Genomic DNA, 113,713 nt, shown 5'->3' on the forward strand with positions numbered 1-113,713 from the left:
CGAGCGTCTCGCAGGCCTCGCGAAAGCCGCCCAGGCGCTCATGATAGACGACGAGGTCGGACGAACCGCCGAAGAAGGCCAGGCGGCGATGCCCCTTGCCGACGAGATGCGAAGTCGCGAGATAGGCGCCCCGATGATTGTCGGGAGCAATCACCGGAATGCGGCTTTCAGGCAGCCGGCGCATGGCGAAGGCAATCGGCAGACCGGCTATTTCCAGCCGCCGGAACGCCCCTGGCGTCGTGCCGCGCGCCGGGGAAACGATGAGCCCGGCGACGCCCTGTTCCATCAGAGACTTCAGCACTTCTTCCTGGCGCACCGGATTTTCGGCAGTGTTGGCGATGAAGGGCACGATGCCGGCCGACTGGAAGACCCGCTCCATGCCGACCGCCATCTCGGCGAAGAACGGATTGGTCAGGTCGTTGATGACCATGCCGATGACGTTGGAGTGGGCCTTGCGCAGATTGGCGGCGCCGCGGTTATAGACATAGCCGACATCCTCGATCGCCTTGCGCACCTTGACCGCGGTTTCGGGGCGGATCAGGCCGCTGCCCTGGAGCACGAGCGACACCGTCGATTTGGACACGCCTGCTTCGCGGGCGATGTCGAAGATCGTCGCCTTCGGCCGGCTGGCCATCCAGATATCCTCCCCGGTTGTTTTTTCAATCGAATTTATTGGAACGTTCTAATCCTTGCTTCGAGGATGAGTCAATCAGGATTTTTCTCTAGCAAGAGCAGCAGGTCATATGTGGTCAAACGATATGCTACCCAAGGGGTCGTTGTGTTGCAACGCAGCATCGCTGGCCTCCATCTCAAACCTTAAAGGTTCTTGATTTATTGGAACGTTCCATTTAGGAGACACGAAAGGGAGAGATCCATGGACATTGCCTTGCCTGGCGAGGGTGGCCGCAGCACACCCTACGCGCTTGTCGGACAGCCGGTCCAGCCGGTGACCGGCGCGCGGTTTTCGCGCATCGCCTATGCCGCCGCGCATGTCGTCGCCGATCCGCTGGGAATGACAGATCCATGGTCGCGGCCCGTTGTCGATTGGGACAGGACGATGGCGTTTCGTCATCATCTATGGCGGCTCGGCTTCCGCATCGCGGAGGCGATGGACACGTCGCAGCGCGGCATGGGTTTCGATTGGACGAATGCGCAGGAATTGATCCGCCGTTCAATCGCGGAGGCGCGGACCGCCGCTGGCGCCGATCTCGCCTCGGGTGCGGGCACCGACCATCTGGCACCGTCGAAGGCCCGGACGGTCGACGACGTGGTCGCCGCCTATGAGGAGCAGTTCGCTTTCATCGAAGGCCAGGGCGGCAAGGCGATCATGATGGCCAGCCGCGCGCTGGCGGCCGTGGCGAAGGGGCCAGACGATTACGCCCTGGTTTACGACCGCATATTAGGCCAGGCCTCCGGTAAGGTCATCCTGCACTGGCTGGGCGACATGTTCGATCCGACCTTGAAAGGCTATTGGGGCAGTGACGATTTCGAGACCACGCTCGATACGGTGATCGCCATCATGGAGCGCAATGCCGGCAAGGTCGAAGGCATCAAGATATCGCTGCTCGACGCCGGCAAGGAAGTGGCGCTCAGGAACCGGCTGCCGGACGGCGTCATGATGTTCACCGGCGACGACTTCAATTATCCCGAGCTGATCGCCGGAGACGGCAAGCGGCACTCGCATGCGCTGCTCGGCATTTTCGACGCGATCGCACCGGCCGCCAATGCCGCGCTGGCGAAGCTGGCTGCCGGCGATCGTGCCGGCTACGACGCGCTGATGGCGCCGACCGTGCCGCTGTCACGAAAAATCTTCGAGGCGCCGACTGAATATTACAAGGCCGGCATTGTCTTCATGGCCTGGCTCAATGGCCACCAGGACCATTTCTCGATGGTCGGCGGCATGCAGTCGGCGCGCGGCATCCGCCATTATGCCGACGTCTTTCGCCTCGCCGACCAGGCAGGATTGCTGGCCGACCCCGACCTTGCCATTTCGCGGATGAAAAGCCTGTGTGCTGTCGCGGGGGCCTAAAACGCGTTTCGCGATCGGATCACCCGTCGTCCATTCCGGTGAGCGCCAAGATGCTCGCGCCATTATGCAAGGTCCGAATATCTGGGTTGGATGGTGGGCGTGACAGGGATTGAACCTGTGACCCCTGCAATGTCAATGCAGTGCTCTCCCGCTGAGCTACACGCCCATCCGAAGCCGCGCATACACCACTTTTGGTCAGGCGCGTCAATAGCAGGAAAAGAGGAAAAACACGTCGTCCCGCCGCGGCTGTGGACCGACGCCGGCGGCTTGCGGAAGGCGGCTCAGGCCGCCTGCAGCATCTTCTCGACCTCGTTGACCAGATCGCGCAGGTGGAAGGGCTTGGACAGCACCTTGGCGTCTTTCGGCGCCTTGGAATCCGGGTTCAGCGCGACGGCGGCAAAACCGGTGATGAACATGACCTTGAGATCGGGATCGATCTCGGTGGCGCGACGCGCCAGTTCGATGCCGTCCATCTCCGGCATGACGATGTCGGTCAGAAGCAGCGAGAACGGTTCCTCACGCAGCCGCTCATAGGCGCTGGCGCCGTTGTCGAAATCGCTGACCTGATAGCCGGCGCGCTCCAGCGCCTTGACGAGGAACCGACGCATATCGTCGTCGTCTTCCGCCAGAAGAATGCGTGCCATGTTATCCCGTCCGAATCACCCGCCGAAGACTGCCGTGGGGCAGGCCCGTTAACCATCCTGTATATGAGGAGGTGAGAGTAAACATCAAGTGAACGCGGACGCGCCTGACCCACATTTGCCCAGCGGCACGACCGCCGAAATGCTGGACATGCGGCCAGCAAGGTGGCAGTTTCATGCCATGATGCACTGGTGTTTTCGGGTTCGTTCAAATTGAAGACGGCAGCCGAGGATTTTTCGCTCTTTCCACCCTTCGAAATCCGGTCGGGCGCCGAGCAGCGCGTCCCCTTCCTTTTCAACTCGCCGCATAGCGGCCGCTACTATCCCGAACGCTTCCTTGCCATGGCAAGGCTCGATCGCAATGCCATCCGCCGCTCGGAGGATTGCTATGTCGACGAGTTGTTCGGCGGCGCCGTGGCGCTCGGCGCGCCGCTGCTGGCGGCGAATTTCCCGCGCGCCTATCTCGACGTCAACCGCGAGCCCTGGGAACTCGACCCGCGCATGTTCGCCGAGCCGGTGCCGTCCTTCTGCAACATCCGCTCCGCGCGCGTGGCCGGCGGGCTCGGCACCGTGCCGAAGCTGGTGGGCGAGGGGCTCGACATCTATTCGGGCCGCTTGCCGCTCGCCGAGGCGGTTGCCCGCATCGAGGCCGTCTACAAGCCCTATCACGAAACGCTGAAGCGGCTTTTGACCAGGACCCACGCCCGGTTCGGCTTTGCCGTGCTGATCGATTGCCATTCGATGCCGGCGAGCATCCGTGTCGGGGACAACGGGCTGCGGCCGGATTTCATCATCGGCGACCGTTTCGGCATCTCGGCCACCGCGGCCCTGACCGAAACCACGATCGGCCTGTTGACCGCGATGGGCTATACGGTTGCCCACAACAAGCCTTACGCCGGCGGGTTCATCACCGAGCATTACGGCCGTCCGGCGCGTCATTTGCACGCGCTGCAGATCGAGGTCAATCGCGGGCTCTACATGAATGAGCGGACATTCGAGAAAGCCGCCGGCTTCGACGCGCTGGCCGACGACCTGACGCGGTTTTCAGCCGACCTGATGGCGATGCCGGACCATCATTTCATCGATCTGCCGCTGGCCGCGGAGTGAAGACCACGCCTTGTCTCATGCGTGCCACCGCCCAAGATTTTTTGTGTGCTTCTTTGGACGGCCCGCTCCAGGAGCGGCCGTGAAAAAAAGACCGCATCGTTTGCACGATACGGTCGAAGTCTAGGGAGGAAACGCCCAAGGAGGGCATGGACAGGAAACCCTGTCCGAGATTGAGGGTATTGTGCAGCGCACAAATGTCAAGCGACGTTTAGGCTTTTTTAATTCAGAGTGATGTGGAAATTGCGTTTCGATGACGTTGGAGTGACATTCCGGCAACAATTGTCGCGGCGGATAAATCGATAGACAAGCTTGTCTTGGCGGGGAAGTCGCGGCAGGCCCGGCTCGGGCGCTCTGCAAAGCGGGAGAATCAGTTGGACATCAGCATCGATTTCATGCGCCGTATCGCGCAAGCGGCGGCGGCGGAGACCTTGCCGCGCTTCCGCGCCCAGGGCGCGGTCGCCAACAAGGAAAAAGGCAGTTTCGATCCGGTCACGGAGGCCGACCGCGAGGCCGAGCGCGCCATCAGGACGCTGATATCGGCCGAGTATCCCGACCACGGCATCCTGGGCGAAGAGCATGGCAGCGAGAACATCTCCAGCCGGCATGTCTGGGTGATCGATCCGATCGACGGCACCCGTGCCTTCATCTCCGGCCTGCCGGTGTGGGGGACGCTGGTCGGGCTGACGGTCGATTGTGACGCGGTCGCCGGCATGATGGCCCAGCCCTTCACCGGCGAGCTGTTCTACGCCAACGCCTCCGGATCACATTATGAGGGGCCGGGAGGCCCCCGCAAGCTGACGACCCGCAAGACGACGAAGCTGGCCGAGGCCACGTTGTTCACCACAACGCCGGCCCTGTTCAAGGGCGAGGCACGCAATCGCTATGACGCGTTCGAGCGGCAAATCCAGCTCGCCCGTTACGGCGCCGATTGCTATGCCTTCGCCATGATCGCCTCGGGGAGCGTCGACATCGTCGCCGATCCTGGATTGAAGCCCTACGACATCGTGGCGCTGATCCCGATCATCGAGAAGGCAGGCGGGGTCGTCACCACTTTCGACGGCGGACCGGCGGAGAATGGCGGCGACGTTCTGGCGGCCGCGACACCGGAGCTTCATGCCGCCGCCATGGCTGCCCTGCGCGGCTGACATCGCCTCCGGTCGGCGGCTTCTCGAGCGCTGGAATGCCGCCGGCGTATGCCCATAGGTCTGCCTGAACGCCGCCAGCGCCGCCTTCCTGAAAAAGGGAGTGTCAGCTACGCCCTCTCGCGGAAGAGCCGCGGGCCTGTCAGGCTGTCGGGTCGTCTGAGCCGGGGACGAAGGCGTCGAAGGCAGCGAGGAATTGTTCGCGGTAGAGATCGGCTTCCTGCAGGATTTCGTGCTTGGCGCCGTCGATCATCAACAGCGACCCCAGCCTCAGATTTCTCGCATATGCCTCCACCGCCCTGGTCGAGACGACCTGGTCGGCGCCGGCGGCGATGATCAGCAGCGGCACCTGAATGCGGGCCATGAAGTCGGGGTCGCTGATGGCTGCCGACGCCTTCGCCGCCGCCTGCAGCCAGCGGATCGTCGGGCCGCCGAGCGCCATTTGCGGATATTCTTCATAGATGCGCGTGTTACGGCGATAGCGTTGCGGATCCGATGTAACCTTGTTGGCTTCGAAGGGCAGCGTGTGTCTCGGCCTTGGACCCCAGGCGGCATAGAGCCAGCCGAGCCCAAGGGCGCAGAAAAACGAACAGATCCGGCGCACCGTCCCTATCGAGACCGGCAGGTCGGGCAATGTCAGGAACGGCGCGATCAGCACCATGCGCCGCACGCGGTTCACCATCGACGGCGCGGCAAGCAGCGCGATCACAGCGCCGGCCGAATGGGCGAGGATATAGTACGGTCCGCGGCAGTCCGGCAGCACGATCTCTTCGAAGAACTGCTCCAGGTCAGCCGTATAGTCGCGGAACGACCTGACATAGCCACGCTGGCGATCGCGGATCAGCCTGTCCGAACCGCCCTGACCGCGCCAGTCCAGGATGGCGACACCAAAGCCACGCGCGGCAAGGTCACGGATGGTCTCGAAATATTTCTCAATGCACTCGTTGCGGCCGCCAAGCAGCACCACGGTGCCCCGCATCGGCCGCGCCACCGCCGCGAACAGGCCATAACGTATTTTCTTGCCGTCGCGCGTGGTGAAAAAGCCGCCCGTGGCGTTTTCCGGTCGCGGATTGCCCTCGGTTTCGTGGAAGAGCGGAGTGTCGTAGAAAAGATCCGTCATTCGGCGCTTTGTGCTCGGCGTCCTTGCGCGCCAGCTGGTCGCGGCTGGCCTCGTCACGGTGATAGACGCCAACACATCAAAAGCAAAGCAAATCCGGGTTATTGAGGGCTGAGACGGGTCAGGCCGGAAGCGGCTTTGAGCGCGCTTCCGGCCCCTGTCGATCCGGGAGGAAGGGACGTTAACACCCGGTTCGGCCTCGTTGCGGCACCTTCGCAGATCCGGCGCCGCCAATCCTTGATCTTGAAAGCCACTTTAGCGCGGGCTGTCTGAACGGGCGCCGAAGCACCGGTTCATCTGCCGTTCATCAAAGGTTGGCCGCCTCGTTCTTTTTTGCCGTCAAACGAAACTTGAAATGCTTTCGAGCGCTCCCCAGATGTGGGTTGCGGTCGCCAATCGGGGCCGCTGGTCCTCCCGAAACGCCGCTCGCGGGTTTCGCACCGACCATACGCAAACCATGTTGCTCAACAGGAGAACACCTCATGCGTCACGTTGATTTTTCCCCGCTTTACCGTTCGACCGTCGGCTTCGACCGTCTCTTCACCATGTTGGATTCGCTTGCGCAGCCCGACGGCGCGCAGACCTATCCGCCCTATAACATCGAGCGCACCGGCGAGGATTCCTATAGGATTTCGATGGCCGTCGCCGGCTTCTCGGACGAGGAAATCTCGATCGAAGCTCACCGTAACGTGCTGACCGTGAAGGGCGAGCGCAAGGACGAGGGCACCGGCGAGGGTTCCGAACTGCTCTATCGCGGCATTGCCTCCAGGGCCTTCGAGCGCCGCTTCCAGCTTGCCGATCATGTTGAAGTCGTCGGCGCCGCGCTGAAGAACGGCCTGCTCTTCGTCGACCTCAAGCGCAACATTCCCGAAGAGCTGAAGCCGCGCAAGATCGCGATCACCTCGGCTCCGGCCAAGGCCAAGCAGATCGAGGCCAAGACGGCAGCCTGACGACCGCATAAAATCTAAAGTCTCCTCCCGAGACGGAAGCGGCGCCGCGAGGCGCCGCTTTTTTGTCCGAAGATTGACTGTTATCCGGCGATCAGCTGGCCAAAGCGGTCGACTTCCTCAGTCGTCGTGGCAAAGCTGGTGACGAAGCGATAGAGCAGTTCGTCCTCGCCGATATGGCCGTCAAAACCATGCGGCCTGTGCCAGTCATAGAAGGCCGCGCCTGCAGCCTGCAGCCTGTCTGCTTCGGTTTTCTCGATCACCGCAAACACCTCATTAGCCTGCGGCAGCCAAGCGAGCTTTGCCGTGGCCGAATCCTCGATCGCCGCCGCCAGGCGCGCGGCCATGGCATTGGCATGCCTGGCGGTGTCGAGCCACAGCCCGTCCTTGAAATAGGCTTCGAACTGCGCCGCGATGAAACGCGACTTCGAAAGCAGCTGTGCGGCACGCTTGCGCAGGAAGGCCAATTCCTTGGCACGGTCGAGGTCGAACAGCACGATCGCCTCCGCGCACCAGCAACCGTTCTTGGTACCGCCGAAGGACAGGACATCGACCCCGCGTTTCCAGGTCATTTCGGCCGGCGTGGTGTCGAGCGCGGCCAGCGCATTGGCAAAGCGGGCGCCATCCATGTGCAGTGGCACGGAATGCTGTTTGGCGATGGCCGAGATCGCGTCAATGTCGTCGAGACCATAGACGGTGCCGACCTCGGTCGACTGGGTGATCGAGACGGCCATCGGCCGGCCCCAATGGACGACCTCGCTTGCGAAACGACCGATCGCCCTGTCCAGATTGGGCGGGTCGATCTTGCCTAGGGGACCGTCGACGGCGTGCAGCCGCGAGCCGCCGGAAAAATACTCCGGCGCGCCACATTCATCCTCGATGACATGCGATTCTCGGTGAGCGAAGGAAATGCCGCCCGGCTTGTTGAAGGTGGTCAACGACAGCGAATTGGCGGCGGTGCCGGTTGCCACGAAGAACACCGCGACCTCGCGTTCGAAAATTTCACTGAAACGCTGATAAACCGCCTCGTCGAGGGCGCTGTCACCATAGGCGGTGGCAAAGCCGCCAGCCGCGGCCGACAGGCCGGCAACGATATTGGGATGGGCGCCTGCCCAATTGTCGGAAGCGAAGAACATGTATCTGCCTGTGTTGGGGAAATCAGCCGGAGTTGACCGGTTTAACGCGCCGACCGCAAGGGCCAGGCGCCGGAAAACCGTTGAAGCCAGCCAACGTGGCGGCAAGCCTAGCCGATTTAAGCTTACGTTTTTCCTCAACTCCGCGTAATTTTGTGTCGCTAAAGCTCCAAGTTTTTTGTGAATCGGTCTTGTGCGCGTTTGGGAATTCTGCCATAAAAATTTAGGACAGTAGTGCTGTCTTATTTTGTCGCACAAAACAGGCCGGATTGGCGTAACATATTGGCCTCTCCGGCTGTTGCCGCGAGCGACAGGTGGACGGCCGGACGCTGGCCTGTACGATACCAGATGCGAAGCATGCGAAAAGCCGCATGGTTCGAAAAAGGATTTCGCAAGACGTGCCGCAAGGATCAGGGTGAGCCAAGCGCTTGCCGAGGCAAACCAGCGCCTGAAGGGCTGGAATGGAGGACAGGACAATGACGGAATTGACGCTCTCTGCGACGAACGGCCAGGCCGCGCAGACGAAAGCGGCCGCCGTCAAAAATACCTCCACCAAAAATCGCGCGTCTGCCGGCGGCTTGACCGCCCAGGGCCTCTACGATCCGCGCAACGAGCATGACGCCTGCGGCGTCGGCTTTATCGTCAACATGAAGGGCGTGAAGTCGCATCAGATCGTCAAGGACGGGCTTGCCGTGCTCGAGAACCTGACGCATCGCGGCGCCGTCGGCGCCGATCCGCTGGTCGGCGATGGCGCCGGCGTGCTGGTACAGCTTCCGGATCTTTTCTTCCGTGAGGAGATGGCGGCCCAAGGTATCGAACTGCCACCGGTAGGCCAGTACGGCGTCGGACACTGGTTCATGCCGCAGGATGCTGCCCTTCGTGCACATATCGAAGAGATCATCGCCGAATCGGCGCAGTCCGAGGGGCTGCCACTGCTCGGTTTCCGTGACGTGCCGGTCGACAATTCGTCGCTATCGAAGGCGCCTGACATCGTCGCGTCCGAGCCGTTCCACCGCCAGGTCTTCATCGGCCGCACGGCCGACATTACCGACGACGAGGAATACGAGGCCAGGCTCTACCTGCTGCGCAAGGTCATATCGGGCCGCATCTACGCGGAGAACGACAACAAGGACATCGGTGCCTACTGCGTGTCGCTGTCGGCGCGCACCATCGTCTACAAGGGCATGTTCCTGGCTTATCAGGTCGGGGCCTACTACAAGGACCTCAAGGACCCGCGTTTTGAGACCGCGCTGATCCTCGTCCACCAGCGCTTCTCGACCAACACCTTCCCGTCGTGGAAGCTGGCGCATCCCTACCGCATGGTCGCGCATAATGGCGAGATCAACACGGTGCGCGGCAACAACAACTGGATGGCGGCGCGCCAGGCGTCGGTCGATTCCGAACTGTTCGGCAACAACATCTCGAAGCTCTGGCCGATCTCCTATGACGGCCAGTCCGATACCGCCTGCTTCGACAATGCGCTCGAGTTTCTGTTCCAGGGCGGCTACAGCCTCAGCCACGCCATGATGATGCTGATCCCGGAAGCCTGGGCCGGCAACAAGCTCATGGATGCCGATCGCAAGGCCTTCTACGAATACCACGCCGCGTTGATGGAGCCTTGGGACGGGCCGGCGGCGGTCGCCTTCACCGACGGACGCCAGATCGGCGCCACGCTGGACCGCAACGGCTTGCGCCCGGCACGCTACATCGTCACCGATGACGACCGCGTCATCATGGCTTCCGAGGCCGGCGTGCTGCCGGTGCCGGAGGAGAAGATCGTCCAGAAGTGGCGGCTGCAGCCCGGCCGCATGCTCTTAATCGACCTTGCCAAGGGCCGCATCGTCCCCGACGAGGAAATCAAGTCGGAGATCGCGACCAAACACCCCTACAAGACCTGGCTTGCCAATACGCAGCTCATCCTGGAAGATTTAAAGCCGGTCGAGCCACGCGCGCTGCGCAAGGATGTCAGCCTGCTCGATCGCCAGCAGGCGTTCGGCTACACCCAGGAAGACACCAAACTATTGATGTCGCCGATGGCGACCACCGGCCAGGAAGCCGTGGGCTCGATGGGCACCGACACGCCGATCTCGGCGATGTCGGACAAGTCGAAGCTGCTCTACACCTACTTCAAGCAGAATTTTGCCCAGGTCACCAACCCGCCGATCGACCCGATCCGCGAGGAACTGGTGATGAGCCTGGTGTCGTTCATCGGACCGCGGCCGAACATCTTCGACCTGGTCGGCAATTCGCGCCGCAAGCGGCTCGAAGTGCGCCAGCCGATCCTGACCAATGGCGATCTCGAGAAGATCCGCTCGATTGGCCACACCGAGGACCGTTTCGACACCAAGACGATCGACATCACCTATGGGTCGAGCGAGGGTGCTGCCGGCATGCAGGGGGCCATCGACCGGCTGTGCGAGCGGGCGGAGGCGGCAGTCGCCGGCGGCTACAACATCATCATCCTGTCCGATCGCCAGCTCGGACCGGACCGCATCGCCATTCCGGCGTTGCTGGCCACGGCCGCCGTGCACCACCATCTGATCCGCAAGGGGCTGCGCACCGCGGTCGGCCTGGTCGTCGAATCGGGCGAGCCGCGCGAGGTGCATCATTTCTGCTGCCTTGCCGGCTACGGCGCGGAAGCGATCAATCCCTATCTCGCCTTCGACACCTTGCTCGACATGCACAAGCGCGGCGAACTGCCCGAGGAGGTCGACGCCTACGAAGTGGTGTCGCGCTACATCAAGTCGATCGGCAAGGGCATCCTCAAGGTGATGTCCAAAATGGGCATCTCGACCTATCAGTCCTATTGCGGCGCGCAGATCTTCGATGCCATCGGGCTGAAGACCGATTTCGTGCAGCAATACTTCACCGGCACCGCGACACTGATCGAAGGCGTCGGACTGGATGAGGTCGCAGGCGAAACCGTCAGCCGTCACACGGACGGTTTCGGCAGCGATCCGGTGCTGCGCAACAGCCTGGAGGTCGGTGGCGAATACCTGTTCCGCATGCGCGGCGAGGCGCATATGTGGTCGCCCGACGCGGTCGCCACCTTGCAGCACGCCGTGCGCCAGGGATCGTGGGAGACGTTCAAGGACTATTCGGCGCAGATCGACAGCGAGACGGCCCGCGCCCAGACCATACGCGGCTTGTTCAAGATCAAGCTGGCGGATGAGACCGGCCGCACGAAGGTCGCCCTCGACGATGTCATGCCGGCGGCCGACATCGTCAAGCGCTTCTCGACCGGGGCGATGTCGTTCGGCTCGATTTCCAGGGAAGCGCACACCACGCTGGCGCGTGCCATGAACCAGATCGGCGGCAAGTCGAACACCGGCGAGGGTGGCGAAGAGGCCGATCGCTATCTGCCGCTGCCAGGTGGCGGCAAGAACCCCGAACGTTCGGCGATCAAGCAGGTCGCGTCGGGGCGTTTCGGCGTGACGGCGGAATATCTCGTCAACTCCGACATGATGCAGATCAAGGTGGCGCAGGGCGCCAAGCCCGGCGAGGGCGGCCAGTTGCCCGGCCACAAGGTCGACGCAACCATCGCCAAGGTTCGGCATTCGACGCCGGGCGTCGGCCTGATCTCGCCGCCGCCGCACCACGACATCTATTCAATCGAGGATCTGGCGCAGCTGATCTACGATCTGAAGAACGTCAATCCGGCGGCCGACGTCTCGGTCAAGCTGGTGTCGGAGGTTGGTGTAGGCACGGTCGCGGCCGGCGTTGCAAAGGCGCGCGCCGACCACATCACCATCTCTGGCTATGATGGCGGCACCGGTGCGTCGCCGCTGACCTCGCTCAAGCATGCCGGCAGCCCGTGGGAAATGGGTCTTGCCGAAACGCACCAGACGCTGGTGCTGAACGGCCTGCGCTCGCGCGTGGCGCTGCAGGTCGACGGCGGCCTGCGCACCGGGCGCGACGTCATCATCGGCGCGCTGCTCGGCGCCGACGAGTTCGGCTTCTCGACCGCGCCTTTGATCGCGGCCGGCTGCATCATGATGCGCAAATGCCATCTCAACACCTGCCCGGTCGGCGTCGCGACGCAGGATCCGGTGCTGCGCAAGCGCTTCAAGGGTACGCCCGAGCACGTCATCAACTTCTTCTTCTACGTGGCGGAAGAGGTGCGGGCGCTGCTCGCCGAAATGGGCTTCACCCATATCGACCAGATCATCGGTGACGCCGACCTTCTGGAAAAGCGTGACGTGATCCAGCACTGGAAGGCGCGCGGGCTCGATTTCTCGAAGATGTTCTACAAGCCCGACGCGCCGCATGAAGCGGTGCACTGGACCGAGCGGCAGAAGCATCCGATCGACGATGTGCTCGACCGCAAGCTGATCGAATTGGCCAAGCCCGCGCTTGAGGCCAAGCAACCGGTCAAGATCGAGGTCGACATCCGCAATGTCGACCGTTCGACGGGCGCCATGCTGTCGGGCGAGGTCGCCAAGCGCTTCAAGCACAAGGGCCTGCGCGAGGATACGATCCAGGTAAAACTCACCGGCACGGCCGGCCAGTCCTTCGCCGCCTTCCTGGCACGTGGCATCTCGTTCGAACTCGTCGGCGCCGCCAATGACTATGTCGGCAAGGGCCTGTCGGGCGGGCGCATCGTCATCCGGCCACCGGAAGAGGCAAGGATCGTCGCGGCCGACTCCATCATCGTCGGCAATACGGTGCTCTATGGCGCGACCGAGGGCGAGGCCTATTTCGCCGGCGTCGCCGGCGAGCGCTTCGCGGTGCGCAATTCGGGCGTCGCCGCGGTCGTCGAGGGCGTCGGCGACCATGGCTGCGAATACATGACCGGCGGCGTCGTCGTCGTCATCGGCAAAACCGGCCGCAACTTTGCCGCCGGCATGTCGGGCGGTGTCGCCTATGTGCTGGACGAAGCAGGTGATTTCGCCGAGCGCTGCAACATGGCCATGGTCGAGCTGGAGCCGGTGCCGGAAGAAGACGATCTGATGGAAAAGCTGCTGCACCATGGCGGCGATCTCGACCACAAGGGCCGCGTCGACGTGTCCGGCGACATGACCAGTCATGACGAAGAACGGCTTTACCAGCTGATCTCGAACCACGTGCACTATACGGGTTCGGTGCGCGGCCGCGAGATACTCGACGACTGGGCTATTTTCCGGCCGAAATTCCGCAAGATCATGCCGGTCGAATACCGCCGCGCGCTGATCGAGATGGAACGCATGCGCATGGGCGTCGCGGCCGAATAGATTTGATAATTGCCGGGGGGCCCAGGCTTCCCGGCCCCTTCATCGACAGTTTGACCTCGGGCTCAAGGTTGCCACGGCTGCCTCAAGAGGTTAACGGGTGCGGCGAAACCGCACCATCTGGACAGCAGGAACTGGACTATGGGCAAGGTAACAGGCTTTCTCGAAATCGACCGGCAGGTGCACAAGTACCAGCCGGCCTCCGACCGCATCCGGCATTTCCGCGAATTCACGCTGCCGATGTCAGACAAGGAAGTCGAGAAACAGGCCGCGCGCTGCATGGATTGCGGCATTCCGTTCTGCCATGGGCCAACGGGCTGTCCGATCCACAACCAGATCCCCGACTGGAACGACCTCGTCTACAACAGAGACTGGGACAACGCGATCCGCAACCTGCACTCGACCAACAATTTCCCGGAGTTCACCGGCCGCATCTGCCCCGCGCCTTGCGAGGAAGCCTGCACGCTGAACCTCGAAGACATTCCGGTCGCCATCAAGACGGTGGAGCAGGCGATCGCGGACAAGGCTTACGAGACCGGCCACATCAGGCCCTATCCGCCGGAGAAGAAGACCGGCAAGCGGGTCGCCATCATCGGCTCCGGCCCAGCCGGCATGGCGGCCGCCCAGCAGCTTGGCCGCGCCGGTCACGACGTGCATGTCTATGAGCGCGAGAGCCGCCCTGGCGGGCTGATGCGCTACGGCATCCCCGACTTCAAGATCGAGAAGCATTATATCGACCGGCGCATCGAACAGATGCAGGGCGAGGGCGTCACCTTCCATTGCGGCGTCAATGTCGGCATCGACAAGCCGGTGGCTGAACTCCTCGCCGAACATGACGCCGTGCTCTATTGCGGTGGTTCGGAAACGCCGCGCGCTGCCGGCATTCCCGGCGACGATCTCGGCGGCGTGCATGACGCGATGCCCTATCTGGTGCAGCAGAACCGCCGCGTCGGCGGCGAACCGATCCAGTCGGTGGCATGGCCGTCGCATCCAATCATCGCCGGTGGCCAGCACGTCGTCGTCGTCGGCGGCGGCGACACCGCGTCCGACTGCGTCGGCACCGCCTTCCGCCAGGGTGCGGTGCGCGTCACCCAGCTCGACATCCGTCCGCAGCCGCCCGAGAAGGAAGACAAGCTCTCCGTCTGGCCCTACTGGGCGACCAAGATGCGCACCTCGTCCTCGCAGGCCGAGGGCGCCGAACGCGAATTCCAGGTGGCGACGCTCGAATTCATCGGCGAGGAAGGCCAGCTTACAGGCGTGAAGTGCTGCGAGGTCGACGACAAGCGCAAGCCGATCGCCGGCACCGAATTCGTCATCCGCGCCGATCTCGCCTTCATCGCCATCGGCTTTGCTGGCCCGGCGATGGCGGGCGTTGCGGCGGAACTCGAGGGGGAGATGAAGATCACCACCGACAGCCGCCGTTCCAGGAATGTCGAGGCCAATGACCGCGATTACAGGACGAGCGTCGACCGGCTCTACGCGGCGGGCGACGTACGCCGTGGCCAGTCGCTGGTCGTCTGGGCGATCCGCGAAGGCCGCCAGGCGGCACGCTCGATCGACGAGGCGCTGATGGGGACGACCGTCCTGCCGCGTTAAGGGCTGATCGCCGTGGTGGTGTCGGACGCTGCCGCTGTCGCCGGACTTGCCTTCGGCGGCCGGGAAAAGTCGTCGGCGCGGCCTGGGGAAGCCTCCGGCGCCTTGCCCTCGATCACCAGCCTTTCGCCAGGAAGAGCCGGATTGGCCTTCGGCGGTGGGGCGGCGCCGAGCAATTCTGTGCCGCCGTCGAGCGCGGGATCGCTGAGCAGCATGGGTTGGGTGCGATCGATGACGATAGGCGCGGCCGCCGGAGCGGGGGTCTCGACCGGTGCGCCCGCCGGCGCCGTCGTCGGTGCCACGCTTCCCGGCGCGGCCAGTCCAAGGATCTTAAGCAGCGGCTTTTCGGTGTAGAAGGCGAGCTTGCGCTTGCCGGCTTTGGACACGTTGATGCCGTCATCGGCGCGCAGTCGCACCGGCTGACCGTTCATGTCGGGGCCAGAGGTGACGAAGGCGCCGTTCTCGTCGACGAAGCCGTCCCAGACATCGACGAATTCGCCGCCGTGGCTTTCGGCGGCCTTGTGGTAGATGTCGTTGAAGGCCAGCATGTCGGAGGTCATCTTCGGCACCCGGAAGGCAGGCATGCCGACCCACAGGAAAGGCACCTTGGCGGTGGCGATTGCCTTGCCGAGCTCATCGGTGCGGCGCTCGTATTCCTTCGTCCAGTTTTCGGAGCGGGGCTGTTCGCGTACGTCGCCGACCTTCATCTGCTGGCGGTCGTTCGACCCGAGCATGACGACCACCGCGGCGGGTTTTTCGGTGTCGATCAGCGATTTGATCTGTTCGGGCCAGTTGTAGAAATCATCGCGCACGAAGCCTGACGAGCCATTGCTGCGGACCACGATCCTGACGCCGGTATTCTCGGCGAAGGCTTCGTCCAGACCCTCGGCGAGGCCGGCCGCCATGAAGTCGCCGACCACCAGGACGGTGCGGGCGTCCGGCGCTTTTTCGACCACGGGCGTTGCCGGCTCCTCTGGTGGGCGAGGCGCACGCGGTTTCTTCTTCGGCTTAGGTCTCGCCTTCTGGATGTCCTGCGGCGGCTCGACCCGCTCGCTGCGGCGCGGAAACAGAAGGTCGCGCAATGACCAGCCCCGGCTTTGCTGCGGCTGTTCCTGCGCCATGGCTGGGGCATGGACAGCTCCGGCCACGGCAATGGCGAGCACGGCGAAGGCCAGGATCAGCACCGGCATGCGACGGACGAACGTCCCGATGCGCGTAGGCCAAACCAATCGCTCCCTCCCTACTCAACTTCGTCAGGCTCTATTTCTGCCTGAGCCATTTCAGCACTTCCAAGCTCGGATAGCCATCCTGGGTCAAGCCAACCTTGGCCTGATAAGCCATGATGGCCGTCTTCGAGCCGTCGCCGATCTTGCCGTCGAATTTGCCGTCGTAAAGGCCGTGCTGGGAAAGTCGCTTCTGCAACTCCTGCCGTTCCTCGAAGCTGAGCTTGGTAAAAGGCCGGTTCCAATCCTGGACCAGGCCGCTGCCACCCGCGATCTCATCGGCAAGCAGACCGACGGCGAGCGCGTATTTGTCGGCATTGTTGTAGGCCTTGATGACCGAAAAATTCCTGACCATCAGGAAGGCCGGCCCGCCACGGCCGTCCGGCACTTTCAGCGTTGCCTTGTCGGTGAGGTTCTTGAACGGCTTGCCGCTGGCGCGGCCCACGCCGAGCGCCTGCCATTGCGCCAGGGTCTTCGACCCGGCGGGAAGTTTGCCGGCCGGCAACGCGACCTCGTAGCCCCAGGTCTTGCCGGCCTGCCAGCCATTCTTCTTGAGCAAATTGGCTGATGTCGCCAGCGCATCGGGAATGGAATTCCAGATGTCGCGCTTGCCATTGCCGTCCATGTCGACGGCATAGTGCTGGTAGCTGGTCGGGATGAACTGGGTCTGGCCCATGGCGCCCGCCCAGGAGCCCATCAGGTGGCTTTCGTCGATATCGCCGGTCTGCAGGATCTTCAGCGCCGCTACCAGCTGGGTGCGGGCGTATTTCGACCGTTTCGCGTCGCCATAACCCAAAGTCGCCAGCGAACGGATGACGTTGCGCATGATGTCGTCGCGCTTGAGAATTTCGCCATAGTTCGATTCCATCGACCAGATGGCCAGGAGAACGTAGCGGTCGACGCCGAATCTCGCCTCGATCCTGTCCAGCCAAGGCTTCCATTTCTTCGCCATCTGCTGCCCGACGGCGACGGACTGGTCATGGACGCGGTTGTCGAAATAATCCCAGGCGGGCGCGGTGAATTCGGGCTGGGTGCGGGCCTTTTCCAGCACCACCGGATCGGGCTCGTTGATGCCCCGGAAAGCCTGGTCGTAAACGGCGCCGGAAACGCCACCCGCCACGGCGGTGGCGCGGAAGCCGGCGACCCATTGCCGGAAACCGGCGTCGGCGAAGGCCGGCCCGGTGGGGACAAGCAAAGCGAGCGAGAGGCTGGCCGCCGTCATGACGCTGGCGAAACGTTTTGCGGCATTGCGAACGGACATCTTTTCCTCCTTCTCTGTCCCAGGAAAAACCATTCTTCGCCGAACCGGGTTAGGAATTAGTTTACCATAGGCGTCGGCTGGAACGAAAAGACACCTCGATGCTTTAACCGGCGGGAGTTTCCCTCAGCCGTTCCACTAATCTTCAATTCCGGCGCGAAAATGTCGGGGGACGGGGATTGCGGAGCTGGCCAGCAAACGGATAATTGAAAGTATGAAGAGAGTTCGCAAGGCAGTTTTCCCGGTCGCCGGTCTCGGCACGCGGTTTCTCCCGGCCACCAAGGCTGTTCCCAAGGAGATGCTGACCGTCGTTGACAGGCCAGTCATCCAGTATGTCGTCGACGAGGCGCGCGAGGCGGGCATCGAGCATTTCATCTTCGTCACAGGCCGCAACAAGGCGGTCATCGAGGACCATTTCGATATCCAGTTCGAACTCTATGATACGCTGGCACAACGCGGCAAGGACGAGCAGCTTGCCCGCCTGCAGCGGCTGCAGCCGGCACCGGGGCAGACCAGCTTCACCCGCCAGCAGGTGCCGATGGGTCTTGGCCATGCCGTCTGGTGCGCGCGCGAACTGGTCGGCGATGAGCCGTTCGCCCTGTTGTTGCCCGACATGATCATGCAGTCGGAAAAGAGCTGCACGAAGGCGATGGTCGAGCTCTACGAGGAGACCGGCAACAACATCATCGCGGTGCAGGAATGCGACCCGGCGGAGGCTCATAAATACGGCATCGTCGGGCGCGGCGAAGACACGCATCACGGCTTCCGCATCACCGAGATGGTCGAGAAGCCGAAGTCGGGCACCGCGCCGTCCAACCTCTACATCAACGGCCGCTACATCCTGCAGCCCGAGATCTTTAGGATTCTGGAAGGCCAGGAAAAGGGCGCAGGGAACGAGATCCAGCTGACCGACGCGATGCTGAAGCTGGAGAAGCAGCAGGCCTTCTACGGCTACCATTACAAGGGCCGCACCTTCGATTGCGGCTCGCCGGAAGGTTTCGTCGAGGCCAATGTCGCTTTCGCGCTGTGGCGCAACGACATGAACCAGAGCATGGCCGGCGTCATCCGCACGCTGCTCGACGAGATGAAGCCATCAGAACGGCGCGGGGCAGCCTTCTAGGGTATGCCTGATATTCAGGTGATGCCGGCCTGCGAATGGCCGCTCCTACGCTTCCCAGTTCTACTGCGTCGCAGTAGAATTGTGCTCACGTACATAAAGTACGCTCCGCTGCGGTTCTCGGTATCAGCCATTCTCGACTCGGCCCGACCCTGACTCTCGCCATACCTTGGCGCACACGCCTTCAGCGCTGCACCTTCACGCCGACGAAGATGCTGTTGGCGGTGTAGTCGCGGCCGGGCAGGTTACTGGTCAGCTTTTCGGTCCTTACCCTGCTGGTGAGGCCCGCATAGCGGTTCAGCCACCAGGTCAGCCCGGCCTCGGCGCTCAAGATCCTGTCATGGCCGTCAATGCCGACATAATCGCGCCAATCCAGGCCCAAGGCCGCATTCGCGGTAAGATTGGATCGGATCACGCGCTCGCCCGTCAGGCGTCCGGAATAGAGGATATCGCCGCTTTCGCCCGATGTGGTCGTGGTCTCGACGGTGGTCTTGCCGGTCAAGCCGATGGTGGTGCCGCGCTGCGGCGACCATTTGAGGTCGGCATTGAGGGTGGCCCCCGAAATCGCTTCCAGGCTGTTGTCGTCGATCGCCTCTCTGAGCCAACCGGCCGAGAATTCGCCCGACAGCTTCTCGCCCATGTCGAGTTGCAAGCCGGCGCGGGCGCCAAGACGCGTCGAGGAGCGCTCGAAGCCTTCATTGTCGATGCGCTGGTCGTAGGCCCGGCGGCCGACCTCGATCTCGGTGAAGGGCGTGAGCGCGGGGGAGATCTCGTAGCCGGTGCGCAAGGTTGCAGTGTAGAGCGTATTGTCCTGATCTTTCTGCGACAGCGAGGTGCCGTCCGAGAGCTTGGCGTCACCATAGAAGTCGTGCGAGACCGCCCCGGTCAACGTATACTGCATCTTGCCGACGGCCTTTTCGACGCCGATGCTGCCGTCGATGGTCTGCCGCAGCGGCTGGGTGCTGACGCCAGCGATGGCATCGGGCGAGGACGCGGATTCCGGCACGGCTTCGTAGCCGAGCTTGGCGATGGCACGCAAGTCATTGTCGAGGTCGACATCGAGCTGGCCTTCGATGCGCCCCTGCGCATCGTGAACCTGGTAGCCCGACACGGTTTCACGGAAAATTCCGTAGCCGTCGATGGTCGCGGCGTTTTCACGCCAGTCGGAAGCGGCGGTAAAGCGCAGCGCCGTCTCGGACAGCAGCGCCGATGTGCCGGCACTGCTCGAATCGCCGTTCGTCGTCGCCGTCAGCCCCTGTTCGATGGTCGGCCGGATGATGAAGGAGCCCCATTTGACGCCGGTGGCGGCGAACGGATCGTCCTCGGCTTTCTTGTTCTGGCCCTCGATTGCAGCGGTGCGCTCGGCGCCAGGGTCGAGTTTCTGCCTGTCCACACTGTCGATGGTGAGTGCACGGCGATTGGCCGCTTCCTGATCCGCCGCGATATCGGCGGTGTCGTCGGTCGCGGCCGTCGTGGCGGTGGTGGTTGGATCCGTAGCCGCCATGGTGTTCTTTTTCTTCTTCTTTTTGTCGGCGACCTTGTCCTTTGCCTTATCGGCCGCATTCTGCCTGGCGGTCGAAGCGCGGCGTGGCTTGGGCGGCGTGGGCGCGTCGGCGGAGGCATCGTCGCCGGCCTGGGGCGGGTCGAAGACGCTGGTGGTCGAGTTCGCGGCGTCCGCGTCGTCAGGCACGGCGCTGGCGCTGGCCGGCAGATAGGTTCGCGCCGGCGCATTGTCCTGCGCGGCCGCGTTGGCCGCCGCTTGCTGTGCAAGAACCAGGTTTCTCGCCTTGCGCTGCTGGTCGGACAGAATCGCCGATTCCGACACTTCTCCGCGCAGTTCCGTTTCCTGGGCATGGAGTGGCGTGGAACGCAGCAAGGCAAGGATGCTGGTCGCCAGCAGCAAGGCGCAGATCGCCTTGCCCTGTCGTCCTCTCAATTTTTCTGGCTGGACCCCGGACATCGCCACCACTGCCTGCGCGGCGCACGCGCGCCATACTTACCGAACCGTAAATGGGGATGGTTAACGGAGGGTTGAGGCCGCGCGCAGGACTGGCTCCAAACGCGGATTTCCGCGGGCGACAATGCGGGTCCGCGTCGTGCCTTCTATTTTGATCCTTGTCGTCGTCCCCAACGACCATACACATCCGGCCGCCATGCAGAGGCCATTTCTGTTGGACAGGCGGGCGGCAAAGCGCTAATCGCATCACCCATGCATGCGAGATCTCTCGATAAGAAGCCTCTGGACAGGCAAGCGTCGATCGAATCGGCGCTGAGAACGGTAACAACCGAACAGGCGGGAATCGCGGCCCTTGCCGAGGCGCTTGAGAACGGACTGGCGGCACCCTTTGCCCAGGCCGTCGAGACGATCTCGAAGATCGAGGGCCGGCTCATCGTCACCGGTGTCGGCAAAAGCGGCCATATCGGTTCGAAGATCGCCGCTACGCTGGCCTCGACCGGCACGCCGGCCTTCTTCGTCCATCCCGTCGAGGCCAATCATGGCGATCTCGGCATGATCGCCAGGGACGACGCCATCGTCGCGATCTCGTGGTCGGGCGAGAGCAAGGAGATGATGGGCATCGTCGCCTATTCCAGGCGCTTCTCCATTCCACTCATCGCCATCACCTCCGGAGAAACCTCGGCGCTGGCGCGCGCGGCCGACGTCGTGCTGCTTTTGCCGCGCACCCCGGAAGCCTGCCCGCACGGCCTGGCGCCGACGACGTCGACGCTGCTGCAACTGGTCATCGGCGATGCGCTGGCGATCGCACTGCTCGAGGCGCGCGGCTTCACGCCGGACCATTTCCGCACCTTCCATCCCGGCGGCCAGCTCGGCGCCAACCTGACCATGGTCTCCGAGATCATGCGGGTCGGCGAGCAGATGCCGCTGGCTTCGCTCGGCACCAAGATGCCGGAAGCGGTGATGACGCTGTCGCAGAAGAAGGTCGGCTGCGTGCTGATCGTCGACGCCAATGGCGAGTTGGCCGGGATCATCACCGATGGCGATGTCGCGCGCAACCTGCACCGCAACCTGGCCGACGTCATCGTTGACGAGGTGATGACCCGCACACCCAAGACGGTCGACCCGCAGACGCTTGCAGGCACTGCGATCGCGCTGCTCAACGAGCACAATGTCGGTGCGCTGGTGGTGACCAGGAACAACATGCCGCTGGGCGTGGTGCATTTCCACGACCTGCTGCGCATCGGCGCCGCCTAAGATATTGATCTTCAGGTGAGGCCGGCCTGCGAGCGAAGGCTTTCTGCGCTTCCGGCGTAGGCCGGAGCGCACGGACTTAATGTCCGCCCTGCTCGTCGCAAGAGCGGCCCCGAAACCCATCGTTCACGACTTGGCCTGACCTGAATCTCAATACTTTAGCACGTTGGCACTCGCTGGAATTCAGACCCGCTCCACCGTCAGTTCCAGATCCGTGTCCGCGGCGCTTGTCACACGAACCTGAGTGCCGGCGGGCAGATCGGGGCCGGAGACACGCCACAGCGTGTCGCCGAGCTTGATGCGGCCACGGCCGTCGCGGATCGGTTCGGCGAGCGTCGCCATCCTGCCGACCATCTGGGCGCCACGGCGATTGAGCAGCGGCTGATCGGTTGGCTGGTCGTGTCCGCCCATGAGTTTCTTGCCGACAAAGGCTGAAACCAGCGACAGCACGAGGAATAGCAGCACCTGGACCTGCCATGTCCAGATGGCGACATCCCAGATCAGCAGCGACACCGCGCCGACGATCAGAGCGGCGATGCCGATCCAAAGCATGAAGAAACCCGGTGCGATGACCTCTACCACCAGCAGCACGAAGCCCAGAACCATCCAGTTCCACGGCCCGAGTTCAGAAACGATGCGGTCGATCATGAGAGTGGCCTATCTCAGTTGTCGGAGGGCCTGACGACAGGCGGACGTGCCGCCTGCCTTTGCGCGCCGGTCGTGCCTTCGCTGCGAAAGACTTCCTTGGCGATTTCGCCGATACCCCCGAGCGAGCCGATCAGCGACGATGCCTCGAAAGGCATCAGCACGATCTTGCTGTTGGTGGCGGTGCCGATCTTACCCAGCGCCTCGGTGTATTTCTGGGCGACGAAGTAGTTCAGTGCCTGGACGTCGCCCTTGGAGATCGCTTCCGACACCACCTGGGTGGCGCGGGCTTCCGCTTCGGCGGAGCGTTCGCGCGCCTCGGCGTCGCGGAAGGCGGCTTCCTTGCGGCCCTCCGCTTCGAGGATCTGCGACTGCTTGAGGCCCTCGGCGGCCAGGATCTGCGCGCGCTTGTTGCGCTCGGCGGTCATCTGGCGGCCCATCGATTCGATCAGGTTGGCGGGCGGGTTGATATCCTTGATCTCGACGCGGGTGATCTTGATGCCCCAAGGATGCGCGGCCTCGTCGACGACGCGCAGCAGGCGCTCGTTGATGGCGTCGCGGTTCGACAACAGCTCATCGAGGTCCATCGAACCCATGACGGTACGGATGTTGGTCATCGTCAGGTTGAGGATGGCGTTCTGCAGGCCGGCAACCTGATAGGCGGCCTGTGCCGCATTGAGGATCTGGTAGAAAGCGATGCCGTCGACACCGACGATGGCATTGTCGCGGGTGATGATCTCCTGGCTCGGAACGTCGAGCACCTGTTCCATCATGTTCATCTTGGCGCCGATGCGATCGACGAACGGAAAGATGAGGTTCAGGCCGGGGCTCAGTGTCTTGGTGTAACGACCAAAGCGTTCGACGGTATAGTTGTATCCCTGTGGGATTGTCTTGATGCCCTTGAACAGCACCAGTACGACAAGCGCCACCAGAACAACGACCGCAATATCGAAACCACTGAAATCCATCTGGCCCTCCCTCAGAGGCAGGCCACGCGAGCCATTCCCGCGCAACCGGCTTCACCAAAGACTTAAGTGTGTTTCAGGAGCGTTACAATCAGGTGATGAGCGATTGTTTGTGGGTATACACTCAGCGGTTGAAGGCAAACAGGCTTGCATCCGTGTCTTCAAGCCCGCCAATGGAAGCAGAGATGATCTCGGCGGCGATGCGCGAGAAGGTGATGCCGTTGCCGCCATAACCCATCACGGCATGGATGCGCGGGTGCCTGGGAATGGCGCCGATGTAGGGGAGGCCAGTGGTCGTGGTGCCGAAGGAGCCGGTCCAGGCAAAGTCGGGCCGGGTGTCGAGGTGCGGAAACATCAGGTCGAGTTTTGCGGCAATGCGGGCGCTTTTGTCGGCTATCAGCTTATCGCGCCGCGTCTCGTCAAGGAATTCCTCGTCCTCGCCGCCGCAGATGACCCGGCCATCGGCGGTTGCCCTGACATAGAGGTAGGGATCCGACGCCTCCCAGATGAACGCCGCGCCCGGCCAGAGCTTCCGTGGTTGCGGACATGTCGCAATCGCCCATGTCGAGATGACCCGGTGAGCGGCCGCCGGCACGATGTCGATCAGCTCGTAACCGGTGGCCAGGACAACATGCCGTGCCGTGATGGTGGGGCCGTCCGTGGTTGCCACCACCACCTCATCGGCGCTGTCCTCGATCGCCGTCGCTTCGACGGGAGCGTATAAACGTGCCTTGCGCTCCAGCGCCTTGAGCAGCAGCCCTGCCGTCAGCTTGCGAGGGTCGAGCGCGATGTTGCCATGGCTCAGGATGGCGCCACCCCGATCGATGCCGAATGCTCCGGCCAATGGCGCCGATGTAAGATAGGTCGCGCCGATGCCGGCCATCTGCCGCGCCTCGGCTTCGTCCCGGAGTTCCGATGGGCCGAGCACGGTGCCAGCCAGATAAAGCGATTGGGTGCGGCTTATGCCGCAGTTGATGCCGAGTTCGGCGATGCGGGCGGCAAGGTTGGAAACGGCTAGCCGGGAGCGTCGCCAGGCCTGCCGTGCCTGGCCCTTGCCGATCATCCTCGAGAGCGTTGAAAGCGGCTGGTCGATCTCGAATTGCACAAGCGCGGTTGTTGCCGCCGTCGATCCTTTCAGCGGCCCACGCCGGTCGATGCAGATCACGGCGTGAGCGCCGGCTGTCAGCGCCTCGGCCATCATGGCGCCGCTGATGCCCATGCCGACGATAAGCACATCGGTCTTGACGTCCCGGGTCAGACTGCCAGTCGGTACCGCGGGCGCCCGATAGGCGGACCAGACGGGCCGGCCAGTGCTGAGGTCAAGTTTGCGGAGCATTGAGTTCTCCGGAGGCGCTGCTCAACGCTCCGGAGCTGGTGTTGTTCCGGCATCAAGCCCAGCCTGACAGCTCGCGCCGTACCATCGCTTCGATCACCGCCATGCCTTCAGGGCTGTCATTCAGGCATGGTATGTGGGCGAAGTTCTTGCCGCCGGCATGGTGGAAGGTCTCGGCCGCTTCGCGGCCAATCTCATCCAGCGTCTCGATGCAGTCGACTGAAAACCCCGGATTGACGATGGCGATCGACTTGACGCCGTCCTTGGCCAGTTTCTCCACAGTCTTGTCGGTGTAGGGCTGCAGCCATTCTTGCGCCCCGAAGCGTGATTGGAACGTGGTGATCAGTTTTCTTTCGTCCCAGCCGAGCCTGTCGCGCAGCAGCCGCGTCGTCTTCAGGCAATGGCAATGATAGGGATCGCCCTTCTCAAAATAGGGTTTTGGAATGCCGTGATAGGAGGCGATGACCACCTCGGGCTGGAAATCCAGGGTCGCCAGGTGCCGTTCGATCGAACTGGCCAGCGCCTCGATGTAGACTGGCTCATCATAATAGGGCGGCACGCTGCGGACGGCAGGTGCCGCCCGCATCTTCATCAAGGCGCGAAACAGCTGGTCGTTTGCGGTGGCGGTCGTCGTCGCCGAATATTGCGGATAGAGTGGAAAGCTCAGGATGCGATCGCAGCCTTGTGCGACCAGCCTTTCGGCGACGCTCGACGTCGAAGGGTTGCCGTAGCGCATCGCCCAGTCGACGACCACGTTGGGCAGATCGCGTAGCGCCTCGGCCAGTTTTTCACCTTGTGCGCGGGTATAGGTTCGCAAAGGCGACTCGTTCTTCTCCCGGTTCCAGATCCTGGCGTAGTTGGCGCCCGACTTCTTCGGTCGCGTGGTCAGCACCAGTCCATAGAGGATGGGATACCAGATCGCCTTGTTGAGTTCGATAACGCGTGGATCAGACAGGAACTCCCTGAGATAACGCCACATCGGCCTGAACTCGGTGCCGTCGGGTGTTCCAAGGTTGACCAGCATGACCCCTATCTTGCCGATCTTGACGGGGGGATGCCCGACCGGTCGTGGGCCAGGGGCTTTCGCGGCTTTGGGATCGACAATAGTGGAAAGCGGCATATGGGTCTCCGAGACGTGAACCTAACCATCCTGCAGGAGCTTTCAATGCCGCGTCTGGCCGCACCTTGCAGCATGTCGCGGCGGATAGGATTCGCCCGACCTGCCGTAAGCTTCTGATAACCGAGGACACCTCCGGGCGACATGCATCAGGCCATGGAGATATAAACCTGCCCGGTTCCCCGGGCGGGCGATGTGGCGGAGCTGGACGAAATTACTTCGCCGGGATGGTCAGTGTCGCGCCCGGCATAAGCCGATGCGGCCTTTGGCTCTTGTTCGCCTCATAGATGAGCTTCCACTTGGTCGCATCGCCATAGGCCTTCTTCGCCAGATCCCAGTAGGTATCGCCGGTCACGACGACATGATTGCCGGTGGCTGGTGTGGCTTCAGCGGGCTTTGCCGGCTCGGCGGGCGCGGGCGTCGCCGGCGCAGTGGCCGGCGCGGGAGTGGTCTCGGCAGGCTTCGCCGGTTCGGCAGGTGCCGGCGGGGCCGGTGATGCAGGCGCGTTTTCCGTCGATATGGCTGGCGGCGTGTTGGCGATATCGCCTGAGTTGGCAGGCAATTCCGGCATTGCCGGTGCAGCCGGTTTGGCAGCCTCGGCCGGTGCCGGCGCTGCCGGTGCGGTCTCCGCCGGCTTTGCTGGTTCGGCGGCGGGAGCTGCCGCTGTCGTCGCGGCGATCTCGGTGATGCGGCCGTCGAGCTTCGGCGTATAGGGCCGGTGCGCGCCGAGATAGTCGGCCACGACCTGTTCGAGGCCAGGGCCGTAGTCATAAGCGTTCTTGGCCTTTTCGGCGAAGACCTTGTAGCCGTCGCCGCCCTGGCGGACATAGTTGTTGGTGGCGACCAAATAGTCCTTGGTCGGATTTATCGGCGTCCAGGCGCCATTTTCCATCACCTCCACCGACTTGACGCGGCCGGCATTGGGTGCGACCGATCTGTCGAAGGAATATTTGAGGCCCGCCACCTGCGGGAAGCGGCCGGCGCCGTCCTCGATCTGGCTAAGCCCGCCTTCGAGGCCTGCGACCAGGTCCTTGCCGGAAATCTGGAAGGTCGCCAGCGTGTTCTGAAACGGCAGCACGGTCAGCACCTCGCCCATGGTGACGGTGCCTTTATCGATGGAAGCGCGCAGGCCGCCTCCGTTGGAAATGACGATCTCGACGCCCTGTCCCTTGACGCGGTCGAGGATGGCGTCGGAGACGAGATTGCCCATCGCGCATTCCTTGGCGCGGCAGCTTTCGCGGCTGCCGTCGATGACGTCGGTGGTCTCGGCCACTTCCTTGTTCTTCAAGGCCTCGATCGGCGCGCCAAGCTCCTTGATGCGGGCGAGCACGGCCGGGTCCGGCGTGATCGATTTGTCGAGATAGATCGGGTCGCCGCTTGCCGATTTGACGACGCCGTTGTCGTCGAACACCACCTTGAACTCGCCGAGGTATTTCGAATAGGACGCCGCCTGCACCACCGGCACCTTGTAGCCGCCGGGGTTGTCGACCATGGTCGGGTAGGGGCCAGCCGCCTTCGGATCGGTATTGGACAGAAGCGTGTGGCTGTGGCCGCCGACCACGATGTCGATGCCAGGGATCTTGGCGATGACGTCGCGCTCCCTGTTGTAGCCGATATGGGTCACGGCGATGATCTTGTCGACGCCTTCTCCCTTGAGTTTCTCGACCTCGGCCGTGATCGACTTGACGTCGTCCTCGATTTTGATGTTGGGGCCGGGGGAGGCGAGTTCGGGCGTGTCGTTGGTGACGGCGCCGATGATGCCGATCTTCTGTCCACCGACCTCGACGACAACAGACGGCTTGACGCGGTCGCCGAGCTTGGACTGCGCGTTGGCCTTGACGTTGGCGCCGAGCACCGGGAACTTGATCATGTCGAGGAACGGCGCCAGCGCCGCCTCGCCGTCGTCGAATTCATGGTTGCCGAGTGCCATGGCGTCGAACTTCATGTCATTGAGGAACTCGCCTTCGACCTTGCCCTTGTATGTCGTGTAGAACAGCGAACCCTGGAAATTGTCGCCGGCGCTGAGCAGCAACACGTTCTGGCCTTCCAGCTTCTTGCGTTCCTGGGCAATGGCGGTGATCAGCCGGCCGGCGCCGCCGATGCATTCGCCCTTGGTCTCCTCCTCGGCCGAGCAGGTCGATTCGTATTTGTTGTTGCCTTCGATGCGGCTGTGCCAGTCATTGATGTGCAGGATGTTCAGTGTGTAGTCGGCAAAGGATGCGCCGGCCGACAGGCCAAGCGTCGAAGCGGAAAGGGCGGCAATGGCGGCAAGCTTCTTCATCTTCGTCTCCCGGTAGGCTGATCAGAGGCGTCTGGCGCCCTTGCTTGACTGGGTATTACAGCCAGCCTTTCGATCATGTTCCCATCGCGTTCGGGCCGACGCAAGCGGAAATGCGGCGGTATCTCCAGGCGCGAAACCCGGGGTATTTGCCGGCACAAAAAAAGAACGGCGGCCGAGGGGCCGCCGTCTTATGTGACTGGATTGTTCGCCGAGTTCAGGTGCGCCGCGTCAGCACGAAATTCTGGCCGGCGGAGCTGGTGCAGTTGAGCTGGCTGGTCGACACCATCAGGCAATTGAAGCTTACCGGGGTTTGGCGGATCAGCGAGGTGCCGCTGATCTGTACCGACGTGGCGCCGGTCATCGTGTAGCTGCCATCGGCAAGCTTCTGTCCCGTGTCGGTGGCGACGGTCGTGAAGGTGCCGCCGGTGAAGGTCGACAGGCCGGTGCCCTTGGCATCGATCCAGGAACCTTCGACCCCTTTCGGGGCGGCGGCCATGGGCGGCGTATCTGGGCCGCTGGTGGCACAGGCAGCAAGCATCGAGGCAAGGGCGCCCGCCAGGCCCGTCGAAAGAACTTTGCGCGCAATCGTCATATGAAATCCTCTCCAAACGCGTCGTCCCAGAAATCGGGCCGATTTCTGGGAATTGACGCGAACGTCCAAAGTGCCGGGGTATTCAACGGACGCACATCGCCACCCCAGGCCGCCTCCCTTCAATCGCCCGATTTCCGGGCGATTGCAAGGCAAGGGCGCATGGTCCGGGTGCTGCTATCGGACGAGGATGTTGCGGAATTGCCACGGGTCGCTGCGGTCGAGGTCCTCCGGGAAGAGACCCGGGCGTCTGTCGAGCGGCGTCCAGTCGGTATAATAGCCCTTGACCGGTCCGAGATAGGGCGACTGCACGTCCAGGCAGCGTTTGTAATCCATCTCGTCGGCCTCGACGATGCCGGCGGCGGGATTCTCCAGTGCCCAGACCATGCCGGCCAGGACAGCCGAGGTGACCTGCATGCCGGTGGCGTTCTGGTAGGGGGCCAGCTTGCGCGCTTCGGCGAGTGACAGCTGCGAACCGTACCAGTAGGCATTCTTGTCATGGCCGTAGAGCAGGACGCCGAGCTCGTCGACACCGTCGACCAGTTCGTTCTCGTCGAGCACGTGGTGCACCGGCTGCGGCTTGCCGGCGGCACCGAACATCTCGTCCAGCGATAGCATCGCATCGTTGCAGGGATGGTAGGCGTAGTGGCAGGTCGGGCGGTATTGAACCTTGCCCTTCTTGGAGCGCACTGTGAAGAAATCGGCGATCGAGATCGCCTCGTTGTGGGTTACCAGCAGGCCATATTGCGGTCCCGGCGTCGGGCACCAGGAGCGCACGCGGGTGTTGGCGCCGGGCTGCTCCAGGTAGATCGCGGCCTTGGAGCCATGCTTGTGCTTCTTGCCGTTCTTGGGCATCCAGGTCTCATGCGTGCCCCAGCCGAGCTCGGCTGGCTGCAACCCCTCGGAGATGAAGCCCTCGACCGACCAGGTGTTCCAGAACACATCCATCGGCTTGGGCTTCTTGGTCCGCTGGGTGTCGCGCTCGGCGATGTGGATGCCCTTGACGCCGGCCTTCTTCATCAGCTTGGCCCAGCCCTCGCGGTCGTCCTGCGATGGCTCGGAGAATTCCATGCCAAGATCGGTGGCGAGGTTGACCAGCGCCTGCTTGACGAACCACGACACCATGCCGGGATTGGCACCGCAGGTGGATATCGCAGTGGCGCCGCCCGGCTTGTCGTGCTTTTCCTTGATCAGCGCCTCGCGCAACGCATAGTTGGTGCGGCTGGCGTTGTCGGCCTTGGCGTCGAAATAGAAGCCAAGCCAAGGCTCGACGACGGTGTCGATATAGAGCACGCCGAGCTTGCGGCAGAGCCGCATCAGGTCCACCGAGCCGGTATCGACCGACAGGTTGACGCAGAAGCCCTGGCCACCGCCATTGGTCAGAAGCGGCGCCAAAAGCTTCTTGTAGTTCTTCTCGGTCACCGCTTCCTGGACGAAGGCGATGCCGCGCTCGTCGAGCAGCTTGCGATCGGTATCGCGCGGGTCGAGGACTGTCATGCGCGACTTGTCGAACTTGAAATGGCGCTCGATGAGCGGCAGCGTTCCGCGTCCGATCGAGCCGAAGCCGATCATCACCACGGGGCCGGTGATCTCACCGTAAACGGGCCAGTTTTCATTCGCCATTTTATCGGGCACTCCTTCAACTGCGTTCAAAAGCCGGGCAACTGCGTTCAAAAGCTGGGCAACTGCGTGCAAAAGCCCGGCATTTTCGCGCAACGGCCATGCGCTACATCACAGATCATTGTCATAAACCAGCGAAAAGCGCCAACCAGCGACTACGCGTCCTTGGCCATTTGGTTAAGGACAGCGATCAGCCGATCGCGATCCGATGTCAGGCCCTTGTAGTCGAGCTGGGCGACATCGAGCGCTTCGAGCTGCGCGGCAAAGGACGCTGCCAGCGTCGCCCGGTCCGGGTGCCGCGCCAGCACGGCGAGCGGGTCGAGATGGATGCGGATGGTGAACAGGATGTCGCGTGAGGCGGGCAGTTTGCGCAGCGTCTGGCGCTCGACCCGGATGAAGGCGTGCGTCTTCACGTCACCGTCGGGGAAACGCGTCGGCCGGCTGGTGGCGCGGTCGATGCGCTCGATATTGGACAGTGGATGGTAGAGTGCATCGCCTGATTGGATCGACCAATTGTAACGTTCGACAGCCTGGCCCTGCAGGCCATCGAACATCCGGTTGATCAGATCCGCCGGCCTTGTGCCTGGGCCGAAGCCCGGCACCGGGTCGTGGATCTGCTGCAGCGGCTTGCCGAATTTTTCGACAAGCGACCAGGACGAGGGAAAGCACAGCGAACCCGCCGCGAGCCGCCAGCCATCTTCGCCCCGCCGCATGAGGATCAGGTCCTCCTGGACCAGCAGCGAGGCCACGACGAGGGGGGCGCCGGCGAGGCTGGAGGGGATCGTGGGACGGCTCGTCGCACCCACGACCGCAACGCCCGCATCGCTGCGCCGGTGGGTGTCGGGAAATCTTTCCGGCAGGTAAGCGCCGAGCAATTCGAGCACTTCCTGCTGGGCGTCAAGCGTACCGTCCTGCTCGACGAAGACGCGTTCAGGGATTTCGGCATAGAGCCGGCGCTTTTTAGCGAGGTAGGGCAGCAAATGGCCGTCTACCTCGATCCAGTCCGCAGGGTCGAGCGGCTTCAGCCCGATGGTGAAGAGTTTCGACGAGCCGTCATACGGCGTGTGGGCGGGTAGGGACGTCATGCCTCAGATCAGTTGACTTCAGATTAGTTTGGCCGGGATCAGCCCGCGCAGCGAATTGCCGACGAACAGCGCCTTGGCGGATTTCAGGTCATTCAAGCTGTAGATCGCTTCACCGGCGCGGCCTTCATCCAGAAGCGCGCCGCGCAGTACGCCAGGCAGCAGGCCGCAATCGAGCCGGGGCGTTGCCAGCACGCCGTCGCCGAAATCGGCGAAGACATTGGTGATCGTGCCTTCGCAGATCTCGCCGCGCTCATTGGCCAGCAGCACCTCATCGGCCTGGGTGACGAGGTATTCGGAGCGGGCCTGGGTATAGAGCTGCCGCCGGCTGGTCTTGTGGCGCAGCAGCATGTTGCTCGAATCGAGCCTCGTCCGCGCCAGCCGCAGTGCCCACACCTTGTCGGCGGCAAGCGGTTCATAGGGCTGCGCCGAGGCGTTGGCCTGGCCATTGCGCGACAGGGCGAGCCGCGTGCGCATGGCGACGGGCGATCGATCGACCGCGTCGCTCAGGGCCTCGCCAACCCTTTGCGGATCATAGCTGAAGCCCAGTTCCGCCGCCGAGCCATAAAGGCGCGCAAGATGGCGATCGAGGCGCAGGAAGCCCGAGGCGGGCTCCCAGCGCATGGTCTCGATCAGCTCGAAACCGGCGGTGTCCCCGTCGCGAAACGGGCTTTGAGCAAACACTCCTGATACTCCTCTTCCGCGACCGAATCGAAGACGATGCCGCCGCCGACATTGTAGACGGCCTCGCCGCTGGCAAAGAGCGAGATGGTGCGGATCGCCACGGAAAAGCGCATCGTGCCGCCGGGCGCGATCCAGCCAATGGCGCCGCAATAGACATCGCGCGGCGTGGCCTCCAGATCGTGCAGGATCTCCATGGCGCGAATCTTCGGCGCGCCGGTGATCGAGCCGCAGGGAAACAGCGCCGCGAATACCTGTCGTATCGAGAGGCCGGGCAGCAGCTTGGCCCTGACGTCGCTCACCATCTGGTGCACGGTCGGGTAGGTCTCGATGCGGAACAGTTCCGGCACCTCCAGCGTGCCGACCTCGCTGATCAGCGATATGTCGTTGCGCAGGAGGTCGACGATCATCCGGTTCTCGGCCTGGTTCTTCTCGTCATTGCGCAGGAAATTCTTCTGCCGCTCGTCCTCGTCCCCGGTTGCGCCGCGCGGTGCGGTACCCTTCATCGGATGCGTCTCGATCATCCCCGCCGCATCGATCTCGAAGAACAGTTCGGGCGAGCGCGACAGGACGATCGGGTCGCCCAGCGCGATCAGGGCGCCATATTTCACGGGCTGGCGTTCGGTCAGTGCGTCGAAGGCGGCGAGCGGATCGCCGGACCATTGCGCGTGCACCGGAAAGGTCAGGTTGCCCTGGTAGCAATCGCCTCGCCTGATGTGCCGATGCAACCGCGAGAACCGCTTCTCGTAGTCCTCGAACGACCACGTTGCCCTTGCGTCGAAGATCGGGCCGTTGGTCGGCGTGCCTGGCGGCGGCACCGCTTCTTCATCAGGAGCATCGAAGACCCCGAGGCAGACCAGCGGGGCCCGGCGCCGACCCGGCAGCAAGGGAACGAGTTTCGGTTCGAGCAGGTAACCGGCCTCGTAGGAGAAATAGCCGGCCAGCCATTTGCCGGCATCGTGCGCGGCCTGCGCCGCTTGCAACGCCGCCGGGAAGTCTTTGGCCTCATGCGCAACGATGACATCGGCCGGCCGCTTGAAAACGAGCTGGCGCGCGCTTTCGTCGTTGCGGAAAATTGCTGCGGGCAGGGACATGGGAACCGGGATCGATGGAGCTGACGATCGCTCTATATAGGGGGCCGGGCGCGCGCAATCGAGGGAACGGCACCCTGTCCCTCAAAGCCGACCTTTGCCGGATCGAACCTTGCCGACAAAAGAAAGCGGCGGCGCCCTTGGCGCCGCCGGTCGCATGGCCTCTGTATCCGTCGTTCAGGTATTGCTGGCGGTTCCGGCCGTCGGAAACTGCTTGGCGAATTCGGCCTCGTTGCCAGCGGCGAGCAGCTTGGCCTGCTCGATCCAGCGTTCGCGCGCGATGCGGCCGTCGAAGTTCATCACCTCCTCGATCCGCTTGATGTCGGCTGGTGTCCAGCCGGCGATCTGGGCGTATGTGGTGACGCCTTGCGCCTTGAGCAGCTTTTCGTTGACTGGGCCGATGCCGATCAACCGGCGCAGATTGTCGGGCTTGCCCGACGCCGGCTTGGCCGCTGCCGGTGCGGTCTTCTTTGCAGCGGGTGCTGCCTTGGGCACGGTCGAAGTCTTCGCCGGAGCCTTGGTCGTCGGAGCCTTGCTCTGCGAAGCCATGGCTGCCGGTGCCGAAGCAGTTGCGAGTTTGGCGGCCGCGGGCTTCGGTGCTGCCTTTGCCGGGGCCGCCTTCGCGGCGGCTGGCTTGGCTGCCGCCGCACCGGATTTTGCAACGGCTGGCGTCGACATCAGGGCTGCCGGTGGCTGACTTGACGCCTTTGCTCCGCCGGTGCCCGACGAGGCCTGGGCCTCGCGCAGCTGACGCTCGAGGTCGGAGCGGCTCTTGCCGCATGCACTGAGTTCGCCGGTCAGGCGGTCGCTGTCGGCGCGCAGCTTGTCGCGCTCGCTGCGGGTGCGATCGAGGTCGCCGCGAAGACTGTCGAGCTCACCGCGCAGGCGCCCCCAGATGAACCAGCCGACCAACACGCCTACCAACAACGCCAGGACCACGTAGAAAAAAGTGCCCATTGTCTCTCTCCAGTCAGATCCGTCTGCCGTGGGTCATGGCCTTCGGCGCAGGACTACTCGATGATGGTTCCGCGGTTCGCGGAACAGCCGGCTTCGGTCAAGCTGTCGGCGATCGGCTTTGCCTGCCCATGGCCAACGGCCGTTGTCGCGTTCGCCTGATCGCCACCGCCGGCTGAGATTTCCCTCGCCGATCCGCATGCGCTCCGGCTGAGCTTAAACGGAAAGCTACCATAGAGCTTGCGGAAAGCTATGGGAAAACGTCGATGTAGAGTTCTTCAAGAACAAATATTTAGGGCAAGAAAAGCGCGGCCCGAACATGCATTCCGGCTAAACTGTTCTTGCCGGGCGAGAGGCGTCTCAATCGTCGAGCGTTTCCAGTTCGTCAATCAGACCGCCGATGACGCCGAGCCCGATCTGCCAGAAGGCCGGATCGGTGGCGTCGAGGCCGAAGGGCGCCAGAAGCTGCGAATGATGCTTGGTGCCGCCGGCACGCAGCATCTCGAAATATTTGTCCTGAAAGCCGCGTTCGGCATTCTGGTAGACGGCATAGAGCGAGTTCACCAGGCAGTCGCCGAACGCATAGGCATAGACGTAGAAGGGCGAGTGGATGAAGTGCGGAATGTAGGTCCAGAACACCTCGTAGCCCTCGCGCAACTTGATCGCCGGCCCCAGGCTTTCGGCCTGCACCTCCAGCCAGAACTCGCCCAGCCTGTCGGATGTCAATTCGCCGTTGCGGCGCTCGGCATGCACCTTGCGCTCGAATTCATAGAAGGCGATCTGGCGCACCACGGTGTTGATCATGTCCTCGACCTTCTGGGCGAGCATGGCCTTGCGCTCGCGCCGGTCGGTGGTCCGCTCGAGCAGCGAGCGGAAGGTCAGCATCTCGCCAAAGACGGATGCCGTCTCCGCCAGCGTCAGCGGCGTCGAGGCCATCAGCGCGCCCTGGCCGGCGGCCAGCACCTGATGCACGCCATGCCCGAGTTCATGCGCCAGCGTCATCACGTCGCGCGGCTTGCCCATGTAGTTGAGCAGCACATAGGGGTGAGCCGAGGGTACGGTCGGATGTGCGAAGGCGCCCGGCGACTTGCCCGGACGCACCGGCGCGTCGATCCAGTTGCGGTCGAAGAAGGTGCGCGCGATCTCGGCCATCTCGGGCGAGAAGCGGTGATAGGCCGACAGAACCGTGTTCCTGGCCTCATCCCAGCCGATCACCGCCTGCGGCGTCTCCGGCAAGGGCGCGTTGCGGTCCCAGTGGTTCATCACCTCCATGCCGAGCCAGCGCGCCTTCATCGCATAATAGCGGTGCGACAGGCGCGGATAGGCCTCGCGCACGGCGGTGGCGAGCGCATCGACCACGCCGCGTTCGACGCGGTTGGCGAGGTGGCGTGAATCGGCAATGTCCTCGAAGCCGCGCCAGCGGTCCGAAATTTCCTTGTCCTTGGCAAGCGTGTTGGTGATCAGCGTGAAGGTGCGCAGGTTCTTGCGGAAGGTTGTGGCCAACCCCTCCGAGGCGCGGCGGCGGACCTCGCCGTCGGCATCCTGCAAGCGATTGAGGGCCGGCTCCAGCGTCAGTTCCTCGCCGTCGATATCGAAGCGAAGATCGGTCATCGTCTCGTCGAACAGGCGGTTCCAGGCGCCGCGCCCGGTTATCGATTTCTCGTGGAAAAGCTGCTCGACACGGTCCTCGAGCTGATAGGGCTTGTCCATTCTGAGATCGAGCACCCACGGGCGGTAATGCCCGAAGGCGGGATCGGCGGCCAGCGCGCCCTCGATCGCCGCATCGTCGATCAGGTTCAGCTCGAGCGCGAAGAACAACAGATGCGCGCTGGCGTCGGTCATCTTCTCCTGGATGTCGCCATAGAGCTTGGCGCGCTGCGGATCGGCGGTATTGCCGGCGTAGACGAGGCCGGCATAGGAGACGATACGGCCGATCAGTTCCTCGAGCGCCTCGTATGCGGCCAGTGCCTCGCCCAGCCTGCCGGTACTGCCGCGCCCGGCCTCGGCGGCGAGCGTGCCTTTCCAGCGGGCCTCGAATGCGACGGCGTCGGCGGCCGCCTTGGCAATGTCACGCTTCAGTTCCGGCGCCTCCATGCCGGCATAAAGGTCGGCGAGGTTCCATTCCGGCAGATCGCCAAGCCCGGCAGCGCCCTGACCGGACGCTGGCGCTGCAATCCGCCGATCAAACATCATGCGCATCGAGATACCTTCTTTGAATCAAATGGCCTGGGTTGAATCACGTGGCCGCAATCACGGAGCCGGACTCAACGGGAATGGAGAAGCCGGTCAAATCCTAAGGAATTCGTTCACCGGGTTTTTTGAAACCTTATTTAGAACCCTGTGCCAAGATGATCCATGGGGTTTTCGGGCGCGGGCGAAGCAAGATAGTCATGACAGGTTCCATACTCATAGTCGATGACGATCCCGTGCAGCGCCGGCTGCTCGAGGCCGCGGTGACGCGGTTCGGCCATACCGCGATCGTTGTGGATGGCGGTACCGCCGGCCTCGAAGTTCTCGACGGGCCTGGCGCCCGCGATGTCTCGGTCGTGATCCTCGACCTGGTCATGCCCGGTCTCGACGGCATCGGCGTGCTGAAGGCGATGCGCGAGCGCGACATCAGCGTGCCGGTCATCGTGCAGACCGCGCAGGGCGGCATCGAAACCGTGGTTTCGGCGATGCGCCACGGTGCTTTCGATTTCGTCGTCAAGCCGGCTTCGCCCGACAGGCTGCAGGCCTCGATCTCCAATGCGCTCAAGGTCGAGGCGGTAGAGGGCGAGGTCAAGCGCACGTCGCGCAAACGCGGCGGGCTGCTGACCTTCAGGGACATGATCACCCATAGTCCGGCCATGGACCGGGTGATACGTCTCGGCCAGAAAGCGGCGGCCTCTCACATCCCGATCCTGATCGAGGGCGAGTCGGGCGTCGGCAAGGAACTGGTGGCGCGTGCCATCCAGGGCAGCGGCGACCGCCGCTCGAAACCCTTCGTCACCGTCAATTGCGGCGCCATTCCCGACAATCTGGTGGAATCCATCCTGTTCGGCCATGAGAAAGGCTCGTTCACCGGCGCCACCGACAGGCACACCGGCAAATTCGTCGAGGCGCATTCCGGCACGCTGTTCCTCGACGAGATCGGCGACCTGCCGCTCGACGTCCAGGTCAAGCTGCTGCGCGCCGTCCAGGAAGGCGAGGTCGATCCGGTCGGCGGCCGCTCGACCGTCAAGGTCGACATCCGGCTGATTTCGGCGACGCACCGCAACCTCCTGCAACAGGTCAAGGACGGCAAATTCCGCGAGGATCTGTTCTACCGGCTGAACGTCTACCCGATCTTCGTGCCGCCTTTGCGCGACCGCCGCGACGACATTCCTCATCTGGTCACGCATTTCATGGAGAAGGTGGCGCCGGCCGACCCGCGCCACCGGCTGAAAGGCATTTCGGCGGCAGCACTTGCGGTGCTGCAGGCTTATGACTGGCCCGGCAACATCCGGCAGCTCGAAAACGCCGTCTTCCGCGCCTCGGTGCTGTGCGAAGGCGATGTGTTGACCGCCGATGACTTCCCGCAGATCCGCGCGCAGGTGGAAGGCACCCTCAACCTCGACGCGGACGACACGTTGGAAGCAAGCAGCGTTGCGCCGCCGCCGTCGCTGGAGCCGCGCGACGAGGACGTTGTGCCCGACGAGACCGCTCCGGCGGCTGTGCTGCCGGCCGGGGTCCAGGCCCGCTTCGGCACGCTGCGGGCGCTCGACGAGCGCGGCAATGTGCGTGCGCTGGCCGATGTCGAGCTCGAAATGATCAAGCTCGCCATCGATCACTACAATGGCCAGATGAGCGAGGTCGCCCGCCGGCTCGGCATCGGTCGCTCGACGCTTTACCGCAAGCTCAAGGAATATGGCATCGACCCGGAAACCGGCCGCGTCGACAGGCTTGCTTCCTGAGCCGCAAGGCAGGCACCAGTTTCCCTCGTCATTATATGGTTCGACAGAGCGCCGTCGCCGGATAATGGCGGCGCTCGACGGGGTATTGTTCACGCATTGAGGCCGGCGGTAACAGATCGTGTTCGGCCCAAGCCGGAATCCTGATCTAAACCAGCGGTTTACCAAGAAACCTTGCGGACAATTTTTGACGGGATATCGCCATGGTCTTACCGCATTTTGGCTTCAATAAGCGATGATTAACCATTAGGATCGATATTCGGATGTGAAAACGACACGTCCGTTTGGGCAAATCCGGGGACAAACGGCAGCCTGCAAGGCCTTTTGATTTGAACAGAATCGAACGACTCACAAACGGGCGGCACTATCATTTGAGCGTCTGGCCGAGATGGTTGGCGGCGGTGATTGTCGCATTTGGTTTTGTTGCCGCGGCCGCCACGGGCGCCCAGGCCGAAGTTCGTTCGCTGAAGCTCTACCATCTTCACACGCATGAGAAGGCGGAGATCGTCTACAAGCGCAATGGCCGCTACGTTCCCGAAGGCCTGAGGAAGATCAACATCATTTTGCGCGACTGGCGTCGCAACGAGCCGACCAAGATGGACCCGCGTCTGCTGGATCTGGTCTGGGAGGCGTATCGGGAAAGTGGCGCCACCGATTATATCCAGGTCGTCTGCGGCTACCGTTCGCCGTCCACCAATTCGATGCTGCGCAGCCGCAGCCGCGGTGTCGCCGAGAAGAGCCAGCATATGCTTGGCAAGGCGATGGATTTCTACATTCCCGGCGTACCGCTAAAGAAGCTGCGCAACATCGGCCTCAAGATGCAGGGCGGTGGCGTCGGCTATTACCCGACCTCCGGTTCGCCATTCGTCCACATGGATGTTGGCAATGTGCGCCACTGGCCCGGCATCAGCCGCCAGGAACTGGTCAGCCTGTTCCCCAATGGCAAGACGCTGCATGTGCCGAGCGATGGCCGGCCGCTGCCCGGCTATGAACAGGCGCTGGCCTCTTACAAGTCGCGCAAGGGTTCGGGCACACCGAATATCGAAGTGGCCAGCGCCGGCGGCAGCGGCAAGAAATCCGGCGGGTTCCTCGCTGCCTTCTTCGGCGGCGGTGGCGATGACGAGGCCGACGACAGCGCAGACGTCGAGACCGCTTCGGCCGCACCCGCGCCCAAGGCTAGAAATCTGAAGCCGGCCGCGACAGCCAAGAGCGGCAACCTGCCTGGCATCGCCATCGTGGCCCCCGAGAATGCCCAGCGCGCCGACATTCCGCAGATTGCCGACGAGCAGGCTCCGGAACCGGAGAAGGACACGCCGGAGACAATCATCGCGGCGCTGCCGGCCAAGGAAATCCCGCTGCCCGATTTCGCGCCTCGGCCGAAGGCCGATGTCGGCGCACAGACGCCTGAAAACGTTCCCTTCGCCACGGCGGATGCGACGACCACCACGGAACAGGCCGTGGCGACCGCGCAGGCGCCGGCGAACATGCCTTTCGGCAAGGCCGATCCGGCGGCGCTGGCCGCGGCCGCGGCCGCCGATCCGGCGCAGGTCGCCGTCAACAACATCCCCTTGCCGACATGGCGTCCCGAACGCACGTTGCCGGCGGATCTTGCGCCGCCGCCCAGCAAAGACGTGCTGATGGCGCTGGCCGAAACGGCTGACCTGGGCAAGACCGCGACGGATGCGTTCTCCGTGCTGCCGACGGTGCGTCCCGAGCCGGCCAAGCCGGATGCCGTCAAGGCCGTGCTCGACGAGGCCAATGCCAAGGCCGGCACGGCCGACGAATATCAGCTCGCCTCGCTGGCCGTGGAACCGCGTTCAGCCTTCAACGATCCGTCCGGCGTCGATGCGGCGTCGCCGCGCCAGGCTGTTGCTGGCCGGCCGGCCGGTTCGGATCCGGCCGCCGCGATCGGCGCCGGTGTGAAGACGACCCGCAAGGAGGCCAGGGCCACCGCCCGCGATCAGAAGCCTGGCCCCAGGGCCGTGGTGGTTGCCGCAGCGCCGCAGGCCGCCCGCTGGGCACTGACCAGCGGCGAGAACGTCGCCACCGTTTCGAGTGCGACGACCGCGCCGGGTTACGCCTACAACATCGTGCATACGCCGCCGAGCGAGGTCTATACGGCCGGCTTCCAGCAGGACAATCAGGTGGCCGACGCCAATCGCTTTACCGGCAACGCCGTCAAGTTCCTGTCTGTCGCCCGCTTCCAGACGAAGTAACGAACAGGCCGCAGTATGAGGCCGCGCCGGGCGACCCGCGCGGCTTCTTGCTGTCCCAGCGTGTGATGCATGCGGCCTCCGACCCCCTGAGGATCACGCGCGGCTGAACTTCTCGTGAAGCGGGAACGGCTCACTCATTTCCGGTTTAGTGTGGGTACGCTCCAACCCGAGGATATTCATGAAAAGGATTCTACTGGCATCAGTTATGGCGCTGGCGGCAGCATCGGCCGCGATCGCGCCATCACAGGCGGAGACCGTTGTCGTCAAGACCGACAATCATATGCACATGATGAAGAAGCACTGCCGCACCAGGGTGGTGACGCACTGGCGGCACCATCACAAGGTGACGGAGACGGTCAAGGTCTGCAACTGATCGCAGTCTGGATTAGCCAGTCAGAAAGGCCCGGTCGACGCTCGTCGGCCGGGTTTTTCATGCCGTGCGGAAAGACGCTATTTCCCGAGTTCGCTGGCAGCGCGTGCGAGCGCTTCGATCTGGTCCCACTTGCCGGCCTTGACCATGTCGTCGGGCGCCACCCATGAGCCGCCGACGCAGATGACATTGGACAGGCTGAGATAATCGGCCGCGTTCTTGCCGGTGATGCCGCCGGTCGGGCAGAACTTGACGTCCGCCAGCGGCGAGGCAAAAGCCTTGAGCGAAGCGATGCCGCCGGACTGTTCGGCCGGGAAGAATTTCAGGAAGCGCAGGCCGGCTTCGCGCGCGGCCATGATCTCGCCGGGCGTGATGGCGCCGGGCAGCAGCGGAACCTCGCTGTCGGAGGCGGCAGCCAGAAGCTCGCGGGTGATGCCGGGGCTGACGATGAAGCGCGAACCGGCCGCGGCCGCTTCGTCCAACTGGTTGGCATCCAGAATGGTGCCGGCGCCGACAATGGCTTCCTCGACTTCGCCCGCCACGCGACGGATCGCTTCGAGCGCATCCGCGGTCCTCAGCGTGATCTCGATCGCCGGCAAACCGCCACGCGCCAGGGCACGGGCCAGCGGCACCGCATCGGCAACGTTGGCGATCTTCAACACCGGAATGACCGGCTGGCCATTGAGGAGCGACAGGAGGTTCTCGGTCTTGCTGGACATTCGGTCTCTCCTTGTCGGGGGCGCATCGAAGGGAATTTCAACCGATTAGCAGACAGGTATTGCCCTGTCCACGGAACCCATCGCGGCGCGATGTCACGCGTTGCCGCTCAGCTTAAAGGTTCTTTCCCGACAGGGCCATGACAGACGGATCGAACCCGTTTCACTTGAATCGGCTTCTACTAGCGTCTAGTTGCTCTGGCAATGACAACACTGCCCGCGCCATCCCAGCCAGCCCGCGTCGCCGCGCTCTACCGTTTTGCCCGGCTCGATGCTTTCGAGGCGTTGCGCGCGCCGCTTGCGGCCTTCTGCTGCGGGCGCGGCATCAAGGGCACGCTGCTCCTGGCGCATGAGGGCATCAACGGCACCGTCGCCGGCAGCGACGAAGCGATCGCCGCGCTGATCGAACACATCGAAGCGATCGACGGCCTGTCGGGTCTCGAGGTCAAGTACAGCAGTGCCGCGGCCATGCCTTTCCACCGCATGAAGGTGCGGCTGAAGCGCGAGATCGTCACCATGGGCGTCGAGACCATCGACCCGGCGGCAAGTGCGGGCACCTATGTGGAGGCGGGCGACTGGAATGCGCTGATCTCGCAAGCCGACACGATCGTCATCGATACGCGCAACGCCTATGAGGTCTCGATCGGCAGCTTCAAGGGCGCCGTCGACCCGGCGACGGCGAGCTTTCGCGAATTCCCGGCCTGGGTGGAAGCGCATCGGGCGGATCTCGAAGGACGCAAGGTGGCGATGTTCTGCACCGGCGGCATTCGCTGCGAAAAGGCGACCGCCTATGTGAAGTCACTCGGCTTCGAGGACGTGTTCCACCTCAAGGGGGGCATCCTCAAATACCTTGAGGAGGTTCCAGCGGAGCAGAGCCTGTGGCAAGGCGAGTGCTTCGTCTTCGACGAGCGGGTTTCGGTGTCGCACGGCCTCACCGAAGGTGATGCGGAGCTTTGCCGTGCCTGCCGCCATCCGCTGACGGCAAGCGAGCTGGCTTCGCCTCGATATGCCGCCGGCGTTTCTTGCCCGCATTGTTTTGACGCCCGCTCGGACGAAGACCGGAAGCGCTACGCGGAGCGGCAGCGACAGGTCGAGCTCGCGCAAGCGCGGGGCAGGGGACCGCACATCGGGTCCTGATCGAGGGCGCTGGGGCCGGGCAAACCGAGGCACTGTCATTGCAATGTCAAACTTCGGGACCTACGTCTTCGGCGTTCGAAACCTGCCCGTTCGGCTGGGCAAATCCTGGAGGCATCGATGTTCGATCCCAAGAAGCTTCTCGACGATCTGCTCGGCTCGCAAGTTCCCGGTGCTAGCGGCACGGTCCGCGACAAGGCCGGCCAGGCGGTGCAGATGGCCAAGGACAATCCGCTGGCCGCCGGTGCGCTGGCCGCCGTGCTGCTTGGGACCGGCGCCGGCCGGCAGGTGACGGGTGCCGCGGTGAAGCTCGGCGGACTGGCCGCCATCGGTGGTCTCGCCTACAAGGCCTACCAGAACTACAAGGCCGGCAACGCACCGGAACAGGTGCCCGCCGCCGGCGAGCCGGAATTGCTGCCGCCGCCCAAGGACACCGCCTTCCACCCGTCGCAGGCGCCGCAAGGCGAGGATGAGTTCACGCTGACCTTGGTGCGGGCGATGATCTCGGCGGCCAAGGCCGACGGCCATGTCGACGACGAAGAGCGCCGGAAGATCGCCGGCAAGCTCAGCCTTGCCGGGATCGGCACCGATGCGGAAAAATTCCTGATGGCGGAGCTGGAGAGGCCGCTCGACCTCGACACGCTGGTGGCCGGCGCCAAGACCGACGCGCAGAAGCTCGAACTCTATACGGCGTCGCGCCTTACCATCGATCCCAACACGCGCGCCGAGCGCGGTTACCTCGACCTGCTTGCCGGGCGGCTCGGCCTGCCGGATCCGCTGATCGACCATGTCGAGGCGACGGTTTCGGCGGCGAAAGTGCCCACGGCCGAGGGTACGCCACCCAATCCGCAGTGGTAACCCGGATTGGCACACAGGCCGCGGAGGCGTTAACCTTTCGTTAACTCAGGAAGCGCATGATTCTACACAGTCGGATCGGCTTTTCCTCCTCCCAAGCCCGGTTCAGATCAGGGCGGTCGCCAATGACCGCCCTTTTTGTCCGTCCTCGCCGGGTGCCCTTCAAAGAAATGGGTTCACTTTTCGAGGCCATGTCCCAGTGGCCGCGCTTGCCATCGCTGCCATCATTTGCGATGCCTTCTCCACTCGAACCAAATTTGTAGATCAGGCGAGCACGCACATCGCTGCCGGAGGACATCAGCCATGACCGAGCAAAAGACCGCCATCGTCACCGGGGCCGGCACCGGGATCGGCAAGAGCGTAGCCACGGCATTGCTCAAGGGCGGCTGGAATACGGTGTTCTGCGGGCGCCGCAAGCCGTTGCTGGATGCCGCGATCGCCGAGATCGGGCCGACCGAGGCCAGAGCGTTGGCGGTTGCCTGCGACATCAGCAAGGCCGGTGAGGTCGACGATCTGTTCGAGACCGTGGCGGAGGCTTTCGGGCGGGTCGATCTGCTCTTCAACAATGCAGGCATGGGCTACAAGTCGACGCCGATCGACGAGATCCCGGTCGAGGTCTGGAACGATATCGTCGGCGTCAACCTCACCGGATCCTTCTTGTGCGCGCGCGCGGCTTTCGGCGCCATGCGCAAGCAGAAGCCGATGGGCGGCCGCATCATCAACAATGGTTCGGTGTCGGCCTATGCGCCGCGCCCGGGCTCGGTGCCCTATACGGCGACCAAGCACGCCATCACCGGGCTGACCAAGACGCTGGCGCTCGACGGCCGCCCCTACGACATCGCCTGCGGACAGATCGACATCGGCAATGCATTGACCGACATGGCGCAGCCGATGACCGTCGGCGTGCCGCAGGCCAACGGCTCGATATCAGCCGAAGCGGTGATGGATGTCCAGCGCGTCGCCGACGCGGTCTTGCACATGGCCAGCCTGCCGCTCGACGCCAACGTGCTGTTCATGACCGTGATGGCGACCAAGATGCCGTTCGTGGGGCGTGGGTGAGCAGCGGGCGCTGGCGGCGCTTTTGCCCGTGCCTCATTTTTCCGCCAGCGGCACGCCGGGCTTGAAGAGTAGAATGGGCCTGATCTCGTAAACGGCGGTCGGATTGACACGACGAAGATCGCGCGCGATCGCGATGGCGTCGTCCCTGGTGACGCAGTCGACGACATAGAGGCCGAGCAACTGTTCCTTGGTCTCGGCGAAGGGCCCATCGATGATCATACCGTCGCCCGGGCCGCGCAAGGTGCAGGCATCCCGTGTCGTTCCCAGACGCGCTGACGGCCCAAGCGTGCCTTCCGCATGAAGCCTGCCGTTGATCTTGAGCAACTCGGCCATCAGCGCCGCATCTTCCTGCGGCGTCAGCGCCTCGATCGCATCTTCCACGTGATAGGCAAGGATTGCATAGAACATGCGACATCGCCCTTTCGAAACGTCATTCAAACAGGCTGACCGTAGAAAGTCGGGCGAACATGAACAAGGGAATATCCCGATCCATCCTGGATCAGGATCCTCCTCGAAAACCGGATCCCACTTTTCGGCATCATGCTCTAGCGTGACGGTTTCGCCGCCTGATCGACAAGCCAGTCGACAAACCGCCCGATGACAGGGTTCGCAAGGCCCTCTTCGTGGCATATGCAATAGTAATTTCGGGCGGCCGGCGTGAACAGGGTGAGCGGCTGCACGAGGCGCCCTTCATCGAGATCGCGAAAGGAGATGATATCGTTGGTCAGGGCAACGCCGTGACCGTCGCGGGCTGCCTGAAGCACCATGGCAAAATTGTCGAAATAGATATCGGACTGCACCGTATGCGGCACGCGCGCCCGCATCAGCCACTGCCGCCACTGGCTACCGTCATCCTCATGCAGCAGGCGATGGTGAAGGACATCGCGCGGCTCGCGAATGCCGTGCGGCCCGCGCAGCAATTGCGGGCTGCAGACCGGCGCCGCGTGCACGCTGTGGAGTAGCTGCCACGAAAATCCAGGCCAGGGCGGATTGCCGTAGACGATGGCGACATCGACCTTTCGCCAGTCCACCTCCTCGAATGCCACCGCTGTCAGCATCCGCAGCCGAATGTCCTGGTTGGCATCCAGGAATTGAAAGATCCGCGCCGCCAGCCAGGTCGTTCCAAAGACCGAAGGCGACGATACGCGCAGTTCCGCCCTGGCGGTCGTGGCGTAGGCATTGGCCGAAATGTCGCGGATCGAATCGGCGATCTGATGCATCGCCATGCCGACGCTCTTCTGCAGTGTCGCGCCGCGTTCCGTCAGCGCGAGGCGACGGCCGCTTTTCCTGAACAGCTCGACGCCCAGCGAGAGCTGCAAGGCGCGCAGTTGTTGGCTGATGGCGCCCGGTGTCACATGCAACTCGGCGGCCGCGGCAGCGACATTGCCCAGCCGCGAAACGCTTTCGAAGGCTCGCAGGGAATGAAGAGACGGAACGCCCACTCGGCACCTTAGTTTAGAAAAACTGCCATATATTGCCGCTAAAGATTTAGCTTGTCTCGCGATAATTGCAACATAAGGTCCCCTGGCCGCCCAAGATCGGCACCGCAAAGACAAAAATAGGGAACTGGATATGCTTCATCCGCGCATCGCCTTCGCAGTGAAAATCGCCTTCGGCGGAATGGTTGTCATGACCCTTGCTGCCACCGCGCCGGTGGCGCAGGCCGGCGATGTTGGCCTCATGCGCAACGGCGTGCTCAATGTCTGCACCGGCGGCGATTTTCCGCCCATGCAATATTATGAGAATCCGGGCGACGAGAAGCTCGTCGGTTTCGAGGTCGACGTCGTCGACGCCATCGCAAAGCAATGGGGCGGCACCACCAAATATGTAGTCGGCGACTTCAAGGGGCTCCTGCCGTCGCTCGGTGCCGAGCGCTGCGATCTCGTCGCGAGCGGCATCATGGTGACCAAGGAGCGCCTCAAGGCCTATGATGCCGTTCCCTACTTCGTTTCGAACGTGGTGATGGTGACTGCCGCCTCGGATGCCGAGACCAGATCGCCGCTCGACCTCAGCGGCAAAGTGCTGGCGATTGAGGCAGGCACCACCTACGAAAAGACGGCAGCGGACCTGAATGCCGAGCTGGCGAAAGCCGGCAAGGCTCCGGCGCAGATTCAGACCTATCCGTCCGCCTCCGGCGTCATCGAGCAGATACTGGTCGGCCGGGCCGCGGCGACGATCACTCAGGACACGACGGCTGCATTCCGCATCAAGCAGATGCCGGGCCGGTTGCAGGTGCCCTACAACTATGGTGACGGCGAAACCTACGGGATCTATCTGAGAAAGGGCGGCGACAACCGCGAGGCCCTGATCAAGGCCATCGAGACCCTGCAGGCCAGCGGCGAGATGAAGGCGCTGCTGCAGAAGTGGAACCTTCCCGAGACCGCCACCGACGTCAAGCACGCGACCAACTGAAGGGCAGGCTGAACGTGTTCGACAGCAAGCTCTTCCTGACGGCGCTGTTCGGCTGGCCCCTTGCCAAGGGGGCTTTGCTGACCCTGGTGCTTTCGGTTCTGGTGATGACTGTTGCCCTGGCGATATCGCTCGCAACGGCAGCACTTGCCACGTCTAAGCGGCGCTGGATCCGCCTGTCGATCGCCGCCTTCGTCTGGCTGTTTCGCGGTGCGCCGGCACTGCTCGTACTGTTGTTCATCTGGAATGGGCTGCCGCAGATGTCGGCGGTGTTCCGCTCGGACTGGTTCAGCCCGTTCGTGGCGGCCTTTCTCGCTTTGGCCCTGATCCAGATCGCCTACCTGACCGAGATCCTGCGCAGTTCCTACGCATCGATCGGCAAGGGGCAGTCCGAGGGTGCAGCGGCCCTTGGTCTGCACCGGGGCCAGATCTTCTTCCTGATCATCCTGCCTCAGGCCCTGCGTGTCGCGCTGCCGGCACTGGTCAACGAGTTCATTTCCCTGCTGAAGGCGACCTCGCTGGCGACGGTCATCTCCTTGAAGGAGCTCATGACCGTCACCCAGTTCGCCATCGCCACCAGCTTTCGTTTCCTGGAATGGTATGGCGCGGCGCTGATCTACTACATGTCGATGGTTTCGGTTCTGACCATCTTCCAGATTAAGCTCGAGCGCATGCTCGCGCGGGGCCATCGCTAATGCCGGCGACCGACGACGCTTCCGACTGGTTTTCACGCGAAACCGTTGGGCGGGATATCACGCGGATATGGGAGCCGTACGTCCATGCCTATTTCAGGAGCAACATCTTTCATGTTCGCGGGCGTGATATCGACCTCGTCATCGACGCCGGCATGGGCCTGGTCCCCCTCAGGCCGATGCTGAACCTGCCAGGCACCAAGCCGGTCGCGGCCGTAGCCACGCACATCCATGTCGATCATGTCGGCGGCTTGAATGAGTTCGAGACCAGGGCCGGCCACCGCGAAGAGGCTGCCTTCTTCGCGGACATGGCGGACGAACACACTTTGGCGCATCTGTTCCGCGCCCAACCGGAGCCCGTCCGCAGGTCGCCCGATGGGGCATGGTCCCCGCGCTCTTTCCAGGTCAGGCCGGCGCCGCTCACCCAGATCCTGGAGGAGGGTGACAAGATCGAGACCGGCGACAGGTCACTGCGCGTCCTGCATTTTCCGGGTCATTCGCCGGGATCGATCGGGCTTCTCGATGAGGGGCATGGGGAGTTCTTCGCTGGCGATGCGGTCTATCGTGGCCGGCTGATCGACGATCTTCCGGGTTCGGACGTGCAGGCCTACCGGAAGACGATGCAGCAGCTCTTGCAGATCGAGTTCAGCCGCGCCTATTGCGGGCATGGCGAACCGATCGACCAGAACGAGTTGCGATCGATCGCAAGAGCCTACCTGGACAGCACGAGCTGAGCCTCACTTGGCCAGGAACGTTCCGATCCTGTCCAGCGCGCGCAAAATGTTTTCCTCGGAATTGGCGTAGGAGAGCCTGACATAGCCTTCGCCGAGAATGCCGAAATCGGGGCCGCCGATCAGCGCCACACCAGCCTCGTCGAGCAGGGCCGAGGCGAGTTTCTTGGCCTTCCAGCCGGTCTTCGAGACATTGGGGAAGGCATAGAACGCGCCCTTGGGCGTGATGCAGGAGATGTTTGGCAGGGCATTCAGGCCCGCGACCACGATTTTCCGGCGGTTGTCGAAGGCGCGCATCATGGTGTCGACGTCATCCTGCGGGCCGTCGATCGCCGCGATGCCGGCGAACTGGCTTGGTGCGTTGACGCAGGACCAGCAATTGACCGCCAGCTTGCGCACCTTGTCGTAGAGGTGGGCGCCCTTGTCGCCGTTCGGCCAGATCGACCAGCCCATGCGCCAGCCGGTCATCGCCCAGGTCTTGGACCAGCCGTTGAGCACGATCAGCCGGTCGCGGATCTCGGGAAAGCCAAGCAGCGAGCAATGCGTCTCGCCGTCATAAGTCATGACATCGTAGATTTCGTCGGAGAGAACGGCCACGTCTGGATGCTTCTCAAGCCCCTTGACCAGCTTCTCGATCTCGGCGCGCGGCGTGACGCCGCCGGTCGGGTTGGCCGGCGAGTTGAGGATCAAGAGCCTGGTCTTCGGCGTGATCAGCCCCAGCGTCTCTTCGGCCGAGAAGGCGAAGCCGTTCTCCTCGCGCATCGGCACGGGAATGGGGGTTGCACCGGTGAACTCGATCATCGAGCGGTAGATGGGAAAGCCGGGGTCGGGATAGAGGATCTCGGCGCCGGGCTCGCCGAACATCAGGATGGCGGCGAACATGGTTGGCTTGCCGCCGGGCAGGATCATCACCGCCTCCGGCGAGACCTCGACGCCGGTGGTCGTCAGCGTGCGCCGCACCACCGCCTCGCGGGTCGCCAGCAGGCCATTGGCCGGCGTGTAGCCATGGTGGCCGTCACGCAGCGCCTTGATCGCCGCCTCGACGATGTGCTGCGGCGTCTTGAAGTCGGGCTGGCCGATGCCGAGATTGACGATGTCGCGGCCCTGGCTCGCCAGCGCCGTTGCCCGGGCCAGCACGGCAAAAGCGTTTTCCTCGCCGAGACGGTCGAAGGCCGAAATCGTGTGGAGCATTTTTCCCGTCCCTGTGGTTCTTACTGTTGGCGAGCGTTTTTGTGAGCGTCCGCCCGCAAAAGTCAAACGGATTGGAGTTTTCGGTGTCGGAAAATCTCAAAGACTGGCAGCCGCGCCCGCGCCCGGAGCGCAAGGTTCTGGAGGGCCGCTATGTCAGGCTCGAGCCATTGAGTGCCGCAACACATGGCGACGGCCTCTACGAGGCGTCCTCCGTGGCCGACGTCGACGGCCGCTTCGCCTGGCTGCCCGACTATCCGCCGGAAACCCGCGCCGCCTTCCAGCCCTGGCTGGACAAGGTGGAGGCGAGCGAGGATCCGCTGTTCTTCGCTATTGTCGACAAGGCAAGCGGCAAGGTCGCCGGCCGCCAGACGCTGATGCGCATCGATCCGACCCATGGCGTCATCGAGATCGGCAACATCTACTGGGGACCCCTCATCTCGCGCAAGCCGGCGGCGACGGAAGCACAGTTCCTGTTCATGAAATACATCTTCGACGAACTCGGCTATCGCCGCTACGAATGGAAGTGCAACAACCGCAACGGGCCGTCGAAGCGCGCGGCGGAACGGTTCGGCTTCAAGTTCGAGGGTATTTTCCGCCAGCATCTCATCGTCAAGGGTGAAAACCGCGACACCGCGTGGTATTCGACCATCGACAAGGAATGGCCGGCTCTGCGCAAGGCTTATGAAGCCTGGCTCGATCCGGCCAACTTCGACGCCAATGGCCAGCAGAACCGCCGGCTCGAGGATTTTCGCGCGGAATTGGACGCCTAACGGGAGTTTGCCATTTGGCGCATATCCACGATCACAGCGGGCACGATCACGGCGGCGGCCATGTGCATGGGTCGACGGACCAGAAGCGCGTCCTGATCGCGGCCTGCCTGACCGCCGGCTTCATGGTGGCCGAGGCGCTCGGCGGCCTGTTTACCGGGTCGCTGGCGCTGCTGGCCGATGCCGGCCACATGCTCGCCGACGCCATTGCGCTCGGCCTGGCCTGGTATGCCTTCCATCTGGCGGGCCGGCCGGCAACCGGCCAGCTCACCTACGGCTTCGGCCGCGTCAAGACGCTGGTGGCCTACACCAATGGCATCGCCATTTTCGTCATCGCTCTGTGGATCGTCTACGAAGCGTGGGATCGCCTGCTGACACCGGCGCCGGTGCTGGGCGGGCCGATGCTGGTGGTGGCGATCCTCGGCCTGCTGGTCAATATCGGCTCCTTCCTGGTGCTGCATGGCGGCGATAGAGACAACCTCAACATGCGCGGCGCCATCCTGCATGTGCTCGGCGATCTGCTCGGCTCGGCAGCCGCGATCGTCGCGGCACTGGTCATCCTGGCGACCGGCTGGACGCCGATCGACCCGATCCTGTCCGTGCTGGTATCGCTGCTGATCCTGTCCACCGCGTGGTCGCTGATGCGCGCCGCCGCCCACGTCCTGCTCGAAGGCGTGCCGCCAAGCCTCGATCGCGACCTGATCGCCGGGGACATTCAGGCAACGGTCCAGGGCGTGCGCGAGGTGCACCATATGCACATCTGGTCGCTCGACGGGTCGAGCAGCATGGCGACGCTGCATGCCTGCCTCAACGAGGGCGTCGATGCCCATCAGGCGGTCAGCGCCATCAAGAAGCGGCTTGCCAGCGAGCACGGCATCAGCCATGCCACCGTGGAACCGGAATTCGGCCGGTGCGCCGACGATGGCGACGACCATCATCACGAGCATGAGCACGATGCGGCCGCGCATCACGGCCACTATCACTAGGATCGATCGATGACCATTGATCGGACCCTCAGGAGTCCTCCAGCTTTGCAACTCAGCTCGATGAACGACCGCCGTTCCGGTGCGGCATGATGGACCGTGACACGCGCAATGCGGCCATTGCGGCGGTCTGGATCATGCTTCTGTTCGGCATTGCCGCTTTCTACCTGCCGACCGTGATGTTGGCACTCGGCAGTTATTCGACCGTGCTGGCGGGTATCTTCGGCACCGTCTTCGTGCTGGCGTTTTTCCTGGTGTTCTGGTTGCGCGCGCGCACCCAGCGCAAAAATCGGAAGTAAGGGATATCGGACATGCGCATTCTGATCACTGGCGCCGCGGGCATGGTCGGCCGCAAACTCATCGCCCGGCTGGCCAAGGACGGCACGCTGCGCGGCGAGAAGATCACGGCGCTCGACCTCCACGACATCGTGCCGCCGCAGGCGCCAGCCATGGACGGCGTCAGCGTCGCGCTGCACACGGGGGACCTTGCCGAAGCAGGCGCCGCGGAAAGCCTGGTTGTGTCGCGCCCCGATGTCGTCTTCCACCTCGCCGGCATCGTGTCGGGTGAGGCGGAAGCGAATTTCGACCTCGGCTACCGCGTCAACCTCGACGGCACGCGTGCGCTGTTCGACGCCATCCGCCTGGCAGGGTTTGCGCCGCGCGTCGTCTTCACGTCGTCAATCGCCGTTTTCGGCGCGCCGTTCCCGGATGTCATACCGGACGAATTCCACCCGACGCCGCTGACCTCCTACGGCACGCAGAAGCAAATGAGCGAAGCGCTGCTGGCAGACTATTCCAGGCGCGGCTTCTTCGACGGCATCGGCATCCGGCTGCCGACGATCTGCGTGCGGCCCGGCAAGCCCAACAAGGCGGCGTCCGGCTTCTTCTCCGGTATCATTCGTGAACCCTTGAGCGGGCAGGAGGCGATCCTGCCGGTGCCGCGCTCGGTCGTGCACACCCATGCCAGCCCGCGCTCGGCGGTGAGTTTCCTGATCCATGGCGCGGAGATCGAGGGCGCAGCCGTGGGGCCGCGCCGCAACCTGACGATGCCGGGTGTCGCCGTCACCGTTGGCGAGCAGATCGAGGCGCTGGAACGGGTGGCTGGATCGCAGGCGACAAGCCTGATCCGCGAGGTGCCCGACGAGACGATCTGGGCAATCGTCAAGGGCTGGCCGACCCGCTTCGAGGCGCGGCGGTCAAGGGAACTTGGCTTCAGTGCCGAAAAGAGTTTTGACGAGATCATCCGCGCGCATATCGAGGATGAGCTGGGCGGCAAGATTCCCGGTCAGTAGCGCACGGTGCCTATCCCATTCCAACGGAATGGTAGGGTCTAAACGCTGCCCGTCAGGCTCGCGGACAGCAGCAGCAGTCCGAACAGGAAGACGAAGGCCGCGCCGCCGATCTCGACGATCGAGTGGATGCGGTTGCCCATGCGGCCGTCGCCGGCGAAATACACTGCCCAGTTCTTGGCGGTCACCGCCAGTGTGGCCAGGGCCGAGACGGTGATCGCGGTTCCGATCGACATTGCCAGCACCGACAGCAGGCCGCCGAGCCAGAGCCCGTTGAGCAGCGCGAAGCTGAGAACGATCAACGCACCGGAGCAAGGGCGGATGCCGACGGCGGCCACCGCCGACCAGGCGGTGCGCCAGTCGAAGCGGTCACCCGACAGCAGCGCCGGATCGGGCGCATGCGAGTGGCCACAGGTGTCGCAGACCTCGCCGCTGGCGTGGTCGTGATGCGCATGATCATGCGCGCCGTGGCCGTAATGATCGTGCGAATGGCCATGCCCATGGTCGTGATCGCCATGCCCGTGCAGTGCGTGGGAATGAGCGTGCGCCGCATGGTCGTGAGCGCCATGCGAATGGCCTGCATGGGAATGACCGGCGTGAGCCGCCGACAGGCTGTAGGCCGGGCCCTTGCCAAACAGGCGCAGGACGGCTGGGCCGAGCTTGCGCCACAAAAGCCAGGCGCCAAAGAGGGTGACCAGGGCAAAGCTCATGATCTCCATGAACCAGGCCGCATCGGTCATCGAGATGGTGGTGCCGCGCAGGACGAAATAGGCCAGCAGCATCACCAGGATCGCCGTCAGGCCCTGCAGCAGCGCCGAGACGAAGGACAATAGGATGCCGCGCTTCAGCGCCACTTCGTTGGCCACCATATAAGACGAGATCACCGCCTTGCCGTGGCCGGGGCCGGCGGCGTGGAAAATGCCATAGGCGAAGGACAGGCCGATGAGTATCCAGATCTTGCTGTTGTCCTGGCGCATTGCCTTCATGGCGGTCGCCAGCGCGCGGTAGAATTCCTGCTGCCTCAGATTGATCCACATCAGGATATGGGCGAACGGACCGGTGGTGGGTGCCATGCCGTCATTGACGCCGATGCCGAGCGAACTCTGGGCGTGCGCGGCATTGGCGAAATGCATCATGGCAAAGGCAAGGGCCAACAGGCCGACTGCCAAACGCAGGGACGGTTTCGAACAGTTCCCGATCGGGTTCACCGGATCTATCCTTCTGGCTGACAGGTCAGTTCGAGTTTGGTGGCAAAGATCTTGCTCATGTCGGTGCCTGTCGGATCGTTGAAGAAGGCATCCGTCAGGGTCTTCTGGTTTTCCTTGATCGCTTCGTCCGGGTCCGGCCGGACGACCTTGCTCGTGCAGTTCGACGGCAGGCCCTCGACGGTGATGTTGGAATCCTCGGTGAAGTCGATCGCCGTGTAGAAGGTCGGATCGTAGACGCCGATGTCGATCGTGCCGGACAGCTTGATCGGCGCCTTCGGTTCGGATTCAAACAGGATGATCAACTGGTCGTTGTCGAAATTGGCCATCAGATGCGGCGGCGGCGTCATCGCCACGTCCTTGCCGTCCTGCGTGACGAGCTGGAAATAATTGAACTCGACCAGCGAGGCATGGACGGTGTCGGCGACCTCCTTCAGCTCCTTGTCGTCAAGCTTCAGGTCGGAGTTCTTGTCGAACTCCATCATCACCGTGCTCGAAAACAGATCGTCGAAGCGCCACAGATGACGCAACGCTTTCACACTTTGGTGATCCGGGGACAGGACCACGTCGAGGCGCGCCTCGGCGAAGACGTGCGGATGCACCTCGGCCGGTCCTGTCGCGGCAAAGATCGCCGCCAAGGCCGAGGCCAGCATGATTGCGTGCCGTTTCAGATGCATTCGCGGTCGCGATTCCCTTGGCTTTCGAGAGCGTGGTCGAAGGTTACCAGAAAGGGGGCGAAATTGGGACTGCGGGCGCATGTCACCCAAAAGTGCGCGAGGCTTTGGATAGCGCCACGCATGCAGGAGAGCTCAAAAGCGTGCGGTATCCGGGCTGCTGGGGCAGGTCAGGCGCTCTCGCGCGTCCTGAACCACTGCACCAGGAAATCGACGAAAACGCGCACCTTCGCCGGAAGGTAACGGCGATGCGGATAGACGGCGAAGATGCCGCCGCCCGACAGGATGCGGTCGTCGAGCACCGCCACCAATTGGCCGCTCTTGAGGTCTGGGGCGGCGATGAAATCCGGCAGGATGCAAAATCCAAGCCCCGACAAGGCCGCAGCGCGCGCCGCCATCGGGCTGTTGACCTCGATCGGGCCGGAGACGGCGATGCTTACCGGATCGCCATTGTCGCCCTTGAAGGGCCAGTTGTTCAGTCCGCGGCCATTGGTGTCGACGATGCAGGGCATGTGGCCGAGATCCTGCGGTCGTGTCGGCATGCCATGCTTGGCGATCAGTTCTGGAGAGCCGCAGAGCTTGATCGAAAACGGCGCCAGCCGCCTGGCGATCAGCGACGAGTTCTCCAGCCGCGAGATGCGCACGGCAAGGTCGAAGCCTTCCTCGACCAGATCGACGAAGCGGTCGTCGAGCTGGATGTCGAGCACGATGTCGGGATACTGCTTGGCGAAGTCGATCAGCGACTGGCCGATCGGCGCGTCGGCGAAGGTGCGCGGCGCCGACAGCTTGATGCGGCCGCGCACGTCGCCGGAGGACTCGCGCACGGCGTCGGCCAGGCTATCGACCTCGCGCACGATTTCCGAGGCGCGGCGGTAGTAGGTGTGGCCGGCCTCGGTCATCGAGAACTGGCGCGTGGTGCGGTTCAGCAGCAGAGCGCCGAGCTCGTCCTCCAGCTCGCGCACATATTTCGACAGCAGCGCCTTGGAGCGGCCGATCTTGCGCGCCGCCGCCGAAAAGCCCTCGGCTTCGACGACGTCGATGAAGGCGCGCATGCGGGTCAGTGTGTCCATTGTTCAGGCTCTTTGTGCTGCGTCGAGAAGTTTTCGGCCGAGCCGTATCAGGCCAATGTCGCTGCCGGAAGGGCCAAGCAGCGACAGGCCGAACGGAGCGCCGGCGACCGAGCCGATCGGCAAGGTGATCTGCGGAAAGCCGGAGAGCCCGGCCAGGCATAGAAGATGGAGCGCGCGTTCGCGGTAGGCCTGGAATTGCTCCGGTGTGCTGTCGATATAGGGTGCCGGACCCGGCACTGTCGGCAGGACAAGGAAGCCGTCCTTGCCAAGCAAGGCGCTGAGTTCGCCGCGAAAGGTCAGCCGGCGCACCTTCTCGGTCTGTGCCGTCCGGTCGTCGACCGCACGGCCAAAGCCGAACCGCTCCTCGACGCCGGGCCCGAGTTCGCGCTCGCCGCTGGTGATCCATTCGCCATGCACTGTCCAGGCCTCCCTGGCCTGCAGGCGGCGAAAGCACCAGTAGAGTTCGTCCGGGGACGAGCTGAAGCGCGTCGTTGGCATCGCCGGCGTGCCGAACACCGTGCCCACCAGCGCCTTCATTCCGGCATATTCGGCGGCCGCCGGCCGGGCGACCATCTCGTCCAGCCAACTGAGCGCCAGCGGACGGTCCAGGGAATGCTGGTGCGGATCGCGGCCAAGCAGCAGCTTGCCGACAGTCTCATAGGTTTCGATGTCGTCGGCGAACCAGCCGAACGTGTCGAAACTCGGCGCCAGTTGCATGGTGCCGTCGAGGGAAATGCGGCCATGCGTGGTGCGCAGCCCGATCAGCCCGCAGAAACTCGCCGGCGCGCGGATCGAACCGCCGGTGTCGGATCCCGTGGCGATGTCGGCCAATCTGCCCGCCACCGCCGCCGCCGACCCCGACGACGAGCCTCCGGTGACACGGTCGGGAGCCGCGGGGTTCACCGGAAACGGAAAATGCGCGTTCTGGCCGAACAGAGCGAAGGCGAGTTCGTCGGTCTGCGTCTTGCCGATGAAGCGCGCACCGGCGTCGAGAATTGCCTGCACGGCCGGCGCCGTGCGCGAAGCGGCGTGGCCATTGGCGAATTTCTGCAAATTGCCGCAACCGGTGCGGTAGCCGGCAACGTCGTAAATATCCTTGACCGCCAGCCGCAGGCCGGCCAGGGGTCCAAGTTCGGCATGCGCCACCGGCATCTGGCGAAGGTCGAGAAAGGCGTTGAAAGGGCCGTGCGTGCCTGTCATCGTTCGATATCCGTATACGGTGGGCCAACATTGTTCGATGCCAGAAATTTTACAACCTGCGATACGATTTTTATTGATTGTGAAATGCTTCGCTCTTATATCGCGCTTGCCCAAAGTCGCACGTGCCTGTGGGTGTCCGCCGATCCTCGAATGGTGAGGGAAATCGGTAAGGTAACTGGAGCTAACCCCTCCAGTCGGTTTAGCGGCCAACCGCCAGACCGAGGACACCTTGAAGCAACGACGGTGCGGGCCTTTCTGGTTCTCTGCCGGTTGTCCAAAGACCGGGGTTACTGAAGAGGCACACCTTCATTGCCGGCAGTGCGGAACGGGGTTCTCCCAATCCAAGCCAAGGCAGACAAAGCGAACCGAAGCCGGGCAAGGCTAAGGTTCATCGCCGCGAGACGGCGTTTCATGGTTCCGGGGTCTCCACCGGCTGGTTCCATGGATTTTCCGTCCCGCCTTTGTTTGACCGCGTGTTCGCGAGGCCGACAGCCCGCGCCCGCACCCTTGTGCGCGCCGAAAGGCGCGATGGAGAAACCCGATGGCCACACAGCGCATCCTCGACTTCCTCGCCACCCGACGTCCGTCCGGCCCCTGCCTCGTCGTCGACCTCGACGTCGTCCGCGACAATTTCCGCGCCTTCGAGAAGGCTCTGCCCGATTCCAAGATCTACTATGCGGTGAAAGCAAACCCGGCGCCGGAAATCCTGCGCCTGCTTGCTGCGATGGGCTCGTCCTTCGACACCGCTTCCGTTGCCGAAGTCGAGATGGCGATGGACGCCGGTGCGCCGGCGGACCGCATCTCCTTCGGCAACACCATCAAGAAGGAGCGTGACATTGCACGCGCCTACCAGCTCGGCATCCGGCTGTTCGCGGTCGATTGCGTCGAGGAAGTCGAGAAGATCGCGCGCGCTGCTCCAGGCTCCCGCGTGTTCTGCCGCGTGCTGACCGATGGCGAGGGCGCCGAGTGGCCGCTGTCGCGCAAGTTCGGCTGCGTGCCCGACATGGCCGTCGACGTGCTGCGCCATGCCAGGGGCCTCGGCCTCGACGCCCATGGCGTGTCGTTCCATGTCGGCTCGCAGCAGACCGACCTGACCGCGTGGGACCGTGCTCTGGCCGACGCCAAGAAGGTGTTCGCGACGCTCGCGGAAGAAGGCATCGTGCTCAAGATGGTCAATATGGGCGGCGGCTTCCCGACGCGCTATTTGCGTGACGTGCCGGCGGCCCAGGCCTATGGCCAGGCGATCTTCTCGGCGCTGCGCAAGCACTTCGGCAACGCCATTCCCGAGACGATCATCGAGCCGGGTCGCGGCATGGTCGGCAATGCCGGCGTCATCAAGTCGGAAGTCGTGCTGATCTCGAAGAAGGCCGACAACGACAATGTGCGCTGGGTGTTCCTCGACATCGGCAAGTTCGGCGGTCTGGCCGAGACCATGGACGAGGCGATCCGCTATCCCCTCGTCACCCGCCATGACGGCAGCGAGACCGCGCCTTGCGTGCTCGCCGGCCCGACCTGCGATTCGGCCGACGTGATGTACGAAAAGACGCCCTATCCGCTGCCCTTGTCACTGACCATCGGCGACGAGGTGCTGATTGAAGGCACCGGCGCCTACACGACCACCTACTCGGCGGTCGCCTTCAACGGCTTCGAGCCTCTCCGATCCTACGTGATCTGACGGCTCATTAGAGCTGTTCAGATCATCCCAGGTGGGCGCCCGTCGCCCACTTGGGCTCGCCTGTGGAACATATCTCCGCTCGTGAAGGGATCGCGGAAATGGAAATGTCAGTCGAATTCGTAGCTCATGCGCCGGCCTTCGCCATGGTCGCCGAAACCGCTGCCGACGTGGCGGCGCGCGAAGCCTTGCTCGATCGCGCCATGGGGCCGAAGCGCAAGACCAAATCATCGGAGAAGCTGCGCCGCGGCCGCCGGCCCTCGGAGGGGCTTGCCTTCGTCGCACGCGATGCCTCGGGCGGCGTGGCCGGCACCGTGCGGCTATGGGATGTCACGCTGGGCGAGGGCGGTCCGCCAGCGCTGCTGCTTGGCCCGCTCGCCGTCGACCCGTCGCTCAAGAGTGCCGGCATCGGCTCGGCGCTGATGCGGCATGCCATCGCGGAAGCCGCGCGCCTCGGCCACGCCGCGATCCTGCTGGTTGGGGACGAGCCTTACTATGGCCGCTTCGGCTTTTCGGCTGCCAGGACCGGGGCGCTCGCCATGCCGGGGCCTTACGAACGGCACCGTCTGCTGGCCTTGGAACTGGTGGAGGGCGTGCTTGACGGCGCCAGGGGTACGCTGAAGGCGTCCGGCCGCAAGCTCAAGGCACAGGCGCCGACCTTGGCCGCATGAAGCCTTAAGCGCGACTGCCCTTCAAACGAAACGCCGCCTGAAAAGGCGGCGTTTCGTTTATCTCGAAGTCGTGCCTGTCAACCGATCAACTGGCTCAGCGCCATGGCGACGGTCATGTCGCCCTCGACCTTTATCTTGCCGGTCATGAACGCCATGGTCGGGTTCAGGTCACCCGCGATCAGCGAATCCAGATCGTCGAGCGACAGCTTGATGGTGCAGTCGGCGGGAGCGTCCGTGGTCGAGACGGTCGCGCCGTCGATGACGATGACGCCGTCGCTGCCGGTGTCGAACTTCACGGAACGGTCGAAGCCGCTGCTGGCCACGCGCGACTTGATCTTCTCGGCTATATCCTGAACGCTCACGCTGTTCTCCCTGTCTGGTTGCATCTGTCACGCTACGCACTTCGGTCCAGCCGAAGTTCATGCGGCATCACTGGCGATCATGATCGCTGCCGCATATAGCTTCGGATTGACGTTTACGTCAACGCGAATTGCAGGGATTGGCCCCAACGCCGACTGCTCTAGGGCCACCGGCACCGGGCCGATGGCTTAGTGCGCGCTGACCGGCTTGGGAGTCTCGGTCGCCTGGGTGCTGGCATCCTGCCGCCGACGCAGCCAGTTGTCGCGGATCTCATCCTTGCTCAGGAAATTGACCTGGTCGATCAGGACCTCATGGACCAGGGTTGCGCCGACCCGGGTGTTGATCGTGTCGCGGATCGCGGCGCGAAAGGCATCGAGGTCGAGCGTCGCCTTCTTGGTGAAGTCGATCTGGGGGTTGGCGTAGAGGTAGGTGTAGACCTGGTCGGTGATGAGCGCCTCGGCCGGGATCGACAGCTTCTTTATCTGCTCCGGCTCGACGGTGTAGACGAGCTTGGCCAGAAAATAGCCGTCGATCTTGGAGTCGTGGATCAGCGGCACCGAAATGATGTCGGTCTTGACGTAGTCCAGCCCGCCCAGCATCGGCTTGGGTTTCTCACCGACGCCCTGTTCACCGGCGGCCTGGAACGAATAGAACACCGCGCCGAGCGTGGCGGCGCAGATCCAGACCGCTATGGCGATGACCTTGATCATTTTGAACGCGAGCTCGGCATTGCCGCGCTCTAACCTTTCATCCTGCCGAACTCGCCGGCGGAGTAGGTGCCGTCGGTCTCGGCGCGCTGGATGGCACTGCGCAGCAGGCTGGCGACCTCGTTGACGGCGCTCAGATGCGCCAGGATAGCGGCTTCGTTCTTCGCCAGCTTCTGGCGCAGCCGGGTCAGGCCCTCGCGGTGCTGCTCGAGGAACTCGGCTTCGCTGCCGCCCTTCATGGCCCGGGTCAGCTCGTAGAGATAGCGGCTCTTGCGGGCGTTCGACGCCTTGAGGTCATAGCTTGTATCGCTGCGGATGCCGGCGGTCTCTTCCTCGACCACCTCCTCGATGCGGCCGATGATGGCGGCAAGGTTTCCAGGCCGCGCGAAAGGAGTCGGTGCGTCCGACGCGGTGGTGCGCGCGGGCAGCTTGGCGGTGAATTCCGAAGAGTCGGCCATGTGTTTCCCAGTCCTAGATCTTGATGTCTGTTTTTTTGGTTGTCTCGTCGCCGGTCATCGACTTGGCGGCCTTGCGCTGCAGCTCCTGGACGAGCGAGGTGGACAGACGGGTCTGCTGATCGATCTCGGTTTTTTCCGGCCCATTCGAGACCGGGCCGATCGGAATCTTGCGCTTGCCGTCCATGTAGTGGTCGGCGAGCAGCGACTTGGCGATGCCGATGCCGCCGCGGTCAGCCATGACGTCGGCGACACGCTCGGCGAGCTGCGATTTCCACATGTCGCCTGCGAGACCCGTGCCATAGACGCCCTCGGTGTCCTTGGGCAGCATGTTCTGGATGAAGGTCTGCAGGACCATCGCCTCGAACTTCTTGAACTTCTTGGCCGGGTCGGCTGTCGCGGCGGCCTTGTCCGCCGTCTCGCGCGACAGGATCGAGCCGGCATCGAGCGAAGCCGCAGTGTCGACCGAAAACGTGCCGGCGACGCTGCCGGCGCGCTTGGTCAGCGCGGCGCGGGCAGCCTCGATATCCATCGGATCGGCAGCTCGGGCGACATCCATCACGATGTCGCTGGGTGGAGAAATCGCCAAGAAGGTCCGCCTTTTGCCGGGTTTCCTTAGCCAGGACCATGCCTCAACAAGCTTGTGGCAGGCTTGCGGAGGCGGGCTTGATCTGGTTTCTCCGGGTCCAAGCCGTCTAGCCACCTTCCGTCAGGAAGCAGGAAGGCCAGCTCTCGACAGCATTTCGAGGAATCTCGCGTGATGATGATCCTTCACATAGCGAGGCACAAAGCCGGGGCAGACATTGCCCAGGTTGAGATGAGGAAGTTGTGACAGGCAATGGTGTATGGCCCTAGAGGCTTCTTCGTTGTTTCCGGTCGCCGACGCGGACGCGGCCCAGTAAAGGGCGCCGCGAACAAATCCCGGCTTTGTCCTGACCACCCTGCGGGCGACTTCGAGCGCCCGCCGATCGTCGCCGCCCGCAAACAGTGCGACAACCAAGCCATGATGACGCCAGAAATCGATGACGTCATGCGTTCCGAGCCGGATTGCCTCGTTCGCCTCTCGCACTGCTTCGTTTACCTCTCCGCGCAATGCCAACAGCATCGAAATGTCGCCGTGGCCGGTCGGATAGCTTGGATTGAGACTGATCGCGTGCTGGCATTCGGCGATCGCTTCGTCGATGCGGCCACAGCTTTCGAGCGCGAATGACAGGATGCAGCGGGCAATTTCGTCGTCAGGCACCGCCCGTACCGCCGCCGCCGCAAGCTCGACCGCCCGCTCGATCTGGCCCGGCTCCCTAGGTAACGAGCCGAACGCCACGCCCATTGAAATTATAATCGAGAGCGTCCGCTTCGCACGCGCGTTGTCGGCGCCTATGGAGACAGCTTTCTCGGCAAGTTCTAGCCCGATCAGAAGCGAGTCCCGGGTCATCTCGAAATACTTCATCAAAGCTTCGTTCACCAACCTGCGCACTTCGGGGGGACCAGGCGGGCTCTTGTCGCGGACTTTCCAGTTGGTCAGTTGAAGGTCGAGGATCACGGCCAAGACAACAGACTGTGCGATCCTGTCCTGGAATTCGAGCGCATTCTCGGACTGCCCGTCGAACTTCTGGGCCCAGACGTTGTGGCCGCCAGCGGCATCGACAAGCTGGATGTTCACCCTCAGCCCATTGCCCGATCTCTGGACGCTGCCGCTAAGCACGTATCGCGCACGGAGCGTTCCCGGGATCTTGGTTCCTTCGGCACCACTTTTCTCCGCAGGCGGCTGTGCGGAGAGCACGACGTAATCGGCCACCTCGGAAAGAGCCGTGGTGATATCCTGCATGAGCCCCTTGGAGAAAAAGTCGTCGCCTTGCTTTCCGGTCAGATTGATGAAGTCGGCAACGCTGATCGATGGGCGCCCGTGGCGCTGGTTGGCTGGAACAGTATTTGCCGACTGTGTATTCGACGCCGTATCGGCAGACAGCATGGATTGCCAAAGCGCTCGCGTTTCCGGGCCGACCTCGACCCCGAATTCTTTCTTCAACATGCTTCTGCAAACTTCGTATGTCCTGATCGCCCTGTCGCGTTGACCCGACGCAAGCAGTAATTCCATCTTGAGCCGATAGGCCTCTTCCCGCGTCGGTTCCATGACGAGAACGCGATCGACCAGTATGATTCCGGTTTCCGTGTCAACGAGACGGGCCAATTTTTCGAAAGCTTCAAGTGCGCGGCTCAGCAATCTGTCGCGTTCGGATGCGACCCAGCCATCGAACCCATCGCTTCCCAGATAAAACCCGTCGAGGAACGGCCCGTTGTAGTTCGCCAGAGCCTTTTCGAGTTCCGGCACAGAACGGGCCGTGAGGCCTGCTTCGAACTCGTCCACGTCAACCCGAACCGCGTCTGGCGTGAGGCCAATCGATTCCCCGCGGGAATGGATAAGATTCACGCCTGCCCGCGATAAATCCCGGCGCAGAATACTGAGGGTTTGCCTCAGACTGTTGCGGGAGTGTTCGCTATCGCTGTCACTCCAGAATAGATCAGCCAGCCTCTCCCGTGTCGCTGCCATGCCTGGAGACCGGGACAGATAAGCGATGATCGCAGGCCCTCGTTTTCCTGTCAGCCGGAGCGAATCCGCCATGGCATTTTCGATCCTGAAACCACCGAAGAGTGAGATTCTATTTGTCTCGTCCTTCTCTTCATTTTGCATTTGCTCTCCCCGCCTGACGAAATTCTAACTCAAAACTAACGCTTCGCAAACAGTAGCGCCCCACCCTCAAGCGCTGCCGTGATGCAGGATCGTCTAGGTCCGGCGAGTCAGGGGGCCGAGTCATCAAGAACTTGGCTTGAGGGGTGCCGGGTGTCTGAGATCAGAGCCAATTTGCTGCTGCTGTTGGCGGCCGCTATATGGGGCCTCGGCAATGTCGCGCAAAAGACGGTGCTTGCTCACCTTGATGCCCTGAGTGCCGTCGGCCTGCGTTGCCTGATCGGCGAGCTGCTGGTGCTGCCGTTTGTATTGAAGGAAAGGAGACTGCCTGCCGGGCCGGTCTATTTCTCCACCCTGACCAAGGTGGGTGTGTTGTTCGCGATCTCCATAAGGCTTCAGCAGCTTTGCTATCTCGGCGCCACAGTCACGAATGCAAGCTTCCTGGTGAGCACCGCAACCGTGCTGACACCACTGGCCGCCTGGCTGCTCATCGGCGAACACCCGACAGCGAACCTTGCCGTAGCGACCGGTTTCACCGTCCTTGGTGTGATGATCCTTGCCGTTTATGAGCGCGTATTCCCAATCCGACCGCCACTCGGCATGACCTCAAACGACCCGGCAGCGGTCGCTGCCGGGCTCGTCGCGAGGTCGCCGCGATGACAGCTCGGGCAGTTCCGATCGCATATTTGGTGGCGGCGCTTCGCGCCCGCGTTAAGGGACCCGGGGGCTATTACAACAGCGGCAATGCGCTCGGCATTGTCATGGGTGTCGCAATTCAGATTGCCACAGTGCCGGTCGGATTGCATGAGGGAAGCGCCGTCACCACCACTGTGATGAACTATTTCGCCGGCAGCCATGGCACTGTTGCGCTGACACTGGCTACTCTGGTTTTCTTCTTCGGCGGTGAGGCTTATCACCGGGCATGGTCAGGGCCGGATGCTCCCGATCCCGCCCTCAACCGTCTGGGCGACTTCCTGTCAGGTGTAGGTGCGCTCGGGCTCGGCGCTGCCCTGCTGCTGCTCGGCGATCCCCTACTGGCAGCGACTTCCGGCTTGCTGCATGCGTTAGGCAAATTCGGCAGCGCCATTCTTAGGACGGGCACGCCGCTTCCGTTATGGCCGGTCGCCTGGCCCGATCCCTTCCGTAGTGCAGTGCTCGCCAGCCGGTTGCCGGCAATGCTAGCGACAACCGTAGCCCTCGGGGGACCCTCCCGCGGGTCTGGTTGGGCGAGTCCTTCGCGGCGCTCGCCATGCAACTGACTTTGCTGGGCTGTTACCTTCTATGGACCAAGGCGGATCTGCTGCTGCTCGGCGCGCGGAGCAAGGCTCTTCGCGAGATTTCCACATGTTGAAAAATAATCCTTTGAAAATGCCCGTTCTTGAGGTGGAGAATAACATGTTGGGTAGTATGCATCGGGGCGTAGGTGCCCTGTCCGTAGCGGCCTTTTTTCGCGAGCAGGCGTGCGCGATATGCAGGGGTACCCTGATATCGGGGACAGAGCGGTCAGCCGAAGGGCCAGCAAAGCGTGCCGGCCTATTTTGGGCGCTGGTGGGGACGCTTGGAGCTTCGGTGGTTTGGGCGCCGCAGGCCTGGGCGGCCAACGTCGATGTTGCCGTAGTATTCGCTGTCGATTTCTCATCCTCGGTCGATCCAAAGGTCGCCGATCTACAGCGCGAAGGTCATGCTGCGGCACTTACTTCTCCAGAGATCATCGCCGCCATCGCGCGCAATTACGTCGGCTGCATCAGCGTTGCCTATTTTGAGTGGTCAAGTCCCGGACACACACGCGTCGTGCTGCCGTGGACAAACATCTGCGGGCTGGAAGACGCCAGAGCGGCCGCATCGGTGATTAGCACGAAAGGAGATACCGGCTTCGCCCGTCGGGGGCGGAGCGGAACGTCCGTCTCGTCGGCTATTGATGTCGGTACCCTTCTGCTCGACCAGTTTCCGGGAACGGCAGCAAAGAAAGTAATCGACATCTCAGCCAACGGCGAGAATAATGATGGGCTTCCTGTTCAGCCGAGCAGGCTGAACGCCGTTGCCAAGGGGTATACAATCAACGCGATTGCCATTCCAACGCAGGATGAGGATCCCGATCAACCGTTGGCATCCTATTTTGCCAAATCGGTCATTGGCGGTTCCCAAGCCTTCGTTATAACGCCGAAGGGACCGAGTGACTATGTGATGGCCCTTCGCCGCAAGCTGGTTACGGAAGTGAGCATGAACGTTAGCCGGCAGGCGGATGGACTCTCTACGCAACATTGATGAGTTCGGGCAACGTTCCGGCTCCGCCAATTACTCCTGTCCCTGCTTCTGCGCGATCAGGTCCAGCCGCTCGCGGTCTGATCTCTCGCGCTCGTCGCGGTTGCGCAGGTCCCTGTAGGCGCGCTCGACCATGTTCGTGCGGGCGCTTGCCGCGGCGATGAGGCCGGCTTCCTGCCTGGCGCTTTCCAGGCTCTCCTCCTGGCGCACGACGGCCTGGGCGATGCGGCGATGATAGAGATCGGGGAACAGGCTGGAGAGGGAATTGTCCTGGTCGAAATGGCCGATCAATTCGCGGGCCTCGGTCTCGGCGGCGCTTGCCGCGGCGACGAAGGTGGCGTGGCGGGTTTCGTGCAGGGCTTTCAGCTGTCCCTGCACCTTGACTAGTTTCCTCAGACGATCCTTGCGCGTGCTCATGTCACCTCGCCAGCGTGAGGTCGACGAAGCCGTCGACGAACAGCGACAGCATGGTGCCGGCGGCGAAATAGAAGATCAGCATGCCGCCGGCCATGACGAAGGGCTGCGAGATGAAATAAATCGGGATCTGCGGCGTCAGCTTGTTGACGAAGCCGATCGTCAGATTGACGAGAATGGCGTAGGCGACGAACGGGCTGCCGAGGCGGATGACCAGGAAGAAAGTGTCCGACACGGTGTCGGTGATGTCGACCAGCGCCGCCTGCGGGTTGAAGAAGACGTTGACCGGCGCGACCGTGTAGGACGCCACCAGGGCGCGGACGATCTCGTGATCGAAGTCGAAGACGAACAGCATCAGCAGCGCCGAAAACGAAATGATGGCGGCAAGGGCCGCCTGCGGCTCCGGTTCCTCGATCGCCGGTCCGCCGGAACCGCCGTAGCCGATCAGCATGGCGATGGCCGAGCCCATGAAGCGAAGCGCCTCCATGTAGAGCCTGGTCATGGCGCCGATCAGCCCGCCGACCAGCAACTCCGAGACGATCATCGGCACCAGGATCTGCGGACGCGGATCGACGAAGGGAAAGATCTTGTCCCACAGGAAGGCAAGCAGGCCCCCCGTGGCGGCGACCGCGACGAACAGCCTGACCTGGACCGGGACGCGGGCGCTGGACAGGCCCGGCATCAGCATGAAACAGGCGCCGATGCGGCAGAAGGCGAGGAACGCCGCGATGACGACGGCCTGCGAGAGAACGCTCACGATATGGTCCCGAGCACCCTGATCTCGACGCCCTTGGCGATTTCGACATGGGATAGAACCGGCAGCGTGGTGAACAGGCGCTCGATGATCATGCGCACATAGGGGCGGGCGTCGGGCGCGGTGACGAGGACAAATCGCTCGCCGGCTTCGAGGTGTTTCTTGATCGCCTTGGTGGCGTCCTGGCCGAATTCCTCCAACTGGCGCGGATCGATGTCGAATTCGCGCACCTCACCCTTGGCGTCGCGCTTGAGGCTCTGGTGGAAGGCGAGATCCCAGCGGTTGCCGAGGCGCAGCACCTTGAGCACGCCGCCTTCGGAGAGGTCGCCGCAGATCTGCTGGGCCATGCGGATGCGCACATGCTCGACGATCTGCTCGGTGCGGCGCACATGCGGCGCGATCTCGGCGATGGCCTCGATGATGAGATGCAGGTTGCGGATCGAGACGCGTTCGGCAAGCAGCAGCTTGAGCACCGCCTGCAGGCCGGGATAGGATATGTGGGTGGTGCAGATCTCGTCGGCGAGCTTGCGGTATTCCTGGTCCTGGCGTTCGAGCAGCGCCTTCATGTCCTTGTAGGACAGGAGCTGCGGCAGGTTGTTGCGGATGACTTCCGAGAGATGGGTGAGCAGCACCGACATGTTGTCGGCGAAGGTGAAGTTCTCGCGCTTCAGATCCTCGGCGAAGGTCTCCATGACGGAGTAGGCGCGCATGCCGAAGGCGGGCTCGCGAATCTCCTCGCCGGGGATTTCGGGTATGTCGCGGTTGCCGAGCAGCACCATGATCTCGCCGACGCGCATCGAATATTCGGCGACCACGGTGCCGTGCACCTTGATCTGATAGCTTTTCGGTGGGATGGCGAAGTCGTCGGCGACACGGACTTCCGGCACGACGAAGCCGTATTGCTGGGCGAATTTCTTGCGCATCTTGGACATGCGGAAGACCAGTTCCTGGTGCGAGACCAGGAGCCGGGTCGAAAGCTGCTTGCCGATCAGCAGTTCGATCTCGGCGGTGGCGAGCGAGGCCTTGACCGAGTTCTTCTCTTCCTCGGCCTTGCTCGCTTTTTCCTGGCTCTTCAGCGCCTCGGCCTCGGCGACGGCCCGGTTGTGGCGCATTGGAATGACATAGCCGAGGCCGGCCATGCCGGCGGCGAGCGCGAAGAACGGGAACAGTGGCAGGCCGGGCATCAGGCCGAGCAACACCAGCAGTGCGGCCGCCACGTAGAGCGCGCGCGGATGGGCGCCGAGCTGGCCGAACACGGCCTGGTTGGTCGAGCCGCGCGTGCCGCCCTTGGAGACCAGCAGGCCGGCGGCGAGCGAGACGATGAGCGCCGGGATCTGAGTGACGAGACCGTCGCCGACCGACAGCTTGATGAACACGTCGGCGGCCTCGCCCATGCCCATGCCGTGCCTGATGTAGCCGATGGCGATGCCGCCGACGATGTTGATGGCGGTGATGATGAGGCCGGCGATGGCGTCGCCGCGGACGAATTTCGAGGCGCCGTCCATCGAACCGAAGAAGGAGGATTCCTCTTCCAGTTCGCGGCGGCGCAGTTGCGCGGTCTTGTCGTCGATCATGCCGGCGGAGAGGTCGGCGTCGATCGACATCTGCTTGCCGGGGATGGCGTCGAGGGTGAAGCGCGCACCGACCTCGGCGATACGGGTGGCGCCCTTGGTGATGACGATGAAGTTCACCACGATCAGGATCATGAAGACGATCAGGCCGATGACGAAATCGCTGGCCATCACCAGCTTGGAGAAGCCGGCGATGACATAGCCGGCGGCGTGCGTGCCCTCATTGCCGTGCGACAGGATCATGCGCGTGGTGGCGATGTTGAGCGACAGGCGCAGCATGGTGGCAATGAGCAGCACGGTCGGGAAGGACGAGAAATCGAGCGGCCGCTGGATCCACAGCGCCACCATCAGGATCAGCACCGAAAGCGCGATCGAGAAGGCAAGCCCGATGTCGATGAGAAAGGCCGGGATCGGCAGGAACAGAACGGCCAGGATGACGACGATGCCGAGCGCGAAGAAGACGTCGCGGCCGTTCTTGGCCACCGCGCCGGGCTGGATGCTTTCGCTGATCGCCATTCTCGTCCTCGAACCCCTGGGCTGCCGAGCATGCGACAGCCCGGCGAGGGTAGCTGGCCAAGCTTGCGCGAGGGTGGGAGAGTGACGGGATCGACTCTCTCGCGAAGGACACTTCATGCTGCTGATCATCGGTACGATCCGCCTGCCGCCCGACAGGCTTGACGAGGCAAGGCCGGTGATGGAGCGCATGGTTCGCGCCAGCCGCGCCGAGGACGGCTGCCTTGAATATTCCTATGCGCAGGATGTGCTTGATCCCGGTTTGATCCGGATCACCGAGGTGTGGCGCGCCAGACCGGCCCTGGATGCGCATTTCCGCTCGCCGCATCTTGCCGACTGGCGCGCGAGCTGGCCGGGGCTCGGCATCGGCGAGCGCAATCTCGTGCTTTACGAGGCCGGCGAAGCCATGCCGACCTGAGCGGTCCGGCGCCCGGATCCTTGCCGGCTCCGGCTCGGTGTACGCATTGTGCTGAAAGGGCATGGTGAGTTCGCAACTGGCGGGCGGCCCCGTCGGCCCAAAGCGGGAAAGACCGGATCGGGCGGTTTCGCGGCCATAATGGCGCCTTTGATGTCGGCATTGTGGTTGTCACGACGTGCCGCCCGGCGTATCAGGCGGGTCTTCCTTTGCCTTGATATCGGCGAGCCGCCCCGGTGCTTTCCAGAAACCAACCCCAAGTCTACGCCCGCCGGCTGCGCGCGGTTCTTTTGAGGTCAGTCCCTCTGCTGGAGGCACGCGGCATCGCCGTGGTCATGCTGGCGGGCGTTGTCGGCGTCATAGCCGGCATACTGGTCACCGCGATGAGCCAGATCGTACAGGACCTGCACGGGCTGCTGTTCGGCGTCCAGCCCGGCGGGCGGCTGTCGGGCATGTTCTCGCTCGCCAGTCCGATACAGGCGCTGATCCCGGCGATCGGCGGCATCCTGCTCGGGATATCGGTGGTCTGGCTGAGGCTCCGGAAATTCCGCACGCCGGTCGATCCGATCGAGGCCAACGCGCTCTATGGCGGGCGCATGTCTCTGACCGATACCTTCATCATCGTCGTGCAGACGATGATTTCCAGCGGCTTCGGCGCTTCGGTCGGTCTGGAGGCGGGCTATACGCAGGTCGGCTCAGGCGTCGCCTCACGGCTGGCGCGCGCTTTCCGGTTGCGCCGCAATGACGTCCGCATTCTGGTTGGCTGTGGTGCCGCCGGCGCCATATCGGCCGCCTTCGACGCCCCGCTGACGGGCGCCTTCTACGGTTTCGAACTGGTCATCGGCATCTACTCGGTCGCCAATGTCGCCCCTGTCATGACGGCTGCGATCTCGGCGTCGCTGACGGCGGAATTGTTCGGCGGCGTGCCCTTTCCGCTCGAGCTTTCAGGGTTGCCGCAACTCACCGCCAGCCAATATGTGCCTTTCCTGTTGCTCGGCCTGCTTGGCGGTGCTGCCTCGATCGCCATCATGCAACTGGTGACGTTGATCGAGCGCGGGTTCAACAGGCTGTCGGTCGATGCCTCGCTGCGCCCCGTCATCGGTGGTGTCCTGGTCGGCCTCCTCGGCCTAATCACGCCGCAGGTCCTGTCCAGCGGCCACGGAGCGCTGCATCGCGAGTTCGCCATGAATTACGGGCTGGCGGTGGTGGCCAGCGTCTTCGTGCTGAAGCTGGCGGCGTCGGCGATCTCACTGGGTTCGGGCTTTCGCGGCGGATTGTTCTTCGCCTCGCTGTTCCTTGGTGCGCTGCTCGGCAAGTCGTTCGCCGGTGTCATGGCGCTCGTGTCGCCGGCGACCGGTATCGACCCCTCCGTCGCCGCCGTTGTCGGCATGACGTCGCTTGCCGTCGGCGTCGTCGGTGGGCCTCTGACCATGACCTTCCTGGCGTTGGAATCGACCCGCGACCTGACGCTCACCGGCGTGGTGCTGGCCGCCTCGATCATGGCGGCGATCCTGGTGCGCGAGACCTTCGGTTATTCGTTCTCGACCTGGCGCTTCCACCTGCGCGGCGAGACGATCCGCAGCGCCCACGATGTCGGCTGGATGCGCAGCCTGACCGTCGGCTCGATGATGCGCGAGGACATCAAGACCGTCGATGCGTCGACGACGCTGGCCGCCTTCCGCAAGGAATTCCCGCTGGGTTCGGCCCAGCGCGTGATCGCCGTCGACCCGGGGGATGAGTATGTCGGCGTGCTGATCGTGGCCGAACTGCATAGCGATCCCTCCGGGGGCGAGGTGCCGGTGCGCGACCTTGCCCAGTACAAGGATGCCGTCCTGGTGCCCAGCATGAACGTGCAGGCCGCCGCCGAGACCTTCCAGCGCGCCGGCGCCGAGGAACTGGCCGTGGTCGAGGACTTCGCCGACCACATCGTGCTCGGGCTGCTGACCGAGGGCCATTTGATGCGGCGCTATGCCGAGGAACTCGAAAAGGCCCGCCGGGACCTGTCGGGAGAGGGGTAGGCGCCGCGAACCTTTGAATTCGTCAGTGCTCGATCGGCCCCTTGGCCATCACCAACGCGGTGCCGGCGGTCGTCGGGCGCTCGATGACGCGGCGCACGCGCGGCGGCTCGTTGCCCGAGTGCAGCGCCCGCAAGCGCTCGCCGACCATGGCGTCGGCTTGGGTGATGCGACCGTTATGCCTGACATATTCGAGCCAGGTCGGCGTGTGGTAGTGCTCGATCCAGATCGACGGATTTTCGAGATCGCGCGCCAGTGTCCAGTTGCGGGCGCCGTCGCGACGGCGGATGCGGCCGCGCTCGGCCATGGTGGCGAGGAATTCCGCCTCGTCCTCGTGCCGGATGATGTATTCGATCATAATGGCGATCGGACCGCTGCGCGGCTTCAGGTCAAGTGCCAGGTGCGGCTCCTTGAAGCGGTTGAGCGGGTCGAGGTTGAGCACCTGCTGTTGCGGCAGCGGCAGCACGAGGCCGATGGCGCCCCCGGCCAGCATGGCGATGGCCGCGGCGATCAGCGCCGTCTCGGCGCCATGCGCGTCGGCGACGACACCCCAGATCCAGCTGCCCAGTGCTATGCCGCCGAAGGTTGCGGTCTGGTAGACCGACAGAACCCGGCCGACCACCCAGCGCGGTGTCGCCATCTGCACGGTGACGTTGAAATGCGAGAGCGCGATCACCCAGCAGGCACCGCCGACCAGCAGGCCGAGCGAGGTCTGCCAGGCATGCTGGCTGACGGCGGCGTTGAAGGCGCAGGCCGCAAAGCCGGCGAAGGCACAGCGCACCATCGTCTCGCTGGAGAGCAGCTGCCGCAGCCGCACGCTGATCAGCGCCCCGCCGACGGCGCCGATGCCGAAGGCGCCCAGCATGATGCCGTAGGTCAGCGCATCGCCCTTGACCACATCGCGCGCCACCAGCGGCAGCAGCGCCAGCACCGCGCCGGCGCTGAAGCCAAAGGCGGCGCCCCTGACCAGCACCTTGCCGATATTCGGCGACATGGCGACGTAGCGCAGGCCGGCGCCCATGGCGGCCCCCAATGACTCGCGCGGCAAGGTCGAGGCCGGTAGATCCGGCTTCCAGCGTGCCAGCACGACGATAAGCCCGACATAGCTCACCGCGTTCGCCGCGAAGGCCGCGGCCGCGCCGGCGGCCGCGACGATGATGCCACCGATTGCCGGGCCGACGCTGCGTGTCAGGTTGAAGCCCATGGAATTCAGCGCCACGGCGGCAGGCACCTTGTTGCGCGGAACGATGTCGCCGACGGAGGCCTGCCATGACGGGCTGTTGAGTGCCGTGCCGCTGTCGATCAGGAAGGTAAAGGCCAGCAGCGTCCACGGCGTGATCAGGTCCAAATAGGTGAACGCGGTCAAAAGCACCGAAACGACCAGCATGAAGGTCTGGGCGACCAGCATCACCTTGCGGCGGTCGAAGCTATCGGCGATGGCGCCGGCGACAAGCGCGAACAGCATGATCGGCAAGGTGGTCGAGGCCTGGACCAGGGCGACCTGATAGGGCGAGGTGGCGATGGTGGTCATCATCCAGGCGGCGCCGACGCCCTGGATCAAGCCGCCGAAATTGGAGACGAGGCTCGCGCCCCATACGGCCCGGAAGATGCCATGCCGGAATGGCGCCAGCGCCGAGACGCTTTCGCTATCCGGCTTCTCGTCAATCATGGATGGGTTCCTGCCACGGCGCGCTGATCCTTGCGGGAATCCGTTTCCCCGCATGATTTGCCGAAACTATGGCATCGCGGCGCAAAGGGCGAATGCCTTGCAGGGAAGATCATGGTCCAACAAGGGGATAGCGAAGGGCCACACGCTGGCGCCGCCACCGCAAACCGTCGCGCCCTGAATGGCACTCCACAGCATGTCGCGGCGAACCGGATTCGCCCGACCTGCTGTAAGCTTCTGATTCTATGCACGTCGTTGTTCCGGAACCGGGAACCACTTCCGGGCGACATGCATTAGCCGCAACCCGGACGCCTGCTAGCTGCGTTCCATCCCGGCGCAAATCTGGGCGGAAGCGTCGAGCACCCTTGCTGGAAATCGCTCAGAAACCGTTCTGGATGCGCTCGAAGATGACATTGGTGAAGGCCGATATCTGGCCGCCGATGAAGGGACCCGTAAGCGCCACCACCAGCATGATGGCGACGATCTTGGGCACGAAGGTCAAGGTGATTTCCTGGACCTGTGTCAACGCCTGGATCAAGGCGATGCCAATGCCGACCGCCATGGCGACCAGGACCACCGGAGCGGATGCGGTCAGCACCGTCCACACCGCATACTGGACGATGTCGAGTGCGTCGGCCTCATTCATGTCGGCGGTTGGCCTAGCTCGCCGGCTTGATCGACACGCCCGCGCCGACAGGGACCGTGGTGCCATCCTGCAACACCGCGATCAGTCCGTTGCTGCCAAGCGTAACCGACGCCACCGTGCCCGTTGTCTTGCCATCGGCCGAGGTGATGTTGCGGCCTATGAGAGCGTCGGCCTGCGACAGCGCCGAGGACTGCATGATCTGGTCGAGCTTGGTGTTGGTCTGCACCGATTGCTCGACCTGGGAGAAGGTGGCGAGCTGGGCGACATACGCCGTCGAATCCATCGGTTTGGTCGGATCCTGGTTCTTCATCTCCGCGATCAGAAGCTTCAGGAAGGACTGATAGTCGACCGCCGTCTTCGAGGTCGGCGTGGTGGTCTGGTTGGCGCCAACCGGCACCGTCGTCGTCATGTCCACGGTCATCAGTATCGTGCTCCCACGGCCAGCGGGCGCGCGGCGCCCGGAACATCGTCATTGCCGCCAAGCGCGCGGCGTTCGAGAGGATAAAGCGAACGGATCGCCTTCAAGGCCTCGTAGATGTGATCCTCGCCGACCATGCGGTCGACCTGTTTCAGCGCGCTGCCGATCTCGGCGTCTTCGAAACTTGCAATGAGCAGTGGCAGCGAGCGGCGGAACATCTCGCGCGCTTCGTCGGCGCCAGCGGGGTTTATCAGCATGACCTGCACGATGAAATAGAGCTGCCGCAATGGCGTCGACGCGTCGTCTGCTTGGATCACATGGCTCTCGAGCAGGAACTGCACGTCGTTCATCAGCTCGATGGTGACCTTGCGGTCGACGCGGATGACCGCGCCGTTGATGTAGATCTTCTCATTGGGCTTCAGCGATAACTTCAACGTGTTGGTCATTGAATGCCGTCGCGGATGATCTGGGATACTTCGATCAGCCCCTCGAAATTGTCGGTGCGGCCCTGGCGGATGTCCTCGGCCTCGCGCAGCAGCCACAGGCCGATGGAGATCAGGTTGGCGCGCAACTCCTTGGGGAGCGCATTGTCGCTGGAACCGAGATCCTCGACGAAGGTGGTCCAGACGCGATTGGTGAAATGCAGCGCCTCGACCGCCTCCATCGAATGCTGGCCTGCCGCGGCGGCGGCCGACAGCATGTCGATCGAGCGGGTCAGGAGGTCCCGCTCGCGGTCCTTGGCGTCCGCGACGGAGGTGCTCTGAACGTCGGCGTAGGAGAATTGGTACATCGGTGGCTCTACCGTTCCGCTGGAGGTGTCAGGTCAGGTAATTCAACAGGCTGAGCTGCTGCAGGCGCGCCGTCAGGGCGAAAGACGTCTCGATATGCTGCGTCAGATTGGCGACGCGGGTCGCCGCTTCCGCCGGATCGACTGCCTCGAGATCCAGAATGTGCCGTTCGAACAGGTCGATCTGCGTCTTCATGCGGTCGCTGGCATCGGAGACGCGCTTCTGCACGATGCCGGTCTGGGATTGGACCTGGGCGATGCCGCTCAGCGCCTCGCCGACCAATTTCTGCGAGTGGTCGATGATGGTGTCCTTCGCCGCCTGGCTGATGTTGGTGGACATCAGGCTGGAGACCAAGGCCGCCGCCATGGCGAGCTTCCTGATGCCGTCGCTGTTGGCCCCGGTCGAGGTCTCGGTGGTTTCGTTGAGCGCGATGCGGCTGACGATCTGCTGGTCGGTCGCGTTCGACATGTTGGTCTGCCAGCCCGCGCCGAGGAACTGCGGCGTGACATCGTTGGTGATGAAATCGTCCATCTGGGCCGCGGTGATGTTGGCCGCGGCCGGATCACTGGGCGGGAAGCCGAACTTGGCGACGAAGGAGGCGTCAAAGGCAGCCTTGGCGGGAGAGCCGGCGGCCGTGAAATCGTTGATCGGCTTGACGTCGGTGTTGGTGCCAGCGAACAGATATTCGCCGTTGACGCTGGTGTTGAGGATCGACGTAAGCTGCTGGATCGTTGTCTGGCCGGTCGATTGGGTCAGGCTGTCGGAGTTGTCGCCCGACGACGCGGTGGTCAGGCTGGACAGGAAAGTCTGCGCGACGCTGGAGAGCTGGCCGAGCGAGGTCTGGGTGGATGAGAGCCGGGCGGCCACCAGTCCGTTGGAATCGACAACGACGTTGAGCCGGTCGAGGTCGCGCGAAAAGGTGACGGACTGGGCGGTACGTCCACCAAGTGCCAGACCGACATCGGCGACCTTGCCGGTCGAGGACTCTTTCGTGGCTTTGACGAGATCGGCCTGCATGCGCATCTGCTGATAGCGCATGGCATTCGTAAGGGCAGCAGAGGAGACAAAGGTCATGGCTTATCCCACCGCGCTCAACAGCGCCGTCATCATGTCGTCGATGGTCTTCATCATCCGGGCGGATGCCTGATAGGTGTGCTCGAGATCGAGCATCAGCGACATTTCCTGATCGACATTGACGCCGGTTGCGTTGGACAAGGCATCGGCACTGCGCTGTGCCAGGGCTTCCTTGGCGTCGGCGGCGGTCGAAGCCTGCTGACGAACGCCCTGCAACCAGCCGATCGAATTGGCGGCGTAGTCGGCAACGCTGGAGGTTGCCGAAATCCCGGCCAAGGGATCGAACGTCATCGGCTTGTCGAGCTGGTCGCCATAGGCGACCAGAAGGTTGGAGTATGAAGCCCCGCCAGTGGTGTTGGCGACGTAGGCGACGCCATTGGCCCCCCCATCGCGCAGCAATGTCGGGTTGCCGCCGGTGCTGGGATCCATCGCGGCATTGATCTTGATCGTTCCAGCAAGGCCGTCGACGAGCGTGCCCGCGGCTGGCACCGCCGGTGCGCCCGACCAGGTGAACAGGCCCGCCGCATTGGGCATCGACGGTGCCGTTTCGGCAAAGGCGGTGATCAGGCCGCGCGCGGTTTCGTCGAGCTGGCTCTGCATGGTCGAGGCGACGCCGTCGCGCAATTGCAGCAGGCCGGCAATGGTGCCGCTGGCGGTGGTGTTGCCGCCGCTGCCCGCCGAGACCGGTACGTTGTCGATATAGACCGTGTTGCCGGCCGCACCCGCGGCGTACCCCGAAGACGGGGCGAAGCTGACGGTGCGTGGGATCGTCTCGAACAATGTCGTGCCGTCACCCGTGGTGATGACCATGTCGTTGTCGCCACGCGTGAAGGTCGACACCGGAATGTAATTGGCGATCTTCTTCAACAATGCGTCGCGTTGGTCGAGCGCATCGGAAACGTCGGTGCCTGAACGGGTTCCGGACATGACCGCGGTGTTGGCATCCTGGAACTGGTTGAGCAGCGAGTTGAGATCCTTGACGGCGGTATCGATCTGGCCGTCGGTTTGGGTACGAAAATCCTGAATGGCCTTGGAGCCTTCATTGAGGGACCGCACCACCTGTTTGGCCGCGTCGATGACGCTCGAGCCAAGATTCTGGTTGGACGGCGAGGTGGCGTACAGCTGCAGCGCCTGCTGCAGATTGCCGATCGCTGTCGAAGGCGAGGAGGCGTTGTCGACGCCATTCACCGATACGTCGAGCTGATCCATGCCGTTGTAGAGCGCGCTCTGGCCGGCATAGGCGGACAGAGCGCCGAGGTTCTGGCGAAACAGCAGGTCGTTGGCCGCACGCTGGACATCAACCGAACGCGCGCCGGGCGTCGTGCTGGTGACCAGCGCGATGCGGCGCGAATAGTTCGGATTGTCGGCGTCTGCCACGTTGCGCGTGACGACGCTTGTCTGCCGCGAGGTGGCCAGAAGCGCCGATTGGGCGATGCTCAGTGCGGAGGAAAGCGACATGCTGGTCTTTCACGGGCGAAGCCCGGTTTATCTCTTCAGGTTGACAAGGACGTCCATCAGGTCGGAACCGGTCTGGAAGACTTTGGAATTGGCGGTGTAGCTGCGCTGGGCCGCGATCATGTCGGTCAATTCCTCGGCGATATCGACGTTGGAATTTTCGAGCGCGCCCGAGATGATCGAACCGGCCTTGCCTTCGTTGGCAAAGCCGACACGGACCGCACCGGAGTCGGTGCCTTGCGCGTAGACATTGCCAGGCAGCGCCTTGAGCTGGTCAGGGCTCTGCACGTCAGCCAGCGGAATTTTGTAGAGCGGCTTGGAGGTGCCGTCCTTGTACTGGGCGTAGATGGTGCCGTCCTTGCTGATCTGCACCTTGTCGATGGTGCTCGGCGCGTTGCCGTTCACCTGGGCGTCGGTGACGGTGAAGCCGGTGCCGAGCTGGGTCAGCTTCGACAGGTCGAGGGCAAGGCTGGCGCCGCCCGGTACGGTGAATGAAACGCCGGTCGGGGTGCCGGTGAGCTTGCCGGTGGTGGTATCGAAGGTCAGGTTGGCCGTGCCCAGGGCGCCGCCGGCAGCGTAGGGGAAGCCAGTTCCGGCTGTCGCCTTCGACTGGTCGAAGACCGCCACCTCCCAGGTGCCTGCGCCGGTGTTGGTGAAATAGACGTCGAGCAACTTCTTGTTGCCGAGATTGTCATAGGCGACCATCGACGATTTCGAGGTATACTGCGCTCCCGCCGAGTTCGTGCTGGGCAGGTTGATGGCAGCGACCGGTGTCGCACCTGCCGGCAGATTGCCGCTGAAATTGCCTTGGGTGCTCGGCGTCGCGGTCAGTCCCTGGTCGGAGATGACAACCGGCTCGAGACCTTCGAAGCCGTTCACCGTGGCCGCCGGCGTGCCATTGGCGTAGCTGTAGGCCATCAGCTGGAAACCGGCGGCATTGACCAGCCGGCCCTGTGCGTCGGGAACGAAGGCGCCGGCGCGGGTCAGGAAAGGCGTGCCGCTTGGATCCTGGACGACGAAGAAACCATCGCCGCTGACGGCAAGGTCGGAGACCGAGGTCGTGTATTGAAGTACGCCCGGATCGCTGACCGCCTGGCGGATGGTGGTGGTGACGCCGCCGGAATTATAGGCGCCACCGGTCGACGGCATGATCAATGTCGAAAATTCGGCCGAGGACCGCTTGTAGCCGGTGGTATCGGAGTTGGCGATGTTGTCGGCTGTCGTCGACAGGCGGTTCGCCTGGGCGTTCATGCCCGAAACGCCGGTCCGCATCATTCCGTAGAGGCTCATCGAGATGTCTCCGCAATATCCATGCCACTGGCTTCGAGGCTACGCGTCCTGTCTTGCGCGAGGCTGGCGCGGTGCCGCATCAGAACACGAGCCGGTAGCCGAGGAAGCGCTTGGAATCGATCGGGTCGGTGCCCAGCTTCTCGCGCAGTTTCTTGCGCAACTTGCTGATGTGGCTTTCAACCACGTTCTCTTCGACCTCTTCGTCGAAGATGCCGTAAATGGCATTAAACACCTGGGTCTTGGTGACGCGGCGGCCACGGTTGCTCGCCAGATATTCCAGGATACGGCGCTCGCGGCGCGGCAAGGGCAGCGGCTGCCCGTCGATCTCGGGATCGCGGCCGTCCATGAAGATGCGCATGGCGCCGATCTCGGTATAGGCGACGTCCTCGCTGGCGCGGCGGCGGATGGCGGTGATGCGGGCCAGGATTTCGCGGATGTGCACCGGCTTGCGGATGACGTCATCGACGCCGCTCTCGAACAACCGCAGCGTGTTTTCCAGCGAATGCTGCTCGCTGAGCGCAATGACCGGAGCTCCGGTGCGGTCGCGGATCTGGCGCGGCGAGATCGCGCCGTCGCGACAGTCGCCGATCAGGAAGGCCCGCACCGATCGCAGATCGGTGTCGGCGGCCGAGTTGACCCACTCGCCGAACTCGCCCGGCGCGAAACCGGCGCAGGCGATCCCCTCGCGGTCGAAAAGTGAATTGTAGCCCTCTGTCACGAGCTCTCGCTCGTCAACGATAACGATCATCGGCCCCGCCTCCGAATCAGCATATTTGCCCCGTGGGGAAAGGCGTATCCGCTGGCGGGAATCCTGAACAACCGTCATTTCTTGTAACTAGTTTCTTGGGAGTCCGGAATCGTATCGGTTGCATTAGCGTGCAGCCAGATATGCTTGGGGGTCCAAGTCTCGGCCAAGTCGAATCGATCGCTTCGCAGCCACGGGACTGATGTATTAGAAGTGGAAAATGCGCTTACGGGTTGCAGAAGGCGCGTGCGTTCGTGGTCCATTTGCCGAAGCCGGTGGCCACCATGTTGGCGATCACCCTGCAGACATAGACCTTCTGCGCCGGGTCGTTGTCGGGTCCGGCATGATAGCGGGCGACGGCCATGGACCAGGTCTCATGGCGGGCATGGAGGCTGGCCAGGAAGCGTGCCGCGTAGTCGACGTTCTGGCGCGGGTCGAGCATGTCCTCGACGTTGCGGAAATGCGAGGCATGGTAGTGATGGTTGATCTGCATGCAGCCGAGATCGATCAGCGTCTTGCCCTCGCGCTGGGCGTTGGCGAAGGCGGCAAGCGCTTCGTCCCGGCTTCTCGGGAAGACTGCTTTTCCCTCTATATTCAAGGCATTGGGTTGAAGGCTGCCCTTGTTTCCGGTTTCCGTCAACCCGACGGCATAGAGGATGCCGGCAGGCACGCCATAGCGGTCGGCGGCACGCAGGATCTCTGGTTCGCAAGGATTGGTGGCGGCGCCCGCGCTGCTCGCGAGGCTAGATAAAAACATCGCCGCCAGCGCGCTCGCGAGAAGGCGAAGCGGCGCGGCCATGTGCTTGCGCTTCATCATGATTACCCCTTGCGGATTGCTGACCTGACTGCTGGCCGCCGGTTCCACTGTTGCCGCCGCCGGAATTTCCGGGCTGGAAGGATGACGGATCGCGGCCGGGTGCAGCGCTCATCGAGGCGGTTGCATCCGTGCGGGTTGTAGAGGGAATTGCTACCGAAGGTTGCAGAATGGTGACCTTGTCAACCTCGAAGCCCAGCCCGCGCAGCGACTTGACGATCGCCTCGCTGTCGCTGGAAAGCCGGCGATAGGCATCGTGTGTTTCGGGCTTCAATTCAATCGACAGTTGTTCTCCGGAGAGCCGAAGATGGGCCGTGACCATGCCCAGTTCGGCCGGGTGAAGTTCGATCTTCAACACATGTGTCGGAACGGCAACAGAGCCTGTCAGCTGAGCGGTCGCGGAGGCCGTGGAAAGCGCCTGGTTCGGACCGCCATCGGCTGAAATGGCGCCGATCACGTTGAGGGCTGCCTGGCTTATCGGTGCCTGCGGCGGGGCGGGGAAGCTGCGCTCGGAAACGACGTCGATGCGTGCCGCCGCCGACTGCTGTTTTCCCGGCTCGGACCGCAACGCGGACTGGAGATCGGCGATCGATTTCAACTGCGGCGCCGCCTGCTTCGTCTCCACGCCCGGAACGTCCGCAGGCGCCTCGGGCAAGGGGCCGGCCGTGACCATACTGTCATGTTTAGGGGCGCCGGCGGCATCGCGAATGAGCCGGCCGTCGAGTTTCGTCAACGGTCCGTCGACCAGCGATACCCGCTCGGGCTTGGCCATGGGTTCGAGACCGTCACGCCCGGCGGCGGATTTCTGCCGGTGGGCCTTCGGCGGAAGCTGTCCAACGACCGCGGCGTCCTGTCCCGTTCCGGCCGCGCTCTGGTCGTCCGTTTTGGCCGGTGTCGAGAAATGGCGCAGGTCATGAAACGCCATCAGCAGCGCTAGATGCTCGTCGAGTGGCGTCGCGCCCGATTCGGCGGCCGGCGCGTCGGCATCGGCATCCTTGTCCGTCCCGGCGTCCTTGCCGTCCTTCATGGATTTCGCGGCAGACGATCCGCTCGGCGTGGTCCTTGCCTTGCCGGCGGGCCTAGGCTCGTCCTCGCCTGCCTTTGCCGCGAGCTCCGCGGCAAGCTTGCTCCACCGCGGATCGCGGGAGCCTGGCTCGGCCGGTGGCTGCTTCTCCGAATGGGCAGGGCTTGCGCCGCCGTGCACCATCCCTCCGAACCCGGTGTCGTCCTTCTTTCCGGACGCGGCCGGCTTCTCGGCCGTGCGCGCGGCGGTAAATCCGGGCAGGGCCGGGCCGAGGCTGGGGGTCATTTCGGGGCGGCTCCAAGCATCTGGTCGATCAGGTCTAGCTGTCGACGGGTTTTCGTCATGGCGGCGTCGGTCGGGTCTGTCGTGTCGGCGCTGGCCGCGACCGCCGGGGCCGATGCCGGCAGGACGGTTGCCGCGTCGGTTGCCGGCGCGGATGTGTTCGGCGCAGCGGGCGCAGCGGGCGCAGCGGCCAGGGGCGCCAAGGCCGGCTTCTCGGACACGGCACCCTCGACGGGTGGCAATCCGGCGGCATCCGTGGTCGATGCGGCCGCAATTTCGGGTTCGGGCGATGGTACGACCGGCGCGGGCGCCGGATTTGCGACCGGAAGGGAAGCAGGCGGCGCCACCACTTCGCCGGCGATCGCCTGGGCCGCGTCGAGCAAGGCCCGGTCGCCGTCCGATAATTTGCTGCGGTCGATCTTGCCAAGTTTGGTGCGCACGTCCTCGATCGTATCGGAGGTCACCGTGGACAGGCTGGAATAGAGCAGGGCGCGCGGATCGCCCTGGTTGGTGTTGCCGTCGCGACCCTGTTCGGCCCTCGCCGAGGCGAAGGCCGACAAGTCACTCATGCCGTCAATCGCGGCGCGGCGCGCGATACGCAGATAGATCACCTTCTCGCGCTCGGGGTCCATCATCGAGGTGATGTCGGCCAGCTTGTCCTGGCTGATCGACATATGCAGTGCAATGACGCCGGAGACGAAGGAGTCGGCGAACTGGCTGGCGTAAGGCGAATAGAGGTAGCGCTCGACATATTGGGTGGAGGCAAGCGCGAACCGCGCCGCGTCGCCCTGCGTCACGGCAATGCCGACCGAGCGCCGCAAGGCCGCTTCCTCGACCAGAGTGCCGGGGCTGAGCAGCTTGGCTTCATCGAGCAGCGTGAGTGCGGCCGCCGGCTGATCCGGGGCAAGCAATGACCCTTTGACCAAAGCGAGGAACGCGCCGAGGTCGCCTGGCAGGGTCATTGGGTCGATCGGCCTCAGGGCTTCGATCGCCTCGCCTGGCCGGCCGTTCAGATAGTCGATCACCCCTTTGGCCATGGCAAGGTTCCGCGGATCGGAGGCGGCGCGCGATACGGCCGCCTCGACGGTCACCGGATTGCCGCCGCTCATGCCGTAGACCAGCAACGCGCGAAAATTCTTGGGATCCTTGAAATCCTCGGCGTCCGCCGCGCGCAAACGCGCATCGGTCATCTCGAGCAGCTTGGCCTGCATCGGCATCGCGGCATGATCGCCGGCCGCGATGCGGTCCTGAACGAGCTGCAGCGAGCGGACCAACTGATAAGGCTGCAGCGTGTCCTGGGCGAGGCCCGCAGACGGACAAGCCGTGGCCAGCAGCAACAGGCCTATCATGCGGCTGGTGAGCGCCGCCCGTTTCATCCGCCGGTTGCCATCAGGATCTCGATGCGGCGGTTGGCCGCCGACAGCGGATCAGCCGCATCCTTGGGCTGGCGATCGGCGAAGCCGGCAACCTCGGTGATGCGGCGTTCATCGACGCCGCCACGCACGAGCATGTAATAGGCCGAGTGCGCGCGCGCCGTCGACAGCCGCCAATTGTCGTAGCTGGCACCGCGGAAGGGACGCGCATCGGTGTGACCGTTGATGCTGATGGTGCCTTTCTGGCCATTCACGATGCGGCCGATCTTTTCCATCGCCAGCACCAGTTCGCGGCTCGGCACCGCCGAGCCGACCTCGAACATGCCGAAGTCGAGCTGATCGGTGATGGAGATGACGACACCCTTGTCGGTGGCTTCCACCGAGACGCCGTCATGCAGCTTGTCGCCGGGCTTGAAGGCATCGGCCAGCTGTTGCTTGACGTCGGCGGCGGCCTTCAGCGCGGCGGCGGTCGGAGCCTTGTCCGTCTCGAATTTTGCGGGCTCCTGCTTCGCTGCGGCCGTGTCCGCCTTGGCCATGTCCGCTGCCTTGCCGTCTCCAGCCTCGGCCTTGGTATCGCCGGCCTTGGCATCAGCAGTCTTGACCATTGTCGCCGCGGCGTCCTTGCTATCCCCGGCCAGGGGCTCCAGTGGCGCATCCTTGATCGGCGGCGCCGGCGGCACGGCCTTGACCTTGGCGATTTGTGTCTCGGCAGCCTTGTCGCCGGGCTTGAGCGGATCGCCCTCGACCCTGGGGCGCTGGGCACTCGCCTCGGCGCCGGGCGCGGCGACCTGCTGCGACCAGAAGTCCGGCTCGAAAGGATCGCGGTAGGACGCGCCGCCCGAGGCGCCCGTCGCCGGGCCGGAATTCTGCGCGCCGCCATCGCCCTTCTGGCTGACATTCTGCATGACGCCGGTATCCGTGGCGATCTCCGAAAGCACCGCATAGGGGTCGGCGAAAAGATGCTCGTCGGACTGTTGCGACTGCTGCGGCTCCTGCTTGTCCTGTTTGCGATTGGACGAGCCCGCGGCGCCGGTGCCGTCCTGTCCAGCCTTGGTGGTCGCTTCCTGCGGGTCGTCGGCCGTCGGCCCGGCCGTGCGCGGTCCATTGCCGAGATCCTTAAGGCCCTTGCGGCTCGATTCGCGGTCGACCAGCTTGACGGGGTTGAAATAGCTGGCGACGGCCGTCTTGGTCTGTTCGTTGGCGGCATTGATCAGCCACATGACCAGGAAGAAGCACATCATCGCGGTCATGAAGTCGGCGAAGGCGATCTTCCAGACGCCGCCATGATGACCTTCGTCGTGGTCGTCATGGCCGCGCCGCACGATGATGATCTCGTGCCTGCCATGATCGGCTTCGGCGACGCTCATGACAGGACCTCGGACAGGGTTACCGACCATTCGGCCATTCGCGTTTCGAACACGGCCTCGTCGATGGTGACCATCAGGTCGAAGCCGGGCGCCTCGATGAAGTCGAGGTTTGCGGCGCGTGACCCAAGCGACGCCTTCAGCGTTTCGAACAGCGAGAGCGGCCCGCGAACGGCGATGCGCACCGCTTCGCCATCGCCAACGGCTTCGCGGATCGCGCCGGCGAGCGCTTCGAGCGAGCGCTTCCGCAGATCGTCGCTGACAACGCCGCCGATGATGCGGGCGACCGTGGCGGCGACAAGATCCGTCACGCGCGCCTCCATGGCGTCGATGCGCGACGAGACCGCCTTGCCGACATCGCCGCCGAAACTGTCGAGAAAGGCCTTTGCTTCCTCGGCATTTGCCTGGCGTTCCGCTTGCAGCGCTGCTTCATGGGCCGAGGCAAGCCGTTCGCCGAGCGCCGCCTCCGCCTGGGCAACGGCTTCGGCGATCAGCGTGCCGATATCGGCCGTCGGTGCTGCCGCCTCGGGCTTGTGCTCGGCGGTGGCCTGCGGCTGGCTGGCGCGTTGCGCGCGCGTGCCGAAATCCGGGAGAAGATCAAAGAGGGCTGCGGAGGGCATGGTCTACGCCGCGACTTCCTGGGCCGCCCATTTGCGCAGGATCTGCGCGGTGCGTTCCTCGTTGATGTCGACCATGCGGGCAAGCCGCTCCTGCGGAGCCGGCCTGATCTTCTGGCGCAGATCGTCGAGCGGGGTGGCGCCGGCACGCGTGCCGGGCAGAGCGCCAATGGCGGCACCCGCATCGGCGGAAGCGGCTGCCTCCGGGGTGGGCAGGGAGCGCTGGACCTCATCGAAATTGGGGCCTGCTATAGCGGGCGTCGCCTTTGCCGTCAGCGCGGCCGCCATCGGCCGCAGGCCGAAGAAGGCGACCAGGAACACCACCACGATGAAGGCGCCGGCATTGATCAGCGTGCCGGCATGCTGGCCGATGGAATCGAGCATTCCCGCCTGTGGCACCGCCTCGCCGTCCAGCCCGTCGATGAACTCGACGGCCGACACGTCGATGATGTCGCCGCGCTTGTCGTCGAAGCCGGTGGCGGAGCTTACCATCTTCTGGATTTCGGCGACGCGCTTGGCTATCTGGTCCGGTGTCGCGTCCTTGCCCAGGATCGTCTTCAGCCGGTCCTGGTTGACGACGACGGCGATCGACATCTTGGTGACGCTGTAGCCATTGGAGACGGTGGCGATCTTCTTGGAGTTGATCTCGTAGTTGGTGATCTCCTCCTTGCGGTCGTTGGCCGAGGAGGTCTGCGGACCCTCGGTGCTGGCCGCCTGCGTCTCCGGCAGGTTCTGCTCGACGCTGGCCGGGGTCGAGGCCTGTTTCTGGTTGCTGTTCTCGTTGGCGCGCACCGATTGCACCGAGCGCTCGACACGGGACTCCGGATCGAAGATCGTCTCTTCGGTCTGGCGGGTGTCGGTGTTGACATCAGCTTTTACGCTGGCGCGGAAATTGTCGGGCCCGAGATAGGGCGTGAGCGCGCGGCGAATGTTGTCGCCGATCTGCGCCTCCACGGTCTGCTCGACGCCGAGCGTGCGAGCGGCACTGGTGTTGGATGGATCATCGCCCGCGGCCAGCAGATTGCCGTTGGAATCGAGCACCGTCACCTTGTCGGCCGACAGGCCAGGGACTGCGGCGGCGACGAGATGGCGGATCGACATGGCGCTCTTCTCCGCGTCGATGCCGGCGTAACGGATGACGACCGACGCGGAGGGCTGCTGTTCGTCGCGACGAAAATTGGCGCGCTCGGACATGACGATGTGGACGCGCGCCGCCTTGATGCCCGATATCGATTGGATGGTGCGGGCGATCTCGCCTTCGAGCGCGCGCACCCGGGTGATCTGCTGCATGAAGGAGGTGAGACCCATCGCGCCGACATTGTCGAACAATTCGTAGCCGGCATTGGCGCTGGTCGGCAGGCCCTTTTCGGCAAGCAGCATGCGCGCCTGCGCCGTGGTGCCGGCCGGAACCAGCACGGAGGTTCCGTCGGCGCCGACGTCGAAGCCGATGCCGGCCTCGCCCAGCACCAGGCCGATCTGGTTCACGTCGGAGCGATCGAGCCCGACATAGAGCGTGTCGTAGGCCGGGCGGTTGAGGTAGACCGAGGCAATGCCGATGACGCCCATCACCAGGACGGCGATGCCCGCCAGCATGGCCAGGCGCCTGACGCCAAAGCCGCGGAGATTCGAGATGATGCTCTGGATCTGTTCCGGCACGATTGAGCGACTCCCAGCATGACTGTCCGCCGGAACACTAGCCCCCGAAGCTTGTGCGAAAATGAAATCGGGCCGCGCTTGCGGCGCGGCCCGTGAATTTCGAAGTATCCGTCAGCTAGGCCAAGGTTAGCCGTTCTTGAACAGCGACAGGATCGACTGCGAGGAGCTGTTGGCGATCGACAGCGACTGGATGCCGAGCTGCTGCTGGACCTGGAGCGCCTGGAGGCGGGTCGATTCCTTGTTCATGTCGGCATCGACGAGCTGGCCGACGCCGCGATCGATCGAGTCCATCAGGCTCTGCGTGAAGGTCTTCTGCAGGTCGATGGAGCTCTTGGCCGCACCGAGAATGGTGGCGGAGTCGGTCAACTGGCTCATGACCTTGTCGATCTTGCCGACCATCTGGGTGATGATGTCGTCGGTCACGCCGGCCGCGGTGATATCGAGGTTGTATGCGGAAACATTGTCGATCCTGGGAACCACCGCCCCGGCCGCGGTCTGGCCGGCGGTGTTGGCGGCAATATCCGTGCCGCCGCCGGCGATTGCGGCCGCATAAGCGGTATCATACAGGTCCTGGGCGGCCGCCGTGGAATAGACCGAGGTCTGGCGGTCAAGCGTGCCCTGGTTCTTGACGGCGGTGGAGAGACCGGAATCGAACAGCTTGGTGCTCTCGACATCGATGTCGATCGTCCCGAGCGAGATGGCGCCCGACGATGAGCGATTGAAGGACGACACGATCTTGGCGTCGGCCTGGACGCCATCATTGGCGGCGGCGACCTGCGTCGACGTTACCGAAAGATAATTCGAGCCCGAAAAGGTGGCGGCATCGGCAAAGGACTTCATCTGCGCCTGGAGTGCGGTGATTTCAGTCTGCGTCTTTGCCTTGGCGGCACCCGTCTGGCCGATGGTCGAAAGCAACTTGGTCTTGATCTTGCCGATCGTATCCAGCGCATTGTTCATGCCGGTATAGGCAGTGTCGACTTTCGAGGCGCCCAGGCCGAGCGCGTCCTGGACTGTCGACAGCGCCTGGTTGTCGGAGCGCATCGTTGTGGCGATCGACCAGTAGGCGGCGTTGTCGGAGGCCTCGGAGACCCTGTAGCCCGTCGAGATTCGGGACTGCGTTTGCTCGAGCGACTTGTTGGTGGCGTTAAGGCTTTGAAGTGCGGTCAACGCCGCGGCGTTCGTCATGATGCTCGCCAAGAAACTCGCTCCTTTTTCCAGACCGGTCTTTCTCAAACCGGCGTTGCCCTCGCGAGCCGCTCGACCCGCTCGTGGATTACCGTCACCCGATCGGGCCGATTCGGCAATCCGTTGTAAGTCATTGGTTAACCATGACTAGCGCGTTATGGTTAACGGCCTGTTAAAAGCCAGCTTTCGAGGGTTAAGAAACGAGGGTTGCGCGGGGCTGGAGCAAACGCAAAACGGGCCGCGCTTTTGGCGCGGCCCGTTTGCCTGGTTTGATCGGTCGTGAGGGATCAGCCGCGGAAGAGCGACAGGATCGACTGCGACGAGCCGTTGGCGATCGACAGCGCCTGGACGCCGAGCTGCTGCTGAACCTGCAGGGCCTGGAGGCGGGTCGATTCCTTGTTCATGTCGGCATCGACGAGCTGGCCGACGCCGCGATCGATGGAGTCCATCAGGCTCGAGGTGAAGGTCTTCTGCAGGTCGATGGAGCTCTTGGCGGCGCCGAGCTTGGTGGCAGCGTTGGTCATGCCCTTCAGCGCGGCATCGACGACGTTCATCATAGCCTGGATCTGGGTGTCGCTCGCAGCGGTGGTGCCCGAGAAGATCTTCAGGCTGGCGACCGAATAAGTGTCGGTGGCCGCCGCGGCAGCGCCCAAGGTCGGGTTCGAGGCCGCGGCCGCGACGCTGCCATCGGTACCGAGGCGGTCGGCGTCGAGGATACCCTTCGTCACGCCGGCAGCAGTGCCGGCTTCATACAGCTTGATGCTTTCCACGTTGACGTCGATCGTCGAGATCGAAACCGCGCCGGTGGCGCTGCGGTTGAAGGCCGAAACGATCTTGACGTCGGCCGCGGTCGTGGCGGTGGCGCCGCTGTTGACCGAGAGCATGTTGGTGCCGGAGAAGGTGGCGCCATCGGCATAGGCCTTCAACTGCTTCTGAAGAGCGGCGATTTCGACCTGGGTCTTTTCCTTGGAAGCGTCCGTCTGGCCGTAGGATGCGGTCAGCTTCTGCTGGATCTGGTTGATGGTCGTGATCGCGCTGTCCATGCCGGTGTAGGCGGTGTCGACCTTCGAGGCGCCGAGGCCGAGCGCGTCCGAAACGGTGGACATCGCCGAGTTGTCCGAGCGCATCGTGGTGGCGATCGACCAGTAGGCGGCGTTGTCCGACGCCTGGGAGACGCGATAACCCGTCGAGATGCGGGCCTGGGTGGTGTCGAGGTTCTTCTGGGTGGCGTTCAAGCTCTGCAGAGCGGTCAACGCCGAGGCGTTGGTCATGATACTGGCCATGGCTACTCGTACCTTGTTTTACAGGGTGTTTTTTGCATACCGGTTTGTCCGGTATGACGGAGCGGCATCATGCCAATGACCGTTGCGTTTGGGTCACCCGCCATCTGCGAGCGACTATGGCGGCGAGTCCCTACCAAAGGACTAAACTGGACGGTTAATCGAAAATAATTCGGAGGAATTCGATGACGCGGCGCGCTGCCTCATTCCGCAGGCAGGGCATACCCGATGTCGAGCACGCACGGTCAGGTGAAAGAGCGCACCAGGCTGCCGACGAGCAGGTTCCAGCCGTCGATCAGGACAAAGAACAGGATCTTGAACGGCAACGACACGACCGTGGGCGGCAGCATCATCATGCCCATCGCCATGGTGATGGTGGCCACGATCAGGTCGATGACCAGGAATGGCAGCACGATCAGGAAGCCGATCTCGAAGCCGCGCCGGATCTCGGAGATCATGAAGGCAGGCACCAGGATGCGCAGGTCGACCGTCTCCTTCGCAACGACCTGGCCGCGTTCGCGGGCGAGGTCCGCGAAAAGGTCGAAATCCTTGTCGCGCACATTGTGCAGCATGAAGGTGCGGAACGGATCGGAAATCTTCTCGAAGGCCTCTGTCTGGCTGATCTGATTGTCCATCAACGGCTTGACGCCGGTATTCCACGCCTGATCGAAGGTCGGCGCCATGACATAAAAGGTCATGAACAGCGACAGCGAAATGAGGATGAGGTTCGCCGGCGTCGATTGCAGGCCAATGCCGGCACGCAGGATGGAGAAGGCGATGACGAAGCGGGTGAAGCTGGTCACCATGATCAGCAGCCCCGGCGCCACCGACAGCACGGTGAGCAGGCCGAACATCTGGATGATGTAGCCGACGGTGGCGCCATCGGCCTTGCCGATGCCGCCAAGGTCCAGTTGCTGGGCCGCCGCGACGGAGGTGGCGGCGCCAATCAGTGCCGCGGCAAGAAGGAATTTTCTCATTCGAGCAGCAATGTCCTGACGAGAACCTGTTTGACGTGCCCCTGACTGCGGATCGAGGCGCGTTCGTCGAGATCGGCCTTCAGATGCTGGTAGCCGCTGGCGCCTTCGATCTGGTGCATCTTGAGGGTACGCACGAAGGCCAGAAGATCCTGCTGGACGTCCTCCGCCATCGCCGGCGGCTGCGGGGCGTCGTAGACCACGGACACTTCCATCCTGATCCAAGTGTCCGCGGGCGAGGCGATGTTGGTGGTGATCGGCGCCAGCGCGACGAGCGTCGGCCCCGCGCCAGCTTGTTGAGCGGCTTCGGGCTGGGGTACCTTGCCCTCGTTTTCAGGCGCGACTGGCACCGACGATGGTGCGCCGACGCCCTTGAGATAACCGCCCGACATCCAGCCCATGCCGATGGCGGCGGCCGTCACCACGAGCAGCATGGCGCCCTGCACGGCAAGGGAAGGACCCTTGCGAGGCTGAATCTGATCGACATTGGCCATGGTGCCGCGCTCTCCAATGCCTAGAACGGAAGAACCTGGTCGAGGACCTGCTGGCCATAAGCCGGCTGCTGGACCTCGCTGACGCGGCCACGGCCGCCATAGGAGATGCGCGCCTCGGCGATGCGTTCATAGGAGATGGTGTTTTCCGCGCCGATGTCCGACGGGCGCACCATGCCGGCGATGGTGAGCACCCTGAGCTCGTAGTTGACGCGCACTTCCTGGGAACCCCTGATCATCAAATTGCCGTTGGGCAGGACCTCGGTGACGACGGCGGCGACGTTGAGCTCCAGGTTTTCGGAGCGCTTGATTTCGCCGTCGGCATTGGTTTCGGTGCTGGAACTCAAGCCGGCGTCGCCCTTGCCGCTGGTGCTGTTGCCTTCCCATCCGAGCGTGACGTCATAACCCAGCTTGCGTGCGGCGGTGCGGCTCCGGTCGTTCTGGTTCTTGAAGTTGGCCTTGTCGTTGAGCTTGATCCTGACGGTCAGGATGTCGCCTTCGCGCAGCGCCCTGGGATCGGTGAACAGCCGGCTCTGGCGGTCGTCCCACAAAGAGAACTTCTTGACCGGCGCGGCGGGCGGCTGAGGATAGCTGTAGGGTGCTGCCCCGTCGCCGCCGATGCCCGAACCGACCGGCGACAGCGATGGTTCCCTACCGATTTCCTTGAAATTGGTTGCGCAGCCGGACAAGGCTGCCGCCGCGCACAGGATGAGCATTCTGCGGATCATGACGGATCTACCCTTCGGGCTGCGCTGGCCATGATGCCGGTGAGCGTCGCCGCCGCCTTCTGGTCCATTTCGTTGAGGATGACACCCGCCTTCCGTGAATCGAGCTTCATCAGGATGGCCGCGGCGAGGTCCGCATTGACGATCGCCAGGCGTTCGGCCGCCGCATCGGGCTTCATGCCGGCATAGATCTTGACGACGCCGTCCTCGGCCCGGGCCAGAAACACCTCGCGCCGCTTCAACCAGGTTTCGTATTCGGCTTTCTTTGCGTCCAGCGCCTTCATGCGCTCGTCGATGCCTGCCTGCAGCTGTTTTAACTCCTCCGCCTGCAAGGCATAGCGGCGGTCGCGCGCGGCGTCGGCGATGTTGGAGCAGAAGCGCTCGATCTCGCTCTGGTCCGGCGCCTTTTCTCGTGTCAGTTGCTGCGGTGCGACCGCGGGCTGCGCTCCGGGCAGAATCTGACGAACGACATCCTCGCCGCGTGCGCCGCAGCTCGAAACGGACATGGCCGCGAGGACCGTGGCCGCGAACAAGATTGCGCTGGGAGGGCGTCCTTGATGGGATGAGAGGGAGGTGATCATCGGCATCGCTATTGGAGAACCAGATCGGCTTGCAAGGCGCCGGCCGACTTGATGCCTTGCAGGATGGCAATGATGCCGTCCGGCTTGACGCCGAGACGGTTGAGGCCGGAAACGAGAGTTTGCAGGTCGGGCCCGTCGAGCACGGCGACGCGGGCGTTGGGCCGGGTGGCATCGATGGCTGTGAACGGTTCGACGGCGGTTTCGCCCTTAGAGAAGGGTTCGGGCTGCACGACGCGCGGCGCTTCCGTAATGCGCACCGTCAGCGTGCCGTGGCTGATGGCGACACGTGAGATCTTGACGTCGTTGCCGATGACGATGGTACCGGTGCGCTCGTCGATGACGACGCGGGCCGGCGTGTCGGACTCGACCACCAGGTTTTCGATCTCGGCATAGAAGCGGGCCGCCGAAACGCTCTTCGGCCGCCTGATCTGCACGGTGCGGGAATCGCGCTCCGCCGCCACGCGCATGCCGAAGCGCTGGGCGGTGTAGTCGTTGATCGCGTCCGCGATGCGGATGGCGGTGGAGAAATCGGGATTGCGCAATTGCAGCGTCAGCGTCGACTGGTCATCGAACTCGGCCTTCACCTGCCGCTCGATTATGGCCCCGTTCGGCACGCGGCCGGCGGTCGGTACGCCTTGCGTCAACTGCTCGGCCTGGCCTTGAGCGGTGAAACCGGAAACGATGACCGCGCCCTGGCCGACGGCGTAGATCTCCCCGTCCGCCGCCTTCAGCGGCGTCATGATCAGCGTGCCGCCGGCAAGCGAGGTAGCGTCGCCCATCGAGGAGACGTCGATGTCGATGCGGGCGCCGGACTGCACATAGGGCGGCATGTTGGCGGTGACGATGACGGCGGCGACGTTCTTGGCGCGTGCGCTGCCGCCTTCGGTGGCGATGCCGAGATTTTCGAGCATGGCGCGGATCGACTGTTCGGTGAACGGCGAGTTGCGCAGGCTGTCGCCGGATCCGGCGAGCCCGATGACGAGGCCGTAGCCGACGAGCTGGTTGTCGCGCGAACTCTGCAGCTGCGCGATATCCTTGATGCGCGAGGCGACCTGGCCAGGCGGCAGCGAGCTTGGTCCGGGCGAAACGCGGAACATGCGCGTGGTGGTGGCGGGATCATATTCGGGATCGTCGTAGACACCGCCATTCCTGGCGGCGAGTTCGCGCTTGGCCTTGGGCGTCAGGCCATCGGCTAGTGCCGGCTGCAGACCGAGCGTGGCCGCAATCAGAAGGGCAAGCGGGCGCATCATGAAGCGCCGACCTGGATGGTGCCGTCGGCCATCACCGTGCCCGAGAGAATCTTGCCGCTGTCGCTGTTGCGGACCTTGATGAAGTCGCCCGCCGAACCCGGCTGCAAGGTCACGGCGGTGGCCGTGATCGTCAGCCCGCCGGCGACGAAGAAGACCTGCACAGCGGCACCCTGCTCGACCAGCCAGGCCTCACGGACGGCGACTGAAGGAATGTAGCGGCCGGGCAGCAGCGTGCGCTTGGCGATCTTGCCCTGCAATTCCTCGGAACGGGTCGCAACAGCATCGGGCTTATGCTTGCCGGGGATGAGGGTGACCTGCTTCAGGGCGGTGAGTTCAATGGTCTCGCCGGGATAAATGACCCGGTTGGGGATCAGCACGACCTCGCCAGCAGGTTGGTTGCTGGCGATCTGGTTGGCCGAGTCCTGGGCGAAAGCCGGCATGCCGCAGGCTACCAGCGCAAGGGCGAGCGCGGCGCGACGGAATGCGGAGCAGGAGATCGGCATGGCCATCATCCGTTACCTGATGTTCTTGGAGACGACGGAGGCCATGTCGTCGGCGGCCTGGATGACCTTGGAGTTCATTTCATAGGCGCGCTGCGCCGAGATCAGTTCGGTGATTTCCTTGACCGGGTCGACATTGGAGGCCTCGAGATAGCCTTGCTGGATGGTGGCGAAGCCGGGATCGCCGGGCACGCCGACATTGGCCGGGCCGGAAGCCGTTGTCTCCTGGAAGAGATTGTCGCCGAGCGGCGCGAGGCCCGCCTCGTTGGCGAAGTTGACGATCTGGAGCTGGCCGAGGTTCTGCAGGTCGGTCTGGCCGTCGATGCGGGCGAAGACCTGGCCGGTCTTGTTGACGATGACTTCGACCGCATCAGTCGGCACGGTGATGGCCGGAATGACACTGGCGCCGTCCACCGTCACCAGCTGGCCGGTGGCGTTGGTGTTGAAGGCGCCGGCGCGCGTATAGAGCGTGCCGCCATCGGCACCCTCGATCTGGAACCAGCCCCTGCCGGTGAGCGCCATGTCGAAGCTGTTGCCGGTGCTGGTCAGTTCACCCTGGGTGTGGACGTTGCGCACGGCGGTCGTCTTGACGCCGAGACCGATCGAAACGCCTTCCGGCACCAGCGAGGCGTTGGAGCGGTTGGGCACACCTTGCGTGCGATCGACCTGGTAGAGCAGGTCGGAGAATTCGGCGCGCGCGCGCTTGTAGCCGGTGGTGTTGATGTTGGCGATGTTGTTGGCGATGACTTCCAGATTGGTCTGCTGGGCATTCATGCCGGTGGCGGCGATGGCGAGTGCTTTCATGGCCTGCTCCTCAGATGCCCATGCGACTGACTTCGAGATAGGCCGAGACCACCTTGTCGCGGATGGCGACGGCGGTCTGCAGCGCCTGCTGGGCGCTCATCACGGCATCGACCACCTGGCGGGTGTCGGCGTCGCCCTTGAGCGCCTGCATCGACACCTGCTCGGCATTCTGCATGGTGCTGACGGTCTTGGAGGCAGCCTGGCTCACCGCTTCGGCGAAGGAGGTGCCAAGGTTGCCCGATGCCGCCGGCGCAACGCCACCCTGCAGCAGATCGGTGGCTGTATGGCCCAGCCCAGGCTTCAGGTTAAGCGCGCCGATGCCGTTGACGATCATTGGTTCCTCATCAGGTCGATGGTCATTGAAATGAGGTCACGCGCCTGCTTCACGACCTGCAGGTTGGCCTCGTAGGAGCGGTTGGCTTCGGTCATGTCGGCCATCTCGATCAGCACGTTCACATTGGGCATCTTGACGTAGCCCTTGTCGTCGGCGGCCTCGTTGCCGGGCTGGAATTCGACGGGAAAATTGCTCGGGTCGCGGTCGATCGAATTCACCTCCACCGTCGAGCTGCCGGAGGCCCGGTCGAGTTCGGAGACGAAGCTGATGGTCTTGCGGCGATACGGGTCGGCGCCCGGCGTGGTTCCTGTCGACTGGGCGTTGGCGAGGTTCTCCGAAACCACGCGCAGGCGCTCGGACTGAGCGCCGAGGCCTGATGCTGCGACTTTGAGGGCTGCGGTCAGTGCGTCCATGGTCAGCTCTTCACCGCCATCATCATCATTGAGTGGAATGCCTTGACGATGGCCGTGTTGAGTTCGAAGGAGCGGCGCACCTCGCCGGCCTTGAGAAGCTGGTCTTCAAGCACGACCGTGTTCTTGGAGGGCATGACCACGCCGTCGTCTTCCTGCGGCTTGATGGAGAAGCCGGCATTGGTCGCCGCAGTGCCGAGATGGCCGGGCTCGGTGATCTGGAGCGACACCGCAGTGCGGTCGAGCACCTTCTCGAACGGCTCGACATCGTTTGCCGTGTAGCCCGGCGTGTTGGCATTGGCGATGTTGCCGGCGACCGCCGACTGACGTACCGACAGCCACTGCGCTTGCTTGGCGGCGAGATCGAAAAGGGAAACAGGCTCCATGGGAATCTCCGGGCATGTGCCCAAAGACTAGGACGCCAGTCTTGCGCGGACCTTGCGATCGGTCGCTAGAACGTGAAGGCGAAAACGGTGAAGCGGTTTTCGGACGACATCATGCTCCATCCCTTGAAATGGAGACGGATGATTTCAGGACGATCCGACCTGAAATCATCCTCGGCACAAAACCGTGACGGCTTATCTGGAAAGCTCGATCACCCGGTTGGCGCTGGTGAGCATGACCCATTTGCCGTTGCGCTGCTCGATCGCCGATACCTTGCTGGAATCCGGCAGCGTCGAACCGCGCTGGACCATCCACAGGCCGGTGTCGTCCTCGATCATGGCGCGGCCATTGGCGACATGGACCATGCGGAACTTCGCGATGTCGGCGGGGAAGGGTTGCTCGCCGGGCGGTTGCGTTTTGGAATCGTCCTGCACCGTGCCGGTGGCAAGCAGATCTACATCGGCGTTGGGAACGTCCCTGGCGGTCAGCGGCGCGCTGCGCTCGGCGACCACGCCACCTCCCGCACGTCCCGAATTGGTACCGGTGCCGCCGAACTTGATCGCCTGCACGCCGAACTGGTCCTGGTTGAAGAAGATGTACCAGGGAAACAGGGCGCAGGTCAGGCCGAGCGTGATGCCGAGCGCGGCGATGACGACGTCGCTGCGACGGTCCGCCTTCTTCTTGCCCAGTCTGGGGAATTGCGGCTTTGGCGGCTGCGGCCATTCGCTGGCGGCAAACAGGCCATCGATCAGCGATTCGCGACTGGCTTGAGCCATATCGGCAGCCTCGACGCGGGGAAGGGAATTCACAGGGGGCTCGGCAGTCCGGGCCGGCAAAGGCTCGGATCTGGGGAGAGCCGATTTGACGGCCTTGGCCAGAACAACCGCGGTCCGGGCAGCCATGGCGGCGGCGGCGTTTGCCCTGGCGACCCTGGCCTCCTCCGCTCGAGCCTGCTCCGCGGCGTTCGCTTCGGCGATCATCTCGTTCAGGAGGCGCTCGGTGTACTGGCGTTCAGTCTCCTGGTTCGGCATTCTGCTTTCCCTTGAGATGGCGGGCAAGATCGGAGAACGGATCGGCGGACGGACGGTCCCTGGGCGATTGCGTCAGCGCCTCATAGATGACGGGCACCTGGCGTACGGCCATATCGAGTTCAGCGTCGACGCCGCCCTGATAGGCGCCGAGCAGCCGGATGTCGCGCGTGTCCTCGAAGCGGGAGATCATCGACTTCAGCCGCGTCACCAGGGCTCGCTGTTCGACACTCCAGGCCTTGCCGGCCAGTCGCGAGATGGACGACAGCGGATTGACGGGCGGATAGCGGCCCTGTTCGGCGATCGCGCGGTCGAGCACGACATGGCCGTCGAGGATGCCGCGCACCGAATCGGCGACCGGATCGTTGTGATCATCGCCGTCGACCAGCACGGAAATGATGGCCGTGATCGATCCCTTGCCTTCCAATCCTGGGCCTTCGGTTCCAGGTCCGGCGCGCTCGAGCAGCTTGGGCAGTTCGGTGAAGACCGAGGCGGGATAGCCGCGGGCAACCGGCGGCTCGCCGGTTCCCGTCGCCACCTCGCGCAGGGCGTGAGCGAAGCGGGTGATCGAATCCAGCACCAGCAGCACACGGTGGCCCTGGTCGCGAAAATGCTCGGCGACGCGCATGGCGGTGTCTGGCGCGCGCCGGCGCATCATGGCGCTCTCGTCGCTGGTGGCGACGACGGCCACGGTCTTGGCCATGCTGTCGCCGATCGTATCCTCGAGGAATTCGCGGACCTCGCGGCCGCGTTCGCCGATCAGCGCCACGACGACGGTGTCGAACGCGTCGGCGCCGGCGAGCATGGCAAGCAGCGTCGACTTGCCGACGCCCGATCCGGCGAAGACGCCCATGCGCTGGCCGAAGCAGAGTGGCGTGAAGATGTCGATGACCTTGACGCCGGTCATGAAGGCGGTACCGACGCGCTGCCGCGCCATGGCGCCGGGTGTCGCGGCGGCCGCCGACATGTCGTCGCCCCTGACCAAGGGCGGACCACCGTCGATTGCCCGGGTGAGCGCGTCGATGGCGCGGCCGCGCCACGAGGCATGCGGCGCCACCGCGAGCGGACCCCTGCGGAACACGGCATCGCCGATGCCGGCGTCGGCGCTGCGTTCGAAGGGGGCGATCACAACCTCGTCGCGGCTGATTTTGACGATCTCGCCGCGGCGCGAGCCGGACTGACCGCGCTGCTCGACAATGTCACCCAGCCTGGTGAAATCGGAAAGGCCGCGCACCTTGTAGTGCGTTGATGTGACTTCGGTGACGAGCCCGCCGCGCTTGACCAGCCCGTCGCTGTCGCCAAAGCGCCTGATAATCCGCTCCAAAGCGGCAAGCCGATCCAGCGGCGCCGGCTGGAGCTGTCTTTCGGGTGCGCGGAGGGCTGGCTGCTCTGACGACATGCTACGACTTCGAGCCGAGCGTCTTTATCGCCTCCTCGGCGGAGGAATCGGTCTGCCGCATCAGCGCGGCAGTGTTCTCGAAGGCGCGCTGGACCATGATCAGCCGGGTCATTTCCAGCACGGGATTGACGTTGGATTCCTCGAGGAAACCCTGGGCGACGCCGATGTCGGAGCGGTCGGTGACCGGTTCGGGCGTGCGTGCGGGCACAATGCCGGAATTGCCGTAGCGCACGAAATTCTCGCCCGGGTCGAAATTGTAGAGGCCGATGGAGCCGACGAGCTGTTCGTTCTGGCGCAGCGAGCCGTCGGCGCCGGCCTTGGGCGGACCGTTGCGGGGGTCGAGCTGGATCGGCGCCCCGCCGGCGTCGAGCACCGGATGGCCCTCGACCGACATCAGCTCGCCATTCTCGTTCATCGAGAAACGGCCGTCGCGGGTCATGACGGTGCCAACTGGCGTGTCGATGGCGAACCAGGCGTCGCCCTGGATGGCGAAATCGAACGGGTTGCCGGTCTCCGTCATGGCGCCGTGTGCCCCCGACAGAAAGGTCTTGCCGGAGGAGGCGAACGAAACCGACTTCTGCCCTGCGCCAGACACCACGTCCTCGAACTTCACGCCGGTGGCGCGAAAGCCGACGGTGCTGGCGTTGGCGACGTTGTCGGCGATCGTGTCGAGCCGGCGCTCGAGGGCTATCTGCGCGGAGAGGGCAACGTAGAGACTGTCTCGCATGATCAGAACTTCAGTTTCTGCATGGCCATCATCAGGTCGGTGGAGATGCCCGATGTGACCGGTTTGGCAAAGAGCACGCTGACCGACGTCACCGCCGTCGAGGTCGGATTGTTGATCTCGTACATGCTGGTGAAGCGGGTCAGGAACTTGTTCAGTTTCACCGGGTCGGTGAAATCCGAGATGTCGAGCTTCTGCCCGAACAATTGCGCCTGCTTGTCGATGTCGGCGGTGGCGAAAGAATCGGGCAGCCCCAGCGCGGTGCGCACCACGCTGGCAAGCGCCGTGTCGGCCAGCACGTCGTACCAGCTGGTGATGGTTGATGCTTTGCGGTTGAAATAGAGCGCCAGCCGCACGCCCTCATTGGTCTTGCCGGCGTCCTCCTCGAGAGTCTGGCGCATGTAGTTGTCGACGGTCGGCTGCTGCGCCGGATTGATGGTGGTGGCTGCTTCGCCGTACTGCTCGAAGTTGAAAGCGGCGGCGAGCCCGGCATAAGCCTTGTTCGTCATCTTGTTGGCGACGCTGTCGGCGTCGCGAATGCCCCCGGTCAGCACGCTGCGGATGAGATCCTTGCTTTCCGTCGCCGGATCGAGTCCGTAAGCCGAGAGCGCATAGTTGTACAACCGGCTGTTGGCCATCAGGTCGTCGATGGATTTCACGTTCGTGACGTTGGCAAGGTAGTATGCGGTCTCCGATTTTATGGAGTCCGCGTTCGGCGGGATCAGGCCAAGCGCCGACCCCGTGGTGTAGATCTTCGGCGTGTCTTTCAGCACCTCGTCGCGCGACGTTGTCTGATCGCCATATTGGGCAAAGTTGAACGCCGTGACGAAGTTGGCGTAGCGTTTGTCTGTCAGCTTGTTTGCCGGGCTGTTGGGATCGCTGACGCCGCCCGCCAGCATCGTGCTGATCTGCAGCGGCTTTTCGGTCGACGCATCCAGTCCGTAGGAAGCCATCGCGAAGGTGAGCAGGCGCTTGTCCGCCATGAGATCGTCGATCGACTTCACCTTGGAGATGTTTGCCGCGTAATAGTCCGCCTCGCCCTTGACATACTGGGCGCTCGGTTCGACCAATTTCAGTCCGGTTCCGGCCACATAGCCTTTCGGCACCGCCTGCTGGGCAGCATCGCGCGTGGTTGTCTGATCGCCATACTGGGCGAAGTCGAAGGCCGAGACAAAGTTGGCGTAGCTCTTGTCGGTCAGTTTGTTGGCGGGACTGTTGGGGTCGCTGACGCCACCTTCGAGCATGGCCCTGACGGTTGCGGCCGGTTCGGTCTCGGCGTCGAGGCCGAACGCGGCCATCGCGTATGTCAGCAGGCGGCTGTTGCCCATCAGGTCTTCGATCGACTTCACATTGGAGATGTTGGTGACGTAGTAGGCGGTTTCACTCTGGTAGTAGGAGAGTCCTGTCTGCGAGGCGCCGATCTGGACTTGCAGCGCATAGTTGCTGGTCACCAGTTGCTGCGCCTTGTTGTAGATCGTCGCATTAGGGCCGTTGGCGGCGAAATTGAAGGCGCTGACGAACGCGGCGTAGCGCTTGTCGGTCAGTTTGTTGGCAAAACTGTTGGGATCGGAGACGCCTTCCTTGAGCGCCTTCACCATGAAGGCCTTGGCGTAGTCCATGTTCTCAAGGCCGTAGGCCTTCATGGCGTATTTGAACAGCCGGTCATTTTTGACGAAATCGTCGATCGATTTCACCTTGGTGATGTTGGCGAGATAATATTGGGTATCGCGGTCGACTGTCGGCTGTTGCTCGATGCGGTCGATCGACTTGTTGATGTCTTTGGTGATCAACTGGTAGCTGGTATAGGTACTGAGCAAGGACGCGCCTCCGGCCGAAGCTATGCCAGCACAATAAGCTCACTTCCTTGCGCGAAACTGAATCGCCAACTTTCGTGCCATGGCGGCTCGGATTCAAGCCTCACACAAGGCACGGGGACTATCCCTTGTCCGACGTGAAATGCGGAAGGACCGGTCGTGGGCATTCTGATTGGACTTGTGGTGACGCTTGGCTGCGTCCTTGGCGGCTTCATGGCCATGGGAGGGCACCTGCACGTGCTGGTGCAGCCATGGGAAGCCGTGGTCATCTGCGGCGCCGCACTCGGCACCTTCCTGGTCGCCAATCCGATGAAGACTGTCAAGGATACCGGCAAGGGCATTCTGGAAGCCTTCAAGCAGGCGGTGCCGAAGGAGCAGGACTATCTGGAAACGCTCGGCGTGCTGCACAGCCTGATGCGCGAGTTGCGCTCCAAGTCGCGCAGCGAGGTCGAGGCGCATATCGACAATCCGGAGGAGTCGGCGATCTTCCAGGCCTTTCCGACCGTGCTCAAGAACCACGATTTGATGAATTTCATCTGCGACTACTGCCGCATCATCATCATCGGCAATGCCCGCTCACACGAGATCGAGGCGCTGATGGACGAGGAAATCCAGACCATCAAATCCGACAAGATGAAGGCCTATCACGCGCTGGTCGCGGTCGGCGACGGCCTGCCGGCGCTCGGCATCGTCGCCGCCGTGCTCGGCGTGGTCAAGGCGATGGGCGCGCTTGACCAGTCGCCGGAAATCCTCGGCGGCCTGATCGGCGCGGCGCTGGTCGGCACCTTTCTCGGCATCTTCCTGTCCTATGCGGTGGTCGGACCTGTCGCCACCAAGATCAAGACGGTGCGCGAGAAGAAGAACCGCCTCTACATCATCGTCAAGCAGACGCTGCTCGCCTACATGAACGGTGCGCTGCCGCAGGTGGCGATCGAGTTCGGCCGCAAGACCATCTCCTCCTATGAACGGCCGACCATCGACGCGGTCGAGCAGAGCACCATGAACACCGGCAGCGCCGAGAAGAAGGCCGCCTGAGCGATGCGCGACAGATCGGTGCCAAAACTGTCATGACGAGTCCGGGCAGCCCCTCGCAGGCGCGTTCGTTGATCATCGAGCGTCTGGTCGGCGACAGCGGTGAGACCGATCAGGTCGTCGACGCCGGCCGTGCCATGGCCGAACGCGCCGTGCCGCTGCTGCAGAAGGGACTCTCGGGCGAGCTCGGCATTCCCGTAATTGTCGACCTCAAGGCCGTCGAGGTCAGCCGCGTCCCGGAGGCGCGCTCGCGCGCCGGCGACAATTTCGCGATGACCGTCGTCGGCTCGCCGGCGTCCTCGGACGCGATGACACTCGTCATGGATTCTCCCGCAATCGCGATCATGGTCTCCACCCTGTTCGGCGGCGACCCGGATATGCCGGTGTCGCCGATCGAGCGCGAGCTGTCGTCGATCGAGGCCGATGTCTCGACCATGGTGCTCCAGGAAGTGGCGCAGGCGCTGAACGGATCGGGGCGGCGCTCGCTCGAACTGCGGCTGCCCGCACCCCGCGCCATGTCGGGGATCGAGGCCAGGCGGCACGTGTTGCGCGACGGTGCCGCGATCCGCATCGTCCTTGGCATCTCGACGCCGGTCGACAGCGGCTCGATTACCGTGACGATGCCGCAGCGCATCGTGCTGGCGGGCCGCGATGCCACGGCCAGCATCAGCGAGGACGATCATGGCACCAGTTGGCGGGCACGCTTTTCGGAAGAGGTGATGCGCTCGACCGTAGCGCTCGAGGCCACCATGCCGCTGGCGCGGCTGACGCTGGGCGACCTCGCCAACCTCGAAGTGGGCCAGGTCATCGACTTCGAAGAAACGGCGCAATCGCGGGCTCGCCTCGGCGCGCGCGGCCAGACGCTGTTCGTATGCGAGTTCGGCAAACTGGGGCAGAATTACACCGTCCGAATCAGGCATCCTTTCGATGCCGGGCAGGATTTCATCGATGGGCTCATGCCGGCTGGTGCCGGGCGCGCCTGAGCTTTTGGAGACGACGCATGGCCAAGACCAAGGTAGAAGCAGAGCTCGACCAGCCGGACGAGCAGCTCGATCGCGCCATCGAGGAATTGCGGGGGGTCCTGCACGAAGAAGAGCAGCGCCCCGATGCGGCGTTCCGGGCTGCCGCGGGGGCCAATTCAAGCGTCATCATGAACATCCCCGTCGATGTCCAGATCATCCTCGGCAGCACCGAGATGGCGGTTGCCGATCTGATGGCGCTGCAGAAGGGGTCGACGGTCGCGCTCAATCGCCGCATCGGCGAGCCGGTCGATGTCGTGGTGAACGGCCGCAAGATCGCGCGCGGCGAGATCACCGTGCTCGAAAGCGACCCTTCGCGCTTTGGCATCAGGCTGACCGAAATCATCGCCGGCACGAAGGGCGCCTAGACATGGATCGCGGAGCTCGCCGGTGGCGGCGGAGGCGAAAGGCATGACGACGCCGCTGACGACCCTGACGCGCGCGCAGAAGGCGGCCGCCATATTGGTGGCGATGGGCAAACCGTCCGCCAGCCGCCTGTTGAAATTCTTCAAGCAGGAAGAGCTGAAGGCGCTGATCGAGGGCGCGCGGCTGCTCAGGACCATTCCGCAGAGCGATCTCGAGCGCATCGTCGCCGAATTCGAGGCCGAGTTCACCGAGGGCGCCGGCCTGCTCGATTCCGCCGACAGGATGGACACCATTCTCAACGAGTCTCTCTCGCCCGAAGAGATGAGTGCCATCATGGGCGACAAGAAATTCGAGGTCGCGCCTGAAGGGCCGCCGCCGATCTGGCCCGATCTCGAAAAGCTCGAACCCTCGCGGCTGGGCGCCTTCCTGGCGGGCGAACACCCGCAGACGGCGGCCATGGTGCTGTCGAAACTGGCGCCGCAGGCGGCGGCGAGTGTGCTTTTGACACTGACGAAGCCGATGCGCGGCGAGATCATCAAGCGCATGGTGACGATGGCCAACGTTCCGGCCGCCGCCACCAGGATCGTCGAGAACCGGCTGCGCTCCAGCGTGCTGTCAGATACCTCCACCAAGGACACTTCGGCCGGGCAGGCGCGCGTCGCCAGCGTGCTCAACGAGCTGGAAAAGCCCCTGCTTGAGGAGGTCATGCAGGATCTCGAAGCCGCCGGCACGCCCGACCTCGACGGTGTCCGTGCCCGGCTGTTCGCTTTCGACGACCTGCCGCTGCTCACCCAGAAGGCGCGCGTGCTTTTGTTCGACGGGCTGTCGACCGAGCTTGTCACGCTGGCGCTGCGCGGCACGTCGGCGGCACTGGCCGAGGCGGTGCTGTCGGCGATCGGCGCGCGCTCGCGACGCATGATCGAGGCCGAACTCGGGCAAGGCTCGGAGGGTGTCCCGGCCGCCGACATCATGGCTGCGCGCAAGACGATCGTGACGACCACCATCCGCCTGTCGCGCGAAGGGGCCTTCGAACTTCCCTCGACGCAGAACGCCGCCTAAGGCATGTCCGACGCCACCGACAAGGACTCGAAAACCGAAGAGGCGACGGAAAAGAAGATCCGCGATACCATCGAACAGGGCAAGCTGCCCCATTCGAGGGAAACGGCGCTCCTCGCCTCGTTCGTCGCCATACTGGTGTTCACAGTCTTCTATGCCAAGGACGCCGTCGTCGATCTCAGCACGTTCCTGTCGATGTTCCTGGAGAAGCCCGAGGCTTGGCCGATGGACACCGAGACCGATGTCATCGCGCTTTACAAGCAGGTCTTGTTCGAAGTGGGTCGCGCCGTCGTGAGCCTGCTGGTGCTGCTGACGGTTGCCGGCATCGGCGCCTCCGTGCTGCAGAACATGCCGCAATTCGTCGGCGAGCGGATCAGGCCGCAGATGTCGCGCATATCGATCGCCAAGGGCTGGAACCGGATGTTCGGCGCCCAGGGCTGGGTCGAGTTTTTGAAATCGCTCGCAAAGGTCGGTTTCGCCATCACCGTGCTCACCTTCACGCTGTCGGAGGACCACCGCAAGCTGCTTGCCGGGATGATCACCAATCCCGTCGCTTTCGGCCTCGTCATCCGTGGCATCGCCGTCGACATACTGGTGGCGATCGTGTTCGTCATGGGACTGATCGCGGCGATCGACATCGTCTGGTCGCGCTTTCACTGGAAGCAGGACCTGCGCATGAGCAAGCAGGAGGTCAAGGACGAGTTCAAGCAGTCCGAAGGTGACCCGATCGTCAAGTCGCGGCTGCGCTCGTTGGCGCGCGACCGGGCGCGTAAGCGGATGATGACCGCAGTGCCGCGCGCGACGCTCGTTATCGCCAATCCGACCCATTTCTCGATTGCGCTGAAATATGTGCGCGACGAAGATTCGGCGCCGCTGGTCGTAGCGAAAGGGCAGGATCTGGTGGCGCTGAAAATCCGCGAAATCGCCAAGGAGCATAACGTCCCGATCTTCGAGGACGTGGCGCTCGCCCGCTCCATGTACAAGCAAGTTTCGGTCGATAATGTGATCCCATCACAATTCTACCAGGCCGTCGCCGAACTGGTGCGGATCGTCTACTCGAAAAAGGCTGAGCGCAGACAGATTTCATGAACCGGCAACCGCACGCAAAATCCCGCGAGATCATCGTCGCCAGCGCCATCGAACAGGTGGTGGTGGAGCTCAGGCTGATCGACGTCGCCGACTATATCGCCTTCATCCGGCTGGAGCATTTCGCCTGCCTGTCGGATCTGGTCGATTCAGCGGCGGAGCTGTTCTTCATGCCGGGTACGCTTAGGCTCGGTCATGGCGGCGAGGCACATGTCGACTGGAGCGGCAGCCCGCGCATCGTGCTCGATCTGGAACTCAGGCCGCCCGGCGTGACCGTCTATTTCCAGCTGACGCTGAGCGAGACCGGCAGCACGGTCCTGGTCAATTACGTGTCGTTTGAAAAGCCGGGCGAAGACCCCGGGCACAACACGGCGCTGCTGGAGGCGGTGATCGAACAGGCCCGCATTCGCAAGGTCGAACCGCTGGCGTTCTAAAGCGCTTCCTTCAGCCGAGAGCGGCTACTCGATAAGCCCCAGCCGCAACGCCTTGGCGACCGCTTGGTTGCGGTTGACCGCATTGAGCTTTTGGGTCGACTGGGTGAGGTACTGGTTGGCGGTGTGCACCGACAGTTTCAGGAGCCGCGCGATCTCCTCGCTGGTGTTGCCGTTGGCGGTCAGCTTCAGGCATTCAAGCTCGCGCTTGGAGATCGAGCGCATTCTGCCGACGTCTCCCGGACGCATCCGCGCGACGGCGGCGAACAGCGAGAAGCAGCGAGCGTGAATTTCGTAGAGCGCATCCTGCGCCAGCGCGATCTCCGATCCCAGGAAGACGACAAGACCGCATTGACCGCGATCGGCATGGACGGGGAAGGCAATGCCGCTCGACCCGGGTGTCAGCGGCGCCATCTGTCCGGTCCAGGCGAGATTGCCGAACATGTCGGCCATGGCCGCCACGCCATCATCCGTCCACCAGCGCGGCTCGGTTGAAATCCGGCTATGGCGAACGATGTCCTCGCCATTGGCGCCTGAAATGAACTTGGTGGCCACCGCGACGCCTGGATAATCTGAATCAAAGCACGGGACCAGCCGCGCGCGCTCCGGCGACGGGCTGACGAAGTACAGGCCGAAGGCCGAGGCATTGATGTCGACTGAGATCCAGCGGCAGCGGCGCACCGCATCGGGAATGGTGACGGCGTGATGTGTTTCGGATCCCAGCGAGAAGGCACCGAACGGGCTGCGCTGCTCGTTGAAAAGGGCCTCCGCGGCCTCCTTGATGTCGGCGTGTTTCAAATGATGCCACTCCTGATCGCCGTGGCGATGGCCATCGCACGGTTCGAGGCCGCGAATTTCTGGATGGCGTGGGTGATGTAGCTGTTGACGGTGTTGGAGGAGACGCCAAGGATCACCGCCACCTCGTCGGTGGTCTTGCCTTCCGAGACCCAGAACAAGCATTCGCGCTCGCGGTCCGACAGCGGATCCTGCATCGCCGCGGCGGCGATCAACTGCGGGATGTGCGAAAGCGCGTAGCAGCATTTCAGCTGCGCCTTCATCAGCGCCGGCTGGTCGATCCGGCCGGCGGCGGCCGCCGAGAACAAGGCGAACAGGCGCTGACGGCCGACATTCAGCCGCAGTGAATAGACCTCGGCATGGCCGAGCACGTCGAGGAGCCGAGCCTCTTCGCCCGAGACCAGCCCGCCGGCATCCGGCGCCTGGGCCGCCACCAGCGGCGTCGGACGGATACCGGGTGCGGCGGTGAGCGGGCCTTGTGCAAGGCCGGCGATCAGCCGCTTGCCGATCAACTCGATGGCGTCGAAGATCCAGTTCGAAGACACGATACGTGCATCGTTGCGGTCCTGGTCATGGACGATGGCGACCAGCATGTAGCTGTCGGCGCCGATCTCGGCGGTCAGCTCCATGAAGAAGGAGGTGAGATCACCGCGCGACGTCAGGCGCGAGCCCAATGTGTCGGATTGAAGAGGCGCGGCGGGACTGCTCATCTGCTGCTTTTTGGTCGGAATCAATTCTGATGCCCGGCTGCTGGAGTGCCAGCCGCCGAACCCGAAAACGCGTTACTTTTACGAGACACACACGAGGCGCGGGGCCGCGCCCAACCAGACGGAATCCATTCAGGGAACGCGAGACATCCGCGTCTGGCGCCGGAAAAATTCCGGAACGTGAGACTTTGGGTGGTCGCCGCGCCCCCCGAGGACCGGCTGATTCGGGTCTAATCTACCCGCAGATGAATCCGACATCAAACGCGATTTGACAAAATCGAATCCGGTGGACTCGACCTGCGACTCAGCGGCCAATTTCTTTGCATTTCCTGGGCACGGAAATCGAGCCGCGCAGGCCGGCCATGATTTTTGCGAGGCTTACGCGGCGCCTCAGGATGCAAAAAAGGGGCGGCTGCCGCCACCCTTCCTTTGTCCGTCCTCCCCGCAGGCGCTCCGCTTTCTGGACGACCGCTCTACCGATCCTCGAACCCGGTCAGCACGCCGACGGCATTGATGCCGATCTCCTCGACGGCATAGCCGCCTTCCTGGACGAACAGCGTCGGCAGGCCGAGCTTGGCGATGCGCTGGCCGATCTTCGGATAATCCAGGCTTTTCAGCTTGAACTGGCTGATCGGGTCCTTTTCGAAAGTGTCGACGCCGAGCGAGACGACGACGATGTCGGGAGCGTAGGCGGCGAGCCTGGCGCAGGCATCCTCCAGCGACACGTTCCAGGCATCCCAGCCGGTGCCGAAGGGCATGGGGTAGTTGAGGTTGAAGCCTTCGCCGGCCCCCGCGCCACGCTCATCGGCATGGCCGAGGAAGAACGGGTACTCGACCATCGGATCACCGTGCAGGTTGAGAACCTGTACGTCGGCGCGGTCATAGAAGATCTCCTGCGTGCCGTTCCCGTGGTGATAGTCGACGTCGAGGATCGAGATACGCTTGGCGCCCTGGTCGCGGAACCATTGCGCGGCGACGGCCGCGTTGTTGATGTAGCAATAGCCGCCCATGAAGCCGGCCCCGGCATGGTGGCCGGGCGGACGGCAGAGCGCGAAGGCCGACCTCTCGCCGTCCTTGACCAGGCCGGCGGCGGTCAGGGCGACGTCAAAGGACGATTTGATCGCGGCCCAGGTGCCCTCGACGAAGGTGGCGCCGCCGTCGAAGGAATAGTAGCCGAGCAGGGCGTCGATGCGCTTGGGCGGCACGTCGCCGCGCAGTCCGCGCGTCGGCCAGGTGAAGGGCATCGCGGTGCCCGCATGGCCCTCGGCGATCCATTGCGGCCAGACGGTCGGCAAGAAGTCGATGTAGTCGGCCCTGTGGACGCGCTTGGCGGCGGCAAGGTCGTGCTCGACCGGCGCGATGATCGGCCCGAGCTTCTCGCTTTCGACCCGCGCCTTGATGAACTCCGCCCGCGAGGGCTTTTCGAAGCCGGGCACGATGGCTGAGGTGACCAGTTCCATCTGCCCGGCATGACCGGCGTGAAGCGGCGAATAGACAGTCTTCATGAAATTCCTCTCGAAGTGCGAAGCTAAGGCAATTCCAGGAAAGGTGTGAAGCGGTTTTCCGTCCGGAATTGCATTGAAGCCGGTTAGTCAAGGTTGAGGTAGGGGCTCACCAAGGCGAGCCACATGGTTTCCACATCGTCCTCGATGAGGTCGAACGTCCTGCGGTCCTTCTTCAGTCCAACGAGCCGGCAGACGTGCCCGACCTCCATCATCAGCACGCCGAGCCGGCTGGCGATCTTGCCTTCGAGTGCGGGGTTCACATGCTGCAGCCATGCAGCATAGAGGGCGATGATCTGGTCGTCATATTCGTTCTGGATCGGCCGCAGGTCGGCATTGCCTGAAATGGCCTCGATCACCGGCATCAGGGTGGCGTTTTCGAGGTAGAGCTTCGACGTGTCGATGAACAGCTTGCGCACTTCCCGCCGAAATTCTTCGCGGTTGGTGGGCGGGGCGACCTTGATGCGCCTCGCGATCACCTCGGGAAAGGATGACAGCCAGCGCCGGGCGAGATCCAGAAGAATGGCTTCCTTGTTGGGAAAGTACTGGTAGACCGAACCGACCGACAGGCCCGCGCGCTGCGCGATGGCGAGCGTCGTCGGTGTCCTGGTTCCTTGCTCACGCGTCAGGATCAGCGCCGCGTCGAGAATCCTGTCGACCACCTTGCTGGACCGTTGTTGCCGCGGCTGCTTGCGCGGCTCGAGCGCTATCCTGGTTTTGCGGTCGAGACTGCGCTTCACTGCTTGATGCCCTCGTTCCCCGCCTGGTCCCAACACAAGCGGGGCGTGCTGTCCACAATACATTCTAAATCCGGCATGTTGACAAACGCGAATAATCAGTCGCATTCTTTATCCACACTGTCTCTTGGGATAACAAGGGAAATTTCGAAGACAGCGTACTGGCATCTATTTTTGTCCCATGGCGCCGCTCCTGTGGAGTGGGTCGTTGGGCACGGGGTTGTCGGGTCTAAAATCAGTCGTCAAAAGCGCGGAGTCGCGATGCCTGTTACGGGTGCGGGTCACAATGCGGATCTGATTGTCATCAACGGTCGTGTGCTGACCATGGACGGTGACAATCCCGCCGCCGAGGCCGTTGCCGTCAAGGACGGCGCCATCATCGCCATTGGCAGCAGCACCTCCATCGAAGTGCTTAAAGGACCGGACACGGAGGTGATCGACGCGCATGGCGGATCGGTGATCCCGGGTTTCATCGAAGCCCACATGCATCTGTTTTCAGGCGCGGCCGAGCTTGCCCATCTGCAACTGGCCGGCGTGCATGGGTTCGAGGCGCTGCGGAAGGCGATCCGCGACTATGCAGTGGCGCACCCCGATGCGCGGATGCTGGTCGGGCAGAGCGTCGACTACACCGTGCTCGACGACGAGCGGGTGACGCGACACCATCTCGACGCGATCCTGCCGGACCGGCCATTCGTCATGGCCGCCCCCGACCACCATACGATGTGGGCCAACACAAAGGCGCTTGAACTGGCCGGCATCCTCAAAGGACGCATGCTTGGTCCGGGCAATGAGATCGTCATGGGCGACGATGGCTTGGCAGCGGGCGAATTGCGCGAGGGCGAGGCCTTCGGCCCGGTTCTCGACCTTGCCGGCGAAGGCCGCGTGCGGCTGGGCCTGGCGACCGGCGGTGAGCCGGACCCGATGCCGTCGGCCGCCGAACGCGCCGCCGACCGCGACATCATGCGGCGCGGGCTTGCCTGGTGCGCGCGCCACGGCATCACCTCGATCCAGAACATGGACGGCAATCTCTACCAGCTCGAACTGCTGGCCGAGATCGAGGCCGAGGAAGGCCTGCCCTGCCGCGTGCAGATCCCCTTCCACTACAAGAACTTCATGACGCTCGACATGCTCGACAAGGCGTCCGTGATGGCCGAACGCTACGACAGCGAATGGCTGTCCTCGGGCATGGTCAAGGTGTTCTACGACGGCGTGCTGGACTCGTGGACGGCTGTCATGGTCGAGCCCTATGCCGATCGTCCCGACTGGGTCGGCGAGCCGCTGTTCACGCCACGGCAGTTCATCGACCTGGCGGTCGCCATCGACAGGCGCGGGCTGCAGATCGCGGTACACTCGATCGGCGACGGCGCCGTGCGTGCCGTGCTCGACGGCTACGAGGCGGCGCAAAAGGCCAACGGCAAGCGTGACAGCCGGCATCGCGTTGAACATATCGAGGTCACCACCCCATCGGATGTGCCGCGTTTTGCCGAACTCGGGGTCATCGCCTCGATGCAGCCGCCGCATCCGCCCGGCGCCATGGATTTCCCGTTGGAGCCGACCGTGTCGCGCATCGGGCAGGCCCGCTGGCCGCTGAGCTATGCCTGGCGCACCTTGAAGGACGCCGGCGCCCATGTCGTGTTCGCCTCGGATTGGCCAGTGTCGCCGATCGACCCGATCCTGGGCATTCAGGCGGCAGTGCTGCGCAAGCCATGGGCAGAAAGCGATCCCGACCAAAGCTTCTCGCTGCATGAATCGATCGCCGCCTACACGGTCGAGGGCGCCTATGCGGAATTCGCCGAGCATCGCAAGGGCATGCTGAAATCCGGCTACATGGCGGATCTGGTGGTGCTGTCGGCCGATATCGAGAAGACGGCGCCGGCCGATCTGCACAAGGTACGGCCGGTGACGACGATCTGCGGCGGCAAGGTCACCTATCAGGCCCGATAATGGCATGAGGCTTGCTGGCTAAAGACTGACTGAACTGTGATTCGATGCCGGGCTTGCCAACCTACCGGCCATGTGGTCACATCCAACAGGGGACAAACTCCGCCAGCAAGAGCGGGGTCAACAGTGAGGCGTAATCGTGCCGGACAAACCGGATCGGAATGCGATTGAAGTAGTAAACGTCAGCAAAATTTTCGGATCGGGTGAGGGGCAGGTCGCTGCTCTCGACAAGGTTTCGGTCTCCATTCGCGAAAACGAGTTCTTCACGCTGCTGGGACCCTCAGGCTGCGGCAAGACCACCTTGTTGCGGCTGATCGCCGGCTTCGACTTTCCAACCGCCGGGGAAATCCTGCTCTACGGTCAGGACATCGCGCCCTTGCCGCCGTTCAAGCGCCCGGTCAACACCGTCTTCCAGTCCTACGCGCTGTTCCCGCATATGACGGTGGCCGACAATATCGGCTTCGGCCTGGAGATGCTGGGCAAGCCCAGGGCCGAGATCAAGGCGCGCGTCGCCGAGATGCTGAAGCTGGTCAAGATGGAAGCGCTGGCCGGCCGCCGCACAGCCCAGATTTCCGGTGGCCAGCAGCAGCGCGTGGCATTGGCCCGGGCATTGGCGCCGCAGCCGAAAGTGCTGTTGCTCGACGAACCGCTCTCAGCCCTCGACTACAAGTTGCGCAAGGAGATGCAGATCGAGCTCAAGCGGCTGCAGCACGAGACCGGCATCACCTTCATCTTCGTCACTCATGACCAGGAAGAAGCGCTGACCATGTCGGACCGCGTCGCTGTGATGTCGTCGGGCAAGATCCTTCAGGTCGGTTCGCCCTGGGATATCTATGACAAGCCGGCGGATCGCTTTGTCGCCGACTTCATCGGCGAAACCAACTTCCTCACCGCCGCCATATCGGGCATCGGCAGCGGCAAGGCGCGCGCGACGCTCAAATCCGGCGCGACCATCGAGGCGACCGTTGCCGAAGGTTTTCAGCCGAAGGACAACGCCACGGTGGTGGTAAGGCCCGAGCACGCCAAGCTGACGAAGGACAAGGGCGACGTGTCGGGCACGGTCGAGAACATCGTCTATTTCGGCACCGACACGCATATCCACGTCCATCTCGACAGCGGCGAGGCCTTCACCGTGCGCCAGCAGAACACGCGCAGCGCAGGCTGCGGTTTCGAGCGTGGCGACAAGGTCGGCATCATGATCGGCAACGATGCCGCGCAAGTGCTGAGGGACTAATGGCGACCGCGGAAGAAGTCGCCAAGGCAGCGGAACGGCGCGATGTCCGTGACCGCTGGCTTCTGTCAGCGCCGGCGCTGCTGGTCATTCTGTTCGCCGCGACCGGCCCGTTGCTGATCGTGTTGGTCTATTCGCTCCTGACGCCGGGCGCATATGGCGACGTGAAATGGCAGTTCTCGGGCGATGCCTGGACGTCGGTGTTCCTGGAGCGCGACATTTTCGACGACACGCTGTCGCTGGCGGCGGCGCATGTCACCATCTTCTGGCGCTCGATCAAGCTTGCGGTTGTGACGACACTCGCCACGTTGGCGCTCGGTTTCCCGACGGCCTACTTCATGGCGACGCGCAGTGAAAAGACCAGGGATCTCTGGCTGTTCCTGATCACCATCCCGTTCTGGACCAACCTGTTGATCCGCACTTTCGCCGTGCTGCAGATCATCCGCAACGAAGGCATCGTCAACACGATCCTGCTCAAGCTCGGCATCGTCTCGGCGCCGGTCCAGATCCTCTACACCGACACGGCGATCCTGATCGGCATGGCCTATGTCTACCTGCCGCTGATGGTTCTGCCGATCTACGCCAGCATGGAGAAGCTCGATTTCCGGCTGGTCGAGGCGGGCTACGATCTTTACGCGACGCGTTTCAAGGTGCTGCGGAAGATCATTTTCCCGCTGGTCAAACCCGGCGTCATCGCCGGCTCGATCCTGGTCTTCATTCCGGCGCTCGGCGCTTATGTGACGCCGAGCGTGCTCGGCGGCGGCAAGAACATGATGCTGTCCAATTTGATCGAACTGCAGTTCGGACAGGGCCGCAACTGGCCGCTCGGCTCGGCACTGTCGATCACAGTGATGATCATCGTTATGGTGGCGCTGCTTGCCTATGTGCGCAATGCCGGGAAGTCGGGGGTGCGGCATGGCTAGCAACTTTTCCATCAAGCACCAGCCGGGTTTCACCGCGATCGCGGCGACTTGTTTCGTTATCCTCTATCTGCCCATCATCGTGCTGGTTATCTACGCCTTCAACGCGGCGAGCTCGACATCCGAATGGGGCGGCTTTTCGCTGAAATGGTTCCAGTCGGCATACCAGAACACTCAGGTCATCGACGCGACGCTGCGTTCCTTCCAGATCGGCTCCATCGCGGCGGTGCTGTCGACCGTCTTTGCCACCATGGCGGCACTCGCCACCACGCGCACGGCGTCGTATCCCGGCCTTACCTTCAAATACGCGGCGATCAACCAGCCGCTGATGGTGCCCGAGATCGTCACCGGCGTGGCGCTGCTGATCTTCTTCTCGCGCATCAAGATCTTCACCGGTTATTCCGGCATCGGCTACCTGGTCGCCGCGCATACGGCGTTCTGCATTCCGTTCGCCTATCTGCCGATCCGGGCGCGGCTGGAGAATATGGACCTGACGCTCGAGCGCGCCGCGGCCGATCTCTACGCGACGCCATGGAAGACCTTCCGCCGCATCACGCTGCCGCTTTTGTGGCCTGGTATCCTGGCCGGCCTGATGCTGGCCTTCGTCATCTCGCTCGATGACGTGGTCATCACAGAGTTCGTCAAATCGGGCGGTCAGGACACGCTGCCCACTTACATGCTCGGCCAGATCCGCCGCGGCATCACACCCGAGATCAACGCGATATCGACC

109 protein-coding genes and 1 tRNA gene (2 of these 110 cut by a window edge) are annotated in these 113,713 nt (G+C 63.6%); 38 read left to right on the forward strand and 72 right to left on the reverse strand.

Annotation, left to right across the window (positions count from 1 at the left end; all coding sequences use genetic code 11):
* On the reverse strand, positions 1–634 hold the 5' portion of the coding sequence (locus MESAU_RS09480) for a LacI family DNA-binding transcriptional regulator (protein ID WP_015315829.1). Its footprint begins 425 nt before the window's first position; 634 of the gene's 1,059 nt are visible here — the first part of the coding sequence; it begins with the start codon at positions 632–634; the stop codon falls past the left edge of the window.
* A 240-nt stretch (positions 635–874) separates the two neighbouring features.
* Here MESAU_RS09480 and MESAU_RS09485 point away from each other — a divergent pair, with 240 nt between their 5' ends.
* Entirely contained in the window at positions 875–2,029 is a 1,155-nt protein-coding gene (locus MESAU_RS09485; RefSeq protein ID WP_015315830.1) for a dihydrodipicolinate synthase family protein, read from the forward strand.
* Between the two features lie 91 nt (positions 2,030–2,120).
* Here the strand turns inward: MESAU_RS09485 and MESAU_RS09490 are convergent.
* Positions 2,121–2,195, reverse strand: a tRNA-Val gene (locus MESAU_RS09490).
* Between the two features lie 115 nt (positions 2,196–2,310).
* On the reverse strand, positions 2,311–2,673 hold the full coding sequence (gene cpdR / locus MESAU_RS09495) for a cell cycle two-component system response regulator CpdR (RefSeq protein ID WP_006199474.1): 363 nt from the start codon (positions 2,671–2,673) through the stop codon (positions 2,311–2,313).
* Between the two features lie 162 nt (positions 2,674–2,835).
* On the opposite strand from cpdR, the gene MESAU_RS09500 reads away from it, so the two are divergent.
* On the forward strand, positions 2,836–3,777 hold the full coding sequence (locus MESAU_RS09500; RefSeq protein WP_015315831.1) for an N-formylglutamate amidohydrolase: 942 nt from the start codon (positions 2,836–2,838) through the stop codon (positions 3,775–3,777).
* A 371-nt stretch (positions 3,778–4,148) separates the two neighbouring features.
* Positions 4,149–4,922, forward strand: coding sequence for a histidinol-phosphatase (hisN, locus tag MESAU_RS09505; protein ID WP_015315832.1), 774 nt, complete (start codon positions 4,149–4,151; stop codon positions 4,920–4,922).
* Positions 4,923–5,061: 139 nt separating this feature from the next.
* Here hisN and MESAU_RS09510 read toward each other — a convergent pair whose 3' ends face one another.
* A complete protein-coding gene (locus MESAU_RS09510; RefSeq protein ID WP_015315833.1) occupies positions 5,062–6,039 on the reverse strand; it encodes an alpha/beta fold hydrolase in 978 nt (325 codons plus the stop codon).
* Positions 6,040–6,518: 479 nt separating this feature from the next.
* Between MESAU_RS09510 and MESAU_RS09515 the strand changes: the two genes are divergently transcribed.
* A complete protein-coding gene (locus MESAU_RS09515; RefSeq protein ID WP_013893124.1) occupies positions 6,519–6,986 on the forward strand; it encodes an Hsp20 family protein in 468 nt (155 codons plus the stop codon).
* Positions 6,987–7,066: 80 nt separating this feature from the next.
* Here MESAU_RS09515 and MESAU_RS09520 read toward each other — a convergent pair whose 3' ends face one another.
* Positions 7,067–8,119, reverse strand: a complete 1,053-nt coding sequence (locus MESAU_RS09520; RefSeq protein ID WP_015315834.1) for a threonine aldolase family protein — start codon at positions 8,117–8,119, stop codon at positions 7,067–7,069.
* A gap of 473 nt (positions 8,120–8,592) precedes the next feature.
* Between MESAU_RS09520 and gltB the strand changes: the two genes are divergently transcribed.
* Together gltB and MESAU_RS09530 are read left to right on the forward strand one after the other, a co-directional pair.
* A complete protein-coding gene (gene gltB / locus MESAU_RS09525; protein WP_015315835.1) occupies positions 8,593–13,326 on the forward strand; it encodes a glutamate synthase large subunit in 4,734 nt (1,577 codons plus the stop codon).
* 138 nt (positions 13,327–13,464) lie between these two features.
* On the forward strand, positions 13,465–14,919 hold the full coding sequence (locus tag MESAU_RS09530) for a glutamate synthase subunit beta (RefSeq protein ID WP_015315836.1): 1,455 nt from the start codon (positions 13,465–13,467) through the stop codon (positions 14,917–14,919).
* Here MESAU_RS09530 and MESAU_RS09535 read toward each other — a convergent pair.
* Together MESAU_RS09535 and MESAU_RS09540 are read right to left on the reverse strand one after the other, a co-directional pair.
* Complete coding sequence (locus tag MESAU_RS09535; protein ID WP_083882972.1) at positions 14,916–16,106, reverse strand: SGNH/GDSL hydrolase family protein; 1,191 nt, start codon at positions 16,104–16,106, stop codon at positions 14,916–14,918. The two genes, MESAU_RS09530 and MESAU_RS09535, sit on opposite strands and share 4 nt — an antisense overlap.
* Before the next feature lie 70 nt (positions 16,107–16,176).
* The gene (locus tag MESAU_RS09540; protein WP_015315838.1) at positions 16,177–17,400 is read right to left on the reverse strand and encodes a lytic murein transglycosylase; all 1,224 of its coding nucleotides are present in this window, start codon (positions 17,398–17,400) and stop codon (positions 16,177–16,179) included.
* A 211-nt stretch (positions 17,401–17,611) separates the two neighbouring features.
* Between MESAU_RS09540 and galU the strand changes: the two genes are divergently transcribed.
* Positions 17,612–18,517 carry a UTP--glucose-1-phosphate uridylyltransferase GalU gene (gene galU, locus MESAU_RS09545; protein WP_015315839.1) on the forward strand — a complete coding sequence of 302 codons (906 nt, stop codon included), beginning with the start codon at positions 17,612–17,614 and terminating at the stop codon, positions 18,515–18,517.
* Positions 18,518–18,698: 181 nt separating this feature from the next.
* On the opposite strand, the gene MESAU_RS09550 is transcribed toward galU, so the two are convergent.
* Entirely contained in the window at positions 18,699–20,474 is a 1,776-nt protein-coding gene (locus MESAU_RS09550; protein WP_015315840.1) for an outer membrane beta-barrel protein, read from the reverse strand.
* Positions 20,475–20,723: 249 nt separating this feature from the next.
* Here MESAU_RS09550 and MESAU_RS09555 point away from each other — a divergent pair, with 249 nt between their 5' ends.
* The gene (locus tag MESAU_RS09555; RefSeq protein ID WP_015315841.1) at positions 20,724–21,725 is read left to right on the forward strand and encodes a KpsF/GutQ family sugar-phosphate isomerase; all 1,002 of its coding nucleotides are present in this window, start codon (positions 20,724–20,726) and stop codon (positions 21,723–21,725) included.
* A gap of 180 nt (positions 21,726–21,905) precedes the next feature.
* Here the strand turns inward: MESAU_RS09555 and MESAU_RS09560 are convergent, their stop codons facing one another.
* The 12 genes from MESAU_RS09560 to MESAU_RS09615 all read right to left on the reverse strand — a co-directional run bounded on the left by MESAU_RS09560 (position 21,906) and on the right by MESAU_RS09615 (position 36,279).
* Positions 21,906–22,370: an NfeD family protein gene (locus tag MESAU_RS09560; protein ID WP_015315842.1), complete on the reverse strand. Its 465-nt coding sequence runs from the start codon at positions 22,368–22,370 to the stop codon at positions 21,906–21,908.
* A gap of 14 nt (positions 22,371–22,384) precedes the next feature.
* On the reverse strand, positions 22,385–23,335 hold the full coding sequence (locus tag MESAU_RS09565) for an SPFH domain-containing protein (protein WP_015315843.1): 951 nt from the start codon (positions 23,333–23,335) through the stop codon (positions 22,385–22,387).
* Positions 23,336–23,456: 121 nt separating this feature from the next.
* On the reverse strand, positions 23,457–24,668 hold the full coding sequence (locus tag MESAU_RS09570; protein ID WP_015315844.1) for an NAD(P)/FAD-dependent oxidoreductase: 1,212 nt from the start codon (positions 24,666–24,668) through the stop codon (positions 23,457–23,459).
* A gap of 52 nt (positions 24,669–24,720) precedes the next feature.
* Positions 24,721–25,785, reverse strand: coding sequence for a ferrochelatase (hemH, locus tag MESAU_RS09575; RefSeq protein ID WP_015315845.1), 1,065 nt, complete (start codon positions 25,783–25,785; stop codon positions 24,721–24,723).
* Positions 25,786–25,996: 211 nt separating this feature from the next.
* Positions 25,997–28,063, reverse strand: coding sequence for a bifunctional metallophosphatase/5'-nucleotidase (locus MESAU_RS09580; RefSeq protein ID WP_015315846.1), 2,067 nt, complete (start codon positions 28,061–28,063; stop codon positions 25,997–25,999).
* Positions 28,064–28,277: 214 nt separating this feature from the next.
* Complete coding sequence (omp10, locus tag MESAU_RS09585) at positions 28,278–28,655, reverse strand: outer membrane lipoprotein Omp10 (protein ID WP_015315847.1); 378 nt, start codon at positions 28,653–28,655, stop codon at positions 28,278–28,280.
* Positions 28,656–28,829: 174 nt separating this feature from the next.
* Entirely contained in the window at positions 28,830–30,275 is a 1,446-nt protein-coding gene (locus tag MESAU_RS09590; RefSeq protein ID WP_015315848.1) for a homospermidine synthase, read from the reverse strand.
* 152 nt (positions 30,276–30,427) lie between these two features.
* Positions 30,428–31,357 (reverse strand): heme-dependent oxidative N-demethylase family protein, encoded by a 930-nt coding sequence (locus MESAU_RS09595; RefSeq protein ID WP_015315849.1) that lies wholly within the window; start codon positions 31,355–31,357, stop codon positions 30,428–30,430.
* Between the two features lie 18 nt (positions 31,358–31,375).
* Positions 31,376–32,038: an aminotransferase class IV family protein gene (locus MESAU_RS09600; RefSeq protein ID WP_015315850.1), complete on the reverse strand. Its 663-nt coding sequence runs from the start codon at positions 32,036–32,038 to the stop codon at positions 31,376–31,378.
* On the reverse strand, positions 31,987–33,141 hold the full coding sequence (locus tag MESAU_RS09605; protein ID WP_425339444.1) for an aminodeoxychorismate synthase component I: 1,155 nt from the start codon (positions 33,139–33,141) through the stop codon (positions 31,987–31,989). The genes MESAU_RS09600 and MESAU_RS09605 overlap by 52 nt, the downstream gene beginning before the upstream one ends.
* 162 nt (positions 33,142–33,303) lie before the next feature.
* Complete coding sequence (locus MESAU_RS09610; protein WP_015315852.1) at positions 33,304–34,083, reverse strand: NADH dehydrogenase; 780 nt, start codon at positions 34,081–34,083, stop codon at positions 33,304–33,306.
* A 357-nt stretch (positions 34,084–34,440) separates the two neighbouring features.
* Positions 34,441–36,279, reverse strand: coding sequence for a M3 family oligoendopeptidase (locus MESAU_RS09615; RefSeq protein WP_015315853.1), 1,839 nt, complete (start codon positions 36,277–36,279; stop codon positions 34,441–34,443).
* Between the two features lie 191 nt (positions 36,280–36,470).
* Between MESAU_RS09615 and MESAU_RS09620 the strand changes: the two genes are divergently transcribed.
* The 3 genes from MESAU_RS09620 (at position 36,471) to MESAU_RS09630 (ending at position 40,598) form a co-directional block, all read left to right on the forward strand.
* Positions 36,471–38,012 (forward strand): sigma-54-dependent transcriptional regulator, encoded by a 1,542-nt coding sequence (locus tag MESAU_RS09620; protein ID WP_015315854.1) that lies wholly within the window; start codon positions 36,471–36,473, stop codon positions 38,010–38,012.
* Between the two features lie 368 nt (positions 38,013–38,380).
* Positions 38,381–40,225 (forward strand): peptidoglycan L,D-endopeptidase MepK, encoded by a 1,845-nt coding sequence (locus MESAU_RS09625; protein WP_015315855.1) that lies wholly within the window; start codon positions 38,381–38,383, stop codon positions 40,223–40,225.
* Positions 40,226–40,403: 178 nt separating this feature from the next.
* On the forward strand, positions 40,404–40,598 hold the full coding sequence (locus tag MESAU_RS09630; protein WP_015315857.1) for a hypothetical protein: 195 nt from the start codon (positions 40,404–40,406) through the stop codon (positions 40,596–40,598).
* Positions 40,599–40,675: 77 nt separating this feature from the next.
* On the opposite strand, the gene MESAU_RS09635 is transcribed toward MESAU_RS09630, so the two are convergent.
* The gene (locus tag MESAU_RS09635) at positions 40,676–41,314 is read right to left on the reverse strand and encodes a 2-dehydro-3-deoxy-phosphogluconate aldolase (RefSeq protein WP_015315858.1); all 639 of its coding nucleotides are present in this window, start codon (positions 41,312–41,314) and stop codon (positions 40,676–40,678) included.
* A gap of 201 nt (positions 41,315–41,515) precedes the next feature.
* Between MESAU_RS09635 and trhO the strand changes: the two genes are divergently transcribed.
* Both trhO and MESAU_RS09645 read left to right on the forward strand, forming a co-directional pair.
* Positions 41,516–42,448 (forward strand): oxygen-dependent tRNA uridine(34) hydroxylase TrhO, encoded by a 933-nt coding sequence (trhO, locus tag MESAU_RS09640; RefSeq protein ID WP_015315859.1) that lies wholly within the window; start codon positions 41,516–41,518, stop codon positions 42,446–42,448.
* A gap of 117 nt (positions 42,449–42,565) precedes the next feature.
* Positions 42,566–43,303: a tellurite resistance TerB family protein gene (locus MESAU_RS09645; protein WP_015315860.1), complete on the forward strand. Its 738-nt coding sequence runs from the start codon at positions 42,566–42,568 to the stop codon at positions 43,301–43,303.
* Positions 43,304–43,343: 40 nt separating this feature from the next.
* Here MESAU_RS09645 and MESAU_RS31090 read toward each other — a convergent pair whose 3' ends face one another.
* On the reverse strand, positions 43,344–43,598 hold the full coding sequence (locus MESAU_RS31090) for a hypothetical protein (protein WP_157163627.1): 255 nt from the start codon (positions 43,596–43,598) through the stop codon (positions 43,344–43,346).
* 5 nt (positions 43,599–43,603) lie between these two features.
* Here MESAU_RS31090 and MESAU_RS09650 point away from each other — a divergent pair, with 5 nt between their 5' ends.
* The gene (locus MESAU_RS09650; RefSeq protein ID WP_015315861.1) at positions 43,604–44,359 is read left to right on the forward strand and encodes an SDR family oxidoreductase; all 756 of its coding nucleotides are present in this window, start codon (positions 43,604–43,606) and stop codon (positions 44,357–44,359) included.
* 33 nt (positions 44,360–44,392) lie between these two features.
* Here the strand turns inward: MESAU_RS09650 and MESAU_RS09655 are convergent, their stop codons facing one another.
* On the reverse strand, positions 44,393–44,767 hold the full coding sequence (locus MESAU_RS09655; RefSeq protein ID WP_015315862.1) for a YciI family protein: 375 nt from the start codon (positions 44,765–44,767) through the stop codon (positions 44,393–44,395).
* Between the two features lie 137 nt (positions 44,768–44,904).
* A complete protein-coding gene (locus MESAU_RS09660) occupies positions 44,905–45,801 on the reverse strand; it encodes a LysR substrate-binding domain-containing protein (RefSeq protein WP_015315863.1) in 897 nt (298 codons plus the stop codon).
* A gap of 187 nt (positions 45,802–45,988) precedes the next feature.
* Here MESAU_RS09660 and MESAU_RS09665 point away from each other — a divergent pair, with 187 nt between their 5' ends.
* From MESAU_RS09665 to MESAU_RS09675, 3 genes are read left to right on the forward strand one after another with little or no spacing between them, the layout of a single operon-like run.
* Positions 45,989–46,771 carry a transporter substrate-binding domain-containing protein gene (locus MESAU_RS09665; protein ID WP_245262954.1) on the forward strand — a complete coding sequence of 261 codons (783 nt, stop codon included), beginning with the start codon at positions 45,989–45,991 and terminating at the stop codon, positions 46,769–46,771.
* Between the two features lie 14 nt (positions 46,772–46,785).
* A complete protein-coding gene (locus MESAU_RS09670; RefSeq protein WP_015315865.1) occupies positions 46,786–47,463 on the forward strand; it encodes an amino acid ABC transporter permease in 678 nt (225 codons plus the stop codon).
* Complete coding sequence (locus MESAU_RS09675; protein WP_015315866.1) at positions 47,463–48,194, forward strand: MBL fold metallo-hydrolase; 732 nt, start codon at positions 47,463–47,465, stop codon at positions 48,192–48,194. Before MESAU_RS09670 ends, MESAU_RS09675 begins: the two co-directional genes overlap by 1 nt.
* Before the next feature lie 3 nt (positions 48,195–48,197).
* On the opposite strand, the gene MESAU_RS09680 is transcribed toward MESAU_RS09675, so the two are convergent.
* Complete coding sequence (locus MESAU_RS09680; protein ID WP_015315867.1) at positions 48,198–49,382, reverse strand: pyridoxal phosphate-dependent aminotransferase; 1,185 nt, start codon at positions 49,380–49,382, stop codon at positions 48,198–48,200.
* Positions 49,383–49,465: 83 nt separating this feature from the next.
* Here MESAU_RS09680 and MESAU_RS09685 point away from each other — a divergent pair, with 83 nt between their 5' ends.
* The 4 genes from MESAU_RS09685 to denD all read left to right on the forward strand — a co-directional run bounded on the left by MESAU_RS09685 (position 49,466) and on the right by denD (position 52,424).
* Entirely contained in the window at positions 49,466–50,152 is a 687-nt protein-coding gene (locus MESAU_RS09685; RefSeq protein WP_015315868.1) for a GNAT family N-acetyltransferase, read from the forward strand.
* 14 nt (positions 50,153–50,166) lie between these two features.
* Complete coding sequence (locus MESAU_RS09690; RefSeq protein ID WP_015315869.1) at positions 50,167–51,135, forward strand: cation diffusion facilitator family transporter; 969 nt, start codon at positions 50,167–50,169, stop codon at positions 51,133–51,135.
* Positions 51,136–51,221: 86 nt separating this feature from the next.
* The gene (locus MESAU_RS09695) at positions 51,222–51,431 is read left to right on the forward strand and encodes a hypothetical protein (protein ID WP_015315870.1); all 210 of its coding nucleotides are present in this window, start codon (positions 51,222–51,224) and stop codon (positions 51,429–51,431) included.
* Positions 51,432–51,443: 12 nt separating this feature from the next.
* On the forward strand, positions 51,444–52,424 hold the full coding sequence (denD, locus tag MESAU_RS09700) for a D-erythronate dehydrogenase (RefSeq protein WP_015315871.1): 981 nt from the start codon (positions 51,444–51,446) through the stop codon (positions 52,422–52,424).
* Between the two features lie 38 nt (positions 52,425–52,462).
* Here denD and MESAU_RS09705 read toward each other — a convergent pair whose 3' ends face one another.
* The 4 genes from MESAU_RS09705 to MESAU_RS09720 all read right to left on the reverse strand — a co-directional run bounded on the left by MESAU_RS09705 (position 52,463) and on the right by MESAU_RS09720 (position 56,570).
* Complete coding sequence (locus tag MESAU_RS09705; RefSeq protein WP_224622467.1) at positions 52,463–53,557, reverse strand: nickel/cobalt transporter; 1,095 nt, start codon at positions 53,555–53,557, stop codon at positions 52,463–52,465.
* A 77-nt stretch (positions 53,558–53,634) separates the two neighbouring features.
* Entirely contained in the window at positions 53,635–54,303 is a 669-nt protein-coding gene (locus tag MESAU_RS09710; RefSeq protein WP_015315873.1) for a DUF1007 family protein, read from the reverse strand.
* 167 nt (positions 54,304–54,470) lie between these two features.
* Positions 54,471–55,370, reverse strand: a complete 900-nt coding sequence (locus tag MESAU_RS09715) for a LysR family transcriptional regulator (protein WP_015315874.1) — start codon at positions 55,368–55,370, stop codon at positions 54,471–54,473.
* A 3-nt stretch (positions 55,371–55,373) separates the two neighbouring features.
* On the reverse strand, positions 55,374–56,570 hold the full coding sequence (locus MESAU_RS09720; protein WP_015315875.1) for an amidase: 1,197 nt from the start codon (positions 56,568–56,570) through the stop codon (positions 55,374–55,376).
* Between the two features lie 541 nt (positions 56,571–57,111).
* Between MESAU_RS09720 and odc2 the strand changes: the two genes are divergently transcribed.
* Positions 57,112–58,245 carry an ornithine/lysine decarboxylase gene (gene odc2, locus MESAU_RS09725; RefSeq protein WP_015315876.1) on the forward strand — a complete coding sequence of 378 codons (1,134 nt, stop codon included), beginning with the start codon at positions 57,112–57,114 and terminating at the stop codon, positions 58,243–58,245.
* A 98-nt stretch (positions 58,246–58,343) separates the two neighbouring features.
* Positions 58,344–58,913: a GNAT family N-acetyltransferase gene (locus MESAU_RS09730; protein ID WP_015315877.1), complete on the forward strand. Its 570-nt coding sequence runs from the start codon at positions 58,344–58,346 to the stop codon at positions 58,911–58,913.
* A 77-nt stretch (positions 58,914–58,990) separates the two neighbouring features.
* Here MESAU_RS09730 and MESAU_RS09735 read toward each other — a convergent pair whose 3' ends face one another.
* From MESAU_RS09735 to MESAU_RS09755, 5 genes are all read right to left on the reverse strand, one after another.
* Positions 58,991–59,275, reverse strand: coding sequence for an SCP2 sterol-binding domain-containing protein (locus MESAU_RS09735; RefSeq protein WP_015315878.1), 285 nt, complete (start codon positions 59,273–59,275; stop codon positions 58,991–58,993).
* 186 nt (positions 59,276–59,461) lie between these two features.
* Entirely contained in the window at positions 59,462–59,983 is a 522-nt protein-coding gene (locus MESAU_RS09740) for a hypothetical protein (RefSeq protein ID WP_015315879.1), read from the reverse strand.
* A 29-nt stretch (positions 59,984–60,012) separates the two neighbouring features.
* Positions 60,013–60,438: a hypothetical protein gene (locus tag MESAU_RS09745; protein WP_015315880.1), complete on the reverse strand. Its 426-nt coding sequence runs from the start codon at positions 60,436–60,438 to the stop codon at positions 60,013–60,015.
* A gap of 13 nt (positions 60,439–60,451) precedes the next feature.
* On the reverse strand, positions 60,452–61,024 hold the full coding sequence (locus tag MESAU_RS09750) for a rod-binding protein (protein ID WP_015315881.1): 573 nt from the start codon (positions 61,022–61,024) through the stop codon (positions 60,452–60,454).
* A 120-nt stretch (positions 61,025–61,144) separates the two neighbouring features.
* On the reverse strand, positions 61,145–63,124 hold the full coding sequence (locus MESAU_RS09755; protein ID WP_015315882.1) for a BTAD domain-containing putative transcriptional regulator: 1,980 nt from the start codon (positions 63,122–63,124) through the stop codon (positions 61,145–61,147).
* Between the two features lie 150 nt (positions 63,125–63,274).
* On the opposite strand from MESAU_RS09755, the gene MESAU_RS09760 reads away from it, so the two are divergent.
* From MESAU_RS09760 to MESAU_RS09770, 3 genes are all read left to right on the forward strand, one after another.
* A complete protein-coding gene (locus tag MESAU_RS09760) occupies positions 63,275–63,781 on the forward strand; it encodes a DMT family transporter (RefSeq protein ID WP_015315883.1) in 507 nt (168 codons plus the stop codon).
* Positions 63,782–63,810: 29 nt separating this feature from the next.
* Complete coding sequence (locus MESAU_RS09765) at positions 63,811–64,380, forward strand: hypothetical protein (RefSeq protein ID WP_245262955.1); 570 nt, start codon at positions 63,811–63,813, stop codon at positions 64,378–64,380.
* A gap of 136 nt (positions 64,381–64,516) precedes the next feature.
* Positions 64,517–65,386 (forward strand): DUF1194 domain-containing protein, encoded by an 870-nt coding sequence (locus MESAU_RS09770; RefSeq protein WP_015315884.1) that lies wholly within the window; start codon positions 64,517–64,519, stop codon positions 65,384–65,386.
* Between the two features lie 30 nt (positions 65,387–65,416).
* Here the strand turns inward: MESAU_RS09770 and MESAU_RS09775 are convergent, their stop codons facing one another.
* The 3 genes from MESAU_RS09775 to flhA are packed head-to-tail and all read right to left on the reverse strand — an operon-like array spanning position 65,417 to position 68,638.
* Positions 65,417–65,800, reverse strand: a complete 384-nt coding sequence (locus tag MESAU_RS09775) for a hypothetical protein (RefSeq protein WP_015315885.1) — start codon at positions 65,798–65,800, stop codon at positions 65,417–65,419.
* Position 65,801: 1 nt separating this feature from the next.
* On the reverse strand, positions 65,802–66,554 hold the full coding sequence (gene fliR, locus MESAU_RS09780) for a flagellar biosynthetic protein FliR (RefSeq protein WP_015315886.1): 753 nt from the start codon (positions 66,552–66,554) through the stop codon (positions 65,802–65,804).
* Positions 66,551–68,638, reverse strand: coding sequence for a flagellar biosynthesis protein FlhA (flhA, locus tag MESAU_RS09785; protein ID WP_015315887.1), 2,088 nt, complete (start codon positions 68,636–68,638; stop codon positions 66,551–66,553). Before flhA ends, fliR begins: the two co-directional genes overlap by 4 nt.
* Positions 68,639–68,753: 115 nt before the next feature.
* On the opposite strand from flhA, the gene MESAU_RS09790 reads away from it, so the two are divergent.
* On the forward strand, positions 68,754–69,053 hold the full coding sequence (locus tag MESAU_RS09790) for a putative quinol monooxygenase (protein WP_015315888.1): 300 nt from the start codon (positions 68,754–68,756) through the stop codon (positions 69,051–69,053).
* 233 nt (positions 69,054–69,286) lie between these two features.
* Positions 69,287–71,068, forward strand: a complete 1,782-nt coding sequence (locus MESAU_RS09795) for a chloride channel protein (protein ID WP_015315889.1) — start codon at positions 69,287–69,289, stop codon at positions 71,066–71,068.
* A 22-nt stretch (positions 71,069–71,090) separates the two neighbouring features.
* Here the strand turns inward: MESAU_RS09795 and MESAU_RS09800 are convergent, their stop codons facing one another.
* From MESAU_RS09800 to MESAU_RS09950, 31 genes are all read right to left on the reverse strand, one after another.
* Positions 71,091–72,734 (reverse strand): MFS transporter, encoded by a 1,644-nt coding sequence (locus MESAU_RS09800; protein WP_015315890.1) that lies wholly within the window; start codon positions 72,732–72,734, stop codon positions 71,091–71,093.
* A gap of 376 nt (positions 72,735–73,110) precedes the next feature.
* Complete coding sequence (gene fliQ / locus MESAU_RS09805; protein WP_013893193.1) at positions 73,111–73,377, reverse strand: flagellar biosynthesis protein FliQ; 267 nt, start codon at positions 73,375–73,377, stop codon at positions 73,111–73,113.
* 13 nt (positions 73,378–73,390) lie between these two features.
* Positions 73,391–73,798, reverse strand: coding sequence for a flagellar hook assembly protein FlgD (flgD, locus tag MESAU_RS09810; protein ID WP_015315891.1), 408 nt, complete (start codon positions 73,796–73,798; stop codon positions 73,391–73,393).
* The gene (gene flbT, locus MESAU_RS09815; protein WP_015315892.1) at positions 73,798–74,241 is read right to left on the reverse strand and encodes a flagellar biosynthesis repressor FlbT; all 444 of its coding nucleotides are present in this window, start codon (positions 74,239–74,241) and stop codon (positions 73,798–73,800) included. The genes flgD and flbT overlap by 1 nt, the downstream gene beginning before the upstream one ends.
* Positions 74,238–74,585, reverse strand: a complete 348-nt coding sequence (gene flaF / locus MESAU_RS09820; protein WP_015315893.1) for a flagellar biosynthesis regulator FlaF — start codon at positions 74,583–74,585, stop codon at positions 74,238–74,240. The genes flbT and flaF overlap by 4 nt, the downstream gene beginning before the upstream one ends.
* Positions 74,586–74,613: 28 nt before the next feature.
* The gene (locus MESAU_RS09825; RefSeq protein ID WP_015315894.1) at positions 74,614–75,657 is read right to left on the reverse strand and encodes a flagellar hook-associated family protein; all 1,044 of its coding nucleotides are present in this window, start codon (positions 75,655–75,657) and stop codon (positions 74,614–74,616) included.
* Between the two features lie 3 nt (positions 75,658–75,660).
* Complete coding sequence (gene flgK, locus MESAU_RS09830; RefSeq protein ID WP_015315895.1) at positions 75,661–77,115, reverse strand: flagellar hook-associated protein FlgK; 1,455 nt, start codon at positions 77,113–77,115, stop codon at positions 75,661–75,663.
* Positions 77,116–77,142: 27 nt separating this feature from the next.
* Complete coding sequence (locus MESAU_RS09835; protein ID WP_015315896.1) at positions 77,143–78,402, reverse strand: flagellar hook protein FlgE; 1,260 nt, start codon at positions 78,400–78,402, stop codon at positions 77,143–77,145.
* Between the two features lie 79 nt (positions 78,403–78,481).
* Positions 78,482–79,150 (reverse strand): response regulator transcription factor, encoded by a 669-nt coding sequence (locus MESAU_RS09840; protein ID WP_015315897.1) that lies wholly within the window; start codon positions 79,148–79,150, stop codon positions 78,482–78,484.
* 223 nt (positions 79,151–79,373) lie between these two features.
* Entirely contained in the window at positions 79,374–79,904 is a 531-nt protein-coding gene (locus MESAU_RS09845) for a transglycosylase SLT domain-containing protein (protein WP_015315898.1), read from the reverse strand.
* Positions 79,891–81,270: a flagellar hook-length control protein FliK gene (gene fliK / locus MESAU_RS09850; RefSeq protein ID WP_015315899.1), complete on the reverse strand. Its 1,380-nt coding sequence runs from the start codon at positions 81,268–81,270 to the stop codon at positions 79,891–79,893. Before fliK ends, MESAU_RS09845 begins: the two co-directional genes overlap by 14 nt.
* Positions 81,267–82,643: a hypothetical protein gene (locus MESAU_RS09855; protein ID WP_015315900.1), complete on the reverse strand. Its 1,377-nt coding sequence runs from the start codon at positions 82,641–82,643 to the stop codon at positions 81,267–81,269. The genes fliK and MESAU_RS09855 overlap by 4 nt, the downstream gene beginning before the upstream one ends.
* Positions 82,640–84,007 carry a MotB family protein gene (locus MESAU_RS09860; protein ID WP_015315901.1) on the reverse strand — a complete coding sequence of 456 codons (1,368 nt, stop codon included), beginning with the start codon at positions 84,005–84,007 and terminating at the stop codon, positions 82,640–82,642. Before MESAU_RS09860 ends, MESAU_RS09855 begins: the two co-directional genes overlap by 4 nt.
* On the reverse strand, positions 84,004–84,624 hold the full coding sequence (locus MESAU_RS09865) for a hypothetical protein (protein ID WP_015315902.1): 621 nt from the start codon (positions 84,622–84,624) through the stop codon (positions 84,004–84,006). Before MESAU_RS09865 ends, MESAU_RS09860 begins: the two co-directional genes overlap by 4 nt.
* A 3-nt stretch (positions 84,625–84,627) precedes the next feature.
* Positions 84,628–86,277 (reverse strand): flagellar basal-body MS-ring/collar protein FliF, encoded by a 1,650-nt coding sequence (gene fliF / locus MESAU_RS09870; RefSeq protein ID WP_015315903.1) that lies wholly within the window; start codon positions 86,275–86,277, stop codon positions 84,628–84,630.
* A gap of 126 nt (positions 86,278–86,403) precedes the next feature.
* On the reverse strand, positions 86,404–87,474 hold the full coding sequence (locus MESAU_RS09875; protein ID WP_015315904.1) for a flagellin N-terminal helical domain-containing protein: 1,071 nt from the start codon (positions 87,472–87,474) through the stop codon (positions 86,404–86,406).
* Positions 87,475–87,749: 275 nt separating this feature from the next.
* A complete protein-coding gene (locus MESAU_RS09880; RefSeq protein ID WP_015315905.1) occupies positions 87,750–88,745 on the reverse strand; it encodes a flagellin N-terminal helical domain-containing protein in 996 nt (331 codons plus the stop codon).
* Between the two features lie 242 nt (positions 88,746–88,987).
* Positions 88,988–89,719: a flagellar type III secretion system pore protein FliP gene (gene fliP / locus MESAU_RS09885; RefSeq protein WP_015315906.1), complete on the reverse strand. Its 732-nt coding sequence runs from the start codon at positions 89,717–89,719 to the stop codon at positions 88,988–88,990.
* Positions 89,716–90,210, reverse strand: a complete 495-nt coding sequence (locus tag MESAU_RS09890; RefSeq protein WP_015315907.1) for a flagellar basal body-associated FliL family protein — start codon at positions 90,208–90,210, stop codon at positions 89,716–89,718. The genes fliP and MESAU_RS09890 overlap by 4 nt, the downstream gene beginning before the upstream one ends.
* Positions 90,211–90,230: 20 nt before the next feature.
* Complete coding sequence (gene flgH, locus MESAU_RS09895) at positions 90,231–90,935, reverse strand: flagellar basal body L-ring protein FlgH (RefSeq protein WP_015315908.1); 705 nt, start codon at positions 90,933–90,935, stop codon at positions 90,231–90,233.
* Positions 90,932–91,519 carry a MotE family protein gene (locus tag MESAU_RS09900; protein ID WP_015315909.1) on the reverse strand — a complete coding sequence of 196 codons (588 nt, stop codon included), beginning with the start codon at positions 91,517–91,519 and terminating at the stop codon, positions 90,932–90,934. Before MESAU_RS09900 ends, flgH begins: the two co-directional genes overlap by 4 nt.
* Positions 91,520–91,521: 2 nt before the next feature.
* Entirely contained in the window at positions 91,522–92,763 is a 1,242-nt protein-coding gene (locus MESAU_RS09905) for a flagellar basal body P-ring protein FlgI (protein WP_015315910.1), read from the reverse strand.
* Complete coding sequence (gene flgA / locus MESAU_RS09910) at positions 92,760–93,272, reverse strand: flagellar basal body P-ring formation chaperone FlgA (RefSeq protein ID WP_015315911.1); 513 nt, start codon at positions 93,270–93,272, stop codon at positions 92,760–92,762. The genes MESAU_RS09905 and flgA overlap by 4 nt, the downstream gene beginning before the upstream one ends.
* A gap of 6 nt (positions 93,273–93,278) precedes the next feature.
* A complete protein-coding gene (gene flgG, locus MESAU_RS09915) occupies positions 93,279–94,067 on the reverse strand; it encodes a flagellar basal-body rod protein FlgG (RefSeq protein WP_015315912.1) in 789 nt (262 codons plus the stop codon).
* 10 nt (positions 94,068–94,077) lie between these two features.
* Positions 94,078–94,401, reverse strand: a complete 324-nt coding sequence (gene fliE / locus MESAU_RS09920; RefSeq protein WP_015315913.1) for a flagellar hook-basal body complex protein FliE — start codon at positions 94,399–94,401, stop codon at positions 94,078–94,080.
* A complete protein-coding gene (gene flgC / locus MESAU_RS09925) occupies positions 94,398–94,814 on the reverse strand; it encodes a flagellar basal body rod protein FlgC (RefSeq protein ID WP_015315914.1) in 417 nt (138 codons plus the stop codon). Before flgC ends, fliE begins: the two co-directional genes overlap by 4 nt.
* Positions 94,815–94,816: 2 nt before the next feature.
* Entirely contained in the window at positions 94,817–95,197 is a 381-nt protein-coding gene (flgB, locus tag MESAU_RS09930; protein WP_015315915.1) for a flagellar basal body rod protein FlgB, read from the reverse strand.
* A 192-nt stretch (positions 95,198–95,389) separates the two neighbouring features.
* Positions 95,390–96,226, reverse strand: a complete 837-nt coding sequence (locus MESAU_RS09935; RefSeq protein ID WP_015315916.1) for a hypothetical protein — start codon at positions 96,224–96,226, stop codon at positions 95,390–95,392.
* On the reverse strand, positions 96,207–97,622 hold the full coding sequence (fliI, locus tag MESAU_RS09940) for a flagellar protein export ATPase FliI (RefSeq protein ID WP_015315917.1): 1,416 nt from the start codon (positions 97,620–97,622) through the stop codon (positions 96,207–96,209). Before fliI ends, MESAU_RS09935 begins: the two co-directional genes overlap by 20 nt.
* 1 nt (position 97,623) lies before the next feature.
* A complete protein-coding gene (flgF, locus tag MESAU_RS09945; RefSeq protein WP_015315918.1) occupies positions 97,624–98,349 on the reverse strand; it encodes a flagellar basal-body rod protein FlgF in 726 nt (241 codons plus the stop codon).
* A 2-nt stretch (positions 98,350–98,351) separates the two neighbouring features.
* Positions 98,352–100,163 (reverse strand): DUF1217 domain-containing protein, encoded by a 1,812-nt coding sequence (locus MESAU_RS09950; RefSeq protein WP_015315919.1) that lies wholly within the window; start codon positions 100,161–100,163, stop codon positions 98,352–98,354.
* Positions 100,164–100,319: 156 nt separating this feature from the next.
* On the opposite strand from MESAU_RS09950, the gene motA reads away from it, so the two are divergent.
* From motA to MESAU_RS09980, 6 genes are read left to right on the forward strand one after another with little or no spacing between them, the layout of a single operon-like run.
* On the forward strand, positions 100,320–101,195 hold the full coding sequence (gene motA, locus MESAU_RS09955) for a flagellar motor stator protein MotA (RefSeq protein WP_015315920.1): 876 nt from the start codon (positions 100,320–100,322) through the stop codon (positions 101,193–101,195).
* 32 nt (positions 101,196–101,227) lie between these two features.
* Complete coding sequence (locus tag MESAU_RS09960; protein WP_015315921.1) at positions 101,228–102,175, forward strand: FliM/FliN family flagellar motor switch protein; 948 nt, start codon at positions 101,228–101,230, stop codon at positions 102,173–102,175.
* 17 nt (positions 102,176–102,192) lie between these two features.
* Entirely contained in the window at positions 102,193–102,579 is a 387-nt protein-coding gene (gene fliN / locus MESAU_RS09965; RefSeq protein WP_015315922.1) for a flagellar motor switch protein FliN, read from the forward strand.
* Between the two features lie 43 nt (positions 102,580–102,622).
* Positions 102,623–103,636 (forward strand): flagellar motor switch protein FliG, encoded by a 1,014-nt coding sequence (locus MESAU_RS09970; protein WP_015315923.1) that lies wholly within the window; start codon positions 102,623–102,625, stop codon positions 103,634–103,636.
* A gap of 3 nt (positions 103,637–103,639) precedes the next feature.
* Positions 103,640–104,722 (forward strand): flagellar biosynthesis protein FlhB, encoded by a 1,083-nt coding sequence (flhB, locus tag MESAU_RS09975; RefSeq protein WP_015315924.1) that lies wholly within the window; start codon positions 103,640–103,642, stop codon positions 104,720–104,722.
* Positions 104,719–105,153, forward strand: coding sequence for a hypothetical protein (locus MESAU_RS09980; RefSeq protein WP_015315925.1), 435 nt, complete (start codon positions 104,719–104,721; stop codon positions 105,151–105,153). Before flhB ends, MESAU_RS09980 begins: the two co-directional genes overlap by 4 nt.
* 24 nt (positions 105,154–105,177) lie before the next feature.
* Here MESAU_RS09980 and MESAU_RS09985 read toward each other — a convergent pair whose 3' ends face one another.
* From MESAU_RS09985 to MESAU_RS10000, 4 genes are all read right to left on the reverse strand, one after another.
* The gene (locus MESAU_RS09985; RefSeq protein WP_015315926.1) at positions 105,178–105,948 is read right to left on the reverse strand and encodes a helix-turn-helix transcriptional regulator; all 771 of its coding nucleotides are present in this window, start codon (positions 105,946–105,948) and stop codon (positions 105,178–105,180) included.
* Positions 105,945–106,655 (reverse strand): helix-turn-helix transcriptional regulator, encoded by a 711-nt coding sequence (locus MESAU_RS09990; RefSeq protein WP_041163672.1) that lies wholly within the window; start codon positions 106,653–106,655, stop codon positions 105,945–105,947. The genes MESAU_RS09985 and MESAU_RS09990 overlap by 4 nt, the downstream gene beginning before the upstream one ends.
* Before the next feature lie 470 nt (positions 106,656–107,125).
* Positions 107,126–108,157, reverse strand: a complete 1,032-nt coding sequence (locus MESAU_RS09995; protein ID WP_015315928.1) for a histone deacetylase family protein — start codon at positions 108,155–108,157, stop codon at positions 107,126–107,128.
* Between the two features lie 83 nt (positions 108,158–108,240).
* Entirely contained in the window at positions 108,241–108,894 is a 654-nt protein-coding gene (locus MESAU_RS10000) for a TetR/AcrR family transcriptional regulator (RefSeq protein WP_015315929.1), read from the reverse strand.
* Between the two features lie 258 nt (positions 108,895–109,152).
* On the opposite strand from MESAU_RS10000, the gene MESAU_RS10005 reads away from it, so the two are divergent.
* The 4 genes from MESAU_RS10005 to MESAU_RS10020 all read left to right on the forward strand — a co-directional run.
* Complete coding sequence (locus tag MESAU_RS10005) at positions 109,153–110,835, forward strand: amidohydrolase (protein ID WP_015315930.1); 1,683 nt, start codon at positions 109,153–109,155, stop codon at positions 110,833–110,835.
* Between the two features lie 136 nt (positions 110,836–110,971).
* Positions 110,972–112,066, forward strand: coding sequence for an ABC transporter ATP-binding protein (locus tag MESAU_RS10010; protein WP_015315931.1), 1,095 nt, complete (start codon positions 110,972–110,974; stop codon positions 112,064–112,066).
* On the forward strand, positions 112,066–112,986 hold the full coding sequence (locus MESAU_RS10015; RefSeq protein ID WP_015315932.1) for an ABC transporter permease: 921 nt from the start codon (positions 112,066–112,068) through the stop codon (positions 112,984–112,986). The genes MESAU_RS10010 and MESAU_RS10015 overlap by 1 nt, the downstream gene beginning before the upstream one ends.
* Positions 112,979–113,713, forward strand: partial view of an ABC transporter permease gene (locus tag MESAU_RS10020; protein ID WP_015315933.1) — the 5' portion only. 66 nt of this gene lie beyond the right edge of the window; the window shows 735 of its 801 coding nt (coding positions 1–735); it begins with the start codon at positions 112,979–112,981; its stop codon lies beyond the right edge, outside the window. Before MESAU_RS10015 ends, MESAU_RS10020 begins: the two co-directional genes overlap by 8 nt.

The sequence above is a fragment of the Mesorhizobium australicum WSM2073 genome (genome assembly GCF_000230995.2).
In the GTDB taxonomy this organism is placed as follows: domain Bacteria; phylum Pseudomonadota; class Alphaproteobacteria; order Rhizobiales; family Rhizobiaceae; genus Mesorhizobium; species Mesorhizobium australicum.

Excerpts from the sequence above, each read along its gene's own strand:
- MESAU_RS09855 (WP_015315900.1), bottom strand. The coding sequence starts at position 82,643 with ATGAAACGGGCGGCGCTCACCAGCCGCATGATAGGCCTGTTGCTGCTG.
- MESAU_RS09770 (WP_015315884.1), top strand. The coding sequence starts at position 64,517 with ATGTTGGGTAGTATGCATCGGGGCGTAGGTGCCCTGTCCGTAGCGGCC.
- MESAU_RS31090 (WP_157163627.1), bottom strand. The coding sequence starts at position 43,598 with ATGTCCTCCGGCAGCGATGTGCGTGCTCGCCTGATCTACAAATTTGGT.
- MESAU_RS09730 (WP_015315877.1), top strand. The coding sequence starts at position 58,344 with ATGGAAATGTCAGTCGAATTCGTAGCTCATGCGCCGGCCTTCGCCATG.
- flgA (WP_015315911.1), bottom strand. The coding sequence starts at position 93,272 with ATGGCCATGCCGATCTCCTGCTCCGCATTCCGTCGCGCCGCGCTCGCC.
- MESAU_RS10005 (WP_015315930.1), top strand. The coding sequence starts at position 109,153 with ATGCCTGTTACGGGTGCGGGTCACAATGCGGATCTGATTGTCATCAAC.
- flaF (WP_015315893.1), bottom strand. The coding sequence starts at position 74,585 with ATGTACCAATTCTCCTACGCCGACGTTCAGAGCACCTCCGTCGCGGAC.
- MESAU_RS09900 (WP_015315909.1), bottom strand. The coding sequence starts at position 91,519 with ATGCCGATGATCACCTCCCTCTCATCCCATCAAGGACGCCCTCCCAGC.
- gltB (WP_015315835.1), top strand. The coding sequence starts at position 8,593 with ATGACGGAATTGACGCTCTCTGCGACGAACGGCCAGGCCGCGCAGACG.
- flgD (WP_015315891.1), bottom strand. The coding sequence starts at position 73,798 with ATGACCGTGGACATGACGACGACGGTGCCGGTTGGCGCCAACCAGACC.
- MESAU_RS09515 (WP_013893124.1), top strand. The coding sequence starts at position 6,519 with ATGCGTCACGTTGATTTTTCCCCGCTTTACCGTTCGACCGTCGGCTTC.
- flgF (WP_015315918.1), bottom strand. The coding sequence starts at position 98,349 with ATGCGAGACAGTCTCTACGTTGCCCTCTCCGCGCAGATAGCCCTCGAG.
- MESAU_RS09790 (WP_015315888.1), top strand. The coding sequence starts at position 68,754 with ATGCTGCTGATCATCGGTACGATCCGCCTGCCGCCCGACAGGCTTGAC.
- trhO (WP_015315859.1), top strand. The coding sequence starts at position 41,516 with ATGACAACACTGCCCGCGCCATCCCAGCCAGCCCGCGTCGCCGCGCTC.
- MESAU_RS09485 (WP_015315830.1), top strand. The coding sequence starts at position 875 with ATGGACATTGCCTTGCCTGGCGAGGGTGGCCGCAGCACACCCTACGCG.
- cpdR (WP_006199474.1), bottom strand. The coding sequence starts at position 2,673 with ATGGCACGCATTCTTCTGGCGGAAGACGACGACGATATGCGTCGGTTC.
- fliP (WP_015315906.1), bottom strand. The coding sequence starts at position 89,719 with ATGAGAAAATTCCTTCTTGCCGCGGCACTGATTGGCGCCGCCACCTCC.
- MESAU_RS09555 (WP_015315841.1), top strand. The coding sequence starts at position 20,724 with ATGCATGCGAGATCTCTCGATAAGAAGCCTCTGGACAGGCAAGCGTCG.
- MESAU_RS09655 (WP_015315862.1), bottom strand. The coding sequence starts at position 44,767 with ATGTTCTATGCAATCCTTGCCTATCACGTGGAAGATGCGATCGAGGCG.
- MESAU_RS09680 (WP_015315867.1), bottom strand. The coding sequence starts at position 49,382 with ATGCTCCACACGATTTCGGCCTTCGACCGTCTCGGCGAGGAAAACGCT.
- MESAU_RS09995 (WP_015315928.1), bottom strand. The coding sequence starts at position 108,157 with ATGAAGACTGTCTATTCGCCGCTTCACGCCGGTCATGCCGGGCAGATG.
- MESAU_RS09840 (WP_015315897.1), bottom strand. The coding sequence starts at position 79,150 with ATGATCGTTATCGTTGACGAGCGAGAGCTCGTGACAGAGGGCTACAAT.
- MESAU_RS09675 (WP_015315866.1), top strand. The coding sequence starts at position 47,463 with ATGCCGGCGACCGACGACGCTTCCGACTGGTTTTCACGCGAAACCGTT.
- omp10 (WP_015315847.1), bottom strand. The coding sequence starts at position 28,655 with ATGACGATTGCGCGCAAAGTTCTTTCGACGGGCCTGGCGGGCGCCCTT.
- flgB (WP_015315915.1), bottom strand. The coding sequence starts at position 95,197 with ATGGAGCCTGTTTCCCTTTTCGATCTCGCCGCCAAGCAAGCGCAGTGG.
- MESAU_RS09705 (WP_224622467.1), bottom strand. The coding sequence starts at position 53,557 with ATGATGCATTTCGCCAATGCCGCGCACGCCCAGAGTTCGCTCGGCATC.
- odc2 (WP_015315876.1), top strand. The coding sequence starts at position 57,112 with ATGGCCACACAGCGCATCCTCGACTTCCTCGCCACCCGACGTCCGTCC.
- MESAU_RS09620 (WP_015315854.1), top strand. The coding sequence starts at position 36,471 with ATGACAGGTTCCATACTCATAGTCGATGACGATCCCGTGCAGCGCCGG.
- MESAU_RS09590 (WP_015315848.1), bottom strand. The coding sequence starts at position 30,275 with ATGGCGAATGAAAACTGGCCCGTTTACGGTGAGATCACCGGCCCCGTG.
- MESAU_RS09560 (WP_015315842.1), bottom strand. The coding sequence starts at position 22,370 with ATGATCGACCGCATCGTTTCTGAACTCGGGCCGTGGAACTGGATGGTT.
- MESAU_RS09570 (WP_015315844.1), bottom strand. The coding sequence starts at position 24,668 with ATGCTCCGCAAACTTGACCTCAGCACTGGCCGGCCCGTCTGGTCCGCC.
- fliK (WP_015315899.1), bottom strand. The coding sequence starts at position 81,270 with ATGACCCCCAGCCTCGGCCCGGCCCTGCCCGGATTTACCGCCGCGCGC.
- flhB (WP_015315924.1), top strand. The coding sequence starts at position 103,640 with ATGTCCGACGCCACCGACAAGGACTCGAAAACCGAAGAGGCGACGGAA.
- MESAU_RS09980 (WP_015315925.1), top strand. The coding sequence starts at position 104,719 with ATGAACCGGCAACCGCACGCAAAATCCCGCGAGATCATCGTCGCCAGC.
- MESAU_RS09865 (WP_015315902.1), bottom strand. The coding sequence starts at position 84,624 with ATGCCCTCCGCAGCCCTCTTTGATCTTCTCCCGGATTTCGGCACGCGC.
- MESAU_RS09740 (WP_015315879.1), bottom strand. The coding sequence starts at position 59,983 with ATGATCAAGGTCATCGCCATAGCGGTCTGGATCTGCGCCGCCACGCTC.
- denD (WP_015315871.1), top strand. The coding sequence starts at position 51,444 with ATGCGCATTCTGATCACTGGCGCCGCGGGCATGGTCGGCCGCAAACTC.
- flbT (WP_015315892.1), bottom strand. The coding sequence starts at position 74,241 with ATGACCAACACGTTGAAGTTATCGCTGAAGCCCAATGAGAAGATCTAC.
- fliN (WP_015315922.1), top strand. The coding sequence starts at position 102,193 with ATGGCCAAGACCAAGGTAGAAGCAGAGCTCGACCAGCCGGACGAGCAG.
- fliE (WP_015315913.1), bottom strand. The coding sequence starts at position 94,401 with ATGATCGTCAACGGCATCGGCGCGCTTAACCTGAAGCCTGGGCTGGGC.
- MESAU_RS09745 (WP_015315880.1), bottom strand. The coding sequence starts at position 60,438 with ATGGCCGACTCTTCGGAATTCACCGCCAAGCTGCCCGCGCGCACCACC.
- MESAU_RS10015 (WP_015315932.1), top strand. The coding sequence starts at position 112,066 with ATGGCGACCGCGGAAGAAGTCGCCAAGGCAGCGGAACGGCGCGATGTC.
- MESAU_RS09540 (WP_015315838.1), bottom strand. The coding sequence starts at position 17,400 with ATGTCCGTTCGCAATGCCGCAAAACGTTTCGCCAGCGTCATGACGGCG.
- MESAU_RS09635 (WP_015315858.1), bottom strand. The coding sequence starts at position 41,314 with ATGTCCAGCAAGACCGAGAACCTCCTGTCGCTCCTCAATGGCCAGCCG.
- MESAU_RS09990 (WP_041163672.1), bottom strand. The coding sequence starts at position 106,655 with ATGAGCAGTCCCGCCGCGCCTCTTCAATCCGACACATTGGGCTCGCGC.
- MESAU_RS09845 (WP_015315898.1), bottom strand. The coding sequence starts at position 79,904 with ATGTTTTTATCTAGCCTCGCGAGCAGCGCGGGCGCCGCCACCAATCCT.
- MESAU_RS09935 (WP_015315916.1), bottom strand. The coding sequence starts at position 96,226 with ATGCCGAACCAGGAGACTGAACGCCAGTACACCGAGCGCCTCCTGAAC.
- MESAU_RS09775 (WP_015315885.1), bottom strand. The coding sequence starts at position 65,800 with ATGAGCACGCGCAAGGATCGTCTGAGGAAACTAGTCAAGGTGCAGGGA.
- MESAU_RS09645 (WP_015315860.1), top strand. The coding sequence starts at position 42,566 with ATGTTCGATCCCAAGAAGCTTCTCGACGATCTGCTCGGCTCGCAAGTT.
- flgG (WP_015315912.1), bottom strand. The coding sequence starts at position 94,067 with ATGAAAGCACTCGCCATCGCCGCCACCGGCATGAATGCCCAGCAGACC.
- MESAU_RS09665 (WP_245262954.1), top strand. The coding sequence starts at position 45,989 with ATGACCCTTGCTGCCACCGCGCCGGTGGCGCAGGCCGGCGATGTTGGC.
- MESAU_RS09650 (WP_015315861.1), top strand. The coding sequence starts at position 43,604 with ATGACCGAGCAAAAGACCGCCATCGTCACCGGGGCCGGCACCGGGATC.
- MESAU_RS09520 (WP_015315834.1), bottom strand. The coding sequence starts at position 8,119 with ATGTTCTTCGCTTCCGACAATTGGGCAGGCGCCCATCCCAATATCGTT.
- MESAU_RS09825 (WP_015315894.1), bottom strand. The coding sequence starts at position 75,657 with ATGACCTTTGTCTCCTCTGCTGCCCTTACGAATGCCATGCGCTATCAG.
- galU (WP_015315839.1), top strand. The coding sequence starts at position 17,612 with ATGAAGAGAGTTCGCAAGGCAGTTTTCCCGGTCGCCGGTCTCGGCACG.
- MESAU_RS09610 (WP_015315852.1), bottom strand. The coding sequence starts at position 34,083 with ATGGGCACTTTTTTCTACGTGGTCCTGGCGTTGTTGGTAGGCGTGTTG.
- MESAU_RS09630 (WP_015315857.1), top strand. The coding sequence starts at position 40,404 with ATGAAAAGGATTCTACTGGCATCAGTTATGGCGCTGGCGGCAGCATCG.
- MESAU_RS09890 (WP_015315907.1), bottom strand. The coding sequence starts at position 90,210 with ATGGCCAATGTCGATCAGATTCAGCCTCGCAAGGGTCCTTCCCTTGCC.
- MESAU_RS09565 (WP_015315843.1), bottom strand. The coding sequence starts at position 23,335 with ATGGATTTCAGTGGTTTCGATATTGCGGTCGTTGTTCTGGTGGCGCTT.
- MESAU_RS09905 (WP_015315910.1), bottom strand. The coding sequence starts at position 92,763 with ATGATGCGCCCGCTTGCCCTTCTGATTGCGGCCACGCTCGGTCTGCAG.
- fliQ (WP_013893193.1), bottom strand. The coding sequence starts at position 73,377 with ATGAATGAGGCCGACGCACTCGACATCGTCCAGTATGCGGTGTGGACG.
- hemH (WP_015315845.1), bottom strand. The coding sequence starts at position 25,785 with ATGCCGCTTTCCACTATTGTCGATCCCAAAGCCGCGAAAGCCCCTGGC.
- fliI (WP_015315917.1), bottom strand. The coding sequence starts at position 97,622 with ATGTCGTCAGAGCAGCCAGCCCTCCGCGCACCCGAAAGACAGCTCCAG.
- MESAU_RS09535 (WP_083882972.1), bottom strand. The coding sequence starts at position 16,106 with ATGCCGGTGCTGATCCTGGCCTTCGCCGTGCTCGCCATTGCCGTGGCC.
- MESAU_RS09835 (WP_015315896.1), bottom strand. The coding sequence starts at position 78,402 with ATGAGCCTCTACGGAATGATGCGGACCGGCGTTTCGGGCATGAACGCC.
- MESAU_RS09715 (WP_015315874.1), bottom strand. The coding sequence starts at position 55,370 with ATGGACACACTGACCCGCATGCGCGCCTTCATCGACGTCGTCGAAGCC.
- MESAU_RS09530 (WP_015315836.1), top strand. The coding sequence starts at position 13,465 with ATGGGCAAGGTAACAGGCTTTCTCGAAATCGACCGGCAGGTGCACAAG.
- MESAU_RS09615 (WP_015315853.1), bottom strand. The coding sequence starts at position 36,279 with ATGCGCATGATGTTTGATCGGCGGATTGCAGCGCCAGCGTCCGGTCAG.
- MESAU_RS09800 (WP_015315890.1), bottom strand. The coding sequence starts at position 72,734 with ATGATTGACGAGAAGCCGGATAGCGAAAGCGTCTCGGCGCTGGCGCCA.
- MESAU_RS09970 (WP_015315923.1), top strand. The coding sequence starts at position 102,623 with ATGACGACGCCGCTGACGACCCTGACGCGCGCGCAGAAGGCGGCCGCC.
- flgH (WP_015315908.1), bottom strand. The coding sequence starts at position 90,935 with ATGATCCGCAGAATGCTCATCCTGTGCGCGGCGGCAGCCTTGTCCGGC.
- MESAU_RS09550 (WP_015315840.1), bottom strand. The coding sequence starts at position 20,474 with ATGTCCGGGGTCCAGCCAGAAAAATTGAGAGGACGACAGGGCAAGGCG.
- flgC (WP_015315914.1), bottom strand. The coding sequence starts at position 94,814 with ATGGACGCACTGACCGCAGCCCTCAAAGTCGCAGCATCAGGCCTCGGC.
- MESAU_RS09880 (WP_015315905.1), bottom strand. The coding sequence starts at position 88,745 with ATGGCCAGTATCATGACCAACGCCTCGGCGTTGACCGCTCTGCAGAGC.
- MESAU_RS09580 (WP_015315846.1), bottom strand. The coding sequence starts at position 28,063 with ATGAAGAAGCTTGCCGCCATTGCCGCCCTTTCCGCTTCGACGCTTGGC.
- MESAU_RS09755 (WP_015315882.1), bottom strand. The coding sequence starts at position 63,124 with ATGCAAAATGAAGAGAAGGACGAGACAAATAGAATCTCACTCTTCGGT.
- MESAU_RS09510 (WP_015315833.1), bottom strand. The coding sequence starts at position 6,039 with ATGACGGATCTTTTCTACGACACTCCGCTCTTCCACGAAACCGAGGGC.
- MESAU_RS09710 (WP_015315873.1), bottom strand. The coding sequence starts at position 54,303 with ATGCATCTGAAACGGCACGCAATCATGCTGGCCTCGGCCTTGGCGGCG.
- MESAU_RS09720 (WP_015315875.1), bottom strand. The coding sequence starts at position 56,570 with ATGACAGGCACGCACGGCCCTTTCAACGCCTTTCTCGACCTTCGCCAG.
- MESAU_RS09695 (WP_015315870.1), top strand. The coding sequence starts at position 51,222 with ATGATGGACCGTGACACGCGCAATGCGGCCATTGCGGCGGTCTGGATC.
- flgK (WP_015315895.1), bottom strand. The coding sequence starts at position 77,115 with ATGTCGCTTTCCTCCGCACTGAGCATCGCCCAATCGGCGCTTCTGGCC.
- MESAU_RS09860 (WP_015315901.1), bottom strand. The coding sequence starts at position 84,007 with ATGAGCGTCGCCGAAGCCGATCATGGCAGGCACGAGATCATCATCGTG.
- MESAU_RS09595 (WP_015315849.1), bottom strand. The coding sequence starts at position 31,357 with ATGACGTCCCTACCCGCCCACACGCCGTATGACGGCTCGTCGAAACTC.
- flhA (WP_015315887.1), bottom strand. The coding sequence starts at position 68,638 with ATGGCGATCAGCGAAAGCATCCAGCCCGGCGCGGTGGCCAAGAACGGC.
- MESAU_RS09960 (WP_015315921.1), top strand. The coding sequence starts at position 101,228 with ATGACGAGTCCGGGCAGCCCCTCGCAGGCGCGTTCGTTGATCATCGAG.